General features: G+C 67.2%; 92 protein-coding genes and 1 tRNA gene (2 of these 93 only partly in view). 46 read left to right on the forward strand and 47 right to left on the reverse strand.

What is annotated here, in order from left to right:
- Positions 1 to 1,790, forward strand: the 3' portion of a protein-coding gene (locus tag OU996_RS13265) for an SH3 domain-containing protein (RefSeq protein ID WP_267582086.1). 787 nt of this gene lie to the left of the window's left edge; only the last 1,790 of its 2,577 coding nucleotides appear in the window; its start codon lies beyond the left edge, outside the window; its stop codon occupies positions 1,788 to 1,790.
- Between the two features lie 131 nt (positions 1,791 to 1,921).
- Positions 1,922 to 2,479 carry an SH3 domain-containing protein gene (locus OU996_RS13270; protein ID WP_267582087.1) on the forward strand — a complete coding sequence of 186 codons (558 nt, stop codon included), beginning with the start codon at positions 1,922 to 1,924 and terminating at the stop codon, positions 2,477 to 2,479.
- A gap of 69 nt (positions 2,480 to 2,548) precedes the next feature.
- Here OU996_RS13270 and purB read toward each other — a convergent pair whose 3' ends face one another.
- Both purB and rpe read right to left on the reverse strand, forming a co-directional pair.
- The gene (purB, locus tag OU996_RS13275) at positions 2,549 to 3,856 is read right to left on the reverse strand and encodes an adenylosuccinate lyase (RefSeq protein ID WP_267582088.1); all 1,308 of its coding nucleotides are present in this window, start codon (positions 3,854 to 3,856) and stop codon (positions 2,549 to 2,551) included.
- A gap of 96 nt (positions 3,857 to 3,952) precedes the next feature.
- Positions 3,953 to 4,639, reverse strand: a complete 687-nt coding sequence (rpe, locus tag OU996_RS13280) for a ribulose-phosphate 3-epimerase (protein ID WP_267582089.1) — start codon at positions 4,637 to 4,639, stop codon at positions 3,953 to 3,955.
- A gap of 172 nt (positions 4,640 to 4,811) precedes the next feature.
- On the opposite strand from rpe, the gene OU996_RS13285 reads away from it, so the two are divergent.
- Positions 4,812 to 5,180 carry a hypothetical protein gene (locus OU996_RS13285; protein ID WP_267582090.1) on the forward strand — a complete coding sequence of 123 codons (369 nt, stop codon included), beginning with the start codon at positions 4,812 to 4,814 and terminating at the stop codon, positions 5,178 to 5,180.
- Between the two features lie 106 nt (positions 5,181 to 5,286).
- Here OU996_RS13285 and OU996_RS13290 read toward each other — a convergent pair whose 3' ends face one another.
- Positions 5,287 to 6,291, reverse strand: coding sequence for a P1 family peptidase (locus OU996_RS13290; RefSeq protein WP_267582091.1), 1,005 nt, complete (start codon positions 6,289 to 6,291; stop codon positions 5,287 to 5,289).
- 113 nt (positions 6,292 to 6,404) lie between these two features.
- Between OU996_RS13290 and OU996_RS13295 the strand changes: the two genes are divergently transcribed.
- The gene (locus OU996_RS13295; RefSeq protein WP_267582092.1) at positions 6,405 to 7,136 is read left to right on the forward strand and encodes a cytochrome c biogenesis CcdA family protein; all 732 of its coding nucleotides are present in this window, start codon (positions 6,405 to 6,407) and stop codon (positions 7,134 to 7,136) included.
- Here OU996_RS13295 and OU996_RS13300 read toward each other — a convergent pair.
- From OU996_RS13300 to OU996_RS13330, 7 genes are all read right to left on the reverse strand, one after another.
- Positions 7,133 to 7,621 (reverse strand): GNAT family N-acetyltransferase, encoded by a 489-nt coding sequence (locus tag OU996_RS13300; protein ID WP_267582093.1) that lies wholly within the window; start codon positions 7,619 to 7,621, stop codon positions 7,133 to 7,135. The two genes, OU996_RS13295 and OU996_RS13300, sit on opposite strands and share 4 nt — an antisense overlap.
- 135 nt (positions 7,622 to 7,756) lie before the next feature.
- The gene (locus OU996_RS13305; RefSeq protein WP_267582094.1) at positions 7,757 to 8,857 is read right to left on the reverse strand and encodes a branched-chain amino acid ABC transporter substrate-binding protein; all 1,101 of its coding nucleotides are present in this window, start codon (positions 8,855 to 8,857) and stop codon (positions 7,757 to 7,759) included.
- 129 nt (positions 8,858 to 8,986) lie between these two features.
- On the reverse strand, positions 8,987 to 9,361 hold the full coding sequence (locus OU996_RS13310; RefSeq protein WP_267585711.1) for a DUF6867 family protein: 375 nt from the start codon (positions 9,359 to 9,361) through the stop codon (positions 8,987 to 8,989).
- A gap of 103 nt (positions 9,362 to 9,464) precedes the next feature.
- A complete protein-coding gene (locus OU996_RS13315) occupies positions 9,465 to 10,178 on the reverse strand; it encodes an ABC transporter ATP-binding protein (protein WP_267585712.1) in 714 nt (237 codons plus the stop codon).
- Positions 10,179 to 10,243: 65 nt separating this feature from the next.
- The gene (locus OU996_RS13320; RefSeq protein WP_267582095.1) at positions 10,244 to 11,209 is read right to left on the reverse strand and encodes an ABC transporter ATP-binding protein; all 966 of its coding nucleotides are present in this window, start codon (positions 11,207 to 11,209) and stop codon (positions 10,244 to 10,246) included.
- Positions 11,209 to 12,642 (reverse strand): high-affinity branched-chain amino acid ABC transporter permease LivM, encoded by a 1,434-nt coding sequence (livM, locus tag OU996_RS13325; protein WP_267582096.1) that lies wholly within the window; start codon positions 12,640 to 12,642, stop codon positions 11,209 to 11,211. Before livM ends, OU996_RS13320 begins: the two co-directional genes overlap by 1 nt.
- A gap of 11 nt (positions 12,643 to 12,653) precedes the next feature.
- Positions 12,654 to 13,571: a branched-chain amino acid ABC transporter permease gene (locus OU996_RS13330; protein WP_267582097.1), complete on the reverse strand. Its 918-nt coding sequence runs from the start codon at positions 13,569 to 13,571 to the stop codon at positions 12,654 to 12,656.
- A gap of 365 nt (positions 13,572 to 13,936) precedes the next feature.
- Between OU996_RS13330 and OU996_RS13335 the strand changes: the two genes are divergently transcribed.
- A complete protein-coding gene (locus OU996_RS13335; protein ID WP_420712632.1) occupies positions 13,937 to 14,455 on the forward strand; it encodes a flavin reductase in 519 nt (172 codons plus the stop codon).
- Between the two features lie 3 nt (positions 14,456 to 14,458).
- Here the strand turns inward: OU996_RS13335 and OU996_RS13340 are convergent, their stop codons facing one another.
- On the reverse strand, positions 14,459 to 15,646 hold the full coding sequence (locus OU996_RS13340) for an NAD(P)/FAD-dependent oxidoreductase (RefSeq protein ID WP_267582098.1): 1,188 nt from the start codon (positions 15,644 to 15,646) through the stop codon (positions 14,459 to 14,461).
- Positions 15,643 to 16,740 (reverse strand): lysine-2,3-aminomutase-like protein, encoded by a 1,098-nt coding sequence (locus tag OU996_RS13345; RefSeq protein ID WP_267582099.1) that lies wholly within the window; start codon positions 16,738 to 16,740, stop codon positions 15,643 to 15,645. The genes OU996_RS13340 and OU996_RS13345 overlap by 4 nt, the downstream gene beginning before the upstream one ends.
- Positions 16,741 to 16,826: 86 nt before the next feature.
- Here OU996_RS13345 and OU996_RS13350 point away from each other — a divergent pair, with 86 nt between their 5' ends.
- From OU996_RS13350 to OU996_RS13360, 3 genes are read left to right on the forward strand one after another with little or no spacing between them, the layout of a single operon-like run.
- Positions 16,827 to 17,150 carry an XdhC family protein gene (locus tag OU996_RS13350; RefSeq protein WP_267582100.1) on the forward strand — a complete coding sequence of 108 codons (324 nt, stop codon included), beginning with the start codon at positions 16,827 to 16,829 and terminating at the stop codon, positions 17,148 to 17,150.
- A complete protein-coding gene (locus OU996_RS13355) occupies positions 17,150 to 17,851 on the forward strand; it encodes an XdhC family protein (protein ID WP_267582101.1) in 702 nt (233 codons plus the stop codon). The genes OU996_RS13350 and OU996_RS13355 overlap by 1 nt, the downstream gene beginning before the upstream one ends.
- Complete coding sequence (locus OU996_RS13360; RefSeq protein ID WP_267582102.1) at positions 17,848 to 19,509, forward strand: molybdopterin-binding/glycosyltransferase family 2 protein; 1,662 nt, start codon at positions 17,848 to 17,850, stop codon at positions 19,507 to 19,509. Before OU996_RS13355 ends, OU996_RS13360 begins: the two co-directional genes overlap by 4 nt.
- A 3-nt stretch (positions 19,510 to 19,512) precedes the next feature.
- Here OU996_RS13360 and bcsS read toward each other — a convergent pair whose 3' ends face one another.
- Positions 19,513 to 20,307 (reverse strand): cellulose biosynthesis protein BcsS, encoded by a 795-nt coding sequence (bcsS, locus tag OU996_RS13365; RefSeq protein ID WP_267582103.1) that lies wholly within the window; start codon positions 20,305 to 20,307, stop codon positions 19,513 to 19,515.
- 156 nt (positions 20,308 to 20,463) lie between these two features.
- The gene (locus OU996_RS13370) at positions 20,464 to 20,922 is read right to left on the reverse strand and encodes a DUF488 family protein (RefSeq protein ID WP_267582104.1); all 459 of its coding nucleotides are present in this window, start codon (positions 20,920 to 20,922) and stop codon (positions 20,464 to 20,466) included.
- Positions 20,923 to 21,124: 202 nt separating this feature from the next.
- Here OU996_RS13370 and OU996_RS13375 point away from each other — a divergent pair, with 202 nt between their 5' ends.
- The gene (locus tag OU996_RS13375) at positions 21,125 to 22,600 is read left to right on the forward strand and encodes an ATP-binding protein (protein WP_267582105.1); all 1,476 of its coding nucleotides are present in this window, start codon (positions 21,125 to 21,127) and stop codon (positions 22,598 to 22,600) included.
- 61 nt (positions 22,601 to 22,661) lie between these two features.
- On the opposite strand, the gene OU996_RS13380 is transcribed toward OU996_RS13375, so the two are convergent.
- The 3 genes from OU996_RS13380 to OU996_RS13390 all read right to left on the reverse strand — a co-directional run bounded on the left by OU996_RS13380 (position 22,662) and on the right by OU996_RS13390 (position 25,902).
- Positions 22,662 to 23,990 carry a TRAP transporter large permease gene (locus tag OU996_RS13380; protein ID WP_267582106.1) on the reverse strand — a complete coding sequence of 443 codons (1,329 nt, stop codon included), beginning with the start codon at positions 23,988 to 23,990 and terminating at the stop codon, positions 22,662 to 22,664.
- Positions 23,990 to 24,616, reverse strand: a complete 627-nt coding sequence (locus OU996_RS13385; protein ID WP_267582107.1) for a TRAP transporter small permease subunit — start codon at positions 24,614 to 24,616, stop codon at positions 23,990 to 23,992. Before OU996_RS13385 ends, OU996_RS13380 begins: the two co-directional genes overlap by 1 nt.
- Positions 24,617 to 24,762: 146 nt before the next feature.
- Positions 24,763 to 25,902: a TRAP transporter substrate-binding protein gene (locus tag OU996_RS13390; protein WP_267582108.1), complete on the reverse strand. Its 1,140-nt coding sequence runs from the start codon at positions 25,900 to 25,902 to the stop codon at positions 24,763 to 24,765.
- A 268-nt stretch (positions 25,903 to 26,170) separates the two neighbouring features.
- Between OU996_RS13390 and OU996_RS13395 the strand changes: the two genes are divergently transcribed.
- The 5 genes from OU996_RS13395 (at position 26,171) to OU996_RS13415 (ending at position 35,091) form a co-directional block, all read left to right on the forward strand.
- Positions 26,171 to 28,387 (forward strand): esterase-like activity of phytase family protein, encoded by a 2,217-nt coding sequence (locus OU996_RS13395; RefSeq protein WP_267582109.1) that lies wholly within the window; start codon positions 26,171 to 26,173, stop codon positions 28,385 to 28,387.
- 170 nt (positions 28,388 to 28,557) lie between these two features.
- Positions 28,558 to 29,553 carry an HlyD family secretion protein gene (locus OU996_RS13400; protein ID WP_267582110.1) on the forward strand — a complete coding sequence of 332 codons (996 nt, stop codon included), beginning with the start codon at positions 28,558 to 28,560 and terminating at the stop codon, positions 29,551 to 29,553.
- The gene (locus OU996_RS13405) at positions 29,550 to 30,497 is read left to right on the forward strand and encodes an ABC transporter ATP-binding protein (protein ID WP_267582111.1); all 948 of its coding nucleotides are present in this window, start codon (positions 29,550 to 29,552) and stop codon (positions 30,495 to 30,497) included. The genes OU996_RS13400 and OU996_RS13405 overlap by 4 nt, the downstream gene beginning before the upstream one ends.
- The gene (locus tag OU996_RS13410; RefSeq protein ID WP_267582112.1) at positions 30,494 to 31,639 is read left to right on the forward strand and encodes an ABC transporter permease; all 1,146 of its coding nucleotides are present in this window, start codon (positions 30,494 to 30,496) and stop codon (positions 31,637 to 31,639) included. Before OU996_RS13405 ends, OU996_RS13410 begins: the two co-directional genes overlap by 4 nt.
- Positions 31,640 to 33,567: 1,928 nt before the next feature.
- Positions 33,568 to 35,091, forward strand: a complete 1,524-nt coding sequence (locus tag OU996_RS13415; protein ID WP_267582113.1) for an MFS transporter — start codon at positions 33,568 to 33,570, stop codon at positions 35,089 to 35,091.
- Positions 35,092 to 35,339: 248 nt separating this feature from the next.
- Here the strand turns inward: OU996_RS13415 and groL are convergent, their stop codons facing one another.
- Together groL and groES are read right to left on the reverse strand one after the other, a co-directional pair.
- Entirely contained in the window at positions 35,340 to 36,980 is a 1,641-nt protein-coding gene (gene groL / locus OU996_RS13420) for a chaperonin GroEL (protein ID WP_267582114.1), read from the reverse strand.
- A gap of 48 nt (positions 36,981 to 37,028) precedes the next feature.
- Positions 37,029 to 37,343, reverse strand: coding sequence for a co-chaperone GroES (groES, locus tag OU996_RS13425; protein ID WP_267582115.1), 315 nt, complete (start codon positions 37,341 to 37,343; stop codon positions 37,029 to 37,031).
- Between the two features lie 298 nt (positions 37,344 to 37,641).
- Between groES and OU996_RS13430 the strand changes: the two genes are divergently transcribed.
- Positions 37,642 to 37,947: an usg protein gene (locus tag OU996_RS13430; protein ID WP_267582116.1), complete on the forward strand. Its 306-nt coding sequence runs from the start codon at positions 37,642 to 37,644 to the stop codon at positions 37,945 to 37,947.
- 26 nt (positions 37,948 to 37,973) lie between these two features.
- On the opposite strand, the gene OU996_RS13435 is transcribed toward OU996_RS13430, so the two are convergent.
- Positions 37,974 to 39,017: a linear amide C-N hydrolase gene (locus OU996_RS13435; protein ID WP_267582117.1), complete on the reverse strand. Its 1,044-nt coding sequence runs from the start codon at positions 39,015 to 39,017 to the stop codon at positions 37,974 to 37,976.
- A gap of 202 nt (positions 39,018 to 39,219) precedes the next feature.
- Between OU996_RS13435 and OU996_RS13440 the strand changes: the two genes are divergently transcribed.
- Positions 39,220 to 39,849: an exopolysaccharide biosynthesis protein gene (locus OU996_RS13440; protein ID WP_267582118.1), complete on the forward strand. Its 630-nt coding sequence runs from the start codon at positions 39,220 to 39,222 to the stop codon at positions 39,847 to 39,849.
- A gap of 79 nt (positions 39,850 to 39,928) precedes the next feature.
- Positions 39,929 to 41,341: a DUF2235 domain-containing protein gene (locus OU996_RS13445; protein WP_267582119.1), complete on the forward strand. Its 1,413-nt coding sequence runs from the start codon at positions 39,929 to 39,931 to the stop codon at positions 41,339 to 41,341.
- Here OU996_RS13445 and OU996_RS13450 read toward each other — a convergent pair.
- The 6 genes from OU996_RS13450 to OU996_RS13475 all read right to left on the reverse strand — a co-directional run bounded on the left by OU996_RS13450 (position 41,338) and on the right by OU996_RS13475 (position 47,274).
- Positions 41,338 to 42,093 (reverse strand): SDR family oxidoreductase, encoded by a 756-nt coding sequence (locus OU996_RS13450; RefSeq protein ID WP_267582120.1) that lies wholly within the window; start codon positions 42,091 to 42,093, stop codon positions 41,338 to 41,340. The two genes, OU996_RS13445 and OU996_RS13450, sit on opposite strands and share 4 nt — an antisense overlap.
- Before the next feature lie 332 nt (positions 42,094 to 42,425).
- Positions 42,426 to 43,172, reverse strand: a complete 747-nt coding sequence (locus OU996_RS13455; protein ID WP_267582121.1) for a peptidase — start codon at positions 43,170 to 43,172, stop codon at positions 42,426 to 42,428.
- An 88-nt stretch (positions 43,173 to 43,260) separates the two neighbouring features.
- Positions 43,261 to 44,121 (reverse strand): transglutaminase family protein, encoded by an 861-nt coding sequence (locus OU996_RS13460; RefSeq protein WP_267582122.1) that lies wholly within the window; start codon positions 44,119 to 44,121, stop codon positions 43,261 to 43,263.
- A 21-nt stretch (positions 44,122 to 44,142) separates the two neighbouring features.
- Positions 44,143 to 45,087: an alpha-E domain-containing protein gene (locus tag OU996_RS13465; protein ID WP_267582123.1), complete on the reverse strand. Its 945-nt coding sequence runs from the start codon at positions 45,085 to 45,087 to the stop codon at positions 44,143 to 44,145.
- Positions 45,088 to 45,100: 13 nt separating this feature from the next.
- On the reverse strand, positions 45,101 to 45,724 hold the full coding sequence (locus tag OU996_RS13470; protein ID WP_267582124.1) for a LysE family translocator: 624 nt from the start codon (positions 45,722 to 45,724) through the stop codon (positions 45,101 to 45,103).
- 128 nt (positions 45,725 to 45,852) lie between these two features.
- Positions 45,853 to 47,274 carry a circularly permuted type 2 ATP-grasp protein gene (locus tag OU996_RS13475; RefSeq protein ID WP_267582125.1) on the reverse strand — a complete coding sequence of 474 codons (1,422 nt, stop codon included), beginning with the start codon at positions 47,272 to 47,274 and terminating at the stop codon, positions 45,853 to 45,855.
- A 202-nt stretch (positions 47,275 to 47,476) separates the two neighbouring features.
- Between OU996_RS13475 and OU996_RS13480 the strand changes: the two genes are divergently transcribed.
- The 8 genes from OU996_RS13480 to OU996_RS13515 all read left to right on the forward strand — a co-directional run bounded on the left by OU996_RS13480 (position 47,477) and on the right by OU996_RS13515 (position 56,893).
- The gene (locus OU996_RS13480; protein ID WP_267582126.1) at positions 47,477 to 48,235 is read left to right on the forward strand and encodes a competence/damage-inducible protein A; all 759 of its coding nucleotides are present in this window, start codon (positions 47,477 to 47,479) and stop codon (positions 48,233 to 48,235) included.
- 94 nt (positions 48,236 to 48,329) lie between these two features.
- Entirely contained in the window at positions 48,330 to 48,836 is a 507-nt protein-coding gene (gene gpt / locus OU996_RS13485; RefSeq protein ID WP_267582127.1) for a xanthine phosphoribosyltransferase, read from the forward strand.
- Between the two features lie 16 nt (positions 48,837 to 48,852).
- A complete protein-coding gene (locus OU996_RS13490) occupies positions 48,853 to 49,248 on the forward strand; it encodes a hypothetical protein (protein WP_267582128.1) in 396 nt (131 codons plus the stop codon).
- Positions 49,249 to 49,328: 80 nt separating this feature from the next.
- Positions 49,329 to 49,739 (forward strand): DoxX family protein, encoded by a 411-nt coding sequence (locus OU996_RS13495; protein WP_267582129.1) that lies wholly within the window; start codon positions 49,329 to 49,331, stop codon positions 49,737 to 49,739.
- Positions 49,740 to 49,764: 25 nt separating this feature from the next.
- Positions 49,765 to 51,459: a formate--tetrahydrofolate ligase gene (locus tag OU996_RS13500; protein ID WP_267582130.1), complete on the forward strand. Its 1,695-nt coding sequence runs from the start codon at positions 49,765 to 49,767 to the stop codon at positions 51,457 to 51,459.
- Between the two features lie 92 nt (positions 51,460 to 51,551).
- Positions 51,552 to 51,635 (forward strand) — tRNA-Leu (locus OU996_RS13505).
- Positions 51,636 to 51,947: 312 nt separating this feature from the next.
- Positions 51,948 to 55,784, forward strand: coding sequence for a trifunctional transcriptional regulator/proline dehydrogenase/L-glutamate gamma-semialdehyde dehydrogenase (gene putA / locus OU996_RS13510; protein WP_267582131.1), 3,837 nt, complete (start codon positions 51,948 to 51,950; stop codon positions 55,782 to 55,784).
- Between the two features lie 80 nt (positions 55,785 to 55,864).
- Positions 55,865 to 56,893: an LLM class flavin-dependent oxidoreductase gene (locus tag OU996_RS13515; protein ID WP_267582132.1), complete on the forward strand. Its 1,029-nt coding sequence runs from the start codon at positions 55,865 to 55,867 to the stop codon at positions 56,891 to 56,893.
- Here OU996_RS13515 and OU996_RS13520 read toward each other — a convergent pair.
- The 3 genes from OU996_RS13520 to OU996_RS13530 all read right to left on the reverse strand — a co-directional run bounded on the left by OU996_RS13520 (position 56,890) and on the right by OU996_RS13530 (position 59,376).
- Complete coding sequence (locus tag OU996_RS13520; RefSeq protein WP_267582133.1) at positions 56,890 to 57,816, reverse strand: DMT family transporter; 927 nt, start codon at positions 57,814 to 57,816, stop codon at positions 56,890 to 56,892. The two genes, OU996_RS13515 and OU996_RS13520, sit on opposite strands and share 4 nt — an antisense overlap.
- 102 nt (positions 57,817 to 57,918) lie before the next feature.
- Positions 57,919 to 59,109, reverse strand: a complete 1,191-nt coding sequence (locus tag OU996_RS13525) for an FAD-dependent monooxygenase (RefSeq protein WP_267582134.1) — start codon at positions 59,107 to 59,109, stop codon at positions 57,919 to 57,921.
- Positions 59,110 to 59,127: 18 nt separating this feature from the next.
- The gene (locus tag OU996_RS13530; RefSeq protein ID WP_267582135.1) at positions 59,128 to 59,376 is read right to left on the reverse strand and encodes a zinc-finger domain-containing protein; all 249 of its coding nucleotides are present in this window, start codon (positions 59,374 to 59,376) and stop codon (positions 59,128 to 59,130) included.
- 219 nt (positions 59,377 to 59,595) lie between these two features.
- On the opposite strand from OU996_RS13530, the gene OU996_RS13535 reads away from it, so the two are divergent.
- The 6 genes from OU996_RS13535 (at position 59,596) to OU996_RS13560 (ending at position 64,089) form a co-directional block, all read left to right on the forward strand.
- Positions 59,596 to 60,561, forward strand: a complete 966-nt coding sequence (locus tag OU996_RS13535; RefSeq protein WP_267582136.1) for a hypothetical protein — start codon at positions 59,596 to 59,598, stop codon at positions 60,559 to 60,561.
- A gap of 108 nt (positions 60,562 to 60,669) precedes the next feature.
- Positions 60,670 to 61,422, forward strand: coding sequence for an alpha/beta fold hydrolase (locus tag OU996_RS13540; RefSeq protein WP_267582137.1), 753 nt, complete (start codon positions 60,670 to 60,672; stop codon positions 61,420 to 61,422).
- A 289-nt stretch (positions 61,423 to 61,711) separates the two neighbouring features.
- Entirely contained in the window at positions 61,712 to 62,560 is an 849-nt protein-coding gene (gene cysE / locus OU996_RS13545; RefSeq protein WP_267582138.1) for a serine O-acetyltransferase, read from the forward strand.
- A 136-nt stretch (positions 62,561 to 62,696) separates the two neighbouring features.
- Positions 62,697 to 62,909: a DUF3126 family protein gene (locus OU996_RS13550; RefSeq protein ID WP_267582139.1), complete on the forward strand. Its 213-nt coding sequence runs from the start codon at positions 62,697 to 62,699 to the stop codon at positions 62,907 to 62,909.
- A 31-nt stretch (positions 62,910 to 62,940) separates the two neighbouring features.
- On the forward strand, positions 62,941 to 63,471 hold the full coding sequence (locus OU996_RS13555) for a gamma carbonic anhydrase family protein (RefSeq protein WP_267582140.1): 531 nt from the start codon (positions 62,941 to 62,943) through the stop codon (positions 63,469 to 63,471).
- A 78-nt stretch (positions 63,472 to 63,549) separates the two neighbouring features.
- Positions 63,550 to 64,089 carry a GNAT family N-acetyltransferase gene (locus OU996_RS13560; protein ID WP_267582141.1) on the forward strand — a complete coding sequence of 180 codons (540 nt, stop codon included), beginning with the start codon at positions 63,550 to 63,552 and terminating at the stop codon, positions 64,087 to 64,089.
- A gap of 18 nt (positions 64,090 to 64,107) precedes the next feature.
- Here the strand turns inward: OU996_RS13560 and OU996_RS13565 are convergent, their stop codons facing one another.
- The gene (locus OU996_RS13565) at positions 64,108 to 64,776 is read right to left on the reverse strand and encodes a transglutaminase-like cysteine peptidase (protein WP_267582142.1); all 669 of its coding nucleotides are present in this window, start codon (positions 64,774 to 64,776) and stop codon (positions 64,108 to 64,110) included.
- Between the two features lie 263 nt (positions 64,777 to 65,039).
- Here OU996_RS13565 and OU996_RS13570 point away from each other — a divergent pair, with 263 nt between their 5' ends.
- Together OU996_RS13570 and OU996_RS13575 are read left to right on the forward strand one after the other, a co-directional pair.
- Complete coding sequence (locus OU996_RS13570; protein ID WP_267582143.1) at positions 65,040 to 65,813, forward strand: rhomboid family intramembrane serine protease; 774 nt, start codon at positions 65,040 to 65,042, stop codon at positions 65,811 to 65,813.
- Between the two features lie 138 nt (positions 65,814 to 65,951).
- The gene (locus OU996_RS13575; protein ID WP_267582144.1) at positions 65,952 to 66,383 is read left to right on the forward strand and encodes a CBS domain-containing protein; all 432 of its coding nucleotides are present in this window, start codon (positions 65,952 to 65,954) and stop codon (positions 66,381 to 66,383) included.
- Between the two features lie 56 nt (positions 66,384 to 66,439).
- On the opposite strand, the gene hisI is transcribed toward OU996_RS13575, so the two are convergent.
- Positions 66,440 to 66,934 (reverse strand): phosphoribosyl-AMP cyclohydrolase, encoded by a 495-nt coding sequence (gene hisI / locus OU996_RS13580; protein WP_267582145.1) that lies wholly within the window; start codon positions 66,932 to 66,934, stop codon positions 66,440 to 66,442.
- Positions 66,927 to 67,571: a GTP cyclohydrolase I FolE gene (gene folE / locus OU996_RS13585; protein WP_267582146.1), complete on the reverse strand. Its 645-nt coding sequence runs from the start codon at positions 67,569 to 67,571 to the stop codon at positions 66,927 to 66,929. Before folE ends, hisI begins: the two co-directional genes overlap by 8 nt.
- A 233-nt stretch (positions 67,572 to 67,804) precedes the next feature.
- On the opposite strand from folE, the gene OU996_RS13590 reads away from it, so the two are divergent.
- A complete protein-coding gene (locus OU996_RS13590; RefSeq protein ID WP_267582147.1) occupies positions 67,805 to 68,248 on the forward strand; it encodes an iron-sulfur cluster assembly scaffold protein in 444 nt (147 codons plus the stop codon).
- 124 nt (positions 68,249 to 68,372) lie between these two features.
- Here OU996_RS13590 and OU996_RS13595 read toward each other — a convergent pair whose 3' ends face one another.
- Complete coding sequence (locus tag OU996_RS13595; RefSeq protein WP_267582148.1) at positions 68,373 to 68,816, reverse strand: hypothetical protein; 444 nt, start codon at positions 68,814 to 68,816, stop codon at positions 68,373 to 68,375.
- 83 nt (positions 68,817 to 68,899) lie between these two features.
- On the opposite strand from OU996_RS13595, the gene yidD reads away from it, so the two are divergent.
- Positions 68,900 to 69,235, forward strand: coding sequence for a membrane protein insertion efficiency factor YidD (gene yidD, locus OU996_RS13600; RefSeq protein ID WP_420712633.1), 336 nt, complete (start codon positions 68,900 to 68,902; stop codon positions 69,233 to 69,235).
- A 48-nt stretch (positions 69,236 to 69,283) separates the two neighbouring features.
- Positions 69,284 to 71,245, forward strand: coding sequence for a threonine--tRNA ligase (gene thrS / locus OU996_RS13605; protein WP_267582149.1), 1,962 nt, complete (start codon positions 69,284 to 69,286; stop codon positions 71,243 to 71,245).
- A gap of 174 nt (positions 71,246 to 71,419) precedes the next feature.
- Here thrS and OU996_RS13610 read toward each other — a convergent pair whose 3' ends face one another.
- Positions 71,420 to 71,719, reverse strand: coding sequence for a hypothetical protein (locus tag OU996_RS13610; RefSeq protein ID WP_267582150.1), 300 nt, complete (start codon positions 71,717 to 71,719; stop codon positions 71,420 to 71,422).
- A 188-nt stretch (positions 71,720 to 71,907) separates the two neighbouring features.
- On the opposite strand from OU996_RS13610, the gene OU996_RS13615 reads away from it, so the two are divergent.
- From OU996_RS13615 to OU996_RS13630, 4 genes are read left to right on the forward strand one after another with little or no spacing between them, the layout of a single operon-like run.
- Entirely contained in the window at positions 71,908 to 73,107 is a 1,200-nt protein-coding gene (locus OU996_RS13615) for a PP2C family protein-serine/threonine phosphatase (RefSeq protein WP_267582151.1), read from the forward strand.
- A gap of 24 nt (positions 73,108 to 73,131) precedes the next feature.
- The gene (locus OU996_RS13620; RefSeq protein WP_267582152.1) at positions 73,132 to 75,456 is read left to right on the forward strand and encodes a response regulator; all 2,325 of its coding nucleotides are present in this window, start codon (positions 73,132 to 73,134) and stop codon (positions 75,454 to 75,456) included.
- Positions 75,457 to 75,465: 9 nt separating this feature from the next.
- Positions 75,466 to 75,834 carry a response regulator gene (locus OU996_RS13625; RefSeq protein ID WP_267582153.1) on the forward strand — a complete coding sequence of 123 codons (369 nt, stop codon included), beginning with the start codon at positions 75,466 to 75,468 and terminating at the stop codon, positions 75,832 to 75,834.
- A 54-nt stretch (positions 75,835 to 75,888) separates the two neighbouring features.
- Complete coding sequence (locus OU996_RS13630; RefSeq protein ID WP_267582154.1) at positions 75,889 to 77,484, forward strand: Na+/Picotransporter; 1,596 nt, start codon at positions 75,889 to 75,891, stop codon at positions 77,482 to 77,484.
- Positions 77,485 to 77,502: 18 nt separating this feature from the next.
- On the opposite strand, the gene OU996_RS13635 is transcribed toward OU996_RS13630, so the two are convergent.
- The 3 genes from OU996_RS13635 to OU996_RS13645 form a co-directional block, all read right to left on the reverse strand.
- Positions 77,503 to 77,949, reverse strand: coding sequence for an ATP-binding protein (locus OU996_RS13635; RefSeq protein ID WP_267582155.1), 447 nt, complete (start codon positions 77,947 to 77,949; stop codon positions 77,503 to 77,505).
- Positions 77,950 to 77,987: 38 nt separating this feature from the next.
- Positions 77,988 to 78,320: an STAS domain-containing protein gene (locus OU996_RS13640; RefSeq protein ID WP_267582156.1), complete on the reverse strand. Its 333-nt coding sequence runs from the start codon at positions 78,318 to 78,320 to the stop codon at positions 77,988 to 77,990.
- Between the two features lie 117 nt (positions 78,321 to 78,437).
- Positions 78,438 to 80,144 (reverse strand): uracil-xanthine permease family protein, encoded by a 1,707-nt coding sequence (locus OU996_RS13645; RefSeq protein ID WP_267582157.1) that lies wholly within the window; start codon positions 80,142 to 80,144, stop codon positions 78,438 to 78,440.
- 264 nt (positions 80,145 to 80,408) lie between these two features.
- Here OU996_RS13645 and OU996_RS13650 point away from each other — a divergent pair, with 264 nt between their 5' ends.
- On the forward strand, positions 80,409 to 81,146 hold the full coding sequence (locus OU996_RS13650; RefSeq protein WP_267582158.1) for a SapC family protein: 738 nt from the start codon (positions 80,409 to 80,411) through the stop codon (positions 81,144 to 81,146).
- A gap of 54 nt (positions 81,147 to 81,200) precedes the next feature.
- On the opposite strand, the gene OU996_RS13655 is transcribed toward OU996_RS13650, so the two are convergent.
- Together OU996_RS13655 and OU996_RS13660 are read right to left on the reverse strand one after the other, a co-directional pair.
- A complete protein-coding gene (locus tag OU996_RS13655; RefSeq protein ID WP_267582159.1) occupies positions 81,201 to 81,578 on the reverse strand; it encodes a nuclear transport factor 2 family protein in 378 nt (125 codons plus the stop codon).
- Between the two features lie 104 nt (positions 81,579 to 81,682).
- Positions 81,683 to 82,585, reverse strand: a complete 903-nt coding sequence (locus OU996_RS13660; RefSeq protein ID WP_267582160.1) for a LysR family transcriptional regulator — start codon at positions 82,583 to 82,585, stop codon at positions 81,683 to 81,685.
- 142 nt (positions 82,586 to 82,727) lie between these two features.
- Between OU996_RS13660 and OU996_RS13665 the strand changes: the two genes are divergently transcribed.
- Positions 82,728 to 83,714: an MBL fold metallo-hydrolase gene (locus OU996_RS13665; protein ID WP_267582161.1), complete on the forward strand. Its 987-nt coding sequence runs from the start codon at positions 82,728 to 82,730 to the stop codon at positions 83,712 to 83,714.
- 53 nt (positions 83,715 to 83,767) lie between these two features.
- Complete coding sequence (locus OU996_RS13670; protein WP_267582162.1) at positions 83,768 to 84,433, forward strand: pyridoxamine 5'-phosphate oxidase family protein; 666 nt, start codon at positions 83,768 to 83,770, stop codon at positions 84,431 to 84,433.
- A 14-nt stretch (positions 84,434 to 84,447) separates the two neighbouring features.
- Here the strand turns inward: OU996_RS13670 and OU996_RS13675 are convergent, their stop codons facing one another.
- Positions 84,448 to 84,876, reverse strand: coding sequence for a helix-turn-helix domain-containing protein (locus tag OU996_RS13675; protein ID WP_267582163.1), 429 nt, complete (start codon positions 84,874 to 84,876; stop codon positions 84,448 to 84,450).
- Positions 84,877 to 85,329: 453 nt separating this feature from the next.
- A complete protein-coding gene (locus OU996_RS13680) occupies positions 85,330 to 85,536 on the reverse strand; it encodes a helix-turn-helix domain-containing protein (protein ID WP_267585716.1) in 207 nt (68 codons plus the stop codon).
- Between the two features lie 270 nt (positions 85,537 to 85,806).
- Here OU996_RS13680 and OU996_RS13685 point away from each other — a divergent pair, with 270 nt between their 5' ends.
- Entirely contained in the window at positions 85,807 to 86,364 is a 558-nt protein-coding gene (locus tag OU996_RS13685; RefSeq protein WP_267582164.1) for a hypothetical protein, read from the forward strand.
- Between the two features lie 232 nt (positions 86,365 to 86,596).
- Here OU996_RS13685 and OU996_RS13690 read toward each other — a convergent pair whose 3' ends face one another.
- The 5 genes from OU996_RS13690 to OU996_RS13710 form a co-directional block, all read right to left on the reverse strand.
- On the reverse strand, positions 86,597 to 88,339 hold the full coding sequence (locus OU996_RS13690) for a carbohydrate porin (RefSeq protein WP_267582165.1): 1,743 nt from the start codon (positions 88,337 to 88,339) through the stop codon (positions 86,597 to 86,599).
- Entirely contained in the window at positions 88,318 to 89,766 is a 1,449-nt protein-coding gene (locus OU996_RS13695; RefSeq protein WP_267582166.1) for a CoA transferase, read from the reverse strand. Before OU996_RS13695 ends, OU996_RS13690 begins: the two co-directional genes overlap by 22 nt.
- A gap of 52 nt (positions 89,767 to 89,818) precedes the next feature.
- On the reverse strand, positions 89,819 to 90,175 hold the full coding sequence (locus tag OU996_RS13700) for a hypothetical protein (protein ID WP_267582167.1): 357 nt from the start codon (positions 90,173 to 90,175) through the stop codon (positions 89,819 to 89,821).
- A 376-nt stretch (positions 90,176 to 90,551) separates the two neighbouring features.
- Positions 90,552 to 91,583 (reverse strand): AraC family transcriptional regulator, encoded by a 1,032-nt coding sequence (locus tag OU996_RS13705; protein ID WP_267582168.1) that lies wholly within the window; start codon positions 91,581 to 91,583, stop codon positions 90,552 to 90,554.
- 981 nt (positions 91,584 to 92,564) lie between these two features.
- Positions 92,565 to 93,329 (reverse strand): hypothetical protein, encoded by a 765-nt coding sequence (locus OU996_RS13710; RefSeq protein ID WP_267582169.1) that lies wholly within the window; start codon positions 93,327 to 93,329, stop codon positions 92,565 to 92,567.
- 371 nt (positions 93,330 to 93,700) lie between these two features.
- On the opposite strand from OU996_RS13710, the gene OU996_RS13715 reads away from it, so the two are divergent.
- A complete protein-coding gene (locus tag OU996_RS13715) occupies positions 93,701 to 94,174 on the forward strand; it encodes a hypothetical protein (protein WP_267582170.1) in 474 nt (157 codons plus the stop codon).
- A gap of 577 nt (positions 94,175 to 94,751) precedes the next feature.
- Here OU996_RS13715 and OU996_RS13725 read toward each other — a convergent pair.
- Entirely contained in the window at positions 94,752 to 95,663 is a 912-nt protein-coding gene (locus OU996_RS13725) for an efflux RND transporter periplasmic adaptor subunit (protein WP_267582171.1), read from the reverse strand.
- Positions 95,664 to 96,096: 433 nt separating this feature from the next.
- Between OU996_RS13725 and OU996_RS13730 the strand changes: the two genes are divergently transcribed.
- Positions 96,097 to 115,343: the 5' portion of a PKD domain-containing protein gene (locus OU996_RS13730; RefSeq protein WP_267582172.1), read on the forward strand. Its footprint extends 6,118 nt past the window's final position; only the first 19,247 of its 25,365 coding nucleotides appear in the window; its start codon is at positions 96,097 to 96,099; its stop codon lies beyond the right edge, outside the window.

Here is a 115,343-nt window from a genome sequence, read left to right on the forward strand (position 1 = left end):
CGAGCGCCAATGTGCGCTCCGGGCCGGGGACGCGCTACAACTCGCTCGGCACGCTGCCGGCGGGCGCGCCGGTGAATGTGGTGTCCTGCGCCGGGGCGTGGTGTCAGACGCAATATGGCTATGTCAGCGCCCGTCTCGTCCGTCAGGGCGCCACCGCACCGGCTGTCTATGGAGCGCCGGCCCTTGCGAGCGTCGCCTCGCCGACCTATCGCGCGCCGGCGGCGTTGCAGGGCGCCGCGGCGCTGGGCTATGCACCGGCGGGCGCGGCGGCGAGCTATCAGACCCCGGTCGCCGGCGGGACGGGCCTTGTCGCCGGCGTGGCGTCCGATCATCCGGGCGACGATCTCACCATGTCCGGCGTGCGCACCACCATGGGCACGACCAATGTGCGCTCGGGGCCCGGCACCGAGTATGAGGTGGTCAAGACGCTGCCGGATTCGACCAGCGTTCAGGTGATCCGCTGCGCCGATAGCTGGTGCCAGACCGATGAGGGCTACATCAGCATCTATCTGCTCTCGCGCGGGCCTGTGCAGCAGGTGCTGAACGCCGCGGCCCAGCCGCGCGTGCCGGGTTCGCAGACCCGCGACTCGCTGAGCTACGGTTCCACGGCCGTGTCGGCTGCCGGATCGCTTGCGGCCTATGGTGGCATCGGTGCGGCTGGAACTGCCTCGGGAGGCAATGCGGTGGTGACGGCGAGCGCCAATGTGCGCTCCGGGCCGGGGACGCGCTACAACTCGCTCGGCACGCTGCCGGCGGGCGCGCCGGTGAATGTGGTGTCCTGCGCCGGGGCGTGGTGCCAGACCCAGTATGGCTATGTCAGCGCCCGGCTGGTGGGTCAGGCCGCGCCGGCCGCGCTGCCGGTGCAGCCGATGAGCATGGCTCCGGTGCCGGCAACGCCGGGCCGGGCCTATGCGCCGAACGCACGTCCCGACCTGTCCGCGTCGCCGGCCGGGGCGACGGTGGCGACGGGCGGGGCGACCTCCACCGCCATCACCACGGCCAGCGTCAAGCTGCGCACCGGCCCCGGCACGACTTATGACAGCGTCGGTACCCTGCCGGCCGGAACGCAGGTCGAGCTGCGGGGCTGTTCGGGCAGCTGGTGCGAGACGGTGGACGGCTATGTGAGCGCGCGCCACCTCTCGACCGGTGCCACCGAGCCGGCCCGCGTCGTCGTGCGTCGGGCGCCAGCGCGGAGCTCCGCGACTCCGGTCGCTTCGTCCTATGCCGCTTATGCTGGCCCGGCCGTGCCCGCGGGCTATGAGGCGACGGCGCCCTATCCCGGGCCGGTCTATCCCGGCATTGCCGTGACCACGCCCTATGCGCCGGGTGCCGCGCTGCTGGCCGGCCTCGCGGCGCCTTTCGTCGGCCTCGCCGCTGCGGTCGACGCGGCGGATGGCGGCTATGGCTGGGGCGGTTATGGCACCGCGCCCTTCGGCTATGGCTGGGGCACGGTGTGGCGGGCGAGCTGGGGGCCGGGCTATTGGGGACCGGGCCTCTATGGCCGCAATGGCGCGAGCTACTGGGGCGCGCGCACCAGCTATTGGGGCGGGCGGACCAGCTATTGGGGCGGGCGGACCAGCTACGCCAATATGCATCCCGGCTACCCGAACATCGCCCGCTTCGGCGACCGCTATGGCGACACCTACTGGTCGCGGCGCGGGGAGGGACGGCTGCCGCAGCGCGCCAGTTTCTATGGCGGGATGGGGCCGTTCTGGCAGGGCCCCTATGTCGAGGGTCCATCCTATAATGGCCGGCCGGTGATGTGGCGCCCCGGCGCCGCGATCTGGTGACGTAACCGTGATCGGGCGGGTGCTTACGTAGAGTAACCAATTTCGCCCCATTCGATTGCTATCGCACAGTATTGCGGCCGCTGCGTCAGCGGGGAGGCGTCCAAGCGTCTGCCGCGGTGAGGAGAGCCCGGATGCGTTTCACGAAATCTCTGATGGTTGCCGCCGGCCTGTTGATGGCCGGCACGGTTGCCGCGTCGGCCCGCCCGGCCGTGGCGACGACCGATCTGAATATCCGCAGCGGCCCCGGCACGCGTTACGCGGTGATCGGCTCGCTGCCGGCGGGCACGCAGGTCAACACCGGCGGCTGCGCGGGGAGCTGGTGCCGCGTCGGCGGCGGCTTCGTCAGCGCGAGTTATCTCGCCTTTGGCGGCCGTGCGCCCGCCCGCGTGGTCGTGCAACCCAATTACTACGCCAATGACGTCGCCCTCGGTATCGGCGCCTTCGCGCTCGGCGCGGCGGTCGGCTCGGCCTGGGGTGGTCCCGGCTATGGTCCCTATTGGGGGCCGGGCCCCGGCTATTGGGGCGGGCCGCGTTATTATGGCTATGGCCCGCGCTATTACGGCCCGCGCCGCGGTTATTGGGGCGGTGGTCCGCGCTGGCGCGGCCGTCCGGCCTATTGGCGCGGTGGACCGGGGCCGGGCTGGCGTGGTGGTCCCGGCTGGCGCGGGCGCGGTCCGGTTTTCCGCTAGATCGAGCGAGGCTGAAACGACAAAGGCGCGCCTGGTGGCGCGCCTTTTTCATGATCCGCCATGGCGCGCTCAGGCGCGGCCGAACACCCGGCGGAAGATCGTGTCGACATGCTTGAGGTGATAGCCGAGGTCGAACTTCTCGGCGATCTCCTCCGGCGTCAGATATTGACGCACTTCCTCATCACTGGTGAGCAGCGTCTGGAAGTCGCCCTCGCCGCGCCAGACCGGCATGGCATTGCGCTGGACGAGGCGATAGGCGTCCTCGCGGCTCGCGCCCTTCTGGGTGAGCGCCAGCAGCACGCGCTGGGAGTGCACGAGGCCGCCGAGGCGGTCGAGATTGCGCTGCATGTTCTCCGGGTAGACCACGAGCTTCTCGATGACGCCGGCAAGGCGGTTCAGCGCGAAATCGAGCGTCACCGTCGCGTCCGGGCCGATGCCGCGCTCGACCGAGGAGTGCGAGATGTCGCGCTCATGCCAGAGGGCGACATTCTCCAGCGCCGGCGTGACCATACCGCGCACAAGGCGGGCGAGGCCGGTGACGTTCTCGGTGAGCACCGGGTTGCGCTTGTGCGGCATGGCCGAGGAGCCCTTCTGGCCGGCCGAGAAGAACTCCTCGGCCTCCAGCACCTCGGTGCGCTGCAGATGGCGGATTTCGATGGCGACGCGCTCCATCGAAGAGGCGACGACGCCAAGCGCCGCGAAATAGGCGGCATGACGATCGCGGGGAATGACCTGCGTCGACACCGGCTCGACCTTCAGGCCGAGCTTGGCGGCGACATAGTCTTCCACGCGCGGGTCGATCTGCGCGAAGGTGCCGACCGCGCCGGAAATGGCGCAGGTGGCGACTTCCTCGCGCGCTGCGACCAGGCGGGCGCGGTTGCGCTGGAATTCGGCATGGGCCTGGGCCAGCTTCAGCCCGAAGGTGGTGGGCTCGGCATGGATGCCGTGCGAGCGGCCGATGGTCGGGGTGAGCTTGTGCTCGAAGGCCCGCGCTTCCAACGCCGCGAGCAGCCGGTCGACATCCTTGATGAGAATGTCGGCGGCGCGGACCAGCTGCACCGACAGGCAGGTATCCAGCACGTCGGAAGACGTCATGCCCTGGTGGACGAAGCGCGCCTCCGGCCCGACGATCTCGGCGAGATGGGTGAGGAAGGCGATGACGTCATGCTTGGTGACCGCCTCGATCTCGTCGATGCGCTCGACATCGAAAGTGGCGTCCTTCGCCATCTCCCAGATCTTCGCCGCGGCTTCCTTCGGCACCACGCCGAGCTCGGCCAGCGCATCGGTCGCGTGCGCCTCGATCTCGAACCAGATGCGGAAGCGGGTCTGCGGCTCCCAGATGGCAGCCATTTCGGGGCGGGTATAGCGCGGGATCACGGGCGGGCTCTTTCGGCAAGCGGTGGATGCCCGCGCATTAGCAGATAGGCGGGGGCGCGACAAATCCCGCCGCCGGGATCCTGCCCTGCGGCCGCGTCAGACGAGCGTGCCGCGCGCCCGCTCCGCCGCGTTGCGGATCGAGGCGATGTTGCCGGCATAGGCGCTGGCGCCGCCTTTGAAGGTGGCGGAGCCTGCAACCAGCGCATTGGCGCCGGCGGCGATGCAGGCGCCGGCGGTCTCGGGCGTCACGCCGCCGTCGATCTCGATGTCGATCGGCCGGTCGCCGATCATCGCCTTAATCTGGCGCACCTTGTCCATCACCGGCGCGATGAAGGCCTGGCCACCGAAGCCGGGGTTCACGGTCATGACGATGACGAGGTCGATGATATCCAGCAAATGCTCGATGGCGCTGGCGGGGGTCGCCGGGTTGATGGCAACACCGGCCTTCTTGCCGAGATTGCGGATGGCCTGCAGCGAGCGGTGGAGGTGCGGGCCAGCTTCCGCATGGACCGAGATGTGATCCGCGCCCGCCTTGGCGAAGGCCTCCAGATAGGGATCGGCCGGGGCGATCATCAGATGGACGTCGAAGGGCTTGGCCGAGAGCGGGCGCAGCGCCTTCACCACGTCCGGCCCGAAGGAGATGTTGGGCACGAAATGCCCGTCCATGATGTCGATATGGATCCAGTCCGCGCCGGCGGCGTCCACCGCCTTCAACTCCTCGCCGAACCGCGCGAAGTCGCTGGCGAGAATGGACGGGGCGATGATGAGCGGGCGGTTTGTCATGGGCAGGGCTCTCCGTTGCGCGCCCGTACCATGGCTGGCCGGGGCACCGCAAGAAAGCGGCGGACGACCCAGCGTCAACACCGGATGCGCTTACCGTAGGAGAGCGGTAATCTGCGAATCGGGGCCGACGATTTCCGGGCGTTGCTGGCGACGTCCGCTGATGGAGATGTGCATGATGAAGATGGGGTATGTGGCGGCGGGAGCGGCGGCTGCCGTGATCGGGCTTCTGTCGGCCGTGCCGGAAGCGCAGGCCTGGCGCGCCGGGGCCTGCGGCGCGCGCGGCTGCGTGGGTGTGGCCAATCCCGGGCATTATTACGGGGCTGGCCGCTATTATGGCCCGGTGCCGCGCGGCGGTGGCGTGGTGGTGGTCAATCCGCGCCCCTATTGGCCGCCGGGCGGCGCCGTGGCGGCCGGTGCGGCGCTCGGCTTCCTCACCGGGGTGGCGGCGGCTAACCTCGCCGGCCCGCCGCCCCAGCCGAACTACTGCTGGTACTACACCAACCCTCAGCGCACGACCGGCTTCTGGGAGCCGTGCCCCTGAGGGGCATACGCTTAGCGGCAAAATCGATGGCCGGGGGACACGATCCCCGGCCGTTCTTTAGCGGGCTGCCGCGACACCCGACCCGGCTCGGAGGCGGCCAAACCGTCTATCCCCACCGGTTCCGCCATGTCGGCATCGTGCCGGCTTGCGGCAAAGCGGTGGCCTCATAGACGGCCCGGGCGCAGGCGCGGGCGAGCGTCTGGACCACCGCCGCGCCGATGAGCGCGAGATCAAACACCGGATCGGCCAGCGGCCTGCGGCCGGTGGCGGCGGCGAAGATGGTGTCGCCGTCGAGCGGGGTGTGCACGGGCCAGATGGCATGGGCGTAGCCATCATGCGCCATCACGGCGAGACGCTTGCACTGAGCCTTGGTGAGCACCGCATCCGTCGCCACCACGGCGATTGTCGTATTGGCAATGCCGGCCTCCGCGCCCTCCGGCAGCCCCTTGAGGCGCGGTCGCGCGGGGAGGGCCGGCAGGGGGCTGGGAAAGCCGCGGCCGCCGTACTCGCTCTCCCGCTCGAAGGGGGCGGCCCAGAAATGCGGCGCGTCCGGGAAATTGGTCGCGCCACAGGCATTGACCGCCACCAGCGCGCCCACCCTGTGGCCGCTCGCCGCGATCATCGATGCCGAGCCCAGCCCGCCCTTCAGATCGACCGTCGTGGCGCCGGTGCCCGCGCCGACCGTGCCGAGCGCGAAGTCCAGCCCGGCGGCATTGGCGGCGGCGTAGCCGAGATCGCGATAGGGCGGAAAGCGGCCCCAGTCCTTGTTCCCGCCATTCAGCAGATCGAACAGCACCGCGCCGGGCACGATGGGCACCAGGGCGCTGCCGACCTGAAAGCCGATGCCACGCTCGGCTAGTGCCGCCATCACCCCGGCGCCGGCATCCAGCCCGAAGGCGGAACCGCCCGACAAGGCGAGCGCGTGAATGGCGCCCACGGTCTCGTCCGGTGCCAGAAGATCGGTCTCGCGCGTGCCCGGCCCGCCACCGCGTACATCGACCGAGGTGACGGTCGGCGCGTCGAAGATGACGGCGGTGACGCCCGAGGCGAGGGCGAGGTCGGTGGCGTTGCCGACGCGCAGGCCGGGAACGTCGGTGATCAGGTTGCGCATAGGGTGGGCACCAGCAGCATCACATCACGGGGAGAGGCCAAGCAGCCACATTGCATAAGCTCAAGCGGGCGTGCATTGGAAGGTCCAACAGTCCGGTAAAGGTTGCGCAGTTCATGGCCGACGTCACCCTCCCGGCGGCCTTTGCCGCGGGCATTGCCAGCTTCGTGTCGCCCTGCGTGCTGCCTTTGGTGCCGCCCTATCTGTGCTACCTCGCCGGCACCAGTCTCGACCAGATCACCCACAAGGCGCCGACCGACGCGGCCGCGCGCCGCACGCTCGGTGCGGCGCTTTTGTTCGTGGCGGGCTTCTCCACCGTCTTCGTCGCATTGGGGGCCGGCGCCTCAGTGGCGGGCGGCTATCTGCGGATGTATTCGCAGGAGCTCAGCATTGTGGCGGGCGTTGCCATCCTGCTGATGGGGCTGCACTTCCTCGGCGTGCTGCGCTTCGGCTGGTTGACGCGCACGCGCCGCGTGCATGTCGATGCGCCTTCCACCCTCGCTGGCGCCTATGTGATGGGCCTCGCCTTCGCCTTTGGCTGGACGCCCTGCATCGGCCCGGTGCTGGCGGCGATTCTCGCCGTGGCGGCGAGCGAGCAGACGCTGACGCGCGGCGCGGGATTGCTGGCGGTCTATTCCGCCGGGCTCGGCGTGCCCTTCCTGCTGGTTGCCGCTATGGCGCGCCCGGCGCTCGGCATGCTCGTTCATGCCCGGCGCTATCTGCCCATGGTCGAGAAGGTGATGGGTGGCCTGCTGGTGCTCACCGGCATCGGCTTCCTCTCCGGCTGGATGGCGACGATGAGCTTCTGGCTGCTGGAGACTTTCCCGGCACTGTCGCGCTTCGGCTAAACGAGACGCTTACGCATATGGATGCAGGCCATCCCGCGTCCTCCCGGCAAGATATGCTCTCCATATCCTTCCCGCATGAAGCCGTGACGTAGATAGAACGCCTCGGCATTTATCGAGGCGTCCATGGTCAGTTCAGTAAGGCCGCACTTCAGCGCCCGCTTTTCCAACTCGCACAGGATGTCGCCGCCGATTCCGGCGCGGCCATGGTCGGGCGCGACATAGACGGCTCGCAGTTCGTGACTGCCGGGCACGATCGAGCCGAAGCCGATGATGCTGCCGCTTCGGTCCCGGGACACCACTGCCTCTTCGACGCGGCGCGCCAAGCGTAGGGCGAGAGCCTCTATGACCTCAGTCCGCAGCGGCAAGGGTGCCCAAGCCTCAATGACATCGGCATCATAGAAGGCAACTGCCGTTCCGCGCACGGCTGCCCGCTGCACCCTTAGCATCGCTTCCGCATCCATGGGGCGCGCTTCTTCGATATGCATGGCACTCCACCGGTGCGTTGACCTATCGGAGGGCGTCTATCTCAGTCGCAAAACAAAACCCGCCGGCGCGAACCGGCGGGTCATGCATCAGGCGTGAGCCGCGAGTGGGCGCCCGCTAGGGCGCCCGATGCGCGATCAGAGCTCGGTGTAGCCGCCGTCCTTCCAGACATAGACGACGTAGTCGAGGTTGGTGCGGTCACCCTTCTTGTCGAAGGTCAGCTTGCCGAGCACCGTGTTGAAAGCCGCGCCCGAGTGGATGTACTCGGCGACCTTCTTGGTATCGAGCGACTTGGTCGCCTCGACGGCCTGCTGGATCACCTGGCCGGCAGCGTAGGAGTAGAGAACATAACCCTCGGGGTCGATGTTCTTCTTCTTGAACTCCTCGACGACCTTGACGGCGGCCGGGCTCTTGCGCGGATCCGGGCCGAAGGTCATGAGGGTGCCAGCGGCGCCCGGACCGGCGATGGTCCAGAACTCCTTGTCGGTGATGCCGTCGCCCGAGAACAGGACGGTGTTCTGGCCCTGGTCGCGCAGCTGGCGAACCAGCAGGCCGGCTTCGGTGTGCAGACCGCCGTAATAGAGAATGTCGACGTTCGCGGCCTTCAGCTTGGAGACGAGAGCGGAATAGTCCTTCTCGCCCGGGTTGATGCCTTCATAGACCACTTCAGTCACGCCACCGGCGTTGAGCGCCTTCTTGGTCTCGTCGGCCAGACCCTTGCCGTAGGGGGTCTTGTCGTGGACGATGGCGATCTTCTTGCCCTTCAGGTTCTGAAGGATGTAGGCGGCGGCGACGGCGCCCTGCTGGTCGTCACGACCGCAGGTGCGGAACACGTTGGTGAGGCCGCGCTCGGTGAGCTTCGGGTTGGTCGAGGCCGGGGAGATGGCGATCACGCCGGCTTCGGCATACTGCTCGGAGGCCGGGATCGACACGCCCGAGTTGAAGTGGCCGATCACGAACTTCACGCCGTCGGCGATGAACTTGTTGGCCACCGAGACGCCCTGCTCGGGCTTGGAGGCGTCGTCGCCCACGATGATCTCGACCTTCTGGCCGAGGAGACCGCCGGCAGCGTTGACGTCCGTCGCCCACTGCTCGGCACCGTTCTTGAGCTGGGCGCCGAAGGTGGCGTTCGCGCCGGTGATCGGGCCACCGACGCCGACCTTGACCTGCGCCGAGGCCGGCACGGCCAGCGCCGCCATGGCGCCGAGCGCAATGCCCGCAAACAGAAGCTTCTTCATGAACTTCTCTCCTGATTCTGGAAGGGTAGTCTTCGCAGCCTGTGCGGCCAGGCGACTGTCACCCCTGGCCGCTATCATGCTCTTTTCCGCACCCCTGTCGATGAGGAAGCGAAACATGGTGAAGGGTGCTCAGGCCTGCTCGCCAGGGGCCTCACGGGAGGCGCCTTCGAGCCAGCCGAACGGCCCCGACTGACGGTAGATCCAGCCATAGCGCGTCGCCATCTGGCTCGCCCTTTCGGAGCGGAAGCCCAGGGTGGCGAGCGCCACGAGGAAGGCCGTATCCGTCAGGAAATAGTGCAGGGACAGCAGCGTCCCTTCGAACAACGCGAAGTGGAAGAAGCGCACCACGCAGCCGAGCAGCAGCGCATAGATCACCGCCTGCCGGTACACCCGCCAGGTGCGAGCGATGGAACGGCCGGTGAACCAGGCCGCGCCGCCGCCGAGGAACACGGTGACGAGCAGGAAGTCGCCGCGTGACACCTCGATGACCGAGGATGGCGTGATGACCGATGCCACCAGAATGGCGATGACGACGAGGGCGGGAACGACCACGGCGAGGCTGGTGGTCGGGCCCTGGGAGATGAGGGTGCCGCTGGTCCGGGCCATGTCAGTGCTTCCCGCCTTCGAGATAGGCCGCCCGCACTTCCGGGCGCTCCAGCAGTTCCCGGCCGGGGCCGGACATGGTGACGAGGCCGTTCACCAGCACATAGCCGCGATGGGCGAGCTTCAGCGCGTGGAAGGCGTTCTGCTCGACCAGGAACACGGTGAGTCCCTCGGTGCGGTTCAGTTCGCGGATCGCGTCGAAGATCTGCTTGACGATCAGCGGCGCGAGGCCGAGCGAGGGCTCGTCGAGCATCAACAGGCGCGGGCGGCTCATCAGGGCGCGGCCGATGGCAAGCATCTGCTGCTCGCCGCCCGACAGCGTGCCGCCGCGCTGGCTGATGCGCTCCTTGAGGCGCGGGAACAGCACGAAGACCTTCTCGAGATCCTGCTCGAAATGGGCGAAGCCGTCGACCGAAGCGCCCATCTGCAGGTTTTCAAACACGGTCATGCGCGGAAAGATACGCCGGCCTTCCGGCGACTGGGCGATCTTCAGCTGCGCGATCTCGTGGGTCGGCATCTTGGTGATGTCGCGACCCTCATAGACGATCTGGCCCTCACGGGCGCGCGGCTGGCCGAAGATGGTCATCATCAGCGTCGACTTGCCGGCGCCGTTGGAGCCGATAAGAGTGACGATCTCGCCCTTGTGGACGTCAACATCGACGCCTTTCAGCGCCATGATGTTCCCGTAGAAGGTCTTCACGCCGCGCACGGCCAGCATGGGTTCGGCGTCGCTCGGGGCGAGCGGCGCGCCGGCGCTGTGGGGCACGGTGGTCACTGTGTCGCTCACGAGTTGGCTCCCGTGGAATGGCCGCCGGCGTCGATGCCGATTTCGGCCTCGACCTCCTCCACCGCGTCCTCGTCGACGCCGAGATAGGCGGCGATGACACGCGGATCGTTCTTCACCGCGTCGGGCGTGCCGTCGGAGATCTTGGTCCCGTAGTCGAGCACGACCACGTGGTCGGAGATCTCCATGACGACGCTCATGTCATGCTCGATCAGCAGGATCGAGGTGCCATGTTCGGCGCGGATGGAGCGCAGCAGATTGTTGAGTTCAAGGCTCTCGCGCGGGTTGAGGCCCGCCGCCGGCTCGTCGAGGCACAGCAGGATCGGCTCCGAGCACATAGCACGGGCGATCTCCAGCCGGCGCTGGGCGCCATAGGGCAGGTCGCCCGCCGGGTCGTCCGCCCGCTCGGTGAGGCCGACCTTGTCGAGCCAGTACTTGGCCTTCTCGGTGGCGGCGCGCTGCGCGTTGTTCCAGCCAGGCAGGCCGAACAGCCCCTTCAGGGAATAGCCGGAAGCAACCATCAGCGCGTTGTGCTGGGCCACCATCAAGTTCTCCAGCACGGTCATGCCGGTGAACAGCCGGATGTTCTGGAAGGTGCGCGCCACCTTCGCCTCGCCGGAGACCCGGTAGTCGGGCATGCGCTCCAAGAGGAAGACGGCGGAATCGGCGCCGACCAGCGAGCGCTCGCCGATCAGCGTCACTTTGGCGACTTCCTCCGGCGTCGGCGTCCGGCGGTGGCCGAGCACGAGGCGGCCCTCGCTCGGCTTGTAGAAGCCGGTGATGCAGTTGAACACCGTGGTCTTGCCGGCGCCGTTGGGGCCGATCAGCGCGGTGATCTGGCCGCGGCCGACCTTGAAGCTGAGATCGTTGACGGCGACGAGGCCGCCGAAGCGCATGAACAAGTGTTCGACGGAGAGGATGGTATCGGCTTCCCAGACGGGAATGCCGCTGTCGAGGGGTGCCATCAGCCGTGCCCCTCCTTGACGAGATCGCCGGACACCGCCTTGCGCTCCTTCAGGAAGATGGTGGGATCGCGGGTGGAGACGAGACCGCGGGGCTTCCAGACCATGATCGCGACCATGGCGAAGCCGAACAGCAGCATGCGGTAGAGGCTCGGGTCGAACTCATTGCCGAAGATCTGGGTCAGGAAGCCGAGATTGCGCAGCATTTCCATGCCGCCCATCATCACCGCTGCCGCCACCGCGACGCCGATCTGCGAGCCCATGCCGCCGAGCACCACGATGGCGAGGATCATCGCCGAAATGTCGAAGGTGAAGCTTTCCGGGGAGACGAAGCCGGCACGCACCGCGAAGAAGCAGCCGGCAAAGCCGCCAAACATGGCGCCGGTGGCGAAGGCTGAGAGCTTCACATTGGTGGTGTTGATGCCGAGCGAGCGGCAGGCGATCTCATCCTCGCGCAGCGCTTCCCACGCCCGCCCGACCGGCAGCTTGCGCAGCCGCACCGTGACGAAGGCGGTGAGCAGAGCAAGCGCCAGAATGACGAAATAGAGGAAGATGATGCGGTGCATCGGGTCGAATGTGAGCCCGAAGCGCGCCGCAAAGCCCTCTTCGCTGGCATTGAACGGAATGCCGAAGAAGGTGGCGCGCGGGATCGAGGCGATACCCGCGCCGCCGCCGGTGAAGTCCACCCAGTTGATGAGCACGAGGCGGATGATCTCGCCGAAGGCCAGCGTCACGATGGCGAGGTAGTCGCCGCGCAGGCGCAGTACCGGAAAACCGAGGATCATGCCCCAGACGCCGGCGAAAATGCCGGCCATGGGCAGGCAGATCCAGAAGGCCCAGCTCGCCCAGAAGGTTTCGCCGAACAGGCCCGCGAAGAAGTCATTGATCGGCGCCGAGGTCGCCAGCAGCGCGTAGGTATAGGCACCCACCGCGTAAAAGGCGACGTAACCGAGATCGAGCAGGCCGGCGAGGCCGACGACGATATTCAGGCCCCAGCCCAGCATCACATAGGTGAGGATGAGGATGCCGAGGTCGATGAGGTAGCGGCTCTCGCTCAGGCCGCCCATTGAGGCGGCGGCGATGAACGGGAAGAAAATCGCCAGCCCGAGCAGCGCGGGCTTCACCGCCGGGCCGACGGTCGTGCCCATGCGGTCGAACACGGTCGGGCCGGTCTTGGTCCGGGGCGGGCGGTTGGGCGACCAGATCGTCAGGTTGAGGATCAGGCGGCCGACGAAGATGATGCCCACCATGACGGCCAGCGTCATCGGCCGGTAGGCGAGGCCGAGCGCCCCGTCGATGATGATCGTCTGGAAGCCGATCAGGGGACCGAAGAGGCCAGTGGCGATAAGGCCAGTGATGAAGGCATCCTTGAGGGCGTGAGCCATCACGGAGGTCTGCGCCGGGGCGGGCGCGGTGTCGGCAAGCTGGACTGCCATGGCGGCCTACCTCAGACCTTCTCGACTTCCGGACGGCCGAGCAGGCCCTGCGGCATGAAGATGAGGGTGATGGCAAGGATCGAGAAGGCGGCGACGTCCTTGTACTCGATGGAGAAATAGGCCGACCAGAACACCTCGATCAGGCCGATCAGCAGCCCGCCAAGGACGGCCCCCGGCAGCGAGCCGATGCCGCCCAGAACCGCGGCGGTGAACGCCTTGACGCCCGGCACGAAGCCGTCGGCGAAATGCGCGACGCCGTAATACATCATGTACATGACGCCCGCGACGGCGGCGAGCGCGGCGCCGATGACGAAGGTCAGCGAGATGGTGTGGTCGACATTGATGCCGAGCAGCGCCGCCATCTTGCGGTCCTGCTCCACGGCGCGCTGGGCGCGGCCGAGCGAGGTCTTCTGCACGAGATACCAGAAGCCCATCAGCAGCAGCGCAGTCACCGCCATGATGATGACCTGCTTCCACGCCAGCGTGACCTGGTAGTTGCCGGAGTCCATCAGCACGATCACGTCGGTCACCATCGGCGGCACCGGCTTGTTGCGCGGGCCCTGGGAGACCTGGACGAAATTGGCGAGGAAGATCGACATGCCGATGGCCGAGATCATCGGCGCGAGGCGGAACGAGCCGCGCAAGGGCCGGTAGGCCACGCGCTCGATCGCCCAGTTGGTCAGTGATGTGAAGAACATCGCCACCACCAGCACGATGGCCAGCGCCAGGAAGATCGAGGTGATGCCCAGCACCGTGGTGAGCAGCAGGAAGCAGACCAGGGCGATGAAGGTGGACACCATGAACACGTCGCCATGGGCGAAGTTCACCATGCCGATGATGCCAAAGACCATCGTGTAGCCAATGGCGATGAGCCCATAGATCGAGCCCAGCGTCAGCCCGTTGATGAGCTGCTGAATGAAGACTTCCATTTTGTTTTCCGGCTCCCCTCAGCCGATGGCGAAAGCCGCACGCATCCGGTGTGCATAATTTATAATCTTGCCCGCAACGTATGCGGGTCTTCACTCTTAGCGCGCGTCGCTCTCAGATACAATTCGATCGAAAGACGAAATGCAATCGATCGAAACGCGTGATGTAACGGTGCCTTGACACCATTTTTACCGATTTTCCTTGCGTTTCAAGGTTTTGTCGTAATTGCAACAAAGCCCCTCCTTTCGTCGGGGTCTTCATTTTTCGGTCATGTTTACGTCCCATCCGCGCCCTTGGACGTGGCTTCCGCCCGTAGCCATGGCGTCTTATGCACAACTTGGCGGCGATGGCCGCACTGGAGAGCCCTGTGGACGACACCAGCCGGTCTACGCCCACGGACGGTCACGCCGTCGATGCGGGCCTGTTTCGTGAGGCGATGAGCCGGCTGGCGGCGGCCGTCCATGTCGTCACCACGCGGGGGCCGGAGGGGCGGGCCGGCTTCACCGCCACGGCGGTCGCCTCTATCTCCGACACCCCGCCGACGCTGCTGGTCTGCCTCAACCGGCGTAGCCTGTCGGCCCCGGCCTTTCACCATGCCGGGCGTTTCGCGGTGAACATGCTGACCGGCGCGCAGGAGACGGTGGCGCAGAGTTTTGGCGGGCGGGGCGGGCTTTCGGGTGAGCAGCGCTTTGGCGTCGGGCACTGGCAGGAGGGCGCGCTCGGGCTTCCCTGCCTGGTCGGCGCGCTCGCCGTCTTCGAGTGTCGGCTGGTCGAGGCGCGCACCGTGGCGACGCATGACGTGCTTGTCGGCCGTGTCGAGCATGTCACGCTCGGCCCGGCGCGGGAGAGCCTCGTTTATCTCGGGCGCGAATTCCGCCGACTCTGAGGATCAGGCGGTCTGGCCGGCGACCCAGCCGGAGGCCCAGGCCCACTGGAAGTTGTAGCCGCCGAGCCAGCCGGTAACGTCCACCACCTCGCCGATGAAATAAAGGCCCGGCACGTTGCGCGCCTCGAGCGTGCGGGAATCGAGGTCGGCCGTGTCGACGCCGCCAAGCGTCACCTCGGCTGTGCGGTAGCCCTCCGATCCCGTCGGCTTGAAGCGCCAGCCATTCACGGCGGTGTCGATCCGGCGCAGCACCTTGTCGGAGAGGTCGGCGAGGTTGCCCGTGCCCGCCTCGCGCTCGGCAATGGTCTGAGCGAGCCGTTTCGGCAGGATCTCGGCGAGGGCTGTCGCGGGCGCCTGCCGACCGTTCACGCTCCGCGCTTGCCGCAGCCGGGCGAAGACATCGGTGCGGGGTGCGAGCGCCAGTTCGATCTCCTCGCTCTCGCGCCAATAGGACGAGATCTGCAGGATGGCTGGACCTGATAGCCCGCGATGGGTGAACAGCACGGCTTCGTCGAACGCCGTCTTGCCGTGCCGGGCGCGCCCCTCTACGGCCACGCCCGAGAGGGGGGCGATGGTTTCCAGCAGGCCCGGGTCGAGGGTGAGCGGCACCAACCCCGGCCGCGTCGGCACAAGGCGCAGGCCGAACTGCGTGGCGATCTCATAGCCGAAGCCGGTGGCACCCATCTTCGGGATCGACTTGCCGCCCGAGGCGATGACCAGCGAGCGGCAGGCGAGCGGCCCCTCGCTGGTCGCGAGGCTGTAGCCGTCGCCGTCGCGCGCCACCGCGCTGACCGTGGTCGAGAGCCGCAGCGCCGCCCCGGACTCGCGCAGCCCGTCGGTGAGCATGTCGACGATCTGCCGCGCCGAGCCGTCGCAGAACAATTGGCCGAGCGTCTTCTCGTGCCAGGCGATGCCGTGCCGGTCCACCAGCCGGATGAAGTCCTCCGGCGTGTAGCGTTTCAGCGCCGAAATGGCGAAGGAAGGGTTGGCCGAGAGGTAGTTCTTCGGCGTGGCGCCGCGATTGGTGAAGTTGCAGCGCCCGCCGCCGGAAATGCGGATCTTCTCGCCCGGCGCGCGGGCATGGTCGATCACCACGACGCGGCGCCCGCGCTTGGCCACCTCCCAGGCGCACATCATCCCCGCCGCGCCGGCGCCGATGACCGCGACATCCACGCGCTCCGGCCGGCTCATCGCGGGGCCTCCCCGTCCGCCGCCTCATAGGCATGGACGCCGCCGCAATAATCGGTGACGCGCCAGCCCTCCGGCGTCGGCTCGAGATAGTCCGGCCCAATCGGCACCTTGCCGTAGCCGCCGGGTATGTCGAGCACATAGGTGGGCAGGGCGAGACCGGAGAGCCGTCCGCGCAGGGCGCGCATCAGTTCCTGCCCGCGCGCGATCGGCAGGCGGAAATGCGCGGTGCCCGGCGCGAGATCGGGATGGTGCAGGTAATAGGGCTTCACCCGACATTCGACGAGGGCGCGAAACAGCGCGGCGAGCGTGTCCGCGTCGTCATTCACGTCCCGGAGCAGCACGGACTGGCTGACTAGCGCGATGCCGGCATCGGCGAGGCGGGCGATGGCAGCGCGGGCCGGGGCCCCGAGTTCGCGCGCATGGTTGGCGTGAACGGCGACATAGGTCGCGAGGCCGGGATGGCGCAGCGCCTCAACCAGCGTCCCCGTCACGCGCTCGGGTGCCGCGACCGGCACGCGGGTGTGGAAGCGCACGATCTTCACATGGTCGATTGCGGCGAGCCGCGCCATCAGATCAGCAAGGCGACGCGGCGCGGCGACCAGCGGGTCGCCACCGGTGAGCACGACCTCCCAGATATCCGGACGGCCGGCGATGTAGGTGAGGGCGGTCTCCAGTGCGTCTTCGGACAGGCTGGTTTCGGCGCCCGGTCCGACCATTTCTCGGCGGAAGCAGAAGCGGCAATAGACCGCGCAGACGCCGACAAGCTTCAGCAGCACACGGTCGGGATAGCGGTGGACGATACCCGGCACCGGGCTATGCGCCTCATCGCCGATCGGATCGGTCAGTTCCTCGGCCCTCGTGTCCAGTTCGCGTGCGTCGGGCACGAATTGGCGGGCAACAGGGTCCGCGGGGTCGTCGCGGTCGATCCGGGCGATCAAGGCCGGCGTCACTGCCACGGCATAGCGCGCGGCGAGGGCGTCGAGGCCGTGATCGGCCGGGAGCAGGCCCGCAGCGGCGAGGTCGGCCGGCCGGCGCAGCGTGCGCGGCATGGCGGCCACAGATGCCGTAGCGGCAGGAGGGGAGGAAGCGCTCATGCGCGGCTTTGTGATCGTTTCCAGCTTTATCGGCAAGCGCGCCCATGCTGCACTGCGTCCGCAATCGTCGCGAAAGGCGAGGGATCATGTTCGCGCGTGAGGAAGATGTTCTGGAGGCCGCCGCTCGCTGGCGCCGGGAAGGCCATGGCGTGGCACTCGCCACGGTTGTGCAGACCTGGGGCTCGGCGCCGCGCCCGGTCGGCAGCCATCTGGTGATCGATGAGGGCGGACGTTTTCTCGGCTCGGTCTCAGGCGGCTGTGTCGAGGGGGCGGTGGTCGCGGAAGCGGCCGAGGTGATCGAGGATGGCCGCCCGCGCCTGCTGGAGTTCGGCGTCGCCGACGAGACGGCCTGGCAGGTTGGGCTCTCCTGCGGCGGGCGGATCAGCGTCTATGTCGAGAAGGTCGCCTGATGGATCTCGCCCTTCTGGAAATGCTCAATGCCGAGCGCACAGCGCGCCGGGCGACGGTGCTCGTCACCGAACTCGGTTCCGGGCGCCAGCGTCTCGTTCGGCCGGCCGAGGTGGACGGGGATCCGCTGGCGGAGGCTCTCGGTGAGGCGTTTCGCACCGGCAAGAGCGCGCTGATAGAGTCCGGCAATGAGCGGGTGTTCCTCACCGCGCAGGTGCCCTCGCCGCGGCTTATTATCACCGGTGCGGTGCATATCTCGCAGGCCCTCGCCCCCATGGCGGCGATGGCGGACTTCAGCGTCACCATCATCGACCCGCGCACCGCCTTTGCGACGGAAGACCGCTTCCCCGGTGTCGACATCCGCGCCGAATGGCCGGATGTGGCGCTCCCCGAGCTGGGGCTCGACCCCTTCACCGCGCTGGTGGCGCTGACCCATGATCCGAAGATCGACGATCCGGCACTCGCGGCGGGGCTCAACGCGGGTTGCTTCTATGTTGGCGCGCTCGGCTCGCGGAAGACCCATGCGGCGCGGCTGGAACGGCTCGCCGAACGCGGCGTCGCGCGCGAGCAGCTTGCCCGCATCCATGCGCCCATCGGTCTCGATATCGGCTCGGTGAGCCCGGCGGAGATCGCGGTCTCCATTCTCGGTGAGATCATCGCCGATCTGCGTCGCAAGCCGCTGCGCCGGGAGAGGGCGGCGTGAGGTTCGCCCGCCTGCCGCTCGCCGAGGCGGAGGGCGCCATCAATGTCCACGCGCTGCGCGTACCCGGCGCGGAGTTGCGCAAGGGTGCGCGGATCGATGCGGCCGCGCTCGCCGCCCTGGCGCAGGCCGGCATTGCCGAGATCGTCGCGGTCCGGCTGGAGCCCGGCGATGTCAGCGAGGATGATGCCGCGGCTGAGATCGCCGCGGCGGTGAGCGGCGACTATGCCACTGTCGACGCCGCGTTCACCGGCCGCGCCAATATCCGTGCGGCGCAAGCGGGCGTTCTGGTTGTCGACCGTGCGGGGATCGACGCGCTCAACCGCATTGACGAGGCGGTGACGCTGGCGACGCTGCCGGCCTTCGCTGCTGTCGAGGCCGGGCAGATGATCGGCACGGTGAAGATCATCCCCTTCGCGGTGTCCGCTAACGCCATGGCGGCGGCGCGGGCGGTGTGCGGCCGGCTGATCGAGGTCGCGCCCCATCGGCTGCGGCGCGTTGCGGTGATTTCCACTGTGCTGCCGGGCCTGCCGGAGAAGGTGATCGCCAAGACGTTGCGCGTGACCGGCGCGCGGCTGGCGGCGATGGGGGCCGGTATCGCCTTTGAGCGCCGCGTGCCGCATGACGAGGCGGCGCTGGCAGCGGCCATCACCGAGGTGCGGCAGGCGGGTGCGGAGCTCATCATCGTGTTCGGCGCCTCGGCGATCGCCGATCGGCGCGACGCGATCCCGGCCGCCATCGAGGCGGCGGGCGGCCTGGTTGAGCATTTCGGCATGCCGGTGGATCCCGGCAATCTCCTGCTGGTCGCCCGGCTTGGCTCCGTGCCGGTGCTCGGCGCGCCCGGTTGCGCGCGGAGCCCGAAGGAGAACGGCTTCGACTGGGTGCTGCGGCGCCTGGTGGCGGGGCTGCCGGTCACGCGGGACGACATTACCGGCATGGGCGTGGGGGGCTTGCTGATGGAAATTCCCTCGCGGCCGCAGCCGCGCGAGAGCGTGGCGTCGACCGGCCTCGCCGGCGCAATCGTGTTGGCGGCAGGGCGCGGCACGCGGATGCCGCATGCCCACAAGCTCACCGCCGATCTCGGCGGTGCGCCTTTGCTGCGGCGTGCGGTGCAGGCGGCGCTTGCGTCGCGCGCCCGGCCGGTGATCGTCGTGACCGGCCATGAGGCTGAGAAAGTGCGCGCGGCGCTGGCGGGGCTCGATGTCTCCTTCGTTCATAACTTGGCCTATGCCGAGGGTCTATCTACCTCGCTGCGGGCCGGCATTGGCGCCCTGCCGCCGGAGGTGGATCGTGCCGTGGTGCTGCTCGGCGACATGCCGAAGGTCGAGGCCGGGCTGGTGGACCGGCTCGCGGGTGCGATCAATCTCGCCGAGGGGCGGCTGGTCGCCGTGCCGGTCAGCGAGGGTCGGCGCGGCAATCCCGTCGCCTGGTCGCGGGCGCTGTTCGCCGACCTCATGGCGCTAACGGGCGATGTCGGGGCGCGCCATCTCATCGCTGCCAATGCCGAGGCGGTGGTCGAGGTGACGGTGGAGGGCGAGGGCGCCTTTCTCGATATCGACACCCGCGAGGAACTGGAAGCACTGGCGATCCATGAGATCGCGACCAACGCCGATGTCGATGCCGCCGCGGCCCTTGAGGGCATGAAGGCGGAGGATGCCTGATCCTCAATAGGGCATGTAGACCGACAGGGTGAGATAGGCGCCATCCGTCTCGTCCGAGCTCCAGCGCCAACCGCCGGCGGCGCGCAGCTCCTGCCCCTTGACGGGCACGACGAGAAAGCCGCCCAGGCGGACGTCGCGGTCCGGCCAGTCCGAGGTGGCGGCGGTTTCGACACCGAGTTCCAGCCAGTCGAGCATCCGCCAGCCGGCGGCGAACCGCGCAGTGGCGGCGCTGTCGGCGGTGGTGGCGCTGATTGCGGCGGACAGCGTGCGGCGCTCATCCCAGCGATAGAACCACTCGGCAACCAGCTTGGCGCCATAGCGCGTGCCCTGGTCCTGATTGGCGGGATCGGGCATGTCGAGCTGGTTGTCGATCATGGCAACGCCCGCATAGAGCGCCAGAGCGTGCGGGCCGCGCAGCGTCTGCCAGCCGATAAGCCCCTCGGCCTCGGTCTTGCTCACGCCGTTCCAGCCGCCGGCGACGTCGGCGGTTTCATAGCGGTAGCGCCCGCCGCCGCCCTGAAAACGCAGGCGCAGGCCCTCCTCGTCCATGCGGGCGAAAGGTGCCCAGGCGACGCCCGCCCAGCCATAGGAGGTGTCGCGGGCCATGTCGCTGCCCGCATAGAAGTAGAGCCGTCGCTTGAAGCTGTCAGTGAGCGGCTCTGCCGCCGCCAGGGGCGCGAGACCGAGGGCGAGCGGCAGCGTCGCGGCCCATGCGGCGTGGCGCATGGCCGGGTGGCGCATAGCCGGGATCTGGCCCGCAGCCGCGCGGGTACGCGTCGGCGCAGGCGAACCGGTCATCGGCGCGCTCATCGGCTGAGGAATTGTGCGAAATGCAGCTCATCCGAGCATCTGCGGATGGTTGTATTCAATCAATCTTGAATTGAATCGCGTCCGCTGATTCGGTCCAAACCGCGCTTTTATAGGGGTTTGAGGAGGGGATGGCCGAGCGCGGGCTCACACCGGCGGGGCGAACAGATGTTCGATGGGCGCGCCGACGCGCTCGCACACAAGGTCCGCCACCATCTGGCGGTGGCAATGCTCGGGGTGCCGCTCGAAACAGAGGACGCAGACCCGGCGTCCGGCGCGCACCAGTTCGGTCAGCTCGTCGAGCTGCTCCTGCGCCGTCGGCGTGGCGAGGTGGGCGTCGTAGATGCGACGCAGCTCGCCATAATGGCCACTGCGCGCCGCCTGCCGGCCCTCGGCCGGGGTGCCGAGCCCGCGCAGGTGCAGATAGCCGATGCCGCGTTCGGAGACGCCGGCGGCGAGATGGCTTTTCGAGAAGCCGGCACGGCGCGAGGCGGCGACCGCTCGCACATCCACCAGAAGGTCGACCCCCGCGCCCGCCAGCGTGTCGAGCACGGCGGCGGAGGAGACCTGTTCGTAGCCGATGGTGAAGAGCGGAACCGATGCCATCGGGTGAGCATGAACGCCCCTTGCCGCGTTGTCGAGGCCGGCTGAGCCGAGCCCTGATCCAAGTCGGGGGTCTTGCCGGGGCGGGCCGAATCTGTGGACTTCTCCGGCGTCGGCGGGCGCCTTCCCGCGCGCGCGTGCTAAACCTCCGCAGGCTCAGCCGTGCAGCCCTCGGCGTGCCACTGACAGGATTCGACAGTCGCAGATGAAGATCGGTATCGAGCTCGGAAGCAGCACCGCCGGCCAGCCGGTACGGCTCGATCTGGAGGAGCTTCTGTCCACCCGCCTGCTGGTGCAGGGGAATTCGGGCTCGGGCAAGTCGCATTTGCTGCGTCGCCTGCTGGAACAGAGCGCCGGCCATGTGCAGCAGGCGATTATCGACCCGGAAGGCGATTTCGTCAGCCTCGCCGACCGCTTCGGCCATGTGGTCATCGATGCCGAGCGCACGCAGGGCGAGATTCAGCGCATCGCCGCCCGCATCCGCCGGCACAGGGCGTCCGTGGTGTTCAACCTCGAAGGGTTGGATGCTGACGCGCAGATGCGCTCGGCCGCCGCTTTCCTCAACGGGCTGTTCGAGGCCGAGCGGGAATATTGGTACCCGATGCTGGTGGTGGTGGACGAGGCGCAGCTTTTCGCCCCCTCAGGTGCCGGTGAGATTTCCGACGAGGCGCGGCGCGTTTCGCTGTCGGCCATGACCAATCTGATGTGCCGTGGCCGCAAGCGCGGTCTCGCCGGCGTCATCGCCACGCAGCGCCTCGCCAAGCTCGCGAAGAACGTGGCGGCGGAAGCTTCGAACTTCCTGATGGGCCGCACCTTCCTCGACATCGACATGGCCCGCGCGGCGGATCTGCTGGGCATGGAGAAGCGGCAGGCGGAGAGCTTCCGCGATCTCAATACCGGTTCCTTTGTGGCGCTCGGCCCGGCCCTGTCGCGCCGGCCGCTGGCGCTCAAGATCGGTTATGTCGAGACCGCGAGCCGTAACGGCCGTCCCGAACTGATGCCGCCGCCGGAGCTGGGCTCGGCGCAGATCCAGGATCTGATCTTCGACGATCTTGCCGCGGAGCCGATGCCCGCCCCGGTGCGGCGCGTCGAGGCGCGCCCCGTCGAGGACATCATCGAGACGTTGGAAGAGGCGCGGGCGCCTGAGCCGGTGCCGGTCGATCCGGAAGCCGCCGCTGCCTTCGAGGCCGAGCGCGAGGCGCTGGTCGCGGAGATCGTGCGCCAGTTCGTTGCCGATGGCGATGCGCCGTTCCGCTCGGCGGCCTCGCTCTACCCGGATTTCCTCGTTCATTGCCGGGTGCGGCGCGTGGGTTCCAAGGTGCCGGATCTCGCCGACTTCACCCGCCGCCTCGCCATCGCCCGCGCCGGGCTCGACGGGCGGGTCGACACTGAGGAATGGCGCCGGGCGGTGGAGCAGGCTTCCGGCCTGCCGGAGGAGATGCAGGGCGTGTTCCTGCTGCTCGCCCGCGCCGGGATGGAGGGCGCGCCCTCGCCAGCGGATGAGGTGCTGGCCAGGGCCTATGGCAGCCGCTCGCCCTCGCGCGGGCGCTGGCTGCTCACCTATATGGAAGAGCGTGGCCACCTCGTCTGCGAGGCGGATTTCCGGGGGCGGCGCGTGGTGCGCTTTCCCGCGCTCGGTTGGAAGACCGCGCCGGGCGACCCGAAGGCGCTGTCGGCCTGAGCCGTGCTCCAGACATGAAAACGGGCCCCGCGGGGCCCGTTTTGCGTGAGGCTGTGGGCTCTCAGCCGCCATACAGGTAGTTCGGCAGCCACAGGGCGAAGCCGGGGAACATGTAGAGCAGCACCATGGCGAAGACGACGATGTAGATGAAGGGCATGACGCCCGAGAAGATCTGCTCGATCGTCACTCCCTTCGGCGCCACGCCCTTCAGATAGAACGGCGCCATGGCGACGGGTGGCGACAGGAACGAGGTCTGCAGGTTCAGCGCCACCAGCACCCCGAAGAAGATCGGGTCGATGCCGAAATGGTCGAGCAGCGGCAGGAAGATCGGCAGGAAGATCACGATGATCTCCGTCCATTCCAGCGGCCAGCCCAGCACGAAGATGATCGCCTGGGTCAGCAGCAGGAAGCCAATCGGGCCGAGATCGAGGCTCATGATGAATTCCTCGACCAGCCTCTGGCCTCCCAGCAGCGCGAACACCGCCGAGAACACCGCCGAGCCGACGAACAGCCAGCACACCATGGCCGAGGCGCGGGCGGTGAGGAACACCGAATCCTTCAGCTTGGTGAAGCTGAAGGTGCGGTAGGCCAGCGCCAGCAGCACCGCGCCGAAGGCACCGATGGCGGCCGCTTCCGACGGCGTGGCGAGGCCGAGAATGATGCAGCCGAGCACCGTGACGATGAGGGCGACCAGCGGCACGAAGGAGGTGAGCAGCGCCCAGATGATGGTCAGGGCCGGAATGTTGCGTTCCTCCGCCGGCAGCTTCGGTGCCAGCGACGGGTTGATCATCGCGCGGATGATGACATAGGCGATGTACATGCCGGCGAGCGCGATGCCGGGGAAAAAGGCGGCGGCATAGAGCTTCACCACCGAGACGCCGGCGGTGGCGCCGTAGAGGATCAGCATGACGCTGGGCGGGATGAGGATGCCGAGGCAGCCACCGGCGCAGACGACTCCCGAGGCGAGTTTGGTGTCGTAGCCGGCGCGCAGCATGGCCGGGAAGGCGAGCAAGCCCATCAGCGTCACAACCGCACCGACGATGCCGGTGGCGGTGGCAAACAGCGCGCAGGTGATGAGCGTGGCCACCGCCAGCGAACCGGGGATCCAGCCGGCGGCGAGCTGGATGGAACGGAACAGCCGGTCGAGGATGTTCGCTCGCTCGATCACATAGCCCATGAACAGGAAGAGCGGGATGGAGATCAGGACGTCATTCGCCATCACCGAATAGGTGCGCTGGACGAACAGGTTGAAGATGCTGTCCCCTTGCGTGAAGTAGCCAAAGCCCACGCCCAGCGCCATCAGCGTGAAGGCGATGGGAAAGCCGAGCATCAGGAAGATCAGGAACAGCACCAGCATCAGGATGCCGAGGGCGGGGTCGGAAAGAAACATCACAGCGATCCCCGCGTGGTGGATTCACGTTCGATGGCGTTGAGGACGGCTTCGGGATCGTCCTTTGTGGCGGCTTCTTCGAGGATGATCTTCTCCATCTCCTCGACGTCGTGGAGGCGTTGGGGCCAGTCGCCCTCACGGATGCAGATGAGGCAGCGCACCACCTCGACGACGCCTTGCAGCAGGAGCAGCACGCCGGTGATGGGGATCAGCGCCTTGAACGGCCAGATCACCGGTCCGTCGGGGCTGAAGGAGGAGTGCTCATTGAGCATGTAGGAGAGCTGGAAGTAGTTCCAGCCGGCATAGATCAGCGCCAGAATGCCGGGGAAGTAGAACAGGAAGAACAGCACCAGGTCGCTCTTGGCCTGCGTCCGCGGCGACCATTTGCGGTACATGAAGTCGCCGCGCACATGGCCGTTGCGCGAGAGCGTGTAGGCGCCTGCCATCATGAACAGGGCGCCATAGAGCATCAGGCTGACATCATAGGCCCAGGTGGTCGGATCGCGCAGGACATAGCGGCAGAACACCTCATAGGTGATGGCCAGCATCAGGACGACGATGCACCAGGCGAAGGTCTTGCCGACAAAGGCGTTCAGCCGGTCAACGCCGAGCAGGAGAGATTGCATGGACGAGCCTCTTCGGGCGGGCACGCTTGAGGCATGAGCCGGCGTCAGGCCGCGCGGAAGCGGCCGGCGCGTCGTCATGCCGGGGAGAAGCAGCGGATGCGAAACGCCCCCCTCCGCGGCCGGAGAGGGGCGTCATCGGCGGTGGTTCAGGTCGTCTTGAAGAAGTGGTCGTAGGCGAACTTCGAGTCGGGCTCATATTCCAGCCGGAAGCCGACGATCCGCTTGGCCCATGCCTTCTGGCTGTCGACGACCTTCTTGAACACCGGGTCGGCGGAGAGGTTGGCGATGACCACGTCCCAGGCCTTGAGCTGGGCCTCGAGTACGGATTTGGGGGTCTGGAGAACCTTGACCCCGCGTGCCTTGATGGCCTCGAGATCCTTCGAGTAGCGGTCCTGCGCCTTCCACATCATGGTCGCGGAGGTGGCGTCGGACGCGCCCTTGAGGATTTCCTGCACGTCCTTGGGAAGCCCGTCGAACTTGGTCTTGTTGAACAAGATCTCGAAGCATTCGAGCGCTTGATGATAGCTGCCGAGCATGTAGACCTTGGCGACGTCCGGGAAGCCGAGGATGAGGTCGGAGGAGGGGTTGTTGAACTCGGCGCCGTCGAGCAGGCCACGGTCGATGGCCGGCACGATTTCGCCGCCCGGCACGATGGTGACCGCCGCGCCGAATTCCTTGAACAGATCGGCGCCGAGGCCGACCGTCCGATACTTCATGCCCTTCATGTCGGCGGGGCCGGTGATCTCCTTCTTGAACCAGCCGAGCGGCTGGCTCGGCATCGGCCCGGAGAGCATGCCGACCACGTTGAGCTTCAGGGTGTTCTGCACGAGGTCGTCATAGAGCTCCTGCCCGCCGCCATAGCGGACCCAGCCGAGCAGTTCATCGGCGTCCCAGCCGAAGGCCGGGGCGGTGCCGAACAGCGAGAAGGCCTTGCTCTTGCCGTACCAGTAGGCGGCGACGCCGTGACCGCCGTCGAGAATGCCGGACGACACCGCGTCGAGCATCTGGAAGGCGGGGACGACCGAACCGGCCGGCAGGATTTCCAGTTCCACGCGCCCGCCCGTCATCGCATTGACGCGCTTGACGTAGTCGCCGGCGAATTCGTGGAAGATGTCCTTGTTCGGCCAGGTGGACTGGAACTTCAGCTTGATGGGGGCCTGGGCATGCACCGCCGGGGCGGCGACCACGCTGGCGCCGGCCACTGCAGCCGCAGTGGTCATGAAACGGCGACGGCTCGTGCGGACGTCCTGACGCATGTCCGCGTTCTTCCCTGACGTGTCGGTCATGGGGATTCCTCCTATGGCGTTTCCTCGCGGGTCGAGCCCGCCGGGCGGCGCTTTTGCGCCTTGTCCCGATGCGCCAAGGAGACGATGACCCAAGGGTAAGTGCAAGCTCTAAATATCGGCATTTGCGGCGAAATGTTTCGACCAAAGTCGAATATTCGGATGCCTTCGCGTCCTGCGCCGGTTGTCGTCGTCATGCCTCTGTCACGCAACGCCTTTTGAAGTGCGCGCCAGAGCGGGGCCTGCCCCCGCGTCAGACGAGGATTCTCCCATGCGCTCGCTTCTTCTCGCCGGTGTGTCGGCCCTGGTGTTGGGCCTTGCCGTGCCTAGCGCGCAGGCCCAGTCGCCCGCGCCGGTGTTCAACCGCATCGCTACCTTCAATGTGATCGACAACCTGCCGGCTGGTGCGGATGCCGCGAAGCCGACCTCGGCGGAAATCATCACCTTCACTGAAGACGGCAATACGCTGATCTACAGCGACAGCCCCGGCCAGCGCATCGGCTTTGTCGACATCACCGACCCGGCGGCGCCGAAGCCGGCCGGCGTGGTGGCGCTCGAGGGCGAGCCGACCACCACGGTGGTGATCGGCGGCAAGGCCTATGTCGGGGTGAACACCTCGGAATCGAAGTCCAAGCCCTCCGGCCATCTCGCGGTGGTCGACATCGCCTCGCGCAAGGTCGAGGACAAGGTGGATCTCGGCGGCCAGCCGGACGCCGTCACCAAGAGCCCGGACGGGCGCTTCCTCGCCATCGCGATCGAGAATGAGCGCGACGAAGACATCAATGAGGGCGCCCTGCCGCAGCTGCCGGCTGGCAACCTGACCTATTTCGAGGTCAAGGACGGCCGTGTCGTCGACGCCTCGAAGAAGGTGGTCGAGCTCACCGGCCTCGCATCTGTCGCGCCGGAAGACCCGGAGCCGGAATATCTCGACATCAATTCCAAGAACGAAGTGGTCGTCACCCTGCAGGAGAACAACCACATCGTCGTGGTCGATCTCAACACCGGCAAGGTGACCAGCAGCTTCTCCGCCGGCACGGTCTCGCTCGACAAGATCGACACCAAGAAGGACGGCGTGATCGACCTCACCAGCGCGATGAAGGACACGCCGCGCGAGCCCGATACGGTGCAGTGGCTCGACGATGACCGCTTCGTCATCGCCAATGAAGGCGACTGGAAGGGCGGCACGCGCGGCTTCTCCATCTTCGACAAGACCGGCAAGCTGCTGTTCGACTCCGGCGTCGCGCCGGAACACATGGCCGTGCGCGTCGGGCACTATCCCGACAAGCGCAACAAGAAGGGCATCGAGATGGAGGGCGCGGAAGTCGCCACCTTCGATGGCCAGAAGCTGATCTTCGTCGCCTCCGAGCGCGGCTCGCTGGTCTATGTCTACCGCGACAAGGGCGGCACCGAAGCCCCCGAGTTCCTGCAGGTTCTGCCGGGCGGCGTCGGCCCGGAGGGGCTGATGGCGATCCCCAAGCGGGACCTGTTCGTGACCGCCGCTGAGACCGACCTGCGCGAGGATGGCGGCATCGGTTCCGTGGTCACCGTGTATCAGCGTCAGCCGGGCGCCAAGCCGGCCTATCCGACCATCCTCTCCGAGAATGGCCCGGACGGGCTGCCGATCTGGTGGTCGGCGCTTTCCGGCTTCGCGGCCGATCCGAAGGAGCCCGGCAAGCTCTACGCGGTGACCGACAGCGCCTATGCGCAGGCGCGCATCCTCACCGTCGACGCCACCAGCCTGCCGGCCAAGATCACCAAGGCGACCGTGCTGACCGTCGATGGCAAGCCGGCCAAGGGGCTCGACCTTGAGGGTATCGCGGTGCGCCCCGAGGGTGGCTTCTGGGTCGCCTCGGAAGGCAACCCGGAGAAGAAGGAGAACCCGACGCAGAACCTTCTGGTGCGGGTTGATGCCGATGGCACCGTCGCCGAGCAGATCGCGCTGCCCGAGGCGCTGGCCGCGCAGGCGACCCGCTTCGGCTTCGAGGGCGTCGCCGTCACCGGCTCGGGCGCCGACGAGACCGTGTGGCTCGCCGTGCAGCGCGAGTGGAAGGACGACCCGAAGGGCTTCGTGAAGATCCTCGCCTACAAGCCGGCCGACAAGAGCTGGACCTATGTGCGCTACCCGCTCGACAAGCCGGCCAAGGGCTGGATGGGCCTGTCCGAGCTGACGGCCTACAAGGACGGCTTCCTCGTCATCGAGCGCGACAACCAGGTCGGCCCGAACGCCAAGACCAAGAAGCTCACCTTCGTCTCGCTCAAGGGCGTGACCCCGGCCGCGCTTGGCAGTGAGGCTCAGCCGCCGGTCCTCACCAAGACCGAGGTGAAGGATCTGCTGCCGCTGCTCGCCGCCCCGCATGGCTATGTGCTCGACAAGGTCGAGAGCTTCGCCATCGACGCCGCCGGTAACGCCTTCATCGTCACCGACAATGACGGCGTCGACGGCTCGTCCGGCGAGACCGAGTTCTTCGCCATCGGCAAGCTCAACTGATCCGGCGGCCGATTTTCGGCTGACCCTTGCACGACCTGAGGCGGGCGCCGCGTGGCGCCCGCCTTTTTGCTGCGTGGCTGCTGGCTTTGTCCGATGGGGAATGACCACACTGGTCAGGCCTTCTTCCGTCTGGTTTCAATGGCGAACTATCCGTACGTCAGCGAGTGCCCATGCCCCAGCCCAACCACGCTTTCGCGTCACGCATCCCGGCCGGGCGCGGTCGGCTGTGCCTGACGGTCGGCCTGCTGGTGGCGACACTGGCGGGCTGCGCCGATGCGGGCCCGCCGCGCTATCAGGGCTATGCCGAGGGCGATCTGATCTTCGTCGGACCGGATGAGGCGGGCCGGTTGACCGGCCTCGCCGTGGAGGAGGGGAACCGCGTCACTCAAGGCGCGGCGCTGTTCACCATTGATGCCGCGCTCCAGCAGGCGGAGGTCGACGCGGCGCAGGCGAGCCTCGCCCAGGCGCAGGCGGAGCTGGAGAACCTGATCAGCGCCGCTCAGCGCCCGCAGGAGATCGCCGTGCTGGAGGCGACGCGGCGCCGGGCTGCGGCGACGCTCGACCTCTCGCGCATCGAGCTTGAGCGGCAAAAGGAGCTCTTTGCCAAGCAGGTCGGCTCAAAGGCGGCGCTCGATACCGCCCAGCACACCTATGACCAGAACCAGGCGGCGCTGGACGAGGTGGACACGCAGATCACCGTGGCCGGCCTCGGCTCGCGCGAGAAGCAGATCGCGGCGGCCCAGCGCGCCGTCGAGGCGGCCGAGGCCAATCTCAAGGCGGCGCGCACGCGGCTCACCCGGCGCAGCCTCGCCGCGCCCGTCGCGGGCTCGGTCGAGACGGTGTATTTCCGGCCGGGCGAGCTGGTGCCGGCGGGTCGGCCGGTGGTGTCGCTTCTGCCGCCCGAACTCATCAAGCTGCGCTTCTTCGTGCCCGAACCCGATCTGCCGCGCTTCACCCTCGGCGCGCCGGTGCGGGTGACCTGCGATGGCTGTGCGGCGCCGGTGGATGCCAAGGTGAGCTACATCGCCGCCAGCGCCGAATACACGCCGCCGGTCATCTACAGCCTCGATGAACGGGCCAAGCTTGTCTTCCTCCTGGAAGCACGCGCCGACAGGCCGGGGGCGCTGCGGCCGGGGCAGCCGATCACCGTGCAGCTCCTGCCATGAGCGGCGAGGGGGAACCATCGCCGCCGGGCTACGCCATCGAGGTGGAAGGCCTCTCCAAGGGGTTTGGCGATCGTGTGGTGGTGCGCGATCTCTCGATGCGGGTGCGGCGCGGCCAGATCTACGGCTTTCTGGGGCCGAATGGTTCGGGAAAGACGACCACGATCCGCATGCTCTGCGGGCTGCTGACGCCGGATGCCGGGCGGGGGACGTGCCTGGGCTACGACATTCTGCGCGAGGCGCGCACCATCCGCCGCCATGTCGGCTATATGACGCAGAAATTCAGTCTCTATGCCGATCTGTCGGTGCGCGAGAATCTTGAATTCGTCGCCCGCATCTATGGCGTGCCGGACCCGGTGGGGGCCGCGCGGGCCGCCGTCGAGCGGCTGGGCCTTGCCGGACGCGACCGGCAGCTTGCCGGGTCGCTTTCCGGCGGCTGGAAGCAGCGCCTGGCGCTCGGCGCCTGCATCCTGCCCGCGCCGCAACTCCTTCTGCTCGACGAGCCGACCGCCGGTGTCGATCCCAAGGCGCGGCGCGAGTTCTGGGCGCAAATCCATGAGCTGGCGGCGGAAGGGCTGACCGTGCTGGTCTCGACCCATTACATGGACGAGGCCGAACGCTGCCATGAGATCGCGTATATCGCCTATGGCGAATTGCTGGCGCAGGGGCCGGTAGCCGAGGTGGTCGCCCGCTCGGGCCTTTCCACCTGGACCGTGACGGGCGGCGACCCGGCGGCGCTGGCGCGGGAGCTTTCCGGCTTGCCGGGCATCGAGATGGTCGCGCCTTTCGGGGCCAGCGTGCATGTCGGCGGGCATGACGCGGCGGCGCTGGAGGCGGCCATCGCGCCCTATCGCGACCGGCCGGGGCTCGACTGGCGGCAGGACGCCCCGACCCTGGAGGACGTCTTCATCGACCTGATGAACCGCTCGCGGGATAATTTCCGATGAGCGGCTCGCTGCGCCGGATCGGCGCCATGATGCGCAAGGAGTTCCTGCAATTGCTGCGGGACCGGGTGTCCTTCGCCAGCATGATCATGATCCCGCTGCTGCAGCTCGTGCTGTTCGGCTACGCCATCAACACCACGCCGCGGCATCTGCCGACTGCCGTGCTGGCGCATGAGAACACCTCGCTCACCCGCGCTTTGCTTGCCGCGCTGGAGAACACCAAATACTTCGCCGTCACCCATCATCCGCGCACCGAGGCCGAAGCCGAGCGGTTGATGCGCTCGGGCGACGTGCTGTTCGTGGTGGAGATCCCCGCCGGCTTTGAGAGGGCGGTGCGGCGGGGGGAAAGCCCGGCGCTTCTGGTGGCGGCGGACGCTACTGACCCCGTGGCCTCGGGCAGCGCGCTCGCGGCGCTGAGCCGGCTGGTCGATGCGGCGGTGACGCGGGAGCGTTTCGCGGTCGATGGCGGGCCGCGCGGCAGCGGGCTGGAGGACCAGCCTCCCCCCTTCGAGATCATCACCCATGCCCGTTACAACCCGGCGGCGGTGACGCAGCTCAACATCGTGCCCGGCCTGCTCGGCACCATCCTCACGATGACCATGCTGATCTTCACCGCGCTCTCGGTGACGCGGGAGATCGAGCGCGGGACGATGGAAACGCTGCTCGCCATGCCAATCCGCCCGGTCGAGGTGATGCTCGGCAAGATCGCGCCCTATGTGCTGGTCGGCGCCGGGCAGGCGGCGCTGATCGTATTGGCGGGAATCGGGCTGTTCGCCGTGCCGGTGGTGGGCTCGCTCGGGCTGCTCACCGCGCTCACCGCGCTGTTCATCGTGGCGAACCTCTCCATCGGCTACACCTTCTCGACGCTGGCGCAGAACCAGCTTCAGGCGGTGCAGATGACCTTCATGTACTTCCTGCCCAATATCCTGCTGTCCGGCTTCATGTTCCCCTTCGCCGGCATGCCGCGCTGGGCGCAATGGATTTCCGAGACCCTGCCACTCACCCATTATCTGCGCATGGTGCGCGGCATCCTGCTCAAGGGCGCGACGGCTAGCGACCTCGCCACGGACATTGCCGGGCTGACCGCGATCATGCTGGTCGCCATGCTGATCGCCGTCAGCCGCTTCCGGCAGACACTCGATTGACGGGGCGGCGCGCCGCGCATCCCCGTCATCGCCGCCCTTCCTTCCCGCGCGTCCCGCCTTCACACCGTCATTCCCGCCGTCATCCCGGCCCTCCCGCCGTCATCCCCACCTTCCGGCCGTCATCCCCGGGCTTGACCCGGGGATCCACGTCTTGGTCCGGGCGCGCGGGAGAAGACGTGGATGGCCGGGCCAAGCCCGGTCCTGACGTCGTAAGGGTGGTGATGAGCGCGTCATGCGATCCCGGCTCTCCGGCTTCGCGGAGCCTGCCCTTGGGCTTGCCAAAGGCAAGACCCGAGGGGCCGGGATGACGAATGGACGCCCCCCGCACCAAAACCCCCGCGCCGCTGTCGCGGCCGGGGTTCTGCACCGTTCCCATCCGCCCTTGAGGGGCGCGCGGGGCACCGGGGCGGACGCCAACGGCGGCCGCCTGCACCTTTGTTTTAAAAGGTGGTGCAAGCCTTCACTCAGCCAACCGACGCGCCGCTCCCGGCGCCCCGCACGCGGTGTTTTTTGGCTTGCTCCGAATGGCCCCTGGAGGAGTCAGACTTGCTATCCTCCACTGAAGGCGGCGCCCACGCGCTTGAAGGCGCGTAGCATCCCGCCCGTGAACGGCGCTACGCCGCACGGGAACACCCGACTTGGGCCGCGACGCCTCCGGGTGCGTTACTCCCGCCGACGCCGCCACCGCCCCCATCCCCCACGCCGGCCGCTCCGGACGCACCCCTCGGTGAGGACAGGTGCGGGCAGGATGACGGAGATTGGGGTGAATGTCTAGGTTTATTTTCCTAGGCAGATCTCTCGCCACGCCGGTGCGTCGGCGCCTCTGCCCATCGCCGCGCCTGTAACCGTCATCCCGGACGGCCGCAGGCCGATCCGGGATCGCGCTCCGGTTTGCCCGATGCACGCGCCGCAGGCTCTCCAACGGATGACGATCCCGGCTCTCCGGCTACGCCTCCGGCCGGGATGACGACGGACGGGAAGGCGTTACGACGGCCTATTATTCAGCGTCATCCCGGACGGCCAAAGGCCGATCCGGGATCGCGTGCCGCCCTGGTCACGCGGTCGCCCTCCCAGAACCTCGTCATCCCCGGACTTGATCCGGGGATCCACGACTTGGGGCCGTGCGCGGCGAGCCAAGTCGTGGATGGCCGGGCCAAGCCCGGCCATGACGTCGTTAAGGGTGGCGGCGTCGCCCCCGAGGTTGGGCACCCGTTCCGTCCCCGCGCGTCCCACCTTCCCGCCGTCATCCCCGGGCTTGACCCGGGGATCCACGACTTGATCCGAGCGCGGCGCAGGCAAGACGTGGATGGCCGGGCCAAGCCCGGCCATGACGTCGTTAAGGGTGGCGGCGTCGCCCCCGAGGTTGGGCACCCGTTCCGTCCCCGCGCGTCCCGCACTCACCCCGTCATCCCCGGGCTTGACCCGGGGATCCATGACTTCAGCCGTGCGCGGCGAGCCAAGTCGTGGATGGCCGGGCCAAGCCCGGCCATGACGGCGTTAAGGGTGGCGGCGTCGCCCCCGAGGTTGGGTACCCGTTCCGTCCCCGCGCGTCCCGCCCTCACGCCGTCATCCCCGGGCTTGACCCGGGGATCCACGACTTGGGGCCGTGCGCAACGAGGAAGTCGTGGATGGCCGGGCCAAGCCCGGCCATGACGGTGTGCGGGGGGATGAGCGCGTCGGATGACGATCCCGGCTCTCCGGCTTCGCCGAGCCTGCCCTTGGGCTTGCCAAAGGCAAGACCCGAGGGGCCGGGATGACGGCATCTTTGTGAAGCGTCATCCCGGACGGCCGACAGGCCGATCCGGGATCGCGGGCCGCCTCACCCCGACATGACAATCACGCCATCCCGCCCCTAGGCGCGGGCGGGTCATCGTGGCTTCATATCGCGGGCCCAAGGGGAAACGGATTGGGTGGCCAAGGGGATGGGGATGTTCGGCGCGGATAAGGGACGGTCGGTCCAGGACTATATTGACGAGATGCCGGTGTGGGCCGATGGCACGCCGGTCGGCTCTACACCGATGACCGGCATGCAATGGCGGATCTGGTGGCTCGCCGCCTTCGGCAAATTCTTCGAGGGCATGGTGGTGTTCACCACCGCCGTCGCCCTGCCGCTGATTTCCGCCGAATTCGGTCTCGGCGCCACCGAGCACGGCGTCATCGGCGCGGCGAGCCTCGCCGGTATTCTGGTCGGCGCGCTGCTGCTGGGCGGGCTGTCCGACACGTTCGGGCGCAAGTTCATGTTCGTGGTCGAGATGATCCTGTTCATGATCTTTCTCGTCCTGCTGTCGGTGAGCCCGACCTATTTCTGGCTGGCAGTCTTCCTGTTCGGCGTCGGCGTGGCGCTGGGCTGCGACTATCCGACGGCGCATCTCATCATTTCGGAGAGCATTCCGAGCGCCAATCGCGGCCGGCTGGTGCTGGCGGCCTTCGGTTTCCAGGCGCTGGGGGCGCTGGCCGGTACGGCAGTCGGCTATGCGGTGCTGGTGAACGATCCGACCGTCTCCGCCTGGCGGCTGATGTATGCGGCGGTGATCCTGCCCGCCGCCATCGTCACCGTCGGGCGTTTCTTCATCACTGAATCCGCGCCCTGGCTGTTCGCGCAGGGGCGGACGATGGAGGCGGCGCACGAGACCGCCCGGCTGCTCTCTCGCGAGCCCGCCTATCCGCACCAGGTCGAGCTGGCGACGCCCGCCGCCGGGGCAGGGGCGTCAGGACACGGAGCCGGGGCCTCCGGCTGGCGCGAGCTGTTCACCCGCCGCAACCGGCGGGCGACGATCCTCGCTTCCGTGCCGTGGTTCATGCAGGATCTCAGCACCTATGGCATCGGGCTGTTCACCCCCACCATCCTCGCCGCCGCCTTCGGCCATGGCGGGCCGGTCACTCATGACGTGACCGACATCGTCGCCAGCCAGGTGCTGGCGGCCGAGGGCGCGGCGCTGATCGACACGCTGCTGATCGCCGGTATCTTCGCGGCGGTGCTGCTGGCCGACCGGGTGGGGCGCATTCCCTTGCAGATCATCGGCTTCATCGGCTGCGCCGCCGGCCTGCTGCTGGCCGCCATGTCGCATTACTATCCCGATCCCGGCCGCACCCTGCTGATCTTTGCCGGCTTCATGCTGTTCAACTTCATGACCAATGTCGGCCCGAACGCGCAGACCTATCTGATCGCCGGCGAGGTGTTTCCGACCCGCGTGCGCGGCAAGGGCGCGGGGCTGGCCGCCGCCACCGGCAAGATCGGCGCGGTGCTGACCGCGTTCCTGTTTCCCATCCTGCTGGCCGATATCGGCACCACCGCGCTGCTGATCGGCCTCGCCCTGACCTCCTTTGCCGGCGCGGCGATCACCTGGGCGTTCCGGGTGGAGACCATGGGCGCGGATCTCGAACGCCTGCACCAGCGCGCGGCGGACGATAGCCTCGACACGATCGCCGGTGCGGCGCGCGAGCCCGCCTGATCGCGCGCGCTGCAAACGAAAAGGGCGCAGCTTGCGCCGCGCCCTTTGTAATCGTCAGCCTTGCGGCGAACGAGTGTCGATCAGAAGTCCATGCCGCCACCAAAGCCGGGCTTGCCCGGCTTTGGTCTCAAGAAGTCAGCGTGGGCGAATGGGCTTCCTCAGAAGTCCATGCCGCCCATGCCGCCGCCCGAGACGTCGGCCTTGGCCGACGTCGGTTCTTGCGGGTGCCGGGCGGCTTCGGAGCTTCCTCAGAAGTCCATGCCGCCCATGCCGCCGCCCGGCATGGCCGGGGCCGCGGCGCCGGCCTTCTTGGGCAGCTCGGCGATCATCGCCTCGGTGGTGATGAGCAGCGAGGCGACCGAGGCGGCGTTCTGGATCGAGGAACGCAGAACCTTGGCCGGGTCGATGACGCCCGCCTTGAACATGTCGACATACTCGCCGGTCTGGGCGTTGAAGCCGTAGGCGTAGCTGTCCTTCTCGAGGATGCGGCCGACGATCAGCGAACCGTCCTCGCCGGCATTGCTGGCGATCTGACGGGCCGGGGCCTGAATGGCCTTGCGGACGATCTCGACGCCGGTCTTCTGGTCCGGGTTGGCGGTCACGACGCCCTCGAGCGCCTTGATCGCGCGCAGCAGGGCCACGCCGCCGCCCGGCAGGATGCCTTCCTCGACGGCCGCGCGGGTCGCGTGCAGCGCGTCGTCAACGCGGTCCTTCTTCTCCTTCACCTCGACCTCGGTCGCGCCGCCGACGCGGATCACCGCGACGCCGCCGGCGAGCTTGGCCAGACGCTCCTGCAGCTTCTCGCGGTCGTAGTCCGAGGTGGTCTCCTCGATCTGCGCCTTGATCTGCGCGACGCGGGCCTCGATGTCGGCCTTGGCGCCGGTGCCGTCGACGATCGTGGTGTTCTCCTTCTCGATCACCACCTTCTTGGCGCGGCCGAGCATGGCGAGGGTCACGCTGTCGAGCTTGATGCCGAGATCGTCGGAGATGGCGGTGCCGCCGGTGAGGACGGCGATGTCCTGCAGCATGGCCTTGCGGCGATCACCGAAGCCGGGAGCCTTGACGGCCGCGACCTTGAGGCCGCCGCGCAGCTTGTTGACGACGAGGGTGGCGAGCGCCTCGCCCTCGATGTCCTCGGCGATGATCAGCAGGGGCTTGGAGGTCTGCACCACGGCCTCGAGGACCGGGAGGAGCTCCTGCAGGCCCGAGAGCTTCTTCTCATGGATGAGGATGTAGGGATCCTCGAACTCCACGCGCATCTTCTCGGCGTTGGTGATGAAGTAGGGGGAGAGGTAGCCGCGGTCAAACTGCATGCCCTCGACGACGTCGAGCTCGGTCTCGGCGGTCTTGGCTTCCTCGACGGTGATGACACCCTCGTTGCCGACCTTCTGCATGGCCTCGGCGAGGTACTTGCCGATCTCGGAATCGCCATTGGCGGAGATGGTGCCGACCTGGGCGATCTCCTCGTTCGAGGTGACCTTCTTGGCGTTCTTCTTGAGATCGGCGACGATCGCCTCGACCGCGAGGTCGATGCCGCGCTTCAGATCCATCGGGTTCATGCCGGCGGCGACGGACTTGGCGCCTTCCTTCACGATGGCCTGGGCGAGCACGGTGGCGGTGGTGGTGCCGTCACCGGCGAGGTCGTTGGACTTCGAGGCCACTTCGCGCACCATCTGGGCGCCCATGTTCTCGAACTTGTCCTCGAGCTCGATCTCCTTGGCGACGGTGACGCCGTCCTTGGTGATGCGCGGGGCGCCGAAGGACTTCTCGATCACGACGTTACGGCCCTTGGGGCCGAGGGTCACCTTCACCGCATTGGCGAGGATGTCGACGCCGCGCAGCATCTTCTCGCGCGCGTCGCCCGCAAATTTCACTTCTTTGGCAGACATGTCTTTAACTCCGGTGATGCGTTACGACTTGCGTCGGGCGTTCGGGCGTCACGCCGCCTTCTTGGCGGAGGCGCTGTCGTCGATCACGCCGAGGATGTCGGACTCCTTCATGATCAGGTAGTCGACGCCGTCGATCTTGACCTCGGTGCCGGACCACTTGCCGAACAGCACGCGGTCGCCGGCCTTCACATCGAGCGCAACGAGCTTGCCGGCCTCGTCGCGGGCACCCGGGCCCACCGCAACCACCTCGCCCTGCGAGGGCTTTTCCTTGGCGGTGTCGGGGATGATGATGCCGCCCGCGGTCTTGGTTTCCGCATCGACGCGCTTGACCACCACACGGTCATGCAGGGGACGGAACTTCATCGGTTCTCTCCAGAAAAGCTTGAACGATCATCTGGTTTCATGGCGGCGGATCGGCCGGAACGGTGCCGATCACGCTACCGCGAGGACATCTAGGCGGGGGGCGGAGGGGGCGCAAGGGTATGGCACGAAAAATTTAGCAGTCCGATGAAGTGAGTGCCAAGTCGTCAGCGGCGTCGCTGTCAGCACTCTGTCATTCATGCTGCTAGTGCCCTGATATTAAACGTGAAACTCGATCTTTGGACTTGTTCGCGCAAGCCTCGTGCGCTCAACTCGGGACGTCAGCGAAAGGAGGTTCCGCATGGCATCTCGTGAAGCAGCCGCACCTGGCGTGCGTCCCGCATCGGCCGATTTCGTCCGGCAGCTCGCCGGTTATGGCCTAACCACCGCCCAGATCCTCTACCGCATGCCGGACCACCCGGCGCTGCTGCAGACCTATCTCTGGCAGCACTACGACCTTTATCCCCATTTCCCGGAGCTGAACCGCTTTCTCGACTTCTGGAAGCGCGAGCTGGAAGGGCCGCTGCACTCGGTCACCATTGCGCATTCAAGGCTGATCAAGCCGGCGGAACTGCGCACGGTCGACGGGGTGTTCCAGATGCACTGAGACACCCCGCCGGCCTGTGGCGCGCCTTACTGGGCGAGGAAGGGGAACGGCTCGCTGGGTGCGAAGCGGGCCGACGCCTCGCCGGAGAGGACCGGATGGGTCGAGAGGTCAAGGCGGGCCGGCTTGGCCCCAGCCGCGAGGTTCAGCTTGTCCAGGTCCACCCAGAAGATCGAGGGGCTGTAGGCCGACTCGAAATAATAGCGCTTCGCGCCAAGATCCCCGATCGAGCGCCAGATGGTGGCGGCGATGTTCGGCTTGCCGGGCGAGGCGAGGCCGAGCGGCACGGAGATGGAGCGGATCAGCGAGAAGGCGGAAGCCACGGCCAGGGGCTCCTCCTTCTGCTTCGGCGTGGCGTTGAGTGCCCAGCTCATGCGCACGAAGCGGTCGGCGGAGTTGATGGTGCCCGGCAGGAAGTCCAGCCCGTCAATGTTCTTCCAGTAGGTGCTGATGGCCAGTTGCTGGTCGAAGGGCGGCGAGTTGGTCATCACCGTGTATTTGGGGCTGTGATGGATCACGAGCTTGCCATCGACATATTCGAAGATGGCGCTGTCGCCGGTCTTGTCGGCCAGCGAGAGGTGGCCGGTCGCTTTGTTGCCGTCGGGCAGCACGGGCGCGACGATGGCGAAGGGCTCCTTCGAAAGGGCCTCGACCGCTTCGGCGACGGTGGCGAAATTGTCGAGCGCATATTGCGTCCAGGCGCCGACCGAGATCAGCTTCTTGCCCGACGCCTTCGCGTCGCCATAGTCGCTCTCCGCCAGATAGAGCGTATTGGCCATCAGGCCCGCCTCGTTCATGCCGTCGACGGTCGCCACATTGTAGAAGGAGGCGATCACCGAGCCGTATTTGGACGTCCAGGTGATCGACCCATCGCCCGCGCCGCCATTGCGCGCCATGCCGCGCGGGAAGGACCAAAGATCGGTTTCGGGATCCGCCATCCAGTCCATTGATCGACCGACGATGTAGCCGCCCGTTCCCGTCTCATAGACGAAGCGGGTGCAGGCCTCGGCCTGAAGATTGCTGAGCGCGAGCGCCGCACAGGCGGCGAGACCAAGACGATGAAAGCGTTTCACGAGACCTCTCCTCAAGGCTGCTTCGCGCCGACAGAACCCCGGCGACGGTAACACCGGTAGGGGTGAGGCGTTGCCTTTCCATGAAGAACGGCGTTTCACGTGGGGTGTGTGGCAGATGGATTTGGCGCATGTGCCCTCTCCTTGCCGCTTTCGCCGTGCTATGAGGGCGGCGGAACTGGGTGCCGTGGTGGTGTCCCAAGGCATGACTGAAGGCACCGGGCCGCCCATCGTGGATCATCGCTCGCCCCGCACCTCGGAGCTGCTCTCGGCGATCGTGACCGCCCATTCGGCGGAACGCATCGGCGTGGGCGAGATCGTGCATGCCCTGCGCAACCGCGCCTTCGGCCTGTCCATCCTGCTGCTCGGCCTGCCGAACTGCCTGCCCATGCCGCCGGGCATTCCGGTGATCTGCGGCGTGCTGTTGTGCCTCGTCGGCGTGCAGATGCTGCTGGGGCGTGACGAATTGTGGCTGCCGCGCTGGCTGGCGGCCCGCACCATTTCCCGCACGCTGCTGGAGAAGATCGTCCATGGCGCGCTGAAATGGATCCGCCGCTTCGAGGCCTATTCGCGCCCGCGGCTGGCCTATTTCTCCAGCGCCGCCGCGCGTCTCGTGCTGGGCGGCGTGGTGGTCGTGCTGGGCCTCCTGCTGATGCTGCCGATCCCGATCTTCGGCAATTTGCCGCCGGGTATCGCGGTGTGCATCCTCGGACTCGGCCTCGTCGAGCGCGACGGCGCCTTCATCGCCGCCGGCCTGGTCGCCAGCCTTGTCAGCCTCGGCGTGATGGGTCTTCTGAGCTGGCTGATCTTCCAGGGCGCGCTCGCCGTCATCTGAGAGTGTGTGAATAAACTCAGAGTTGCGTTTGGTAAAATGCAACCCTTATGATGATGCTTCCGCAATGACGGGGGGCGTCATGAGTGCGAAATCAACCGAGCCGTCGGCCGATCGAACAGCCATTAAGCGCCTGCCGCGCCGGCTCATCCTCTGCCTTGACGGCACCTGGAACGATCCCAACAGCGAGGACATCACCAACATCGTGCGGCTGCGCGACATGCTGCAGCCGGGCGTTACCGATGGCGTCGAGCAGCGCATCTATTATGACGAGGGCGTGGGCACCGGCGGAAGCAAGCTGAAGAGAAGCTTCGACGGCGCGACCGGCTCGGGCCTCGACGTCAATGTCCGCCAAGCCTACCGCTTCCTCAGCCAGTTCTACGCCCCCGGCGATGACATCTTCATTTTCGGCTTCTCGCGCGGTGCCTTCACCGCGCGCAGCCTTGCCGGCTATATCGGCGCGAGCGGGCTGCTCAAGGCCGAGAATTGCACGACGCAGAATGAACAGACGGTGTGGGAGCTCTACCGGACGCCGCCCAAGGACCGCTACCCGGCGGACACGGTATGGTTGCGCACGCTCACCCATGACGGCGTACGTATTCGCGGTCTCGGCGTTTTCGACACCGTGGGCTCGCTAGGTATCCCCGGAAGTGTCTTTCGGAGAAATCGCGAGCGCTACGAGTTTCACGACACGGCTCTATCCTCGATTATCGACGTGTCGCTGCATGCTGTGGCGATTGACGAGAAGCGGCGGTGGTACCCTCCCGCACTCTGGCAGGTGCCGCAGCATGCGGGATTCACGGCGGTCGAGCAGGTGTGGTTTCCGGGCGTGCATTCCGACATTGGCGGTGGCTATCAGGCCGGGGGTATCGGCGCTCTGACGTTGGCGTGGATGCTGAAACGGCTCGACGCGTTGACACCCGCGGGACATGGCCCCGTTTTTCGGCCGGGTGAGCTTGAGGCGTTGCAAGGCGAAGACAGCCCTGACATTCATGAGTCACGCAAGTCGCCATTATTTTTCATGGACCGCGACGATCCGACGTATCGCGTGATCGCCCAGCAACGCCCGCGTGGAGCCGGGGTGCGTGTCGCTGGCTTGCCGCCCCAGGCCCGCTCCATCGGTGAGCACATCCATCTCAGTGCGCTCGCCCGGCTGACCGACGGGAAAAACGAAGCGGGTGGCGCTTATGATCCGCCGAACCTGCGCGCCGCGCTGGAGGCGTTCTTCGCGCCGACCCACACGGTTCTGCCACGGCCAAAGATCGCGCTCGGCTTCGTCGGCAAGCAGAACCGCCCGCTCGACTGGATCGGCAATGCGGCCGATTTCGACGAATTGCGGGCGGCGCTGCCCCAGACGTATCGGGCGGAACTGGACAAGGCGCGCAACGTTTGGGCCGCGGCGGTGAAGACCGACAAGTCGTCCCGCACGGCAGCCGCAACGCCGGAGGCTGCGGCTGCCAAGGTGCAGAGCGCCACGGCGGAGACCGTTCGCTAGCCCCGCCCGACGAACGGCGCGTTGGTGGCCATGATGGTCATGGTCAGCACATTCGCGTCGAGCGGCAGGCTGGCCATATAGGCAACGGCGCGGCCGGCATGGACCGGGTCGAAGGTCGGCTCGACCATGATCTGGCCGTTGGGCTGAAGAATGCCGGTCTTCATCTTCACCGCCATGTCGGTGTCGGCATTGCCGATGTCGATCTGTCCGCAGGCGATGTTGTGCGCCCGGCCTTCCAGCGCGACCTGCTTGGTGAGGCCCGTGACCGCGTGCTTGGTGGCGGTATAGGGCGCGGTGAGCGGGCGCGGGGCGTGCGCCGAGATCGAGCCATTGTTGATGATGCGCCCGCCCTTGGGAGTCTGCGTCTTCATGAGGCGGATGGCGGCCTGGGTGCAGAGAAACACGCCGGTGAGGTTGACCGTCACCACGCGCTGCCAGTCCTCCAGCGGGATGTCCTCGATCGGCATGCCCGGCGACCAGCCGCCGGCATTGTTGAACAGCACGTCGAGGCGCTTGAAACGGCGGGCAATCTCGTCGAACAGCGCGCGCACCGAGGCCGCGTCCGCCACATCCGCGGCGATGGGGTGAGCCTTCCCGGAGGTGGCGGCAATGGTCGCCGCAACCGCCTCCAGCGGTTCCGTGCGGCGACCGGTCAGAACAACCTCAAAGCCGGATTCGGCGAGCGCGAGCGCGGCGGCCTTGCCGATGCCGGTGCCGGCGCCGGTGACGAGGGCGATACGGGGCGTGGTCATGTTTTTCCTCCCGAGGCGTCGAAATGTTCCCGGCATGGCGTCGCCGGCAAGGCCAGCAGCGGCTGGCGGGATGCGTCACGCCAGGGAACCCGCAAGAGCCCATGGCGTTATCAGCGCAGAAGATAAGTCGAATGCGGTGAAACGAGACAGCACCGCCGGTGAATTACTCAGTCGAGGAGAGCAATCATGCCCGGTATTCTTATGTGGCTCATCGGTATCCCGATTCCGATCATCATCCTGCTGTATCTGCTCACCTGACGGGTGCAGGACGATCATCAGCCGAAGGCCGCCGCTGCAACCCGCATCGGCGGCCTTTGCGCGTTGATGTCGGTCTAGCGATTGCGCCCATAGGGCGGGCGAGGGATCGAGGTGTGCGCGGCGCGCAGCGCGGCCGACCAGCGCTCGCGCAGATCGTGGAAATAGGGTTCGCCCGGTTCGATCCGGTAATTGAGTTCCGACTGCCCCCCATCGCGGCGCGCGACGAGGATGTCGATGGGCATGCCGACCCCGAGATTGGAGCGCATGGTCGAATCCATCGAGATGAGGCCCGACTTCAGCGCGTCATATAGGTCGGTCTCGAAGGTGATGGAGCGGTCCAGCACCGGCTTGCCATATTTATGCTCGCCGATTTGCAGGAACGGCGTGTCGGCGGTGCATTCAATGAAATTGCCGGCCGCGTAGATCATGAACAGCCGCAGCCGCCCGCCATTCACCTGCCCGCCGAACAGGAAGGAGACATCGAAGCGGATGTCGGATTCCTTGAGGCCCTCGCCATAGAGCCGGTGGACGTGCCGGATGGCTGCGCCGACGAGCTGCGTCGCGCGGAACATGCTGCTGACGCTGGTCAGCGTGTCCTTCTTGCCGGTCTCCGGGTTTTCCAGCCCCTCCTGCAGGGTGCTGATGACGGCCTGCGAGATCGACAGGTTTCCCGCCGTCGCCAGTGCCATGATGTGGCGGCCCGGTTCCTCGAAGACGTGCAGCTTGCGGAAGGTCGAGATGTTGTCGAGCCCGGCATTGGTCCGGGTGTCGGCAATCATGACGAGGCCGTCACGCACCAGAAGACCACAGCAATAGGTCATCGCAGGCACTTCCCCCTGGCCACGGCCTGTGGCGCGCGGCATTCCATTACGCGCCCTTATAGCGGGGCGCTTTTGTGGCCGGCAACCGTCAGCCCTGAATCTGCCGGCTCGACTGGTCGACGGTGAGGGCGACGGAGAGATTTTCCTCGCCGCCACCATAGCGGTTGCCGCGCACCGGAGCGGCGCCGAGATAGTCGAGACCCACGGCGAGGCGGACATAGGCCTCGGTCGGGCACTGGAGATTGGTCGGATCGAACCCGACCCAGCCCAGACCATCCACATAGGCTTCGGCCCAGCCATGGCCGGCCTGCGCGGCGGCGCCCTGGAGCTGGGCGAGGCCCTGCGTCTGCGACTGCGCGGCCCCGTCGGTGACGATGTAGCCGCTGGCATAGCGGGCGGGGATGCCGATATGGCGCGCCCCGGCAATGAAGATATGCGCGTAATCCTGGCACACGCCGCGCTTCAGCGCGAAGGCTTCCTTGGCGGTGGTCGTCGCCTGCGTCGGCTCGGGATCAAAGGCCATGTGAGCGCCGATCGCTTCCATCAGCGCGTGCAGCCGGGCGATGCGGTCCTCGATGCCGGCGGCGGCCTGTTCGGCGAAGGCGCGCAGGGCCGGATCGGCGACGGTGAGGTCGGTCTCGCGCATATAGAGCGAAGCCGGGAAGCGCTCCTTCACGCCGCGCACGACGCCGGCGGTGTCCTGCGTCTCGACCTCGCCCTCGACGATCACGCGCAGCTCGGAGATAGGCCCCTCCACCGCGAAAGTGTGGGTGAGGTTGCCGAACGCGTCCTCATGCGCCCGCAGCCGGCAGCTCTCCGACACGTCGATGCGCCAGGAGACGACATATTGCCCGTCATGGTTGCGCGGCGTGAGGCGCAGCGTCTGGATCGCGCCATTGGCCGGCGGATCGTAGGTGTAGATGGTGGCGTGCTTCACATGGATACGCATGACGCGGCGGTCGATCCGGGATTACAGGAGATATTGTTCGGCAACGCTCGAACCGAGACGGTTGTTCTCGACGACGAAGCCGTCGATGTATTCGTGCAGCCCGGTCTGGAAAACGTCCTCCATCCGGCTGTTGCCCAGCCGGGTGAGGGTGGAGCGGGCGATCCGCTGCGCCGTGCCCTGCCGGCCGTAATAGGCGGCGATGTCGTCGAGATAGCGCGTGATGTTCTGGTAGCAGCTCGTCAGCGAGCGCGGCATTTGCGCGTTGAGGATCAACAGATCCGCCACCAGCCAGGGCTTCACGCTCTCGCGGTACACCCAGTGGAAGGACGTCAGCGCCGAGACCGAGCGCAGGATCGAGGTCCACTGGAAATAGTCGAGCGGCCCGCCGACATGCTCGGAGTCCGGCAGCAGCACATGATATTTCACGTCGAGGATGCGCGCGGTGTTGTCCGCGCGCTCGACATACATGCCCACGCGCGAGAACCAGAACGCGTCGTTGCGCAGCATGGTGCGGTAGGCGGCACCGTCGAAGCGCAGCGAGGTCTCCTTCACGAAGGAGAGGAAGCGGGCCAGCTCCTCGCGCGTCATGCTCTTGGTGGAATAGCGCTTCAGCTCCAGCCAGGCGGAGTTGATGGTCTCCCACATCTCGATGGTCAGCGCCGTGCGCACCGAGCGGGCATTGGTGCGGGCGATCTCGAAGCAGTTGCGGATGGAGGAGGGGTTCTCCGGCGCGAAAGCGAGGAAGGAGATGACGTTCTGCTCCGTCGCCTCGTCGCCATGCACCTGCTTGAACAGGTCGGCGCAGCCGGCGGTGAGCAGCGCCGAGCGCCACTCATTGGTCGAGCCGCCATAGGCCGCGGGAAGCTGCGCCAGACGCTGCGTCACATCGAGGATGCGGGCAAGGCAGTCGGCGCGCTCCATGTAGCGGGCGAGCCAGTAGAGATTGTCGGCTGTGCGAGAAAGCATGGGAACCCGCGTTCTATTTCGCGTTACGCCAGGCGAGCGTCGCAACGCCCGCCCCGATCAGAAGAGTGCCACCGATCCGATTGATGGCGGCGACGATGCGCGGCGTGCCGATGGCGCCGCGCAACCGGCCCGCAACAAGCGCGTAGCCGAAGGCATTGGTGGCGGCGAGCACGAGGAAAGTGGTCTCGAAGATCGCCATCTGGGTGAGGAAGTCGCGGGCGGGATCGAGGAACTGCGGCAGGAAGGCCACGAAGAAGGTGATGCTCTTCGGGTTCAGCGCGGTGACGATCCAGGCGTGCAGCAACATGCCGAGCGGCCGGTCGGTGCTGCGCGCTTCGCCGATGAGCGGCGTGCCGCCCGCCCGCCAGAGCTTGATGCCGAGCCAGATGAGATAGAGCGCGCCGATCCATTTGAGCACGGTGAACAGCGTCGCCGAGGTGGCGAGCAGCGCGCCAAGACCAAGCATGGAAAGCGTCATGGCAGTGAAGTCGCCGAGCGCGACGCCGGTCGCCACCGGCAGCGCCACCTTGCGGCCCTGGCCGAGCGCATAGGAGACGACAAGCAGGATCGTCGGTCCGGGAATGACCAGAAGGACCGCCGAGGCGGCGACGAAGGCCAGCCATGTTTCAATCGGCATCTGTCTATGCGCTCCCACCCTGCGTCATCCCGGCCACCGCGACGCGGAGACCGGGAACACTCACCAATTCCGCAGACAATCCCGGATCGGCCTTCGGCCGGCCGGGATGACGATCCGACCCCAGTCCCTCAGCTTTCCTCCAGCACCCAGGTGTCCTTGGTCCCGCCGCCCTGGCTCGAATTCACCACCAGCGAACCTTCCTCGAGCGCGACGCGGGTGAGGCCGCCCGGCACGATGCGGGTGCGGTCGGAGCCCGTGAGCACGAAGGGGCGCAGATCGACATGGCGCGGCGCGATGCCTTCCTCGACAAAGGTCGGGCAGGTGGACAACGCCAGCGTCGGCTGGGCGATGAAGTTGGTGGGATCCTGCTTCAGCTTGGCACGGAACAGCTCGATCTGCGCCTTGTCGGCGCGCGGGCCGATCAGCATGCCGTAGCCGCCGGAGCCATGGACTTCCTTCACCACCAGCTCGTTCAGGTGATCGAGCACATAATTCAGGTGATCCGCCTCGCGGCAGCGCCAGGTCGGCACGTTCTTCAGCAGCGGCTCCTCGCCGAGATAGAAGCGGATGATCTCGGGCATGTAGCTGTAGACCGCCTTGTCGTCGGCCACGCCCGTGCCGACCGCATTGGTCAGCGTGACATTGCCGGCATTATAGGCGCTCATCAATCCGGGCACGCCGAGCGCGCTGTCCGGCCGGAAGGCGAGGGGATCGAGGAAATCGTCGTCGAGGCGGCGATAGATCACATCCACCCGGCGCGGGCCCTCGGTGGTGCGCATATAGACCACATCGTTGCGCACGAAGAGGTCGCGGCCCTCCACCAGTTCGACGCCCAGCTTGTCGGCGAGGAAGGAGTGCTCGTAATAGGCGGAATTGTAGATGCCGGGCGTCAGCACCACCACCACCGGATCGCTGGTCGCTGTGGTCGGGGCGAGCGATTTGAGCGTGGCGAGCAGTTCGTCCGTGTAGTTCTCCACCGGCGCGACGCGGTTCTCCGCGAACAGCTCCGGGAAGAGCCGCATCATGATCTCGCGGTTCTCCAGCATGTAGGAGACGCCGGAGGGGGTGCGGGCATTGTCTTCCAGCACGTAGAAGGTGTCGGCGTCCACGCGCACCACGTCGATGCCGGCGATGTGGACATAAAGGTCGTGCGGCACCTTCTGGCCGTTCATCTCCGGGCGGAACACCGGGTTCTGGTAGACCAGATCCTCCGGCACCACGCCGGCCCGCAGGATGTCGCGCTTGGAGTAGACATCCTTGATGTAGAGGTTGAGCGCCTTGGTGCGCTGCTCCAACCCTTTGGAAAGCCGGCCCCATTCCCCATTGGTGAGGATGCGCGGGATGATGTCGAAGGGGATCAGCCGCTCCTGCGCGTCGCTGTCGCCATACACCGCGAAGGTGATGCCGATGCGTCGGAAGATGAACTCGGCCTCCTTGCGTCGGTAGTCGAGCACGTCTGGCGGCACATCCTTCAGCCAGCGTGCGAGGGTGGTGTAGGCGGCGCGGATCGAGCCGTCCGCATTGGTCATCTCGTCGAATGCGACGCTCATAGGTGCAAATTCACTCCCCAACTCGTGGAAGTTAGCTACAAACGTCGTGCCAGCGGAAGAGGCGGAACAACCCGGACGGCGAATATCGCCATGGGGCGCGTCAAATGCCTATTTTGCGGGCGTCGTGCCGCTCTATATGGCGGGCGCTGCGATCATTTGCGGCGTTTCTAGGCGCCTTTACGGAAAGCAGGAGTAGAATCGGATGGTCGGGCAGGCAGAGGCGGTGACGGCGGGGCTCCTGGTCATCGGCGACGAGATCCTCTCGGGGCGGACCAAGGACCGCAACATCGGCTATATCGCCGAGTACCTCACCGCTCTCGGCATCGACCTTTCCGAGGTCCGCGTCGTTCCCGACATCGAGGACGAGATCGTCGCCGCGCTCAACGCCCTGCGCTCCCGCTACACCTATGTGTTCACCACCGGCGGCATCGGGCCGACGCATGACGACATCACCGCCGACGCGGTGGCGAAGGCGTTTGGCGTCACCATCGACGTCGATCCGCGCGCCCGAGCCATGCTGCTGGAGCGCATTCCCGAGGCCGATCTCAACGAGGCGCGGCTGCGCATGGCGCGCATCCCGGCCGGCGCCGCGCTGGTGCCCAACCCGGTCTCCAAGGCGCCGGGCTTCTGGATCGGCAATGTCATCGTCATGGCCGGCGTGCCGACCATCATGCAGGCGATGCTCGACGAGGTGGCGCCGAAGCTCACCACCGGCGTGCGCATGCTCTCCCAGACCGTGCCGGCCCATGCCAAGGAAGGCGATATTGGCGGGCCGCTGAAGGAGGTGGCGCTGGCCCATCCGGGCGTCACCATTGGCAGTTACCCGTTCATGGCGGAGGACGGCCGGCCCAACACCAATCTGGTCGTGCGCTCGCGCGATCCCGACCAGCTCGCCGCCGCGGTGGCGGCGGTAGAGGCGATGGTGGCACAGGTGCGGGCGCAGCTCGCCGCTAGCCGCTAAGGCGGGGAATTCTGCCCGACGCCACTGGAGAAGCCGGCGCGCTCAAGCTAATGCTCTCGGTAATGTCGCCTTTGCCGCCGGGATGCACGCCGAGATGTCCGACGACCGCCAGAACAAGGCCTTCCCCGTTTCCTGGGACCAGTTCCACCGCGACGCCCGCGCGCTTGCCTGGCGGCTCGCCGCGGCCGGCCCCTTCGTCGGCATTGTCTGCATCACCCGCGGCGGCCTCGTGCCCGCCGCCATCGTGGCGCGCGAGCTGGGCATAAGGCTTATCGAGAGCGTCTGCATTGCGAGCTATCACGACTATAAGAGCCAGGGCGAGACCGAGGTCATCAAGCCCATCGCGCAGGTCGTGCTGGACGCGGCCGGGCCGGGCGGGCAGGGGCTGCTGGTGATCGACGATCTCGTCGATACAGGCTCCACCGCCAAGGTGGTGCGCGCCATGCTGCCCAACGCGCATTTCGCCACCGTCTATGCAAAGCCGGCAGGACGGCCGATCATCGACACCTTCATCACGGAAGTGAGCCAGGATACCTGGATCTATTTCCCGTGGGACATGGGGCTCAGCTTCCAGCCGCCGATCCGCGACGGCGTCGCCTGAGCACAAGGAGAACATCATGGCCGGCCCGGACGACATCATCGAGGACGACGAGAGCGACGCGGCCTATGACGAGGCCTTCGATGCCCACCGCACGGCGCTCTATGAGCAACTGCTCGCCTATGCCGACGAGCACGATCTGAGCGACGGCTTCATCGCCGATCTGGTCGCCGATCTCAGCCTCTCCCTGCGCATGGTCGCCTATGCCTCGGAGACCGAGAAGCCGTCCGTCGGCGGTTTGCGGCTCGACCTCGACCGCTACGCCCGCGAACTCGGCGAAGCGGTGCGCGAGGCCAAGAAGCACGGCGCTGATTTCATTGCCGAAGCCAAGGCCGCGCGCGAGCGCGAGGAGGCGGAAGGCGAGGAGCAGGACGGCGAGGATCAGGAAGGCGAGGGTGGCGGGCGTCCGCAGTAGTGGTGTCAGGGTGTGGATCGTCACGCGGGCGTGATTGAGCTATCCCAGGGGTGCGGCACTCACCTTAAGGAAAGCTACCGATGACGCCGGCGATCATCTCCACCATCCTGCGTGCTTCCGCTACCGCATTCGTCGCTCGCTTCCTGCTGGTCTTCATGTTTCTCGGCAGTGGCATCAACAAGCTGACCGATTTCGCCGGCGCCCAGGCGGAGATGGCCCATTTCGGCCTGAATCCGCCTTGGCTGTTTGCGGTGCTGACCATCCTCACCCAGCTCGGCGGCGGGCTTCTCATCCTCCTCAACCGCGCCACCTGGCTCGGTGCGGGTGCGCTCGCCGTCTTCACCGCCCTCACCATTCCGATCGCGCATCATTTCTGGTCCATGGAAGGGCCGATGGCGCAGGTCGAGTTCTATTTCGTCATGGAGCATCTGTCGGTTCTCGGCGGCATGCTGCTCGTTGCTATCCTTGCCGAGCGGATGCGAGCCGCCTGACCGGCTTTTCTCAACGGGAGCCCCGATGAACACCGCCGTGCGCACGATCGACCCCAACAGCGATGCCGCCATCGCCGCCGGCGTCGAGCCGCGTCCGATCGAGGAGATCGGCGCCCGGCTCGGCGTGCCGGACGCGGCGCTCTACCGCTATGGCCCGCACAAGGCCAAGATCGCCCTTGGCTTCGCCCGCGAGGCGGCGGCCAAGGCGGATGGACGGCTGATCCTGGTGACGGCGATCAACCCGACGCCGGCGGGCGAGGGCAAGACCACCACGACGATCGGCCTTGGCGACGCGCTGGCGCGTGCCGGCAAGAGCGTCGCCATCGCGCTGCGCGAGCCAAGCCTCGGCCCGGTCTTCGGCTCGAAGGGGGGCGCGACGGGTGGCGGCCATGCGCAGATCGTGCCGATGCAGGACATCAACCTGCATTTCACCGGTGACTTCCACGCCATCACCGCCGCGCATAACCTGCTCGCGGCGGCCATCGACAACCACATCTACTGGGGCAATGAGCTCGACATCGACCAGCGCCGCATCAGCTGGCGCCGCGTGGTCGATCTCAACGACCGGGCGCTGCGCAGCGTCATCGTCGGCCTTGGCGGGCCGGGCAACGGCTTCCCGCGCGAGGATGGCTTCGACATCACCGTCGCCTCCGAAGTGATGGCCATCTTCTGCCTTGCCCGCTCGCTGGAAGACCTTGAGGAGCGGCTCGGCCGCATGGTGGTGGCGCAGACCCGCACCCGCCAGCCGGTCACCGCCGGTCAGCTGAAGATCACCGGCGCCATGACCGCGCTGCTGCGTGATGCCTTCCAGCCCAATCTCGTGCAGACGCTGGAGGCGACGCCCGCTCTCGTCCATGGCGGCCCCTTCGCCAATATTGCCCATGGCTGCAATTCGGTGATCGCGACCCGTGCCGCGCTGGGTCTGGCCGATTACGTGGTGACGGAAGCCGGCTTCGGCGCGGATCTCGGGGCGGAAAAATTCCTCGACATCAAGTGCCGCCAGGCCGGGCTCACGCCCCGCGCGGTGGTGATCGTGGCGACCGTGCGCGCGCTGAAGATGCATGGCGGCGTTGCCCAGAAGGATCTCGGGCCGGAGAATGTTGAGGCCGTCAGCCGCGGCACCGGCAATCTCGTGCGCCATATCGAGAACATGAAGGCCTTCGGCCTGCCGGCGGTGGTGGCCATCAACCGCTTCACCAGCGACACGCCGGCCGAGATCGCCGCCATTGAAGCGGCGTGCAACGCGGTTGGTGCGAGCGTGCATCTGTGCGCGCACTGGGCCGAGGGCTCGGCCGGCGCGCTGGCGCTGGCGGAGGAGGTGGTGCGCCTCGCCGAAGGGCCGTCCGCCTTCCGCCCGCTCTATGAGAGCAGCGTGCCGCTCACCGAGAAGATCGACACCATCGCCCGGCGCATCTACCGCGCCGGCTCGGTCGCCATCGAGCCCGGCGCGCTGAAGAAGCTCGCCGAGTTCGAGGCCATGGGCTATGGCGACCTGCCGATCTGCATGGCCAAGACGCCGTACAGCTTCTCGGCCGATCCCACGCGGCGCGGTACGCCGGAAGGCTTCGTGCTGCCGATCCGCGAGGTGCGCCTTTCTGCCGGCGCCGGCTTCGTCGTCGCCCTCGCCGGCGAGGTGATGACCATGCCGGGCCTGCCCTCGCGCCCGGCGGCGGAGAACATCTTCGTCGACGAGACCGGCTTCATCGGCGGGGTGTTCTGAGGCGACCGCCCCGGCTCTGCCTGTGGGCGGTGCGATGCCGGCGTGGCGCCCGTCTCGCCTCATCCGCCAGCTTGGGCTAAGACGAAGACGGCGGCCGCCTGCTGAAACTGGTAGACAGACCCGACTTAAAATCGGGAGCCTCTGGCGTGCGGGTTCGAGTCCCGCGGCGGCCACCACATCCCATCGGGACTAATATCGACCCGCGTCGCGCTTCGCGTGGTTCTGACGGCGCTTTCTCGCGACCCTGTCCTTTCTCCTGTTCCATCCCATCCCGTATCGCCGGATACTCGCTGCATCGCCGGGGTGCTCGGCGGCGTGAGGCCTTGTTAGCCGCAAGCGCGCAGCAACCGGGCGCCGCAGCTTCAGTCGCCCTTCTGGACGGGTTGCCTTGAAAGGTGCAACCCATATTGATGCAAGTTGCACCTCTATGGTATTCAGTAACGGAGACATTTTTCCAAGTCGCTGTAGACCCATCGAAGGACCGAGCCATGTCCGCCACCACCATGGGCGTAAAGATCGACGACGACCTCCGCGCACGGCTGAAGGCGGCGGCGGAGCAGCAGGGTTGCACCCCGCACGCGCTGGTCAAGCAGGCGATCATCCACGCGGTCGGGCGGGTGCAACTCGGTTTGAGTCCTCAGGCTGACGAGAGTGAAGGGGGAGGGGAGGCTCGGCTGGCGGCTCTTGAGGGTGTCGAAAGTCCGTTTCTGCCCTTCGCCCGCGCCGTGCAACCGCAGGGCGTGCTGCGGGCGCGGGTTACCGGCGCCTATCGGATGCCGGAGACCGAGGCGGTGTCGCTGCTGATCGGGGCGGCGGAGCTTGCGGCGCCGCGCGCCGAGGCGGCGCGGGCGCGGGCGCGTGGGCTGGTCGAGGCGCTCCGGGCGAAGGGCCAGAAGGGGCCCGTGGAAGGGCTCATCCACGAATATTCGCTGTCGAGCCAGGAAGGCGTCGCGCTGATGTGCCTCGCCGAGGCGCTGCTGCGCATCCCCGACCGGGCGACACGCGACGCGCTGATCCGCGACAAGATTGGCAAGGGCGACTGGCAGTCCCATCTTGGCCACAGCCCCTCGCTCTTCGTGAATGCCGCGACCTGGGGCCTTGTCCTCACCGGCAAGCTGACGACCACCTCGAGCGAGGTCGGTCTCACCGGCGCGCTGACCAAGCTCATCGGTCGGGGCGGCGAACCGGTCATCCGCAAGGGCGTCGATGTCGCCATGCGCATGATGGGCGAGCAGTTCGTCACCGGCCAGACCATCTCCGAGGCGCTGGCCAATTCCCGCCGCATGGAGGCGAAGGGGTTCCGCTATTCCTTCGACATGCTCGGCGAGGCGGCCACCACCGAGGCCGATGCGCGGCGCTATTACGCCGATTACGAGCAGGCGATCCACGCCATCGGCAAGGCGTCGGCCGGGCGCGGCATCTATGAAGGGCCGGGCATCTCGATCAAGCTCTCGGCGCTGCACCCGCGCTACGGCCGCGCGCAATATGACCGCGTTATCAAGGAGTTGCTGCCGCGTGTTGCGGCGCTGGCGAAACTCGCGCGCCAGTACGACATCGGTCTCAACATCGACGCCGAGGAAGCGGACCGGCTTGAGATCTCGCTCGACCTGCTCGAAGCGCTGTGTTTCGACGAGGGGCTAAGTGGCTGGAATGGCATTGGTTTCGTGATCCAGGCCTACCAGAAGCGCTGCCCTTATGTGATTGATTACCTCATCGACCTCGCGCGCCGCTCGAACCACCGGCTGATGATCCGGCTGGTGAAGGGGGCCTATTGGGACAGCGAGATCAAGCGGGCGCAGGTGGACGGGCTGGAGGGCTTTCCGGTCTATACCCGCAAGGTCCACACCGACATTTCCTACCTCGCCTGCGCCCGCAAGCTGCTCGCGGCGCCCGACGCGGTGTTCCCGCAATTTGCCACCCATAACGCCCAGACGCTCGCCACCGTCATGGAAATGGCGGGCGCCAACTATTATGCCGGGCAATATGAATTCCAGTGCCTGCACGGCATGGGCGAGCCGCTCTATGAGGAGGTGGTCGGCCGCGAGAAGCTGGGGCGGCCCTGCCGCGTCTATGCCCCCGTGGGGACGCATGAGACGCTGCTGGCCTATCTCGTGCGCCGCCTGCTGGAGAACGGCGCCAACTCCTCCTTCGTCAACCGGATCGCCGATGAGAGCGTGCCGGTCGAGGAGCTGATCGAGAGCCCGGTCGAGGTCGCCCGCCGCACCGAGCCGCTTGGCGCGCCGCACCCGCGCATTGCCGCCCCCGCCGATCTGTTCGGCGAGGCGCGCCGCAACTCGGCGGGGCTCGACCTGTCCAATGAGCAGCGTCTGGCGTCCCTCGCCGCCGCCTTGCTGGCCGGAAGCGCCGCCCCGGCGCGGGCCGTGCCGCTGCTTGGCGATGGTCCGGCGGAAGGTCTCGCGCGCCCTGTCACCAATCCCGCCGACCGGCGCGATACGGTCGGCACGGTGGAAGAGGCGACGCCCGCCGTGGTCGCCCGCGCCATGGAATTCGCCCACGCCCATGCGCCGATCTGGCAGTCGACCCCGCCGGCCGAGCGTGCGGCGTGCCTGATGCGCGCGGCCGAGATCATGGAGGCGCGGCTGCCCGCGCTTCTGGGCCTCATCGTGCGCGAGGCCGGGAAATCCTTCCCCAACGCCATTGGCGAAGTGCGCGAAGCTGTTGATTTCCTGCGCTATTACGCGGCCGAGGTGCGGGCGCATTTCGCCGCCGAGACCCACCGTCCGCTCGGGCCCGTGGTCTGCATCAGCCCGTGGAACTTCCCGCTCGCCATCTTCACCGGGCAGGTCGCCGCCGCGCTTGCCGCCGGCAATGCGGTGGTGGCGAAACCCGCCGAAGAAACGCCGCTGATCGCCGCGGCGGCGGTCGAGATCCTGCGCGAGGCCGGCGTGCCGGCCGGCGCGGTGCAGCTTGTGCCGGGCGCTGGCGATGTCGGCGCGGCGCTGGTGGGCGATGCCCGCACGCGCGGCGTCATGTTCACCGGATCGACGGAGGTGGCGCGGCTGATCCAGCGCCAGCTCGCCGGCCGGCTGAGCCCGGAGGGGCGCACCATCCCGCTGATCGCCGAAACCGGCGGGCAGAACGCGATGATCGTCGATTCCTCGGCGCTGGCCGAGCAGGTGGTGGCGGATGTGATCGCCTCGGCCTTCGATTCCGCTGGCCAGCGCTGCTCGGCGCTGCGCATTCTGTGCCTGCAGGAGGACGTGGCCGAGCGCATTCTGGAGATGCTGCGCGGCGCGCTGAAGGAGCTGGTGGTGGGCAATCCCGTGCATCTGGCCACCGATATCGGGCCGGTCATCAGCAATGAGGCGCGCGCGACCATCGAGGCGCATGTCCAGCGCATGCGCAAGGCCGGCCATCGCGTGGAGCAGGTCGAGCTGGCGGAAGCCACGCGCCATGGCAGCTTCGTGCCGCCGACCTTGATCGAGATTGACGACATCGCCGCGCTCACCCGTGAGGTGTTCGGCCCGGTGCTGCATGTGGTGCGCTACCGGCGGGAGGATCTCAACGCGCTGATCGCCGCCATCAACGCCACCGGCTATGGCCTCACCTTCGGCCTGCACACCCGCATCGACGAGACCATCGCCCATGTCACCCGGCGGATCGAGGCCGGCAATCTCTATGTGAACCGCAATGTCATTGGCGCCGTCGTCGGCGTGCAGCCCTTTGGCGGCCATGGACTTTCCGGCACGGGGCCGAAGGCGGGCGGGCCGCTCTATCTTGGCCGCTTGCTGGCCATGCGGCCAGAGGGCTCGCCGATCACCGGCATTGCGCCGGAGCCGGCGCGGCTATGGACGGATTTCGTCAGCCGCCCGGAGACGCGCGAGGCCTGTGGCCGGGTGCTGGCCGCCACGCCCTTCGGCGTCACGCGTGAGCTGGCGGGGCCGGTGGGCGAGCGCAACCTCTATGAGCTGAGCCCGCGCGGCACGGCTCTGTGCCTTGCCGCGACCGAGCATGGGCTCGCCGTGCAGATCGCCAGCGCCCTCGCCACCGGCAACAAGGTGCTGCTGCAGGGGACAGGCATGCCGGCGCTGCCGGCCGGTCTCGAGGAGTGCGTCGCGCTCACCGAGACGCTGGAGGACGCCGCTTTCGACGCGGTGCTGTTCGAGGGCGACAGCGACGCGCTGATCCGCCTCAACCAGCAGCTCGCCGAACGCGAGGGGCCCCTCGTCATGGTGCATGGCACGACGACGGAGGCGCTGGAGCGCGGCGAGTTCTACCCGCTGGAGCTTCTGATGCTGGAACGCTCGATCAGCACCAACACGGCGGCCGCCGGCGGCAATGCCAGCCTGATGAGCATTGGCTGAGGCAAGGGCGGCGCTTCTTCACCGCCGGTCACTCAACGGAAACGCCTTGCGCGGGGGCGGGCGGCACCTAAGTGAGAGGGATGTCCCAGCTTCACGATATCCCTCTCTCCGTGCTCGACCTGTCCTTTGTCGCCGAGGGCGGCACGGGGCCGGAGGCGCTGCGCGGCACGCTCGATCTCGCCCGCCATGTCGATGCGCTCGGCTATGAGCGTTTCTGGGTGGCGGAACACCACAATCTACCCTCCGTCGCCTCCGGCGCGCCGGATGTCATGGCCGGGCAGATCCTCGCCGCGACCACACGCATCCGCGTCGGCTCCGGCGGTGTCATGCTGCCGAACCACGCCCCGCTCATGGTCGCCGAGCGATTCAAGGTGCTGGAGGCGCTGTACCCCGACCGGGTGGATCTCGGCCTTGGCCGCGCGCCGGGCACCGACCAGCTCACCTCCCACGCCCTGCGCCGGCGGCAGGATGTCGATCCCGGGGACGATTTCCTCGACCGGCTGAAGGAGTTGATGCTGTGGGATACCGGCCGCTGGCCGGCCGATCACCCCTACCGCAACATCCAGGTCATGCCGGTGGATCTGCGTCTGCCGCCGATCTGGCTGCTCGGCTCCTCCGGCTACAGCGCGCGCCTTGCCGCGCAGATCGGCGTCGGCTTCGCCTTCGCCCATCATTTCGCCCAGCATGATGTGCTGGACGCCATGCTGAGCTACCGCGCCGGCTTCCAGCCGTCCGAGCGGCTGGAGGCGCCGCACGCCATTCTGGCGCTTTCCGTCGTCTGCGCGCCGACCGATGAGGAAGCCGAATGGCTGGCGGGGAGCGTCGATCTCGCCCATCTGCGGCGGGCACGGGGCGATTACCGGCCCATTCCGAGTGCGGAGGACGCGGCGGCGTTCCCCTATAGCGAACAGGACCGCGCCTTCATCCGCCGCAACCGCGAGAAGGTGCTGGTGGGCGGACCGGACCGGGTGGCGGAGGGCTTGCAGCGCTACCTTGATACCACCAAGGCGGATGAGCTGATGATCACCACACCGATTCCCGACCTTGCTGCCCGCAAGCGCTCCTACACGCTGGTGAAGGCGCTGCAGGCGGTGGCGGTCGCGGCCTAGATAGGTCGTGCAGCGGGTGCGCGCGTTGGGCGCGTCACCAGCCAGATGCCGAGCGCAATGGGGGCGATGCCGAGGAAATCCAGCGGCGGCACGACTTCCCCGAGCAGCAGCCAGCCGAAGAACAGGCCGAGCGGCGGCATCAGGAAGTGCAGGCTGGAGGCCGCCGTCGCGCTGGAGCGGGTGAGCAGATAAAACCACAGGCCGTAGCCGCCGATGGAGACGGCGACGACCAGAAAGGCGAGGCCGCCGAAGAGGTTGGCGGTGAAGTGGATATCACCGAGGCTCTCGGTCGCCAGCGCCACGGGAACCAGCGCCAGCCCGCCCGCGAGGCATTGCACGGCGTTCCCCGTCCACACCCCGCCGCGCGGCGCGAAATATTTGAAGGCGAGCGTGCCGGCCGAGAGCGCCGTGACGCCGCCGGCGATGAGCAGCGTGCCCGCCAGCGTCTCATGCGCGTCAGCAAGGCGCGAGCGCAGGACTATGACGACGCCGATCAGGCCGAGCGCGATGCCCGCCCATTTGGTCAGGTTCATCCGCTCGCCCAGGACCGGCCCGGCGAACAGCGCCACCACCAGCGGCAGGCAGCTGGTGAGCACGGCGGTGTAGGCCGAGGAGGTGAAGGTCAGCGCGGTCCAGTTCAGCCCGAGATAGACCGCGTTGTTGAGCACACCGATGCCGATCAGCGCGATCACATCGCGCCGGCGCATGGCCGGTCGGCCATCCATGAGGAACGCAAGCGCCAGCATGAGGCTACCGGCGATGAGCAGGCGCGTCGCCAGCAGGATCAGCGGCGGGCAATCGGCCAGCGCCAGCTTCGCCCCGGCGAAGGCCGAGGACCACAGCACGCAGAACACCGCGACCAGCAGCGGCAGCGGCAGGAAGCTGCGCGCGGGGGCGGCAAGGGAGGGCGTGGCGGCTTGCATGGTCGGTCTCCGGCAGGCGTGAGAAGACCCTAGCCACGTGCTGCCGGATCGAAAAACGAGATGTTTTCATGGGGGGCATGAGCAAAGCCGATCTTTGCTCGCTTAGCCCGCCAGCGTCGGCTCCCAGCCATAGATCCAGCGGTAGCGCTCCAGCACCGCTTCGCCGGCGCGGGCGCGCATGACGAGATCGCGGGCGATCCGCGCCGGGCCTTTGAGGTGATAGATGCGGTCCATGCCGCGCGCGGCGGTCTGGATGCGCGCGGTGCGTGGCCGGCGCAGCGCCTCATAGCGGCGCAGGCTCGCGGGAATGTCGGTTCCCGCCTTCAGGCAGGCGGCGAGAATCACCGCGTCCTCGATCGCCTGCGCCGCGCCCTGCGCGAGGAACGGGCACATGGCGTGGGCGGCATCGCCCAGCAGCGTCACCGGCCCGGCCCCCCAGGCGGCGAGCGGGTCGAGATCGAACAGCGCCCAGCGCAGCCAGCTCTTCGGGGCGCCGAGCAGCGCCTGCGCGTCGTCGCCCCATTCGCTGTAATGACTGAGCAATTCCTGCGGCGCGGCGGGAAGTCCCCAGCCATGGGTCTTGCGGGTATCCGGCGTGATGGCGACGAGGTTGACCGCCGCGCCCGCCTTGACCGGGTAGGAGACGAGATGCGCGCCCGGCCCGAGCCAGAGCCGGGTCACCGGGTCGGTGAGGCGGGCCGGCAGCGCGCTCACGGGAATCGTCGCCCGCCAGGCAGCGCGGCCGCGAAAGGACGGGGCGACGCCGGGATGCAGCAGGCCACGCACGGCTGAGCGCAGCCCGTCGGCGCCGATCAGCGCGCGGGCATGGACGGATTCGCTGGTCTCGCCCTGCTCGGCCTGCACGGCGATGCCGTCGGAAAGCGCCGTGAATCCGTCGATCTTGCGCCCGAGCCTGATCTCGATAGCCGGATGCGCCCGCGCCGCGTCCGCGAGGGCCGCTTGCAGGTCCGCGCGGTGGATGACGAGGAAGGGGCCGCCGAAACGGGCCTCGGCGCTCGCGCCCATCGGGGCACTGGTCAGCGTGCGCCCGCTGCGCCCGTCAATCACCGCGAAACCCGTGGGCGCCACGGCGACGGCGCGCACGCGCTCATAGACGCCGAGCGCCTTGAGGCAACGCGTGGCGTTGGCGGCAAGCTGCACACCCGCGCCGACCTCCTCAATGGCGGCGGCGCGTTCCAGAATGGTAACTTTATACCCGGCTTGCGCCAGGGCGAGCGCCGCCGTGAGCCCGCCAATGCCGGCCCCGGCGACGACAAGATGTTCCGCAGCCATGATGGCGTCCGCGGCCGCTCAGGCGGCGGCCGGTGCCTCGTAGAGCGCGCCCGGCGGGTTCGATTCGGTGCCGTGCAGATGGTGGTCGTACGCGTAGAGGGTCGAGCAATAGGGGCAGATGATCTCGTCATCCGAGCCCATGTCGAGGAAGACATGCGGATGATCGAAGGGCGGCCGCGCCCCGACACACATGAACTCCTTGGCGCCGATGGAGATTTTCGGCACGCCGGCCGAATTGTGGAAGTGGGGAACGACGTGGCCCGCCATGATTTTCCGTCCGCGCTCGTGATGCAGTCGCGCGGAACATAGCCGCTGGCGGCGCCGGGTCCAAGAGGCAACGATGTGGCAACGACGTGGCAAGCCACATGGCGAGGCGTGCGAGCGGTAAAGCCTTGTGGATCAACGGCTAAGGGAGCGCTCCTTGGCCGCGCCACAATGATGGTGCATCACCTTGGGGCACGTTGCGTGCCCCACCCCTCGAGTGCCATGCGCCGACTTTTCGCCGCCGCCGCCTTTCTTCTCGCCTTTGCCGGCGCCGCGCACTGGGTGCTGCCGGCGGGGAAGTATTATTATACCCTGATCCTGGCGCAGGACGACGCCGCGCGCCTTGCCGATCTTCAGCTCGCCGGCGTCCTCGATGCCGGGCGGGTCGAGGCGGAAATCGCCACCGCGCTGGACCGGGACGACACGGAACTGGCGACGAGTTTTCTCGAGCTGGCCGATTCCCGCCACCTCCCGGTGAGCGAGGAATTGCGCGCGAGGGTTGCAGCGTCGGGCGGTGCGGTGCCCCGCGCGGCGCGCGATTTCGGGCTCGGTCTGGTGACCGGTGAGGTGGACAGTCAGGCCAGTCTGGCCGGATCCATCGCGGGCGATCTAACCGTTTGGGGCGATGTGCGCGACCTCGGCCGGCAGGCGATTCACTGGGCGCGCGGTGAGCCCGTGGACGAATTCATGGTGGCACTCGCCGGTGCCGGCATCGTCGCGACAGGTGCAACCTATGTCGCCTTCGGGGCGCCACTCACGCTGCGCGCCGGCCTCAGCGTGGTGAAGGGAGCCCGCCGCGCCGGAGCGCTTGGCGGGCGCTTCGCCGCCCATCTGATCGACGCCGCCCGCAGCGGGCGCAAGGTGCAGGCGGCCGGCGCGCTGGTCGATGTCGGCCGCGCCTCGACCAAGGCCGGCACGCGGGCGACGCTGGCCGGCCTCACCCATGTGGACGACGCGGCAGGCGCCGCGCGGCTGGCCCGGCTTGCCGAGGTGAAGGGCGGCAAGACACTGGCCATCGTCAAAGTGCTCGGCCGTGGCGCGCTGTTCCTAACCGAGGCGGTCGCCACGCTCGCCTTCTGGGTCATCGCGGCGCTCGTCAACCTGATCGGCCTCATCTCGTCCTTCAACGCCTTCGTGGTCGCGCTGCTGCGCCCGCTGTGGAAGCGGCCGCGCGGGGCTCTCGCCTGAGCGGGCAGACCTGCCCTGCCGCGGCGATGCTTGGCGGTAGACGACTTGGCATAGGCAGGGCGGCTGATTAGCGTGCGCGCCTTGCTTGTCGCCGGAGCCGCTTCGCCCATGCCGACCTTCCATCACGACGGAATCGACTTCGCCTATCTCTATGAGGGGCAGGGCGAGCCGGTCCTGCTCATTCATGGCTTTGCCTCGACCAAGGAGATCAACTGGGTCGGGCCGGGCTGGGTGACGGCGCTGATTGGGGCCGAGCGGCGGGTGATCGCGCTGGATAATCGCGGCCATGGCGCCTCCGGCAAGGTCTATGAGCGCGACGCCTATGATCCCGGTGTGATGGCGCGCGATGCGCTGGCATTGCTCGACCATCTCGCCATCCCCCGTGCCGATGTGATGGGCTATTCCATGGGCGGGCGCATCGGCGCCTGCCTCGCGCTGATGGCGCCGGAGCGGGTGCGCACGCTGATCCTCGGCGGCATCGGCATCCATCTGGTGGAAGGCGCGGGCCTCCCGGTGACGGTCGCCGAGGCGCTGCTGGCGCCGAGCCTTGACGATGTGACCGATCCGGTCGGCCGCACCTTCCGCGCCTTTGCCGAGCAGACCGGTAGCGACCGGCAGGCGCTTGCCGCCTGCATCTATGGCTCGCGCCGCACGCTGACGCGCGAGGAGGTCGGCCGCATCACGATCCCCACGCTGATCGCGGTCGGCACGCGGGACGAGGTGTCCGGCGCCGCCGCCCCGCTCGCCGCGCTCATTCCCGGCGCGCGGGTCGCGGACATTCCCGGCCGTGACCATATGCGGGCCGTCGGCGACCGCGTTTACAAGGAAGCGGCGCTCGCTTTCCTTGCCGAGGCGCATTGATCGGGCGGGCGATAAGGCGGCCCGGCGGCGCGATTGGCGGCGCCGGTGACCGGCATGAAAACGACGTCGGACCAAGGACTTGGTGAGGCCCTCGCGACCCTCCGTTTCGGTGTAGCGGGAGGGCCGGCCGCGGCCGGTTCGCCCTCCGGTGGCGACTCGCGTTTCTTGCAGAATCGCAACGAGCCCCCGCATGGGATCACCCCTCCCGCTGTGCTAGGCTGCGCCCAACTCGGGTAAAACGCTGGCAGAGGGTCCACCCGATGGATCCGTGACCGGTGAGGGAAAATTTATGGCGCAGAACACCCTTCAGCGTGTCGCGGCGGCGCGCCCGCTCGACAAGCTCGACCCCGTCTGGTCCCGCATCCGCGACGAGGCCGAGGCCATTGTCGAGCGCGAGCCGGCGCTCGCCAGCTTCGTCCATTCCAGCGTGCTCTATCATCCCTCGCTGGAGGAGGCGGTCGGCCACCGCATCGCCCAGCGGCTCGACCATGACGACATGCCGAGCCACCTCATCCGCCAGGCGTTTCGCGAGGCGGTGACGGATGACCCGGAGATCGGCCTCGCCATCCGCGCCGACATCATGGCGGTGTGCGACCGCGACCCCGCGACCGAGCGGGCGGTCGATCCGCTGCTCTATTACAAGGGCTTCCACGCCATCCAGACCCACCGTCTGGCGCATTGGCTGCTGAAGAGCGGGCGCAAGGATTTCGCGCTGTACCTCCAGAGCCGGGCCTCGGTGGTGTTCCAGGTCGACATCAACCCGGCGGCGCCCTTCGGGCGCGGCATCTTCTTCGACCATGCGACCGGCATCGTCGTCGGCGAGACGGCGGTGATCGAGGATAATGTGTCGATCCTGCAGGGCGTCACGCTTGGCGGCACCGGCAAGGAGCATGGCGACCGCCACCCGAAGATCCGCCGCGGCGTGCTGATCGGCGCCGGGGCCAAGGTGCTCGGCAATATCGAGGTGGGCAACTGCGCGCGCGTGGCCGCCGGCTCCGTCGTGCTCAAGCCCGTGCCGGCGGCGACGACGGTGGCGGGCGTGCCGGCCAAGGTGGTCGGGCAGGCGGGCTGCGCCGAGCCCTCGCGCAGCATGGACCAGATGTTCGAGGATCTGCCCTTCCTCGGCGAGGCGATCTGAGGCCGGCGATCTGACGCCCTATCCCGGCAGGCATCGCGATCCGGGATAGGCCGCGCATCGCCCGCGCGGCGGGTTGCACAGCGGCGCCCGGCATGGCAAGCCTGCCGCCCAACCCACCCTTTGCGGAGCACGGATTTTGGAAAAGAAGGATTTCGAGCGCGTCCAGACCTATATGCGGCGCCTCTTCAGCAACACGCAGATCCGCGTCGTCGGCCGTCCGAAGAAGAAGGACTCGGCCGAGGTGTATCTCGGCGACGAGTTCATCGGCGTCCTGTTCGAGGACAAGGAAGACGGCGACCTCTCCTATAACTTCCAGATGGCCATCCTCGACACCGATCTGGAAGACTGAACCTCGGACCGAGAGCCAGGGATTCCCACCGATGCCGGTCTATGCGCTGGACGGGGTGGCGCCGGAACTGCCGGCGCCCGGCCGCTTCTGGATCGCCCCCACCGCCGAGGTGATCGGCCATGTGGCTTTGGGCGACGAGGCCAGCGTGTGGTTCGGCACGGTGATCCGCGGCGACAATGAGCGGATCAGCATCGGGGAGCGGGTGAACATCCAGGAGCTCTGCGTGCTCCACACCGATCCCGGCTTCCCGATGACCATCGGCGCGGACTGCACCATCGGCCACAAGGCGATGCTGCATGGCTGCACGATCGGGGAGAACAGCCTGATCGGCATGGGCGCCACGCTGCTGAACGGCGCCCGCATCGGGCGCAACTGCCTGGTCGGCGCCGGCGCGCTGGTGACCGAGGGCAAGGAATTTCCCGACAATTCCCTCATCGTCGGCGCCCCCGCCAAGGTCATCCGCACGCTGGATGAGAGCGTGACCGCGCGCATCCACGGCACGGCGGCGCATTATGTGCGCAACTGGCGGCGCTTTGCCGAAGGTCTCGCGCGGGTCGACTGAGCGGGCCCCATTTCGCCCATCTTCTCCTGTTCAGCCGGACAGGCGGGCGCGCCGGCCCGTCGCCACAGGAGATCTCCCATGGACAGCATCCGAACCGAACGGCTGGTGCTGCGGAACTTCCGCCGCGAGGATGGCCCGGACCTGCTGGCCTATCTGCGGGAGCCGAGGGTCAGCTGTTTTCTCTCGCTCAGGACGGAAGATCTGGCGGCCGCTGAGGCCGAGGCGGCAAGGCGCGCCGGCAGTGACGAGTACCTTGCCGTCTGCCTCGCCGCCACCGGCCGGGTGATCGGCGATGTGTTCGCCATGCCGGAGCCGCCCGACACCTATTCGGTCGGCTGGAACTTCCACGCGAATGCCGGCGGGACCGGCTTCGCCACCGAGGCCGCGCGGGCGCTGTTCGAGCATCTGTTCACGGCCGGGCAGGCGCGGCGTCTCTATGCCTATGTCGAGGAGGACAACACCCCTTCGCAGCGGCTCTGCGAAAGGCTCGGCATGCGCGCCGAGGGGCTGTTCAAGGAGTTCATCTCCTTCCGCGCCGATGAACATGGCGAGCCCGTCTTCGAGAACACACTGCAATACGCGCTGCTGCGCACGGAGTGGCTGGCGCGGGTCGGTTGATCCCCCGCGCGCCTCGCCTCAGTTCTGGCCGACCGTGGCCGGGGCCAGCACATCGCCCAGCGACACCCAGCGATCCGGGAAACCCTGCGCCTGCCGCTTGACGAAGCGGTAGCCGGTCTCGTGCCAGAGCAGGATGGCGGCTTCCTGATTGTCCAGCACCAGATCGCCGCGATCGGTGACGACGGTGAGCACCGAATGGCCGTCGCCCTGCTTGTCGCGCACCACGGTGATGAGCAGCGTTTCCGCCGGCCAGCCGGCCTCGATCAGCATGCGGCGCTTCAGGAGGACATAGTCCTCGCAATCGCCATAGCCGTCATCCGGGTAGGTCCAGCGCTCGATCTCGCCATAATGCTCGATGTCGGTCAGCGGCTGGATGGTGCCGTTCACCGTGTCGTTGATGTGGCGGAGCTGGGCGTAATTGGCGTCGGTCAGAGCGACCTTGCCGCCGCGGCCATTGCCGTTGCCGCAATCGCCCGGCCGCTCGGCGCAGAAGCGCGCATAGCCGATCGGGGTGGCGGTGTTGCTTCCCGCGATCATGTTCGAGCCGGGGGCGCTGCGCATCGCCAGATGCACCTCGCCGACCCGCTCGCTCGCTTGCGCCGGGGACGCACCCCAGACACCCGCTATCGCCGCTATCACGACCGCTGCCGCCGCCGCGAGACGGGCTCGTTCGAGCCTCTTGTTCATCGCGTACCTCATTCCTGTCTATGGAAGACATCATGACAGCGATGTTTTTATTCTGGTCTAAGCGACGGCGTAGATTCACGAGTACCTTGGATAGAGGTCGTTAACACCTGTTTCTCTTGGCATTAACCATTGATATTGGCAGGCTGTTCATCACGCGAATTAAGCCGGTCGCAACCCGGCGCGGCTAGAGCACGCTCGATTCTTTGATCAGGCCCGCGCTCGGGGTGCTTGCCCGCGCGCACTGCGCCGCCTATGTCATCGTTGTGCTTGACCCATCCCAGATTGCCGCCCAGCGCCGCCAGCCCATCCTCAACGTGCCGACGGTGATCACCGTCCTGGCGGCGGTGATGCTGGCCATTCAGGGGCTGCGCGACATGGTCGATCCCGATACGGGCATCGAGATCCTCGCGCTCTTCGCCTTCATTCCCGCCCGCTTCGACCCCTCCGTGCTCGCCGAAGGGATTCTGCCGGGCGGGGCCGGGGCGGATGTGTGGACCTTCGTCACCTATGCCTTCCTGCATGGCGGCTGGACCCATGTGGGGCTGAACCTCCTGTGGATGCTGGCCTTTGGCAGCCCGGTGGCGCGCCGCTTCGGCACGCTGCGCTTCCTCTTGTTCTTCGTCGTCACGGCGGCGGCGGGGGCGGGGCTGCATCTCGTCACCCATGAGGGCGAGCTGGTGCCGATGATCGGCGCCTCGGCGGCGGTGTCGGGCTGCATGGCGGCGGCGATCCGCTTCATGTTCGCCTCGGAAGGGCATGTGGTGTGGCAGCCGGACGCCATGAGCGCCTCGGTGCGCTATCCCGCCCCGCCGCTGTCCATCGTCATGCGCGACCGGCGGGTGATCGGCTTTGTCGGCGTGTGGTTCCTCATCAATATCGGTTTCGGCCTGCTGACGCCGGCCGGCGTCACCGATGGCAGCATCGCCTGGGAAGCCCATATTGGCGGCTTCGTCGTCGGGCTGCTGCTGTTCCCGCTGTTCGATCCGGTGCGTTCCGGCCCGGACGGCGCGCCCTATTCCCGGCACCCTCAGGGCTGATCCGGCCCGTTCTCGCAACAGACTTGCCTCCCGCTGCGTTAAGGCGGATCATTTCCGGCTCAGGCCACGCACAAGCGCGGCCGTAACGAGCAGCCGGCGGGAGAGCCGACCGGCTGCCGAATGGGAAGGAGGCATGCCATGACGGTTCGTTCGATTCTGGACGAGAAGGGGTACGACGTGCAGACCATCCGCCCGGACGCGACCTTGCGCGAGGCGGTGGAAGTGCTGGCCGAAAAGCGCATCGGTGCGATCGTGGTGACCGATGCCGAGCGGCGCGTGGTCGGCATTCTCTCCGAGCGCGATTGCGTGCGGGTGATCGGCAATGACGGGCCGGGACGGCTCGACGACACCGTCGCCACCGTCATGACCGCCAAGGTGGTGACCGCCGACGGCAACGAGACCGTGCATCAGGTCATGGAGCACATGACCGCCGGCCGCTTCCGCCATTTGCCGGTGGTGCAGGGCGGCAAGCTTCTCGGCATCATCTCCATTGGCGACGTGGTCAAGCATCGCCTCGCGGAGATGGAGCGCGAGAGCCACGCCATGCGCGAATACATCATGTCCACCTGACACACGCGCTCCCGGCCGGAGGGTCGGGAGCGTCGCCGGCCGGCGCAGATGCTCACTCAGAAGCGGGGCGTGTCGGTCTTCTTCGGGGTGGCGTAGACCTCGGCCGGGTCGAACAGCTTGCCAGCGTCATTGACCGCGAGCGTGAGCTCGGGCGTCGGCGCGGCGCCGAGCGGCACGGAGCGGAAGAAGCAGGAGCGGTGCCCGGTGTGGCAGGCCGCCCCCGTGCCGCCCATGCGCACGCGCATCACCACCGCGTCCTGGTCGCAATCGACCTGAAGCTCGACCAGCTTCTGCACGTGGCCGCTTTCCTCGCCCTTCTTCCACAGCCGCCCGCGCGAGCGGCTGTAATAATGCGCCTCGCCGGTCTCGATGGTGAGGGCAAGGGCCTGCGCGTTCATATGCGCGACCATCAGGACGGTGCCGTCCTCGGCATCGACAGCGACGGCGGTGATCAGCCCGTCCGCGTCGAATTTCGGGGCGAGGCGTTCGCCTTCCTCGATCTCGGCCTTGCTGCCGCGCGCGGCGAAGGCCGGCTCACGCGTCTCAGCCACGCCTGCCCCGCAACAGGCTCATGAAGCGCACCTGCTCCTGCGGGTCGTCGCGGAACACGCCGGTAAACTGCATGGTGACCGTGGAGGCGCCCTGCTTGCGCACGCCGCGCATGGCCATGCACATGTGCTCGGCCTCGATCAGCACGGCGACGCCGCGCGGCTTCAGCGCCTCGTCCATGGCGGTGATGATCTGCGAGGTCAGGTGTTCCTGCGTCTGCAGCCGGTGGGCGAACAGATCGACGATGCGGGCGATCTTCGACAGGCCGACCACGCGCTCCACCGGGAAATAGGCGACATGCGCCTTGCCGACGAAAGGCACCATGTGGTGTTCGCAATGCGAGTGGAACTCGATGTCGCGCACCAGCACCATGTCGTCGAAATTGCCGATCTCGCCAAAGGTGCGGTCGAGCACGGCCTCGGCGTCGGCATTATAGCCATCATAGAATTCCTGATACGCCTTCACCACACGCTTGGGGGTATCCAGCAGCCCCTCGCGGGTCGGATCATCGCCCGCCCAGGCGATCAGCGTGCGCACGGCCGCTTCCGCTTCCTCGCGGCTGGGGCGGCGCTGTTCGGTGGCAGCGGCGGCAACTTCGTTCTTCGCGCTGCGCATCAGCGACTCAAGCACGGCATCCATGACGAACTCCGTTCGACGGCGCATTTCAGACCGGGCGCCGGGGTGTCACCGGTATTACTCGACATACGTGCCATGACTTGTCACGGATCAGCGCATTACCATCATCATAACGCCCGTCCGAACGCCCCGGAAGTGACATCCGGTTGCTTTCGCAGGCGGGCACCCGCTCCTATATAGGTGAGCAAGGGTGGCCTGCAACGCAGCCGCATGGCACGGCGCGACGGACGGACAAGATGCTGAACGAGGTCTATAATCGCCGCATCCTCGAGCTGGCAGCCGATATACCACGCCTCGGCCGGCTCGCCGCGCCCGATGCTACGGCAACGGCGCATTCCAAGCTTTGCGGTTCCACCGTCACCGTGGATGTGGCGGTGAAGGATGGCGTGATCACCGATTTCGCCCATGAAGTGCGCGCCTGCGCGCTCGGACAGGCGTCGTCCTCGGTGATGGGCGCGCTGGTCGTCGGCGCGACGCCCGAGGAAGTGCGGGCTGTGCGCGTGGCGATGCGGCGCATGCTGAAGGAAAACGGCGCGCCGCCGGACGGCCGCTGGGCCGAGCTCGCGGTGCTGGAGCCGGTGCGCGACTACAAGGCGCGCCATGCCTCGACGCTTTTGACCTTCGACGCCGTGGTCGACGCGCTCGATCAGATCGAGGCGAAGGCGACGGCGGCGGAGTAGGCGCGACAGCGGGGACTAGACGTCGTCATCCCGGACGGCCGCAGGCCGATCCGGGATCGTGGGCAGAATGGCGAGCGATCCCGGCTCTGCGGCTACGCCTCCGGCCGGGATGACGATGCGACGGTCAGCGTTCGGTGAAGAAGGTAAACAACACCTCGTCCTTCTCGCCGGTGAGGCAGAGGAAGCGGTTGGCGGTGTCGGAGCGATCGCGTTGGATATAGGCCTCGCCCATGATGACGCCCTTCACCGCCGTGTCGCCGAGCTTGGACTCGGCCTGCGCGATGGTGAGGCCGTCGATCTCGATATAGATGTCCTCGATCGAGGGGGAGCGCTGCTTCAGCTTGGCCAGCGCATCCGCCTTGCAGGCGGCGACGCGCTGCATGTCGGGATCGACATCGGGCTGGTTCGCGGCGGCGGGGTCGGGCTGCGTGCCGCTGGCGGGGCCGGGCGGGTTCGCCGGTGCCGGAGCGGGCGAGGGCGCCACATCGGGCATCGTCTGCGGCGCGGGCTGCTGCGCCAGCGCCGGCCCGGCGAGCAGCAGGATCAGAAGGGTGAGAGGCGCTGTCATCCGCATGTGCTGAACCTTTTCGCCGCGTGTGTGCCACCCAACGCGCGGGAGTCCCGGCGGTTCCCCGCTACGGGGTCATGCCGGTGACGACGCGCGCTTCCGCCGCAGCGCTGCTGGCCCGCCTGCCGCGGCTGATGCTGCGCGTGCCCATCCTCATCTACCGCTACAGCTTCTCCGCCTTCATGGGCCGGCAGTGCCGCTATCTGCCGACCTGCTCGGAATTCGCCGAGGAGGCGATCGACCGGCACGGCGCCTGGGTGGGGGGCTGGATGGCGGCGGGGCGCATCTGCCGCTGCCACCCCTGGGGCGGGTCGGGCTTCGAGTGCGTGCCGGCCGAATTGCCCGCGAATGGCGCGTGGTATATGCCGTGGCGCTATGCGCGCACGCCCGAAAAGCAAGAGGGCCCGCGCGGCACCTGACCAACAAGCCTACCTGCGTGGTTCGCAGGAGTGGGCGGGAGAAAATAGATGTCCGAGATCCACCTCACCTTCCCCGATGGCGCCGTTCGAGCCTATGCCTCCGGCACCACCGGCGCGGAAGTCGCCGCTTCCATCGCCAAGTCGCTGGCCAAGAAGTCGCTGGCCATCAAGCTCGACGGCGTGCTGAGCGACCTGTCCGATCCGATTCAGGCGGACGCGAAGTTCGAGATCGTCACCCGCGAGAGCCCCGAGGCGCTCGAACTCATCCGCCACGACGCCGCCCATGTACTGGCGGAAGCGGTGCAGGAGCTGTGGCCGGGCACGCAGGTGACGATCGGCCCGGTGATCGAGAACGGCTTCTATTACGACTTCTTCCGCAACGAACCGTTCACGCCGGAGGATTTCCCCGCCATCGAGAAGAAGATGCGCGAGATCATCGCCCGCGACGCCGCCTTCACCAAGGAGGTGTGGGACCGCGAGACGACGAAGGCCGTCTTCAAGGAGAAGGGCGAGGCGTTCAAGGTCGAGCTGGTGGACGCGATTCCGGCGGACCAGTCGATCAAGATCTACAAGCAGGGCGCCTGGTTCGACCTGTGCCGCGGGCCGCATATGCCGAGCACCGGCAAGATCGGTGACGCCTTCAAGCTGATGAAGGTGGCCGGCGCCTATTGGCGCGGCGACAGCAACAACCCGATGCTGACGCGCATCTACGCCACCGCCTGGCGTACCCGCGAGGAACTCGACGCCTATATCGTCCAGCTCGAGGAAGCCGAGAAGCGCGACCATCGCCGGCTCGGCCGCGAGATGGACCTGTTCCACTTCCAGGAGGAGGGGCCGGGCGTCGTGTTCTGGCACCCCAAGGGCTGGAACCTGTTCCAGAACCTCGTCGCCTATATGCGCCGCCGCCTCGCCGCCGATTACAGCGAGGTTAACGCCCCGCAGGTGCTCGACAAGTCGCTGTGGGAGACCTCCGGTCACTGGGGCTGGTACAAGGACAACATGTTCAAGGTGCAGCCCGCCGGCGACACCGAGGACAATGACCGCGTCTATGCGCTCAAACCCATGAACTGCCCCGGCCATGTGCAGATCTTCAAGCACGGGCTGAAGTCCTACCGCGACCTGCCCATGCGCCTCGCCGAGTTCGGCGCGGTGCATCGCTACGAGCCCTCGGGCGCGCTGCACGGTCTGATGCGCGTGCGCGGCTTCACCCAGGACGACGCGCACATCTTCTGCACCGAGGAGCAGATGGCGGCGGAGTGCCTGAAGATCAACGATCTCATCCTCTCCACCTATGCCGATTTCGGCTTCGAGGAGATCGTGGTGAAGCTCTCCACGCGCCCCGAGAAGCGCGTGGGCTCGGACGCGGTGTGGGATCACGCCGAAGACGTGATGGGCCGGGTGCTCACCCAGATCGAGGCGGAGTCCGGCGGCAAGATCAAGACCGGCATCCTGCCGGGCGAGGGCGCCTTCTACGGCCCGAAATTCGAGTACACGCTGCGCGACGCGATCGGGCGCGAATGGCAGTGCGGCACGACGCAGGTCGACTTCAACCTGCCGGAACGCTTCGGCGCCTTCTATGTCGATGCGGACGGCACCAAGAAGACGCCGGTCATGATCCATCGCGCCATTTGCGGGTCGATGGAGCGTTTCACCGGCATTCTGATCGAGCACCATGCCGGGCATTTCCCGCTCTGGCTGGCGCCGGTGCAGGCGGTGGTGGCGACCATCACCTCCGAGGGCGACGACTATGCCCGCGAGATCGTCGCGCTGGCGAAGAAGCGCGGCCTGCGCGTCGAGCTCGACCTGCGCAACGAGAAGATCAACTACAAGGTCCGCGAGCACTCACTGGCCAAGGTGCCGGCGCTGGTTGTGGTCGGGCGCAAGGAGGCGACGGAGCGCACCGTCTCCATCCGCCGCCTCGGCTCGCCCAACCAGACCAGCTTCACGCTGGACGAGGCGCTGGCGTCGCTGGTGGCCGAAGCCAGCCCGCCGGACACGCTGCGCGACTGAGCGGTCGGCCCTCTCTCCTCGGGCTGTCCGAACAGGCTGGCCAGTGCCGTCCACACACCGTCATGGCCGGGCTTGACCCGGCCATCCACGTCTTTCCTCGGAAAGTCATGGATCCCCGGGTCGAGCCCGGGGATGACGGCTGCTTAGGTGGCGCGCCGCCGCCAATCCTCGTCGTTACTTCGGCGGCGTCTCGGCCGGGCGCACGGGCGTCGGCAAAGGCTGGGGCGGGTAGCTGCCGGTGTCGCGGCGCAGGCTCGGATTGCTGGTGGCGCCGGGCACGTTGAGCCGGCGCTGCTGCGGCGTCCAGTAGGACGGGCCCTGCATCAGGTTCTGGCTGTTCGGGCGCACCGAATCCGGGCGTTGCGGCACGTAGCGATTCCCTGGACTGGTCGATGTCTGGGCCAGCGCCGACAGGCCCGGCGCGAGCAGCGCGACGAGGATGATCGCCGCGCGGGCGCCCAACAATCTTTGCATCTTGTCTCCCTCGTCTCCTCCCTATCTAGGGTCCGGCGCCCTGCTTTGCCATGCCGCTGCGTCGCCGCCCGGTACGCGACGGAAAATCCTGCCGGACTGCCGCTGCGTCAGATGGCTTCCGCCGTTGCTAAGGCCGGGCTTTGCGTGGATATTCCGCGCGACTTCATGGAGCGGGGGCAGGCGCGCCGATGGCAGACCCGAACGCGGCGATTCTGGTGGTGGATGACGTCGCCGAGAATCGCGATCTGCTCATGCGTCGCCTGAAACGGCTCGGCTTCAGCCGCCTCGACGAGGCCGCCAACGGCCACGAGGCGCTCGCCGCTATCGGCAAGACCGCCTATGACCTCGTGCTGCTCGACATCATGATGCCGGAGCTCGACGGCTTCGGCGTGCTGGACGCGCTGAAGGCGAGCGGGGCGATTCACGACCTGCCGGTGATCGTGGTTTCCGCGCTGAACGAGATCGACCCGGTGGTGCGCTGCATCGAGCTGGGCGCCGACGATTTCATCTTCAAGCCGTTCAACCCGACGCTGCTGCGCGCCCGCGTCATGGCGACGCTGGAGAAGAAGGCGCTGCGCGACCGCACGCGCGACGAGCTGCGCCGCAAGCAGGTGGAACTGAACGAGGCGCGCACGCTCCAGCTCGCGCTGGTGCCACCGGCCTTTGCCGGCACGGTGGACGGGCGCGTGCTCACCATCGACACGCTGCTGGAGCCGGCCAAGGAGGTCGGCGGCGATCTCGTGGATTATTTTCCGGTGGGCGACGACCGCATGGCGCTCATTGTCGGTGACGTCTCCGACAAGGGCGCCGCCGCCGCGCTGATGATGGCGCGCACCCATGCCATGTTCCGCGCGCTGGCGGCGCGGCCGGATGCGCCGGCGCTGTTCGGCGATCCGGCGCGGGCGGTGGGCATGGTCAATGACGCGCTCTCACGCGGCAATGCCGGCTGCATGTTCGTGACGCTGACGCTGGCCGTGCTGGAGGCCGAGAGCGGTGAGCTCGCCTATGTGCGCGCCGGCCATGTGCCGCCGTTCCTGCGCCGGGCCGATGGCGGCCTGTCCCGGCTTCAGGGCTTTGGCGGGCCGGCGCTGGGCGTGATGGAAGAGTTTCCGTACCGGAGCGCGCAGGCCGTGCTGGCTGAGGGCGACCGCCTGCTCATCGTCACCGATGGGTTCACCGAGGCGCAGAATGCGGGGGAGGCACTCTATGGCGAGGAGCGGCTTTCCGCCCTCTTCGCCGAATTGGGCGACGCCGAGGAACCGGGCGAGGCGCGGGTGCTCGCCCGCCTCGTCAGCGACGTGCGCGGCTTCGAGGCCGGTTTGCCGGCCTTTGACGACATGGCGGCGATCCTGCTGGCGCTCGGGCCGGACGGCGTTCCGGCGGGCTGAGAAGAAAAGCGGCAAGGGGGAGAGATGACCAAGGACACGAAGGCCGCGACCCTTCCCGAGGAGGGGCTGGACGGGCGCGAGGCCACGCTGCTGCGGGCGACGCTGGAGAACATGTCGCAGGGCGTCGCCATGTACGATGCGGAGCACCGTCTGGTGACGTGGAACAAGCTGTTCCGCGAATATCTCGACATGCCCGACGAGTTCCTCACCAGCGAGCACACCTTCGCCGACTACATCCGCTATCTCGGCGCGCGCGGCGAGTTCGGCGAGGTGGATATCGAGGTGGCGCTGGCCCAGCGCATCAAGCAGCTCGACCATCCCCATTCCTTCGAGCGCGTGCGGCCGGACGGCACTTATCTGGAGGTGCGGCGTGACCCGGTGCCCGGCGGCGGCTTCATCGCCATCTACACCGACATCACCGAGCGCAAGATCGCCGAGATGAAGCTGCGCGAGGACGAGGAGCAGCTGCGCGCGATCGACGCCGCCGCGCCGGTCGGCCTCGTCATCATGGACATCAAGACCCATGCGGTGCGCCATTCCAATGGCTGCTTCGGCCGGCTGATCGGCAAGGATGCGGCCACGCTCATCGACCGGCACATCGCCGAGCTGGTCGGCGACACCGAGAAGACCGCCCGGCTGATCGATATCCTCATGAGCCCGTCGACCGAGCGGCAGGAATTCTACCTGCCGCGTTCGGACGGCACGAGCATCTGCACGATGGTCTCGCATGAGCATCTCGATTTCCGCGGCCAGCCGGCGATCATCGGCACCTTCGTCGACATCAGCGACCGGGTGCGCATGGAGCAGCAGCTGCGCGAGGCCAAGGAAGCGGCGGAATCGGCGAGCCGGGTGAAGTCCGCCTTCCTCGCCAATATGAGCCATGAGCTGCGCACGCCGCTCAACGCCATCATCGGCTACAGCGAGATCCTCTCCGAGGACGCAGCCGACGAGGGCAACACGGCGATGGTCGCCGACCTCGACAAGATCCAGGCCGCCGGCAAGCACCTCTTGGGCCTCATCAACGACATCCTTGACCTCTCCAAGATCGAGGCCGGGCGGATGGATGTCTATCTCGAGCAGGTCTTCCTCACCCGCATGGTGGAGGAGGTGAAGACCATCGTCAGCCCGATGATGGCGAAGAACGAGAACCGCTTCGTCATCGACTGCCCGCTGGATATCGGCTCGCTGCGCACCGATGTGACCAAGCTCAAGCAGAGCCTCATCAACCTGCTCAGCAACGCCGCCAAGTTCACCAAGAAGGGCGAGGTCGTGCTGCGCCTCCTGCGCATCGAGGGCGAGGGCGGCGAGGTGGTGCGCTTCGAGGTCGCCGACAGCGGCATCGGCATGAGTGAGGAGCAGATGGGCCGTCTGTTCCAGGCCTTCACCCAGGCGGACAGCTCCACCACCCGCAATTTTGGCGGCACGGGCCTCGGCCTCACCATCACCAAGCACTTCGCCGCCATGCTCGGCGGCACGATCAACGTCGCCAGCCAGGCCGGCGCGGGTTCGACCTTCACCATCGAGCTGCCGGTCGAGACCAAGGCGGCCGCTGTGGAGAGCGGAGCGGCGCCCGACCTTTCCGATCCCGGCGCGCCGGCGGAGCCCGGCGCCATCACCGTGCTGGTGGTCGATGACGACCCGGCGGTGCATGAGGTGCTGGCGGCGACGCTCGGCAAGGAAGGCTATGTGCTGCGCCACGCCCGCGACGGCATCGAGGCGCTCAACATCATGCGCCGCGAGCCGCCGGACATCGTCACGCTCGACGTGATGATGCCGAAGATCGACGGCTGGTCGGTGCTCGGCATCATGAAGTCCGAGCCGGCGCTCGAGCACATCCCGGTCATCATGCTGACCATCGTCGACGACCGGAATCTCGGCTATTCGCTCGGTGCCTCCGAGTACATGACCAAGCCGATCGACCGGCAGCGGCTGATTGCCCTCATCCATAAATTCGCGCCAGGCGAAGAGGAGGGGCTGGTGCTGGTCGTCGATGACGATCCGCAGGTTCGCGCCATGATCCGCAAGACCATCGAGGATGTCGGGCTGCACGCCGCCGAGGCGGGCAACGGCCAGGCGGCGCTCGACTGGCTGGAGGCCCACCATCTGCCGGCGCTGGTGCTGCTCGATCTGATGATGCCGGAGATGGACGGCTTCGAGTTTCTCTCGCGTGTGCGCGCGGACGAGCGTTTCGGCGACCTGCCCATCGTGGTGCTGACGGCCAAGGAACTCACGGCCGAGGAGCGCGAGTTTCTCGCCCGCAACACGCTGCTGATCCTCAACAAGAGCGCGCAGCCTATCGGCTCGCTCGGTTCGGCGCTGGCCACCATCGCCAGCCACAAGCCGGGGTGAGGAGGGAACATGCCGAAAATTCTGCTGGTCGAAGACAATGAGATGAACCGCGACATGCTGAGCCGGCGCCTGACGCGCAACGGCTTCGAGGTGGTGATCGCGGTCAATGGTCAGGAAGGGGTGGATCTCGCCGGCTCCGAGACGCCGGACCTGATCCTGATGGATATGAGCCTGCCGGTGCTCGATGGCTGGGAGGCGACGCGGCGTGTGAAGGCCGATCCCGCCACCCGCGCCATCCCCGTCATCGCGCTCACCGCCCATGCCATGGCGCAGGACCGCGAGCAGGCGCTGGCGGCCGGCTGCGACGACTTCGACACCAAGCCGGTGGAGCTGCCCCGGCTGATGGGCAAGATCAACGCGCTGCTCGGCCTGTCATGAGAACCGTGCCTTTGCTGCCGCGCCGCGGCCTTCCTGCGTCCGGGGCGTGATCCGATGGGACCGGTTGGATTTCTGCTGAGCGGGCTCGGCCTGTTCTTCATCGGCGTGCGCGGCCTCTCGGCCAATCTCGTGCCGCTGGTCGGTCGGCGGGCCCGTGCGGCCTTCGCCGGGGCGCTGCGGGCGCCGTTGAGCACGGCGGTCAGTGGCGTCGTGGCCGGCATGGTCACGCAGAGCTCCACGGCCGTGTCGTGGATCATCGTCTCCTTCGTGCGCGGCGGCGTGCTGCCGGACGGGCCGGCGTTGCTGGCGCCGACCTGGGCCAATGTCGGCACCGCGCTGCTGCCGCTGATCGTCGCTATCGACACCGCGACGCCGGCCGCCATCGTCATCGGCCTTGTCGGCTTCGCCACCTATTTCAAGCTGGCGCGCGGCGACCGGATGCGCAACGTGATGGAAGCCGCGCTCGGGGCCGCGCTGCTGCTGTTCGGCATGCACCTCGTCTCCGTCGCGGTGGGGCCCATGCGCGCGAGCCTGATGGGCAATCCCCTGTGGGAGATCGCCGTGGGCAACCCCTGGCTGCTGGCGGGGATCGGCGCCGCCTTCGCGCTCGCCGCGCAGTCCTCCTCCGTCGCAGCGGCGATCGCGGTGACGGCGGTGGGCAGCGATCTGCTCGATCTCGGCGCCGCCCTGCCTCTGGTGGCCGGGGCCAACCTCGCAGGGTCGGTCAACAACATCATCCTCATTCCCGGCGAGGCGATGTCTGGGCGCATCGTCTTCGCGCTGCAGGTGCTGCAGAAGGTTGCCGGCTCGGCGCTCTTGGCGCTGGTCTGCGTGGTCGCGGCGCTGTTTCCCGCCCATCTTGATGGCGCGCTTGGCCTCGTGGGCGAGGAAGCCGGCGCGCAGATCGCCATCCTGTTCCTGCTGGCGCAGATCGGCGGCGCCTTCATCACCAACCTGCTGGAAACGCCGACGCGGCATCTCCTGCTGCGGGTGACGCGCGAAAGCCCGGCGGAGACGCTGGCCCAGCCCGCCTTCCTGCTGCGCGAGGCGGCGGCCGATCCGTCAACCGCGCTCGATCTCGCCTTGCGCGAACTGGCGCGGCTCAGCGCCCGCCTGCCGCTGCTGCTCGACCATGTGCGCGACGAGGGCGAGCCCAGCACTCCGCCGGCGGCGACGCTCAAGACCGCCGGCCAGTCGCTCGCCGGCACCATCCGCGCCTATCTCGCCACGCTGCTCGATGGCGTGCTGACCCGTGAGCAGGTGGCGACCGCGCTGCTGGTGGATGAGGGCGCCACCAATGCCGGGGCGCTGCATGAGGCGCTGGCGGAATTCGTCGAGGCGGCCCGCGAGGCGCAGGCGGTCGACACCGCCCAGCGGCTGATCGAGGCGCTGCACGCGCTGCTGAGCGCCGTCGCCGAGCATGGCGAGAGCCTGGGGGCTGAGGATGATGCGCTGGTGCTCGGCCTGCTCGGCCATCGCGACAAGCTGATGGAAGATCTGCGGCTGCGCCTCTCCGCCCAGCAGGACATCACGCCCGGCGCGCAGAACGCGCTGTTCCGCATGACCATGCTGTTCGAGCGGATCGTCTGGATGGCGCGACGGCTGGTGAACGACTTCACCCAGGCGCACCGGGCGCTGGAATCGAGCTGACCCTCCGAGAGGGCTCGCTCAGGCTTCCCGCGCCTGCGCGGCCTCACCGGCGAGGGAGAGGCGGAGCGTCACGACGTTGCGGCCGTTCTCGCGCTTATAGGCGAAGCTGTCGGCCAGCGTGCGCACGAGATGGACACCCAGCCCGCCGATCCTGCGCTCGTCCAGTGTACCGGTCAGGTCCGGCGGGGGGGCGTTGAACGGGTCGAACGCATCGCCATCGTCGGACAGGGTGAGTTCGAGCGCCCCGCCCAGATGGCGCAGATGCACGCCGATCTCGCCGGCGCGCCCGTCCTTGTAGCCATAGTCCACGGCGTTGTTGACGAACTCGTCCACCGCGAGGTGCAGCCGATAGGCGGGCTTGGCCGGAACGGCGCAGGTCTCGATGAAGAAATCGAGCGCGGCGACCAGACCCTCCATCTGCGAGAGCTGGTTCGGCAGGCTGAGGTCGATCTCCCGGATGATCATGGCCTGTCCCGCCGACGTATGCCGCTGGGGAAGTTGACTTAGGCGAGGGCGGCGAGGGCCGCGTCGCGGCTGGGGTGGATCGGGATCAGCGTGGTGAAGCCGCTGACATCGAACACTTCATGCACCTGCGGCACCAGGCTGCAGATGGCGAGCGCCACGCCCTGGCTGCGGGCGAGCTTGGTCGCCTTCAGCACCACGCGCAGGCCTGCCGAGCTGATATAGGTGAGCTCGGCGAAATCGAGCAGGATCGGGTTGTTGCCCTGCGGGATCTCCGCCAGGAAGTCGTCCAGCTTGTGCGAGGAACTGCTGTCGAGCCGCCCCTTCACGGTGGTGATGACGACGTCCTTTTCGATGAAGCGGTCGATCTGCATAGGCGTGAAATCCCGTCGGGTCAGGCTGGCTCACGCGCGAGAGCGGCGGCCAAGCGGAATCGAGCTAGCCATAAAGCTCTGGGGCGCGCAAGCGCAGGTGGTGGGGCGGAACGCTCGTCAGTGCTCGAAGCGCAGCGTCAGGGCCTGGCGCTCGCCGCGCTTGCCGAGCACCAGCTTGTCGGCCCGCTTGCTCAGCATGTAGCCGACGAAACGTGCCACCGCCTGCGCATCGCCCAGCAGGTCTTCGGGCGAGGGCCGCAGCGTCGGAATCTCGATGGCTTCGCCCTTGTAGAGCAGCACGACATCGAAATTGGTCTCGTCGAAACGCGCTTCCATCTCCAGCCCGTCTGCGGCGACGCCGGTGTCGATCAGTGTCTCGACCGCCTCGGCCACCACGGGGATCGCGGCGGAGATGACGTCGCGCCGCGCGCCCCAGATGTCGCCCTGCCGCTCCAGGAAATCCATGGTGGCGGTGAAGGGGTTGTCATCGGCCGTCACCGGCACCGACGCCGTCTGGCGGATGCCGATCTGGAAGACGAGGTTGAGGATGACGGCGACCGCCGTGGACACCGAGAGCGGCGATTCGAGGATCGGCTGTGCCCAGGCGGGCGCCTGATGCACCAGCTGCGGCAGCACCGCGACGGCAAGGCCGGCGAGCACGGCGAGACCCACCGTGAAGATGCGCCGGTCCGACAGGCGGCGGGAGAGGATCAGCTCCATGCCGGCGACGATCAGGAAGGCGGCGCTGTAGAGCAGGATGGCGCCGATCACCGGCGCGGGAATGACGGTCAGCGAGGCGATGAGCTTCGGCGAGAAGGCCGCGAGCAGCATCACCACGCCCGAGACGATGCCGATGCGCCAGGCGGTGTTGCCGGTGGCGAAGGCCACGCCGATGGCCGCCGAAGAAGAGGCGCTGGCGAACCCTCCGGTCACCGCCGCGCTCATGTCGCTATAGGTGTTGGCGCGGATCGCACGTGCCGCCTGGTTCATATCCGCCCGGCGCCAATCGGCATCGTCCATGCGCTGCATGGAGACGACCGTGCCGAGCATGTCCACTGCGGAAATGATGCCGGTGAGCACCGCTGCGGGCACGATGGCCCAGGAGAAGCCGAGGCCCGGCCAGCCAAGGCTGGGCAGATCGACATAGGGCAGGGAGGAAAAGGTCGGCTCGGCCGGGGCAACGGCGACACCGGTATAGACGGCGAGAATCCAGCCGATCGCCGCGCCGATGGCGACCGCGAACAGCCGCAGCAGGCCGCGCGAGAAGATAGCCAGCACCACGATAATCGCCAGCGCGGTGAAGCTCACCAGCACATAGCGCCCATCGGCCAGCGAATCCGGGCCCTCGCCCAGCCCGAACATGCGCCGCAGCGACGGCTCGGCCAGGGCCACGCCGAGCATGGTGACGGCGACGCCGCAGATTTCCGGGGGGAACAGCGTGCGCATCGCGTTCATGAAGCGGGTCAGCGAGAGCTGGGAGACCGCCGCGATCAGGCTCATCGTGACATAGACCGCCGGGCCACCCGCCGCATAGGACTGCATCGCCAGCGGCAGATGCGCCATGTTGGGAATCTGCACGAGAAGCAGGCCCGAGCCTGTGCGTGGCCAGCATTCCAGCAGCGTCGCCACGCCCATGAAGATGATGCAGCTGGTGATGAGGATCTGGGTGCTCTCGAAGGAGAGCCCCGCCTCGGTCGCCGCCACCAGCGGGTAGACGATGAACAGCAGCGACAGGGTCGCGTGCTGCACCCCTAGAATGAGCAGCGTGGTCAGCGGCGGCTTCTCGTTGGCGGCGTAGAGGATGTTCTGTGGCTTGCGGGGCATGCTGGGCCTCGGGCGGGAGGGCGCGTCCCGCACGCAGCAGCCCCAGCCGGGCGCCGCGAACGGTGCCGGATGGGGCGTAACGAGGCCGGGAATCCGTGGCGCGACTATGGCGACAAGCGCCGGTACCCGCAAGCAGGCGGCGGCCGCCCGCGGGGGGCCTCGTCGCGGTTTGGTGGGACAAGGCGGGCGGAGCTACGCTAAAACCGGAGGCGCTACGGAACTACCGCTGGCACTCGCTTCCCCGTCCCCAGACCCGAGACCCCCATGTCCGACCTGCCGCTCTTCTACTCCTCGGTCGTTCCGCTCGACAGCCAGGCGCATCGGGCGCATGGCGTCTCGACCGCCGCGGACCGCTTCGGCTTCGCGGCCCGCGCGCACATCATCCCGGCGGTGGCCGAGGAGTTTGCCGCGGCGGCGCGCGAGATTCCCATCGTCTTCGCCCCCGCCGGCACCGGCCATTCGGCCGTGTTCCTGTGCGGGCTGAAGGCGCAGACCAACCTGTTCATCACCGAGGGACGCTGGAACGGGGCCTATCTGCCGGCCTATCTGCGGCGTTTCCCGTTCATCCTCGGCGAGCGGCCGGCGGGCGACCCGCTCATCTGCGTCGACACCGCCCATGCCGGGTTCGGCGTAGGGGAGGGCGTCGAGCGCCTGTTCGACGACGAGGGCAAGGCGACGCCGGTTCTCAACGCGACCGTGAAGCTGGTGACGGATTATGCCGGGGCCGCCAAGCGCACCGAGCTGCTCTGCACCAAGCTTCAGGAATTCGGCCTGCTGCGCAGCGTCACCCTCGATGTGAAGGCCCCCGACGGCCCGAGCGCCAGCATCCATGGCCTGTTCATCGTCGATGAGGCCAAGCTCGCGGCGATCTCCGAGGCGGCGTTGCTGGAGCTGCGTCGGCTGAATCTCATCGGAGCGGTCTACGCGCATCTGTTCAGCCTCGGCGCGACGCAGGCGCTCGCCGCCCGGCTGAAGGATCACGCGGTCCAGACCGCCGCCTGACGTCCGCCGACGGACCCGCCGTTTCGCCCACCGAGGCGGCGGGAGCCCCGGCCCTCAGGCTTCGGGCGCGTTCAACAGAACCCATAGCTCCGCTATGCGCCCGTCGACGATCCGTGCGGCATCCGCGCCGGTGACGGCGACCGGGCCGCCCGCAGGGCCGGCTTCCCAGCGCAGCACCGCGAGGCCGTGATGGCCGACGGCGCGGCCGATGGCGGTGAAACGGAAGGTGGGGCCGAACTGTGCCAGAAGCTTGCCGGCAACGGCGGAGATCGCGGCGCGGCCTTCCACGATATTGTCCGGTTCGTACATCACGGGATCGGCCGCAAAGAGCGCGTCGATGGCCCGTGCCCGCGCCTCATCATCGCGCTCGTTGAAGACGCGTTCGAGATTGGCACGCAGAAGCTGATCGTAGTCCGGCTCGCCGGTGGCCATGAGTGTTCCTTTCGCGCCGGGCGCGCGGGCTTTGGGAGCGACCAGAACAGCATCCCGCCGATGCCCTGCCTTGCGAGATCGCCCGTCCGGTCCCCTCGCGGGCACTAGCCAAGACCGGCGAGGCGCGCGCGCAGGCGGGGTACGGTCCAGTCCATGAAGCAGCGCACCTTCAGCGGCATCAGGCCGGTTTCAGGGTAGATGAGGTTGACGGGCAGCGGCTCCGGCGCGAAGGCGGTCAGCAATTCCTGCAAGCGGCCCGCGCGCAGCTCGTCCGCCACCTGATAGGACAGCACGCGGATGATCCCCAGTCCCGCCAGCGCTGCCTGGATGGCGGCCTCCGTCGTGTTCACCGCCAGCCGGGGGCGCGGCTCGACGGCGAAGGCCGCGCTGTCCTGCCGGTAGCGCCATTCCGGCGCGATGGCGAAGCCCTGGAAGCTGATGCCGTCATGCCCGGCGAGATCTTCCGGCTGATGCGGCACGCCGCGCCGCGCGAGATAGGCAGGACTGGCGCAGATGACCCGGCGTACCGTTCCCACGCGCGTCGCGATCAGCGAACTGTCCTCCAGATGGCCGATGCGCAGCGCGACATCCACATGCTCGTCCGCCAGATTGATCTGCCGGTCGGCCAGCATGAGCCGCAGGTCGATCTCCGGCTGCTCGGCGAGGAACTCCAGCGCGACCGGCAGCAGATGGCGCTCGCCGAAGGAGATGGGGGCGGTGACCTGCAGCCAGCCGCGTGGCGCGCTGTATTCGCCCGCCGCCTGCCGCTCGGCGGATTCCAGATCCTCGAGAATCCGGCGGGAGGCGGCGACGAAGGCGCGGCCGGCATCGGTGAGCGTCAACCCTCGGCTGCTGCGCACGAGCAGCCGCGTGCCGAGATGCTGCTCGAGTTCGGTGACCTTGCGGCTGATTGTGGCGAGCGAGGCGTTGAGGCGCCGCGCGCCGGCCGACAGGCTGCCCGCCTCCACCACGGCCATGAGGACGGACATTGCCTCGAATCGGTCCATGGGCCTTCCGAATTGTGAGAGGACAGCTTCCAGAATTACAGGATACTGTGCGTGTTCTGGATGTCCTAGCGTCAGAGCCAGCCGGGTGGGGCCGCGTCTGGGATCGCGCTCTCGCCGTGTCGTGGATCAGACGGAGGGCGCCATGCCTCACCTTTCCCGCCGTGCCTTTGCGACCGGCCTTCCGCTCGGCATCGTCGGCGGCGGCCTGCTGCCGCTGCTCACGCCGGCGGCCAGCGTGGCGGCGACGCCGGCGACGGCCGCGAGCGCCGGGATGGCCACCGTGACGCCGCTCGCGCAGATCACCATCGGCCGTTTCACCGTGACCGCGCTCACCGACGGCTATGCCGACATGCCCTACACCTACTTTCCCGGCCAGACCGCCGCGCAGGTGGAGCAGGAGGCAGTGGCGCAGTTCGTGGCGCGGCCAAGCGGCGTGCGCTTCCTGTTCAACCAGTATCTGATCGAGGATGGCACGCGCCGCATCCTCATCGACACCGGCGCGGCCGGCTCCATCGGTAAGACCGGTGCGCTGCCGCAGGCGCTTGCCGCCATCGGCCTTCGCCCCGACCAGATCGACGCGGTGATCGTCACCCACCTGCACCAGGACCATATGGGCGGGCTGGTGCTGGGCGGGAAGAACAACTACCCCAATGCGGACCTGTTCATCGACCGGCGCGACGTGAAGCACTGGACCGATCCGGCCAAGCGCGCGGGGGCGCCGGATTATCTGCAGACCAGCTTCCGCATGGCGGAGGAGGTGGTGCGCCTCTATTCCAAGCTGCAGGCCATCGACGGCGAGCGCGAGATCGCGCCCGGCATCTCCATTGTCGACCTGACCGGCCATACGCCCGGCCATATCGGCGTGCGGGTGGCCGATGGCGGCAAGAGCCTCATCATGGTGTCCGACATGGTGTTTCCCGTGGTCCATCCCGGGGCGACCGATGTCTTCTTCCTGTTCGAGCAGGACCGGCCGGCGGCGCAGGCGATGCGCGAGCGCTTCTTTTCGCGCGCGGCCTCGGAAAACACGCTGATCGCCGCCACCCACATGCCGTTCCCCGGTCTCGGGCGGATCGTCAATGACCGCGGACAGACGCGCTGGCAGGTGGCCGACTGGGCGCTGCAGGGCTGAGCGGTTCGGGCACGACAGCCGCCGGTGACGCCGGCGGCAAGGATGGAAGGCATATGGGCAGCAGATATCTCGACATCGCCGCCACGCCCTCAGTCAGGGCCGCGCAGGCGCATTATGGCAGCGCGGCCCAGTGGGCGCGGTTCGGTGAGCGCGGGGCCTCGGAGGAGGGGATGCCGAGCCAGCGCCTCGGTCCGCCGGAGCTGGCCTATATCGCCGGGCGCGACGGCTTCTACCTCGCCAGTGTTTCCGAGACCGGCTGGCCCTATGTCCAGTACCGCGGCGGGCCGGCGGGCTTCCTGAAGCCGGTGGACGAGGCGACGCTGGGCTTCGCCGATTTCCGTGGCAATCGTCAGTACATCACCACCGGCAATGTGCGGGCGAATGACCGTGTGTCGCTGTTCCTGATGGATTATGCCCATCGTCAGCGGCTGAAGATCTTCGGCCATATGCGCCTCGTCGATGCGACGGACGAACCGGCTCTGGCCGCGCGGCTGGCGATGCCGGATTATAGCGGCCGCATCGAGCGCCTCGCCCTCATCACGGTGGAGGCCTTCGACTGGAACTGCCCGCAGCACATCACGCCCCGCTTCACCCAGGCGGAGCTGGAGGTCGTGCTGGAGCCGGTGCGTGACGAGATCGCCAAGCTGCGCCAGGAGAACGAACGCCTGCGCCGTGCACTTGCCGCGCGCGAGGCCGGGCCGACGGACGGGACGGGCTGAGGGGAGCGGGCTGGTTACGCGGCCGGCGGGGTGATCACTGCGCCCAGCACCAGTTCGTCGGCCGTGAACCGCTCCAGCCGGCCGGGCAAATAGAAGACATCCGCGATCAGGTCGTGCTCGGCGATCGTCCAGTACGGATCCTCATCCTTGCGCTGGACCCAGATAAAGCGCGCGATCTGCGGTTCCGCGCTGGTGTCGTTCCGGGTTGCCTCGATTTCCGCGACCAGCTCCGGCGTCACGACGCCCGCCTCGACAAGCGCGGCGATCTGGGCCGCGACACTGTCCGGGATGGGCTTCGCCCCCGTGCTCCAGCGGCGCGCCGTCCGCACGTCCACGCCGATGAGTTTGGCAAGGCTGGCGGGCGTCTGCCCGAGCCGCTCGAGCGCGTCGCGGAAGTCCTCGGGAGTCATGGGTGCCGGCCGCCGATTCTTCTGGAGCGTCACGACGCTCCTCCTGCTGAAGTCTGCGCAATAGCAGGAGGGCACGTCAGTGGCTATGGCGCGACGACGGCGCCGGGGGCGGTGCAGGAGCTGACGGCTGGCACGAGCGGGCCGGCGGCGTGTCGACACGTTCGGACGCCGCCGCGACAACAGTCCGTCGCGCTGACGCGTCGATTGCCGCTGAGCTTCAAAAATGTTGATGGAAGAGAGTGGTTGTGAGCCGACCCGGAAACGGAGGAGTGGCTCCCTGAGCAAGCAAAAATACCTTCAGCAGAGCATTCAAATGTATGTGATAAGTATTATTTCAGAGTAGGTGGAGCCAACAAATAGGCCAACAATCTCAAAGTGCTATATGAGTTGGGTTGTGCATCAGTGATGACGCTATGCGGTCTTGGTCGGAAGGCAAGGATTAATTCGGGCTGTCTGCTGGTTGCTCGACTTAGGTCACAGGCGCCGTTATCTCGACCCGGACGGGTTACGGAAGCGCACCCCGGCGCCGCCGCCGTTCTCGGGAATGAACCCAATGCCTGCCCCTTCGAGGGCCGTAACAATGGCAGCCAAATTATTCGCGATTGGGACCCGCAAAGAGCGCTCGAAATCCACGATTGTCTGGCGAGAGACGCCTGCATTTCGAGAGAGCAGTTCTTGACTCCAACCCAGCATGGCTCTTGCGCCGCGGCATTGCTCAGGAGAAAGAACTGCCTTCAAGATCGTACGTTCTGATTGATATTTATCATTTTGAGCATGAGCGTACTTAAGCGGCTGAGCTACATGCTACGAACATGACGCCCAGCCTAACCACAACCCAAGCTGTGTGGAGCTCGGATCATGGCTGATTCTGAGATTAGCACGAGTCTGTCCCGGCCATCCCGGAGGGACGTTCTCTCGGCCGCCCTGCGGACTGTCGGTGGGACCTCTTTCAACAGCTCACCTGTGGCTCCGCCCGACGACGACGCTACGGATGCGGCTGTCCTTGCATGGAAGGCGTGGCGCGCAGCGCATCGGCGCACACTCGCGCTGTGTCGGAAACAGCAAGCTCTGGAGTCCGAACTCGCGCGGACGATCGGCTTTCCGCAGGCGGTTCTGGCTACAGCCGAACTGCCGTCACCGATGCGCATCAGCTCCTTACGGCAGTTCGATGAGCTTGCGGCCGATCTGCCGTCGCTTTGCACGCGGCGCGCCGAAGTCGCTGCAGTGCTGCGCGCGCACCAGCAGCGTTGGGACGACGCGGATCGCGCCATCGGGTACTCCGTCGCTCGGCAGCAAGAGGAGGTGGCTTCCGACGAAGAAGAGCGCCTGATGACGGGGCTTCTTGCAGCGGAGGCCGTGTCACTGCGCGGCCTCTCCACGAAGCTCGACGTGCTGATTGCCGTCGGCGCTGATGGCGCAGAGGGGCGGCATTTCCCGTGGCCGGAGCTGCGGCGCATTCGCAGGGATCTCGCGCGCTTGATGCAACTGCATCGTCACCATACTGTCAGCATCAATACTTGACACGTTGCTCGTAAGGAGCCGGATAGCGCACAGAAGCAGAAGTTCGCTGCGGCGAGAACGAATGGCCGGCTTGGGGCCGGGAGCGGACTGTCCGCTATTGCGGACTTCGAACGAAGAGCGGACAGGTCGCCGATGAAAGTCGAGGCGGAAGGCCCGAACTGCGCCCCCAGCATTGCGAGGACCGGGCAGAGAGCAGCGCTGGACCCATGCTCGCTCGTAACGGCTCTAAAGATCACCATGCGGTCGTGAGGCGGAGCTGAAAGATGTCAGCACTGTCCTGTCGATCGGCGACTTCGGCCGCAAGCGGATGCCAGATATGCTGGTAGCTCGGGATCAAACGCACGGCAGGTGTGATGGCAAAATTGTAGAACACCTCCATCCCGCTCTCATCGTGGGCGGCGGCTTGCCCCTGTGAGATCGTCGCGATGCTGCTTTTCAGGTTGTCACTGATCTTATTGTAGTAAAGGCCGATTCCGAAGCTGTCATATTCGCGCTGATCGAGCAGGCCATACGCGAACAGCGCCAGGCTGAAATCCTGGGTGATCGGGTTCGTTTCTTCGGGTGCATAGCCGACGCGCGCAAACGCCCCGATCCCGCGGATCGGTTCTCCAGTCTTCAATTTGCGGGCGACCGTTTCGGCATCGTCCTTCACAAACATATATTGCGAGACATTGGCGAGCACGAACCAGCTGTCGTCCTTGAAATTGGCTGGCAGTCCCTCGCTGGAGGCAAGGCCGAGCAGGCTGCCGATCGCCTGCGTCGCCGCGGCTGGCGAACTCAGTCGGCCGAACGGGTCCTCCAGGTCGATCTTCGGCTTGTTGGACCAGTTGTAGGCGGGAGAGAACTGGCCGGGCAGACCGCCAATGTCATAGGATATGATCGCGGTCAGATAGATGTTGACCTTATCGAAGGAGTTGGGCTCGGCGATACTTGTCGCTTGCGTATAGGGATCGAGCACGCCGCCGGCGATCACGAATTTCGGGCTGAACGCCCAGACTCCCAGCGCGCCGAGCGCGGTCGGGTTGTAGAAATTCGTGGTGATGGGGTTCTTGTTGAAATTGAAATTGGCGAAATAATATTTGAAGGCGTCGCCGAACGCGGTCTGGTCCGGGATGAACACGTCGCTGATCTTTCCGACCACGACGCTGGCCTGCTTGCTGAGCGCCTGCACCAGGAAGTACTCGGAGAGCAGGAAGCTGTTGGACTCCATCGGACCCGGCAGCACGAGGCCGGTATATTGCGGAACGACCGTGCCGGCGGTGAATGTCGATGCCGCTGTGTCGCCGAGGCGCGACTGCGCCGTGACATGAATCAAGCCACCGGACCACCAGCCGGCGCGGCCGGTGTCGATGTTGACTGAGACCTGGGTGTTCTGCACGAAGGCCTCACCGGTCTTGAGGCCGCCCGAAGTGACATTCTGATAGTAGCTGGTCGAATAGAGGTCGAAGAAAAAGCCGTGTCGGGCGAGTTCCGTGCGGGTTCCGCCCCAATCCCCGAGGAGCTGGGTGCGCTGCGCGATGTCGCCGGTCACCGTGCCCGGCAGGCCGAACACCGGCCCATTATTGAAATAGACGAGCAGCCCCGGCGCCAGATTGGCCAGCGAGATATTGTCGGTCAGCACCGGCCCCCATGGCGCGGCAGGCGCAGCCTTGTTCGCAGTTGGGGCGGCTTCGGTCTTGCCTTTGGTCTTGTCGCCGGCTGTGCGCTTTACCACCGGCGGGGCATCGCGCGTCGTTGCGGGCTCGGCGCCGACATTGCCGAGCTGAACGAGACCTTCATTGGCGCACGCCGCATCGGCGGCCACAAGGGCGGCCGCCACGTAGGCAGAGCGAAGCAGTTTGCAGGCCATGATCCGCTTTTCTCGCGTGTTCGAAAGGGGATGCGCTGCGCCAGGCGACATGCCCGACCGGTGGAAGTGCGGGTCACGGGTCACGCGGCGCCGGGATTGCCGCATCACGCCGCCTCCGAGCGCCATTCCGGCTTGCTCGAGCCGCGCACCACGACGATCGGATCGGGCCAATAGCCGGGCGTTTCGGAGAACGTCACCGCCGGCGCCAAGCGATGCAGTTCGCCATAGGGCGTCGGGGCCGTCACCGTGTCGGGCGGCAGCAGCTGGTTCTGCTCGCCGGTCGCCGCGCGCGCGTCGCGGCTGAGCAGACCGAGGGTCGGATACCACATGGCGTTGCGGGTGAGGCAGATCTTGACGTGATAGGAGCCGCCCTCGCGGGCGCGCCGGATCAGCGCCGCAGTGACACCCGCAGCGCCCATGTAGCCTGCGATGTAATCATTCATCACGATGGTCGGCGGGAGCCGGGGGCGGTCCGGCGTTCCCTCTCGGAAAGTGAAGCCGCTGACGCACAGCGCCTCCATGTCGAAGCCGCCGCGATTGGCCCACGGCCCGTCATAGCCGTAGCAGCGGACCGAGCAGTAGATGATGCCGGGACGGCGCGAGGCCAGTTCCTGCGGAGAGAAGCCCAGATTGCTCAGGCAGCGACCGCGATAGCTGTCGACGAACACGTCGGCTCCGGCCGCGAGCGCATGGCCGCGCCGATTGCCGTCGGGCGATTTGAGATCGAGCCAGGCAGAGCGATGGCCGGCGACGGGATCGATGGCCAGCAGCTCATGCTCGAATTCCTGCGGATGCGCGATCTGCAAGACATCGGCGCCCTGTTCTGCCAGGGTCCGCGACACCACATTGCCGGCGATCACATGCGTGGCCGACAACACCCGCAGCCCGGACAGCGGGCGGGCGGCCGGCGCGAACGGCTCGGGCGCGCTGTCGGCGATCTTCTCGATCTCGATCAGCGGCTTCGAGGCCAGCAGCTCGCCTTGCGGATGCCGCCGCCACTCCTCTTCGGACCGGCACATGGCGAAGATCATGTTGCGTTCGGCCGCGGCGTCGTCGAGGTCCTGGGCGTCCCATTTGAGGATCGCATTGGCGACGCTGGCACGCTCGTGTGAGCAGCGCAGCAGCGACAGCCACTCATTGGTCATGTGCGGATAGGCGCCCGTGGGCAGCACCCAGCGACCGTCCTTGGTGAGATACAAATCAAAGGCCAGCGGATTGCCGGCCGCGTAGGGCACTTGATAGGAATAGCCGTTCACTGTCGGCTTGAACCGGTACATCGGGTTGACGCCGTGGATCGCCTTGCGCAGGTCGATGGACAGGTCCTGCCCGCGTCCGGTCCGCATCGCCCAGACCGCGGCGGCACCGGCGGCCGCGCCCATCATGGGGATCGCCATGCAGGCTCCGATGCGATGCGGACTGTCGAAGATGGGATCGGCGCCCGCGAAACTGATCGTGCCGCCCGTCTGGTCGGGGGTTAGCCCGATGCCGGCAAGGAATTCGCCAAAGGCCGCGCCAATATCAAAAGCCTTGGTGGGCGCCGTCGCGGGATTCACGAATGTGTCCACGGTGGTGTCCTGTCTAAGATAAGAGGGCAGAGGAAGAGGCTCAGGTCGTCGGCAACCGCAGCTGCACCTGCAGGATTCGGCTCGCTGCACCGGCATGCCTCACCACGTTGTTGAAGAGCTGGCCGCGGGGGGTGATCGGTTGGTCGCCGTCTTTGAAGACACGGCCGATGCCGCCGCCGACCGGAGCCATCCAGCGGTCGCTGCCGTGGAACGACCCGTCCGCGGTCATCACCGGGCGCCACGAGAAGAGCGGGCCGCCTGCCGTGTTGTCTTTGACGAGAGGATGGAGGGCCTGCGGGTTCACGCGTGGCTCCTCACTGCCGGCCCACATGGCGTTGGCGAGAACGCCCGCCACCCAGGGCCCCGCACTCGTCACCGCTGCGAGCATCCCCAGCATGGCCAATGCGGATCCGCCCATATGACGAACATTCCCCCACCACATGGCGACTGTTACCCCCTCGGCGCAGCCGGAAGTGGACACGGCGGCACAGCCACAGGCATCCGCTTGCCGCAAGGTCGGCCAAATGGCGTAAACGGATAAGGCGAGCGTCGGCCAAACAGGGGTGACAAGCGGCCAAATGACTGTCGCGTGGCATCGCCTCCGCGATGGCCACGCTCACCGGAAGCCTCTCCATCGCCCGACGGCGCCCACGCATAGATCGCCAGCGTAAGACCCTAAAGGCTCAAACCTCGGGCAGGAACTCGGGAAGGAACCTCGGGCAGGAGCCTCGGGCAGGTGTCTGGATGGAAAACGCTTCGGTGACGCCGCAGAATTAAGCCCGGACTGCGCCTCTGAACTCGTTGGGTGTTGTCTTCGTCCAACGCTTGAACGCATAGCGGAATGCAGCGGGGTCACTGAAGCCCAGCAGAAACGCGATATTTTCGACGGTCAGTTGGGTGTCGCGCAGATATCTGACAGCGATCTGCGCGCGCAGATCGTCCAAAAGCTCGCGATACGAGGTGTTTTCCTGCTGCAGCCGTCGGCGCAGCGTCCGCGTGCTGAGGCCGAGCTGGCCGGCCAGGGCATCGAAGGCAGGAGGGGATTCGAGGGTCGCGAGCAGGGCTTGCCGCACCCTGCCGGCGATGCCGGTATTCTGCTTCAACTCCGTCAGCAATTGATCGCAGATTTCGGTGACCTGCGCATAGGTGACCGAATTGCCGAGCGACGGCTTCTTGTCGAGCCAGTCGGCCGGGAACACCAGCTTGTTCTGCGGCTGCTCGTACAGCACCTCGCACCCGAATTTTTCGGCGTGTCGTGCGGCCCCTGGTGGCCTTGGGGACGCAAGCTGGACCTGCGTCGGATGAAAGTCCGCGCCCATCAGGTCGCGGTGCAGGCACAGATGAGCGCCGATCTGCAGGTCGATGATGAATCCATTCAAATCAGCGTCGATCTGCTTGAACGGAAGCACCGTCATGAGCCAGGCGGCCGCTGGCGGCTGCTCCTCGAACGCCACCGCCACCAAAGGCGCGGTCAACTGATGATACTGGACAGCGAAGCCGACGGTCTGTCGAAAGCAGATGCCGCTGAGCAACGCGAGGCCATAGATCCCGAAGGTCGAAACGTGAAACTTCGAGCCCACATCGAAGGCAAAGTTTGGGTTTTGGCTGCACTTCAGCGCATTTCTGTATGACTGGAGGATCTGGTTGACCGATATCTTAGTCAGAGGAGAAACCAGCTCTTCCTCGCTGATGCTGATTCCCGCCAGCGCCGCCTGCAGCGAAACGCCTTCGTCCTTCAGGGCATCGACAATCTTGCTGATCTTGACGACAGGAAACACCTTCTCGTTTGGGCCAATGTCAAACATCCCTGCTCCATCGAGAAAAGGTGCGACTTCAAGATGTTATTGCCGGAAACACGCCGGATATCGGCCACCGTGCGGCTGTGCTCATATACCGCGGCTGACCGCGTTTTGCCACCGGCCTCGATCGCTATCGGTAGCTGTCGCACGCGGCTCACGGCCGAGGCTTCACCATTCGCTACAATCAGGGATGATGCATTGATGAAGCTGAATGCTTGTCCAGAAGATGATGTAAGAGGGAGAGGCGTGCGGGGCGTCGTTAGGCAAGCGCTCGGAAGTCGTTGGCGAAAGCTGTGGCTTGAGGGGCATGGCTATGCTGATCCGCAGCGGGCTGGCACTTGCCGCGCCGATAGCCACCAATATAACTAACCAGTTCTTCAGCAGCTGGCTGTTCCTGAGTGGCGATGTCACCGGATCAATCGCAATCTTGTCGACCTCCGAGGTGCCTGCGTTTCAATAAAATGTGGGCAAAGTGGAACTGCCCTTTCCTAGGGCGTATGATTAAGCCCTAGGGCGCAACCCAAATCACCAAAGATGGGCTCGAATGTCCGGTTTCGGTAGCGGAACCGTTGTCAGCTTCGGGGGCGCTTTGCTGACAGACCGATCCGGGGCCGGAAGCGGAAAGTCCGGTTTTGGCTGCCGCCGTCCCGATAGCCGCCGTCTTGGAACCTCCCCTTAGCAACTTATGAAGCCGCCGCGAGCGCCTTCGAAAACACCATTAGATTCATCTCTCACACTGCAAAGCAGGTTGAGCGCGAAAGCGCTTCCTATGAACTCATGTCGTCACGCACGCGGTTGCATCTCTGTTCAGCCGGCCCAGGACGTCTCGCTCAGGGCCGGCCTGCCTGGCTTCTGTTCGTCCGCCCACTGGGCTGCGGTCACGCCGCGAGGCGCCCAACGCAGCGGGCCACCACCCGGCGCAACCGTGGGCGGCTCGCCGGGTAGTCGTCTTTCCGGGCGGTCATCTGCCGACCGGGCCGATGGCGATCAGGGAAGCAGGCCCCGGCGGCTGAAGCATTCTTCGATCTTGGTCACAACGGCCGCCGAACCTGTGAGCGGCCACTTGACCGGTTGCGTGCCCTTAATCTGGGTGGTCAGCAGTTTGCCGTTCCTGAGGGCGGCGACAAAGCGATCGTCGAGCCCCGCCTCGCCCGCGCCTTCAGCGGTAAAGCCGAACTGGGCATCCACGCGGCGTCCGTCGAGCGTGATAATGCCCCCCTCAAACCCTTCCGTCTGTTCAGCAGGGACTCGCAGTTCCCAGCCATACGTCTTCTTCTGAAGGATGAGGAAGCCGGCCGGAAGGCTGATCGACCCGGCACAGCCGACAAACTCCGACCCCGCATGCAGCGAGACGACCTCCCAGCCGCGAGTGGAGCCATAGGGCACCATTTCAAGATCGGCTGTCGGCTGTAAGCTCGGGTCGGCCGGCTCAGCGCCTGCCTTCATGCCGGGCTCGTCGGCGACAGGCTCGCAGGAGAACTCCTCGACGCCAACGAAAAGCTTCGGCCCGTCGCCTTCCGGCCAGAACTGCAATTCACGGCCGGGATTCACCCAGGCGCCCTTGCCATCGGGCACGAGCGGCGCGCTGAAGGTGCCATGAAAGTTGCCACTGCTGTTCTCTGGATGGGTCTCGACAACAAGGCCGAGATCGCCGCCGCATTTGTAGAGAAGCTCGCCTTCCGCCCGCGCTGATCCAGCAGCGGCCACAAGTGCAACCATAACAAGAAGGAGTTTGATCAGGCGGGTGTCCATGGATTGTCCGGCCAAAGGGGAGGGAAGGAGGGAGCAGGCGTGGGCACGCATTCTGACGTTGCCTGGGCATAGACAGACCTTGCCGATCCACAGGCTCGGATCTGCCGATAGCTTTAGCTGCGAGACACTAGGCGCCGATTTTGCATGTCCCCTGATACCGTTCAAGGCTCGTTAGGCCGGGAATCCGTGGCAGACGTCGACCGGGGAGGCCGCGTCCCGCATTGCGGTAATACTTCGCTGTTTCGGTAGCCCCGGACGTCTGAAAGCCGCTTGACCGGGTTTTACGCAAAGGTATCGTGATGGCTGTAAGTCTATGAAGCTCCTTGAGCGGCCAGCCTTCGCGCGCGCCCTCCATCGCTGCGAAAGACATCATGAACAAACCTGCACTTTTGGCGCTGGCCCTTGCCGCGTTCAGTCTTCACGGGGCTCCCGCACTCGCGGACGAGCGCGTCCTAGCCACTATCGGCGGATGGCGCGTCATTCTGAACCGTAACAATGACAACAGTTTCAACCGCTGCATCATTGAGACCAACCAGAATGGTCAGGTGCTGCGCGTAGCCCATAACGGCAAGGGCTCGGATTACAGCCTCTCGGTCCCGGCGCTGGGGCACAGGAACGGCGACGACGCGACCATCGGCTTCAACGACGAACAGCCGGAATATTTCCGCTTCGCGTCCGACCGGCAGCGCGCCTGGACATCGATGAGCTGGGACATGTCGCAGCTTTTCGAAACGGCCCGCACAATCGAAGTCTGGATCGGCAACCGTGAGCTCAAGTGGAATCTCCGCGACGCGCAGAAGGCGATAATTCGCCTGACCGATTGCGTTAACGAGAATGCACAGTGAAGCTTAGAACGGCTTGCAGCGTACGTTCGTCATCGGCGATTGGGTTCGACGCAAGGGTAGCGAACCCACTCCAGTCCAGTCTGGCGTAGTGAAAATGGACCTCCCCGGATTGACCCGGGGGGGCCATTTGATTTGAGCCATGCCGGCATTTGCCGATCACCGAGCATGGCGTAATCGCGTTGGCCGGCTTCGGCCGGTGGAGTGTTGCCGACACGCTGCAGCAGTCGGCGAGGGTTGAGTCTGTCGACTGGAGCGAGCGTCGCGAACTCTGCTGCTTCGAAGGATCACCAATACGCGCAGCACTCGCCACCCTCGGTTTGCCACTGAACAGCATCGTGACCGTGTCATCCGCCATTCGTGAGCGATATTCGCACCACCCTAGAGTGCCGCAGCGAAGACGTACTTCTCATTTTTATCCACGTCTGCGCGCCGACCAGATCGAAACTGCGAACACCTATGTTGTTGAAATTGCAATGGGTTAGCAGGTGCCGCCGCCACCTTTGCGGCTGCAACGGTCTTTGCGCGGTGATCCGAAGCAACGCCTGCGCTGCGCCAGGGCGAGGCGGTTACGCCTGGTTCAGTCCTTCTGGAAACGCAGGCGGCAGCGCAGGCCGGCGGGGATGGCGAGGTCGGGATTGGGCAGCGTCAGGCGCACCGCAAAGGTGCCGCTGCCGGTGTCGAGGATCTGGTCGGCCACAGTGACCGTCGCCTGATGGCGCGAGGCGAGAGGAGCGTCGAAGGTGACTTCGGCGTGACGACCGGGAGGGGTCGCGCCGTAATAGGCGACGGGAATGAAGACCTCCACCTGCAGCGGATCGATCTGGGCGAGGGTGAGGATGCTGGACTGCTCATTGCGGTACTCGCCCGCCTCCATGGTCCGCTCGACGACGATACCGTCGATCGGGCTGACCACCCGCTTCTGGTCGAGAACCGCCAGCGCCCGCTCGACATCGAGCGCGGCGGCCTCAAGGTTCAGCTCGGCCTCGCGCAGGTTGAAGGCCGCGATATCGGCCTGCGACGTTACCTCATCGAACTGAAGCGCGGTGACGGCGCCGGGATTGGTCTGTTTCAGGCGAATGATGCGGTCGGCCGCTTGCGCGGTGAACTTCACCCGCGCCTGCGCCGCTTTCACCGGCTGGTCGTTGCGCGCCCTCGACCGCGCGATGGCGAGCTGCGCGCGCTCGACATTGGATTCCAGCTCGACCAACAACTGGCCCTTTTTCACCCGGTCGCCCCGCTCGACATGGATCGCCTCGATCAGACCGGGCACGGCGGCGCTGAGCTTCACCCGTGCCGGGGCGTCGACGAGGCAATCGAAGCTGCTGTCCTCCAGCGCGCGCCCCTGCGCAAAGGCCGGGGCCACGGCCAGTAACTGGGCCAGCGCAAGCGCCGCCGCGGCGAGGGGAGCAAGACTGCCACAGGGCCAATCAAGCCGCAGACCCGGGACGCCGAGCGGGTTGCGTGTAAGCGCGGCGGTGCTGCGTGACATTGTTCCGTCTCCTCGCTCATCGGTGCCTGCCGGCTCCGTCCGCGACCTATCCGCCTCCTCCCGACGATTCGCGGGAGGCATTCATATCGGGGCCCGGCACACCGGCACGCAACAGCGCCCCGCCGCAGCCATCGCCCGCCCCGCGCTACCTTGCAGCGGTAACGCGGCCGGGCAGATGGCAAGTGAGCCACAGTGCCCAGAAATATACGGAAATTCATATTAATGAGATTGACGGTACTTTGGTGTAGCTTAGCATTTCTGCGCCATCTGGATTGCCGGTCGGCATGGGGCGGTACGCTGTGGGGGCTGCCGTCCTGCGGGTTTGACCCGGGCGTTGGGGGACGTGTTGGCGGGTGCAGATCGGAAGGCGCGTTCGCAGGAGCGCGCGCGGGAGCTTTATCGCTGGTTGCGTTCCACCGCGTCGCGCGCTGTCATGGCGCCGCGCGAACGTCGTTCCGCCCTGCGTCTCGAGGCACTGGAACCCCGCCTTCTGCTGAGCGCCTCGCCGCTGACCATTGATCTCGCGACCATTGGCGTCGACGCCGAACCGCGTTCGGTCCTGCTGCGTGTGGTGGAGGTGGCCGATCTCCAGCGCACGCATAAATTGCAGGTCGTCAATACCCGCACCGACCAGACCGTTTCCGAATATGACCTGTCTTCGGTGCTGAGCGTGAAGTTGGTCGGCACGGCCGGCAATGACACGGTGACCCTTGGCGCCGGCTTCCCGACCACGACCCAGGTGCTGTTCTCCGGCACGGCGGGCGACGACAAGCTGATTTTTGCGGCGGGCAACAACGAGGTCATCGACGAGCTGACCGTGCGGCGCGTTGCCGTGAGTTCCGGCATCATTGCGGCGGACGGCTTCAACTCGGTGCTGTTCGACAAGGTCGGCACCGTCGAGATCACCTCCGAAGTCAATCACCTGACGCTGTGGGATGATCGTGCCGCGGCGAATGATCTGGTGCTTGGCGATGCCGATGTCGCCGCTGAAGATGGTCGCCTCGTTTTCGCCGACGCTGGCGCCGTCGCCGGGCAGGGAATCGTCTTCCAGTCGCCGCGCCAGTCGCTCTCCGTGTCGGGCTCGCGCACGCTCTTCGCGGGCGACGACGTCACCATCCGTACGCTCGATCCGGACTTCGCCGCCGATCTCGATGTAACGACCTCGCGCGGCTATGCCCCTTTCGCCGATGAGCCGGAAGAGGACGCGGGGCTGAACGGCGCGGAGAGCGCCTTCTTTGGCGACCTGTTCGGAACGGCGGCGGCGAGCGTGGCGGAGGAGCAGCTCTTCGCCTATCTCACCAATACCGGGTCGATCACGTTGGAGGGGCGGATCGCCACCAGCGGCGGGGCTGTAACCCTCGTTTCGGATACACTGACAGTCACTGGCAGCGGGCGTATCGACACCTCCGCGTCGGGCGAGGGATCCGGCGCCATCGAGTTGGGTGCGCGCAGCCTCTCCATTAGATCGGGCGCCGAGCTTCTGGCCGGAGCGGCCGGGGCCGGGGGCGAGGCCGGCGACATCACCATCAAGGTCGAAGCGCGGGAATCCCTTGCAAAGGCGCTGCTAGGTTCGCTTGTTCCTTTCAGCTTCGACCGGCAGGCGGGAGCCATCACCATTGGCAAGGCGACGCTGACCGGCTCCAACATCGAGATTTCAGCGACCTCTATTTCCGGCACGCTTGACGATGTCGATCTGGGCGTTGCCCTGCCGGAGCTACCGACATTCCTCACGGATGCGCTGGCGGAAAAGCTCGCCAGCATTCCTGGCCGGGCGGTTGAGGGTTCCGCGCTGTCCAATCTCGGCGCGGCGGTGTTCTTCAAAGGTGCCGACGCCACGATCACGCTCACCGACGCGTCGATCCATGCCGCGGGCAGTGTCGCCATCGAGTCCGCCACAAATGTCTCGCTGCGGCCGGATGTGGTGGTGGAGCCGGGCGAGGACGCCACCTCCATCGGCGCGCAGATCGCCGTGGGAATCGGCAGTGCCGCGAGCAAGGTGGGCGTGGAACTGCTCGGCACGACCACCATTGAGGCTGGCGACGACGTGCTGATCAAGGCCGGCGCGGCGCTGGAGATCGAGGGCAAGGTCGAGATTGCCGCCAAGAGCACGGAAAACGCCGGAGGCGCCAGCGCCGGCGACGCAAAGTCGCTGGCCGTCATCATCGGAATGCTCGATCTCGACGCCCATGTGACGATGGCGTCGGGTGCCTCCATCTCCAGCCTCGGCGATGTCAATTTTGTCGCCGAGGGCAACCTCACGATGAAGGCCGAGTCGGCCAGCAAGACGGTTGGCGATGCCAAGGGGGCCGTGGCGCTCTCGCTCGCTTTCTCCAGCGCCGATGTCGAGACGCGGATCGACGGCCGGGTCACGGCCCGCGGGAGCGTTCAGGAAGGCTCGCCCGACGATGAGGCGGAAAGCCCGGAGGCGTTCGACGGCGATGACACCGAGGTCGTGGACCTCGATGAGGACAGCTTCAGCATTGCCGAGCACGGCTTCGTGCAGGGGCAGAAGGTCTATTACAAGGCTGAGGCTTCCCCGGTGCTGGGCACGCCCGTCGCGGGCAGCGCCATTGGCGGGCTGGAGGATGGCGGCGTCTATTACGTCATCAAGACCGACGACGACACGTTCCAGCTCGCCGAGAAGCCGTCCATCGATCTGGGGACGGACGGGCTCGATCCGGAATCCACCCACAGCTTTCAGATTCCACAGGCGGCCAGCGGCAGCCTGAACGCTCTATCCGGCGCGACGATCCGCATCGATGGGCATGGCTTCGAGACGGGAGACCGCATCACCTATCAGGCCCCAGCCGGCGAAACGGCGATCGGTGGGCTGACGGACGGGGCGAGCTACATCGTCGAGGTTCTCGACGCGTCGACCTTCCAGCTCAAGGCGACATCCGGGGGCCCGGCCATCGCGGTGGCGCAGGAGGGAGCGCTTGGGCGGCACCTGTTCCAGCGCGCGGCGGAAGGCGCGCGCGCGGCGCATGAGGCCGGGTTGACGCTGATGCGGCTCAACGACGTCGCCAACACCATCACGCTGCGCAATCACGGTTTTTCGACAGATCCGGCGGCGCCGACCTTCGTTCATTACGCGCTGGACGGGGCGGACGACAGCGAGGCCCTGGCCGGGCTCAGCACCAGCGCCACCTATGCGGTGCGCGTCATCGACGCCGACACGTTCCAGCTTCTCGACGCCAGCACCGGCGCGGTGATCGACCTTGGCGCCGCGCCGTCCGGTGGCACGCATATGTTCGCCTTCCTCGGCGGCGGTGTCGCGATCAACGCGGCCAGTGCGGTGGACGATGATACCGATCTCGTCACCGCCACCGCGCACGGCTTCGTGGATGGACAGCAGGTCGTCTACCGCGTCGACCCGACCCGCACCCGCAGCGTCGAGCAGACCGTGCAGGATGGGAAGGGTACGCTTGCGACCGAGACGGTGACGCTGGCGGATCGCGCGATCTCGGGCCTGCGTGACAACGCCACCTATTATGTCGTCGTCATCGATGCCGATCATTTCCGCCTGGTGGAGGAGGCAAGCGACGTCGAGGGCGCGCACGCCATCGACCTCACCAGCCTGGGCTCGGGCGACAAGCACAGCCTGTCCGCCAACGACCTCACCACCGGCATCGGCGTCCATGCGGTGTTGAATGGCGAGCTGGAGAACGCGGCCGAGACCGAGACTGGCGCCGAGGAAGAAGACGAGGACGACGGTGAGGAGCGCGGTGATGTTGCGGGCTCCCGTGGTAACGCGCAGGATTACATCGACGCGCTGCTCGGTGATGCTACGGCCGATGACGCGCTCCCCGAGGCCGAGACCTCCGGCGAGGATGGCGACCCCGCCAAGGCCGGCGGCAAGGCCGAGGTCAAGGACGGCACGGAAGACGAGAATGCGGCCACCAAGGAGGCGCCAAAGGCCGGCGCCAATGGCGGGCTCAGCATCGGCGGCACGGTCGCCTTCTCCTTCACCAACCACAAGGTGTCGGCGCTGGTCGGCACCGACCCGCTGGTGCGGACCGTCATCACCTCGGGCGCCGATGTCGATGTGAAGGCGGCGATCGAGCAGAAGTCGATCCTGGCCGCAAAAAGCCTCACGGTGAAGCCGGAGGATGGCGGTTCGGCCTCCGACAAGGCGGTGGCGCTGGCAGTGACGGTCGGCGTCTATGGCAATGACACCAAGGCGGTAATCGGCGGTAGCGCCGATGTCGACGCGGTCGACACGGTGACGGTCGAGGCGACCACGCAATACCCGTTCCTTGCCGGCCTTGAGGATGTGATCGGCGAGAGCCCGTCCGATTTCTTCGACAAGCAGCTCGAGGCGTTCAACGAAGACCCGGAAGACGCGCGCGAGACGCTGATGGACGGCACGCTGGGCTTCTCCCAGCTGGTCAACAACTGGTCCGTCGCCCTCGCCAATACGGGCGCGGCCGGCTCCATCGGTGTGTCGGGGTCGATTACCACGCTGGTCTATGACGACAGCGCCAAGGCGCAGATCCTCAGCGGCGCGCGCATCAACCAGCGTTCCGACGACCTGTTTGGTCAGCCCTGGAGCCCCTCCGACGAGCAGAGCGTCGCGGTTAATGCGCTGGTGCTGCACGAGACGGTGGACATTGCCGGCTTCGGCAATTGGTCGCTGGGCGAGGGGCTCTCCGACACCATCCGCAAGGAAGGTCTGGCGGAAGCGGCAAAGGGCGGCAGCCTGGTCGATTTCTTCAACCGTTCCGGCGGCTCGGGTGCCGGCGGCTCGCTCGGGGTGGCGGTCTATCTGTCTGACAGCGTCGCCCGTATCGAGGGCGATGTGCTCGTCGCCATCGGCGAGGAAGGCGCGCTGGACGTTACCGCGAAGGAGACGCTGACGCGCGTCGCGCTCTCGCAGGCGGGGGCGCTGACGGGCGACGATGCCAGCTATGCCATCGCCGGATCGGGCCTCGTCACCGTGGTGCGCTCGCGTGTCGATGCCGGCATCGTCGCGACCGCGACCGCGGCGCCGACCATCACCGGCGGCGGGGCGGTCACCGTCGAGGCCGTGAATGACGGCTATATGTTCAACCTCGCCGGCGCCTTTGTCTGGGGCGGGGCGAGCACGACCAGCGTCGGCGTCGCCTTCGGTGTGTTCAATGTCGACCGCGACGTCACGGCCTTCATCGGGGCCGATTCCCGCGGCGACATCCGGTCGACGCCGGCGGCCGCAATCCGGATCGAGGCGTCGGAGGTGACCGTTTCCGCCAAGGCGACGGGAACGATGGTGAACATCATCGCGGCCGGCACACTCAGCGGTCCGGGCAGCTCCTCGGAGTCGGACTCCGAACTGGAAGACGACGCCACCCATGAATCCGACCTCACCGGGGGGCTGAACCCGTCCTCGTCCATGTCCGGCGGCGGTGGCAAGAGCAGCGGCACCTCGCAGGTGGCCTCGCTCGATGCCTCGAAGTCAGCGCCTTCCTCGCGCAGCGGCATTGGCCTCGCCGGCGCGGCGGTGGTGACGGTCGGCAACGATACGGTGCGCTCCTATGTGAACGCGGCGGGCACGATCAGCACCTCCGACATGACGGTCGAGGCGCTGAACGAGGCGGATCTGTTCAACCTCGTTGGCGGCGTCACCGTCGCCTATGGGGGGCAGAGCGGTAACGCCATTGGCGGGGCCTTCGCTGTCACGGTGAATTCCTCGGTCACCGAATCCTTCGTCGCCAACCGCCTGAGCGGCCCGACGCCGAGCAACGCGCTGCTGATCACGCTCGCCGGCGCGGCGACCGCGGGCGCGGTGGCAGGCACGCGGCCGGGCAAGCTCTCGGTGAAGGCCACGCAGGCGGGTGAGATCGACACCTTCACCGTCGGCATCGGCGTTACCACCTCGTCCAAGCGCGGCTTTGGCGGCTCGGTCGCGGCCACCCACATCACCAACAAGACGACGGCGACGCTGGACGGCGTGCACGTCGAGCGCGGCGAGGACGGGGCGGCGACCCCCGCCACCATGAGCGCGGCCAATGTCGCGGTGGAGGCCCGCAACGCGCTGGACATCTTCTCCATTGGCGGCGGCGTTGGGATCGGCTTGTCCGGAGCCGGCGTGGGCGGTTCGGTCGCCCTCAACATGCTGGTGTCCAGCACCAAGGCGGAAGCTCTCGGCACGACGCGCCGGGCCGATCTCGATCTCGGCACGGGCAACCTGGCCGTGAACGCTGCCAATGAGCAGGAGATCGAGGCCTATGCCATCGGCGCGGGCGGCGGCGGCGGCGGCGGCTCCGGTGCATCGGTCGGCTTCACGCTGGCGGCGAACCTCATCACCACCGATGGCGATGTGTTCGAGCGCGACAAGGGGGGGCAGACCGCCGCGACGCTGAAGAACGCCACGGTGACGGCCGGGTCTGTCGCCGTCGAGGCTACAGACAATGCCGAGATCACCGCGGTGGCGGGCGCACTCGGCCTCAGCGGCAACGGCAGCGGCATTGGCGCTGCGCTCGGCTGGAATCAGATTTCCACGCGGACCACCGCGACCATCGACAGTGCGACGCTGACCACCTCGCGCGCCGGCGTCACCGTCAGCGCGCAGTCGAACGCGAAGATCGCCTCGCTCGCGGTCGGGGCGGCCCTCAGCGGGAAAACGGCGGTCGGTGCCTCACTCTCGGTGAACGGTATCCTCAACTCGGTTTCCGCCGAGATCATCGGGCTTACCTTCATCGAGGCATTGGGCTCGGGCTCCACTGGCGGCGATGTCGAGGTGAGCGCGCAGGACGATTCCTCTATCCGCTCGCTCACCGGCTCGCTGGCGCTATCCGGCGGGACGGCGGTCGGTGCCGGCATCGGCGTCAACTACATCGTCAACGACGTCACCAGCCGTATCGCCGTCGCCGGGACCAGCAGCTATGACGGGCAGAGCGAAAAGGCGTTCGTCCGTACCGATGGCGATATCCGCGTCACGGCGCGGGAAGCGGCGACCGTCAAGACCCTGACGGCGGGTGCCGCCGGCGGGGCGCAGACCGCGCTCGGTGGCTCGGTTTCGGTCAATGTCGTCGACAATGATGTGCTAGCCGCCATTGACGGCGCCTCGCAGGTCGATGCTGGCAATAATGTGCAGGTACTGGCCGAGAACGAGGCGACCATCATCGCCGGCGCAGGCCAGATCGCGCTGGCCGGTACGACCGCGCTGGGTCTGTCCGCCACCGTTCTCGTCGCGAGCACGACGACCACGGCGCGGATTTCCTCTGGCGCCACGGTCAATGCCAGCGCGCGCCGGTCCAAGACCTTCACCGATCTCGAGGGCGCCGCGCGGCAGGGTGTGGGGGTGGAAGCCCGCTCGAACCTGCCACTGCTCATCATCGCTGCGGCCGGTTCCGGCGGTGGCAGCACGGCTCTCGCGGGCGCGGCGAGCGTCACCACGGTCGACGACACGGTCACGGCGACCATTGGTGCGGCCGATGGCACGGGTGGCCAGGTCACCTCCGCGCGCGATGTGGTGGTCAAGGCGCGGGGTGACCTTGAGCTGACCGGTGTCGCCGGCTCGCTCACCCTCGGCGGCTCGGCGGCGATCGGCGCGGGCGTCGATGTCGGCGTCCTCTCCCGCACGGTGGAAGCCTCCATCGCCGCGAAGGCGAATGTCGAGGCGCAGCGCGATGTCGTCGTCACCGCCGACAGCAGCGCGTCCAATCTCGGCGTCTCCGCGGCAGGCAGCCTCGGCGGGTCGGCCGCCGGGGCTCTCACGGCGGGCGTCTCGGTGGCGGATTTCACCACGCGCGCCTTTATCGGCGACGATGCCACGGTCCATGCCCGCGGCAATGTGGTGGTCGAGGCCGATTCCGACGTCGTCCTTACCGCCATCTCGGCCAATCTAACGGTCGGCGGGTCGGCGGCGGCAGGTATTCCGCTCGCCATCGGTGTGCTGGACGTCACCACGCAAGCCTATGTCGGCGCCCGCGCCAAGGTTAGCGCGCTGGGCGAAGGAATGGCCGCTTCTGTGAAGGATGGCACCTTCGGGCAGGTGAGCGACACGAGTCCCGAGGACTCCGACCAGTCCGACCTGCCGCTGATCGTCAATTTCGACGACGCGGACGTGATCGGCTCGGCCATCACGGTCGCCGGCCATGGCTATAAGACCGGGCAGGAGGTCACCTATCTCGCCAATGGCGTCGCGCTGGGCGGGCTGACGGATGGCGCGCGCTATTATGTTGGGCGCATCGACGACGACAGCTTCGCGCTCTACCGCTCGGCAGCGGCCGCGGCGAGCGGCCAGGCCGCGGACCGCGTGTCGGTGACCGATGTCGATAGCAGCACTCTGGGACGCCACAGCCTGGTCCCGACGCTCAGCCTGCGCGCGCCGGAGATCGACAATGATTCCTTCGATGAGGATCTCGACGACAGCAGTCATACCGGGGCGCTGACCTCGACGCGCAAGGGTCTCTCGGTCACGGCGGTCAGCACCAACCGCTTCCTCGGCATCGGCGCGGGCGCGGCACTTGCCGGGTCGGCCGCGGGGACGATCGCTGGCAGCGTGGCGGTGCACGACATCGCCACGACGGCCGAAATCCGCGAGGGCGCCCGCATCAATGAGGGTGCGACGCCCTTTAGCGATGCGGGCGTTTTCGTCGCGGCCGGGCGCAGCTATGAAGCGTTGAGCATCGGCGGCGGCCTTGCCGGCTCCGGTACGGTCGCGGGCGCGCTGGCCGCGAGCGGCATCATTCTCTCCGGCGATACCATCGCCCAGATCAAAGGCACGCAGGCCGCGACGACGTTGGTGAATGCCGGTGGCGACGTCACCGTGCGGGCGCAGGCCGAGGCCGATCTCATTCTTGTCGGTGCGGGTGTGGGCGTGGCCGGCAAGGTCGCGCTGGCTGGCAGCTTCACTATCACCGACATTCACACGAACACGAAGGCGCTCATCGATGGCGGCGTGACCGTCACAGCCGGCGCCGATGTCGATGTCACAGCGGCGGATACGACCGACATCATCCAGGTGGCGGGGTCGGTTGGCGTTGCCGGTTTGGGCGGCGGTGCCGGCGCGGTGGACTACATCTCGGTCGAGAAGACCACGAAGGCGCTGATCGGCGACGGGGCCACCGTCACGGCGACGAACGGCAGGGTCACGGTCGGTGCCGGCTCGGCCGAGAATGTGACGACGGTCGCGGCCAGCCTCGGTGGCGGCCTCATCGCCGGTATCGGTGGCGCGGTCATCTATATCGCCCTCGACTCCGACACCACGGCCGCCATCGGCGAGAATGCCAGCCGCGCACCGGTGGTCGACGCACGCGACGTGTCGGTCGCGGCCGACAACAAAGCCGATGTCACGCTCATCGCCGGCGCCGGCGGTGTTGGTATGGTCGGGGCCGGCGGATCGGTCGCCGTGGGTACGCTGCGCAACGACACCAAAGCCTCGATCGGTCCGTCGGCCCAGGTGACCGCCAGCGCGTCGGTCGCGGTGACGGCGGCGTCCGACTGGACGGTGGACACGACGGCCATGGCCGGCGGCGCCGGCCTTGGCGCCGCAGCGGGCGGCGTTGTCGTCTTCTCCATCGGCGGCAATCTCGACGACAGCTACGAAACGGACGGCAAGACCGGCAATGCACTGACGGGCGATAGCGGCAGTGTCAGCGACTCGACCAGCGGCATGCTCTCCTCGCTCCACGGCAAGCTGGGAACCGACGTCAGCGGCGGCCCGACGGAGGGCGCGACGGCGGCCGACAGGCAGGCCCGTCAGCGGCTAAGGGCCTGGGCAGCGCCGGAGGTGGAAGCCGTGGGCACGGCGGTCGATCCGGCCGGCACCAGTGCCTCGGTGCGTGATGGCGCGCTCGTCACCGTTGGCGCGAACGGCGGGACGGGCTCGCTGACGGTGCAGGCGACACAGGACGTAGATGTCACGGTGCGTGCGGGCGGCGCGGCGCTGGGTCTTGCTGGCGTGGGTGTGGGCGTCGCTGTCATCTCGCTTGACGCCGATCTCGCGGCCTATGTCGGCGCGGGCGTCTCGGTCACCTCTGCCACCTCTGCCGCCGCTTCCAAGGTGAATGTGGCCGTTGCGGCCAGGCGCACGACGGAGCTCGATGTTCTTGGTTTCGCTGGCGCCGGCGGTGGTTTCGCGCTGGGTGGCGCTGTGGCGCTGATCCGCGATACCAGTTCCGTCTCCGCCTATATCGGCGTCCGGCCGGGCGACACCGGCACAGGCGCAAGCCTGACCCGCGTCGGCTCTGTGAGCGTCCGGGCGGAGAGCACGGATGTCATCGCCCAGACCGTCGCGGCTGCCACGGTGGGTGGTGTGGCGGTGGGCGTGGCGCTGCTGTCGGCCACGCAAAATGTCGACGTGGTCGCCGCCATCGGCGACGGCACGCAGATCGGCGAGAACACGGACGGGGCGCGGGCGTCCTCGGTCACCGTGGATGCCGTTCGCCATACCACCCTCAAGCCGCGCGACGCGAAGGTTCTCGGCCGTGATGTGCCGATGGGCCTTGCCCTTTCGGCCGGCGGTATCAGCGCCCAGGCCGGCGCTATCCTCATCGATGTCGGCGGGTCCACGAGCGCGAGCGTCGGCGAATACGCGGAGATTTATGCCGACGGTGCGCTGCGGGTGAAGGCGGATTCCGTCGTCACCGTGCAGGAGGCAAAGCTACTCGGGGGCCAGATCGGCGCGTTGGCGGCGGGTCTGGTGCTGGTCAGTGTGTCGGCCAATCCGCGCACCGCGGTGACGGTCGGCAAGGGGGCCGCGCTGCGCGGCGGCGACGTCGCCCTACGCGCGGAAGGCCGCGCGACCGTTTCCGCCGAGGGCCAGTCTGCCTCTTTTGCACTCGATTCCGGTTCGGGTCTCAGCGTCACGGTGACGGCGACGCCCGAAACCACTGTGACCGTCGAGGACGATGCCTCCATCGCCGGCACCAATATCGCCATCGGCACGGACGCCGATGTGACGCTCAATGTCACGGCGGACGGACGCAGTCTCGCCCTGCGCTCCGCTATTCTCGCCAAAGCCGTCGCGGAGAACGCACAAGTTAGTCAAACGCGGATCGGCAGCGCGACGATCACGGCGGGCACCAATCTCGATATCGTCAGTGAAGCCAGCCAGACGCTCGACGTGACGGCCTATGGCGGCAGCGGCGGCATCATCGCCGGGTCGCTGGCGAGAGCCTCGGTCAAGAATGCGAGCACGACCACGACGTCGATCGACTCCGACGCCGAGCTGAGCGCCGGAAGAAACCTGACGCTCGATTCGCGCACCGCGACCGAGATGGCGGTGGATGCCAGTACCAATTCGCTGGGTGGTGTCTCCGGTTCGTCCGCGACCGCCACCGCCGACAACAGTTCAACGACTCTCACCAGCGTCTCCGCGAAGACGCTCACGGCGGGCGAGGCCCTGAACGTCCTCGCCAGCGTCACCAAGCTGCGCGTGACTTCCGATGCCGAGTCGAAGACCAGCGCCGGTGTGAGTGACACCAATGCGACGTCGACGATCGGCGGCACAGGCTCGTCCGTTGACGTGACGATTGAAGGCGCCGCCATACTCTCGGGTCGCGCGGTGACGCTCAAGGCGGCCCAGGCCGGGATCTACGAGCGGGCGAGGGCCAATGCCGACATGTTCGGCCTTGGCGGCGACACGGACAGCAGGGCTGATCTTCTGGCCAAGATCGGCACGAATGCTACGGTCGGGCGCAATGTGGAGATCAACGCGGTGACGCTTGATGTTCTCGTCGATGCGCAGGCCGACGCGCAATTCTGGAGCAATGCCTATCGCAGTTCCGCGCTCGTTGATTTCGGCGATGCGACATGGAACCGCCAGGTCGAGTACACCCGCGCGATCGACTTCAATGGCACCGTCAAGCTCGCCGGTACCGACGCGCCAAGCATCATCATCGATGAGAGCGGCCGGGTCGCCAAATCGGGTATCACGGCGGATGTGACGGTGACGGACGATACCGTGACCGTCGGGGACATCAGTGCGGGGCAGGGTGGCGCGTCGCGTGCCCTGTTCCGCATCACGCCCTCCGATTGGGATGGGGGGGCCTCGAGGGCGACCATCGGCGGTGGCGACGCAAAGTTCTTCGCCGTCACCGGCTTCGAGACGCTGGGTATCACCAACAATTCGAACAAGACGCTCCGGCTCGGCGCCATCAACGCGACCAGCATTAGCGCGGCGACAGCGAGTATCGTCGTCGAGGGTGGCACGGCGGAGGGCGCCTTCGTGACCCCCACGGTGAAGCAACCCGATACGACACCGGCCGGCAATGTGGCGATTGCCTCAAATGGCAGCGTCCAGCTGACGGGGGCGATTTCGACCACCGGCACCGTCGGGATCACCAGCTGGTCCTTCAGCGGCGGCATCTATGGAGCGGGTGCCGCATCGGCCATTGATGCCGCCAGTATCTCGCTGGCCGCGCAGTACGGCGCGGTGGGCAATGCGGAGGCTGCGGTCGTCATCAAGAACGGCACGGTCACCGCGAATGCCTATAAGAGCGTGCGCATCGACGCGCTGGACGACCTTAAGGTCGTCAGCATCTCCAAGAGTTTCGGAGAGGGTATTGTAACGCTGAGCGCCGGCGGCGGCATCTATGCCGCGGACGCCGGAGCCGGGACAACCGCGGCCATCAGTTCCGTCAACACGCTCGAACTCAACGCGGGAACGCTCATCGGCAGCACCGATGCCGCGCTGATCGTGACAACCCACACGCTCTCGGCCGTCGCGGGCGGCCTCATCAATGTGGTGGGGACCGGCAGTCTGACCATCGGCACGGTCATCGCCCGGACCGGCGACATCACCCTCGCCACGCTGGAGCGGAGCTCGAACGGGGAGAACATCAGCCTGACCCGCACCACGCTGGTGCAGGCAAAGGAGGGGGCGGTCACGCTGAAGGCCGCCGACAATATCACTATGGACCAGACCGCGCAGATCGAGGCCGGTGGCGCCGCCGGCATCACGCTGCGGGGCGATGTGCCCAGCCTGAACGGCGAGAAGCAGCTTCAGACCGACGCCAACGGCACGATCCTCACCCTCGATGGCCAGCTCAAGGCGGCCAAGGTGACGATCGAGGGCGGCGCGGATGGCGACAAGATTTCCATCAGCCGCATCGAGAGCGACACGAGCCTCGCCGTGAACGGGCTCGGCGGGGCCGACACGATCACGTTCAGCGCCGCTAATCCATTCCTGCTGGCCGGCAAAATCACGGTGACGGGCGGCGACGGCAGTGACAGCGTGCTGCTCGACCTGTCATCCGCCAGCACCTCGCTCGCGCTCGGGCTCACCACCGCCGGCAGCGCGACCCGCGTCACCGGCCTTGGCACCTCCGGGTGGCTCGATCTCGCGGGTGCAGCCGCAGGTGACGAGTTTGAGATCAGGACCGGCACGGGCGAGGACCGCCTGACGGTCAGCGGGGTCGCGAGCGAGGCGCTGCTCAACCTCGGTGATGGCGACGATGCCGTTTCGGTCGACCCGACCGGCGTCTCCGGCCTGCTGCGCGTGCGCGGCGGCGCGGGAACGGATTCGCTGTTCATCGATGCATCCAACGCGACCTCCGCGCTGGTCGGCGTGCTGGAGAATGACGGGCTGCGGGTCACCGGGCTCGGCGTAGCGGCCATTGACCTTGGCACCTATAAAAATGTGGCCGGCAGCGTCGAGACGCTCGGCATCACCTTGGGGAAGGGGGCTGATCGCTTCACGGTCGAGGCCGCCTCGGCGTCGGTGACGACGACGATCACGTCCGGCACCGCCACCGCCGATGATGGTGCGGATACGATCCTCGTCGGCGATAGGAAGGCCAGCGGTGATTTCGCGGCTATTGCCTCGATGCTGACCCTCCTCGGCGGTGCCGACGACGCGGTGTCGTTCTCCCTGAAGGCCGACGCCATCGCCAATATCGCCTTTACCCTTGGCACCGATATGTCGGGCCGGGCCAGCGCGACCTACAAGGCCGATGGCAAGACCGCGACGTTAGCAAGCTTCGCCGGCTTCGGCGGCACGACCAGCGTGGAGCTTGGCGCCGGCGACGACACGGTGATGCTCACCGGCGCATCGGGAGCCGTCAGTATCGACACCGGCGGCGGCAACGACACGGTGACGGTCAGCCAGACCCGTCAGGCCGTTACCGCCAAGCTCGGCGCCGGCAAGGACGTGCTGGTGATCGGCGAGGCCGTTGCCAGCATTGTGGTCGATGGTGGCGAGGGCCATGAGGACGCGGTGCGGCTCGACCGTTCCGCTGCGACCGATGCGCTGTCGGTCGACATTCACGACGAAGCCGGCGGTGTCGCCTTTGACGGTCTGCTGACCGGCGCGTTCACCTCGTCCGGCATCGAGGGCATCGATGTCGCGCTCGGCTCGGGCAATGACCGCGTCATCGTCAACACGACAGCGGTGGCGCAGGGCGCGCTCAAGATCACGGTGAGCGCCGGCGGCGGCAATGATGAGGTGCGGGCCATCAGCGTCGGCGGCGACGTGTTCATCGATGGCGAGGAAGGCACCGATACACTCGCCGTCGTCATCCCGCCCACGATCGATACGAGCATCACCAATCGCTTCGCCAAGCTCTCCAAGGTGGTTGAGCGCTTCGTCGCCGACGACAGCACGAGCGGCGCGGCGCGCGACTGGGCCTATAATGGCGGTATTCTCAAGCAGGACGGCATTGTCGTGCTCGATGCCGACGGTGCCGACGAATTCGTGCTCAAGGCGGGAACTTCGAGCAGCGACCGGCTGACCGTCACCTCCGGCAGCGGTGGCGACGTCACCGGTGTGATCAATGGCGACCTTGTGCTGATGTCGGCCGATCCCAGCATTGTCAGCCAGACCGATCCGCGGGCGGATTTCGACCGCCTATCGGCCATTCTCGGCGTCATCTCCTTCGACGGGACGATGGGTACCCGCTTCTACAGCGAGGATGGGTTCAACTTTACCATTGCCGACGCCAATCCTGCCGGCAATCTCGCCCTGCAGGACCATGGCGGGCGCGTGCTGACCTCGACAGCCGGCACGACGGTGACGATGAAGACTTCGGCCACCGGCGGCGTGTTCAGCCTGCAGGGGCTGACACTGCGTCTTGCTGAGGGCGCGAGCGGAACGGTGACCGTCACCGGTACGACGCTCTCCGGCCAGACCGTGGCGAAGAGCTACACTGTCGACATAGCGGGCACGCCCCTGGTGTTCGCGGATGATTTCGCCGCGCTGACGCAGGTGAGCTGGAAGCTTGACGGGACGGGCAGCCTTTATGTCGACGACGTCAAGGCGCTCAGCCTGTTCGAGCGCGACAGTGTCGTCAAGTCGCTCAGCAATACGGTGTCGGCCACGGTGGTCCAGTTCGGCACGAGCGATGCCTCGACCCTGACCATCGACACGAGTGGCGCCACGCCGTCCATCAGCGGATCCTGGTCGCGCCCGCACAGCTCTCTCGCGATCTGGGCCGTCGATGACGTCACCGGTGTCGCCACGCTCACGATTCACGGCAATCTCAAGATTACCGACAATACCACAGTGAAGGTGATCGGCACGCGGGCGCTGGCGCTGAACGTTCTCGGCGATGTCGAGATCGGCGCCAGTGTCGTCTTCGAGGCCAATGGCGGCAATGCCGCCGAAGGCACCAATGGGGCGCTCGATAGGGCGGGCACCGCCGGGGCGGGTGGTGGCGTCGGTGGCGCGACGAGCGCGGCCGGCACCGGCGGCACGGCGGGCACGGCCGGTGAGGGGGGCGATGGCGGCCTGGGCGGCGCCGGCTCCCGGGCCGAGCGGCGCACCGCGGGTGTCGATCCTCAATACCACCCTTGGGGTCATTATCACGGCGAGTGGGGCTTCGCGGGTGAGGATGGCACAGCGGCCGGGGCGAGCACCTCCGGTACAGCCGGCGGTGCCGGCGGGTCGGGCGGTCATGCGATGGCGGGCGGTTCGGCGGGCGGCAGCGCCTCGACGGTGGCCCAGGGCGGCGCGGCGGGTGCGGCGGGCGCGGGTGGCGATGGCGGCGGGGTCCTTGTCGACGGCGCGCTGACCGGGGGCCGGGGCGGCGGCTACTCCGATTCAGACGACCGGAAACCTGAAATCATTGCCAGCAAGGAAGCCTACAAGGGCCAGACCTCGGATGCGCTAACCGGCGCCAGCATTGATGGCCTTGCCGGCGCGGCGGGCGCCGATGGCGCGGCTGGCAAGGGCGGCAGCAATAGCGGCACGGGTCTCGCCCTCTCGGCCGGCGGCGGTGGCGCGGCCGGCGGCTCGGGCGCGGGTGGCGGCGCCGGCGGCTCGGGGGGGGGCGGTGGCGGTGGTGCCGGCGGCGGCGGCGGCGGTTCGGAGCGTGGACCCTCCGGGCTGGGTGGCGAGGGCGGCGACGGCGGCTCGGGCGGCGATGGCGTCGCGGGCGGCGCGGGTGGCGCCGGCGGCGCCGGTGGTGCGGGCGGCGGCGGTGGCGGTGCCTTTGCCATTATTGCCGCCGGCAAGATCGTCGCGCTGGGCGGTGGCACGCTCGCGGCGACCGGTGGCCAGGGCTCGAGCGGCAGTGCCGGCAGCGCCGGCGGGACATCCAGCTTTGGCACCAACGGGAGCGATGGCACGGCCGGCGGTTCCGGTGTGAATGTGGATTCCACGGGGGCGACCGGCGCGGCGGGCGCGGCGGGTGGCAATGGCGCGGCAGGTGGTGCGGGCGGCGACGGCGCGGGTGGTTCCGGCGGCGCGGGCGGCACGGTGCAGCTCATCGCCTCCGATATTCGCATCAACGGCATCGACGTGAAGGTGTCCGGTGGCGCGGGCGGCCTGGGTGGCGGAGACGCAGCGGCGGGCGCCAGCGGCAGCAATGGCCGCGCCATCGTGCTCGACAACACCGCCTATGCGGGCGGGCCTGATGACATCATCGGCAGCGCCAGCGTCGCCACGGGCCATGCCACGGGAAGCGGCGGTGTCAATGCCATGTTCAATGGCACCGTCGAGACTGCCAACATTGTCGGCCTGCAGCACGGTGCGGGCACCGCGGGCATTCTGCTGAACGCCAGCGGCAACCTGCTGGACGGGCGCGGACTCGATTTCGATGCCGGCACAATCGGTATTCAGGCAGCCGATCCCGAGGCGCTGGTCGCGGTCATGCGCTTCGACACCATGGCACAGCTTTCCGCCCTGTCCGGCGGCGCCATCACGCTCGACCAGGATTATGCCGGCTTCGACGTGATCGTGGTGGTGAACCTCACGGGCACCGGCACGACATCCGGCATCACCTTCAACGCCCCGAAGCTCGGCATTAATGACGAGGCGGACAAGGCGCTGACGCTTGATGGCTACCTGACCCAGACTTGGGATTCGGCCAAGCAGCAATGGGTTACCGGCCTGACGCAGGTCGACAAGCTGCTGCCGGGCCAGGTGTGGATCACGCTGGTGCGCGAGACCGATACCGGTGTCACCGCGAGCGTGGTCGCGGGTGGCACGACATTGTCGCTCGCTCCGCAGGACAGCATCATCGAAGATGGCGGGATCGCCTACATCACCATCGCGCAGGAGAAGTCGGCCGGCAGCAGCGACCTGCAAGGGCTTGACGAGGCGGTGCGCGCCACCACCACGACTGGCGCGGTGTTCTACGGCATCGACAAGTCCACCAATACGCTCGTGGTCATCGCCACGGACGGCACGGTGAAGCAGGCCTTCCGGCAGGGCGTGGAGGGACGCACCGAACTCGGCGCGCTCGGCACCATCACGGTGTCCGCCACCGAGCTGCACGTGAATGCCACCAACGCGGCTAACGAAACCGGCGTTGCGATGTTTACCCGCGCGGCCGACGGCACACTGACCTTCAATAAATTCGAGAAGGGTGCCCGCAACGCGGAGTCCCAGACGGCCACGACCAGCAGCGGGCTCTTTACCTTCACGATCACGGCCTGGATTCAATCCCCCGGGTCGTCCGGGGCGACGACGACGCTGACGGTTGACAGCGCCTCGGCCTCGCTGTGGTCGGCGACGGCTTCGGGGACCGTCACGACGGTGGTCCGCGACGGCGTGATCGACACGGCGATTCCCACCCACAACGGCGGTTCCTCGACGCGCCCGACCTTCGCCAGCCTGACGGACATGCGAATCACCGGCGCCTTCGTCTACATCAACGCGGTGACCAGCGAGGGCGTGGGCGGCCAGCTGCGATTCTTCCGCGACCTCTCGACCGGCGCCCTGTCCTTCGATGCGTTCATCACGTCCCGCCTGATTTCCGCCACCTCAAACGGCAGTTCAGACGGCAGCATCAAGAGCGAGATCCGCTATGTGGCGCGACCGTCCCTGAACGGCTTCGACGTCTATCGTGGCGGCGTACTGATCCAGGAAGTGCGGCAGGGCGTGGACAATGCCCGCGGTGCGACCGACATTACCGATTTCGCGGTTGTGCCGGGCGGCAAATATGTGGTGGCTCTCAATGCCACCGGCGCGATTTCGATATTCGAGCGTGACGACACGACCGGAAAAGTCAATCCGCGGGCGATCCAGATCTTCCGCCAGGGCTCGGGCGGGGCAACGGGCCTGGTCGGCGCCAGCTCGATCATTCTGGGTGACCAGGTCGGCAATCGGCTCACGGTCTATGTGACGAGCATCGGCAATGCCCTGCAGCGTGGCGGCCTAGCGACCTTCCAGATCGACCTGTCGGAGGTGGTGACGCCGAAGGATTCGGTGGTTCGCCATCAGGGCGTGGACGACCTCATCGTCGCGACGGGAGGCGGCGCGGACCGCATTTCCTATATCGGCGCGGCGACCGGCGTGACGTACGTCACGATCAACACGGGCTCCGGCGCGGACCGGGTGGTGCTCTCCGATGTCGGCGCCACGACCGTCGTCAATCTCGGCAGTGGCGACGACACCATCTCCCTGCGCGCCGCGAATGCCGCGTCGAACATCACGGTCAAGGGCGAGGACGGCGACGACAGTTTCGACATCGTCACGACCGGCGCTGGCGCGCTGGCGCGAGTCAATCTGGACGGTGGTGAAGGAGCCGACAGCTTCGTCATTGGCGCAGTCGGAGCCTCCGCGTCGTTCATTGTGTACGGCGGCGGCGGCAATGACCGTTTCACCGTCTACGCGACTGGCCTCGGCGCCATCGTCACGCTGTATGGCGATAGCGGCGCCGATCGCTTCGATCTGGTGCGCGTCGACGCTTCGCAGATCTCTGTCTACGGTGACAGCGGCTCGCAGAATGTCGGCAGCGACGGCATCGACACAGTAAACGTCACTGGTCAGGGGATGTCGAACGGCGCGACGGTTAATCTGTACGGCGATGGCGGCGCGGATGTGCTGTCCTTCGATCCCGGAAGCAGCACCCTGCTTGCCTATAACTCTGCGGGCACGCAGGTTGGATCGCTGGTGTTCGAAGACGGTCAGGTCGCGGCCACCGGCTCCGGACGAGTGATCTATTCCAGCTTCGGCACCTCGGCCCCGCCGCCGGGCGGGACGACTGGCCGGACACTCCTGCCGCCGACCATCGCCTTCGGGCCGGTGGCGGCGACGCAGGAAGGTTCCGGCATCGTGCTGAAGGTCGCGGTGAGCGACATTGGCAGCGCGGCGCTGGTCAATGGCCTCATCTCCTTCGACCTTGATGGCGACGGGCAGTATGGCGACAAATTCGCCCCGGTGGTGAACGGGCAGGCCATGCTGACGCTCAGCTGGCTCGATCTGCTCGCCATCGGCATCCTCGGCGATGGCAGCTTCACCTTCGCCGCGTTGGCGACGAATGAGGACGGACTTTCCGCCTATGCCAGCGTGCGCGTCACGGTGAACGACACCAA

The organism is Ancylobacter sp. SL191 (assembly GCF_026625645.1).
GTDB lineage: Bacteria > Pseudomonadota > Alphaproteobacteria > Rhizobiales > Xanthobacteraceae > Ancylobacter.

Coding starts and splice junctions, on each gene's coding strand:
- OU996_RS13670 (WP_267582162.1), top strand. CDS start 83,768: ATGGGCAGCAGATATCTCGACATCGCCGCCACGCCCTCAGTCAGGGCC.
- OU996_RS13530 (WP_267582135.1), bottom strand. CDS start 59,376: ATGGCGGGCCACGTCGTTCCCCACTTCCACAATTCGGCCGGCGTGCCG.
- OU996_RS13450 (WP_267582120.1), bottom strand. CDS start 42,093: ATGACCACGCCCCGTATCGCCCTCGTCACCGGCGCCGGCACCGGCATC.
- OU996_RS13700 (WP_267582167.1), bottom strand. CDS start 90,175: ATGCTGGGGATGCTCGCAGCGGTGACGAGTGCGGGGCCCTGGGTGGCG.
- OU996_RS13300 (WP_267582093.1), bottom strand. CDS start 7,621: ATGCATATCGAAGAAGCGCGCCCCATGGATGCGGAAGCGATGCTAAGG.
- OU996_RS13395 (WP_267582109.1), top strand. CDS start 26,171: ATGCGCTCGCTTCTTCTCGCCGGTGTGTCGGCCCTGGTGTTGGGCCTT.
- OU996_RS13320 (WP_267582095.1), bottom strand. CDS start 11,209: ATGGCACCCCTCGACAGCGGCATTCCCGTCTGGGAAGCCGATACCATC.
- OU996_RS13375 (WP_267582105.1), top strand. CDS start 21,125: ATGAAGATCGGTATCGAGCTCGGAAGCAGCACCGCCGGCCAGCCGGTA.
- groL (WP_267582114.1), bottom strand. CDS start 36,980: ATGTCTGCCAAAGAAGTGAAATTTGCGGGCGACGCGCGCGAGAAGATG.
- livM (WP_267582096.1), bottom strand. CDS start 12,642: ATGGCAGTCCAGCTTGCCGACACCGCGCCCGCCCCGGCGCAGACCTCC.
- OU996_RS13590 (WP_267582147.1), top strand. CDS start 67,805: ATGCTGAACGAGGTCTATAATCGCCGCATCCTCGAGCTGGCAGCCGAT.
- OU996_RS13565 (WP_267582142.1), bottom strand. CDS start 64,776: ATGAACAAGAGGCTCGAACGAGCCCGTCTCGCGGCGGCGGCAGCGGTC.
- OU996_RS13710 (WP_267582169.1), bottom strand. CDS start 93,329: ATGGACACCCGCCTGATCAAACTCCTTCTTGTTATGGTTGCACTTGTG.
- OU996_RS13660 (WP_267582160.1), bottom strand. CDS start 82,585: ATGGACCGATTCGAGGCAATGTCCGTCCTCATGGCCGTGGTGGAGGCG.
- OU996_RS13470 (WP_267582124.1), bottom strand. CDS start 45,724: ATGCCGATTGAAACATGGCTGGCCTTCGTCGCCGCCTCGGCGGTCCTT.
- OU996_RS13640 (WP_267582156.1), bottom strand. CDS start 78,320: ATGCAGATCGACCGCTTCATCGAAAAGGACGTCGTCATCACCACCGTG.
- OU996_RS13705 (WP_267582168.1), bottom strand. CDS start 91,583: ATGTTTGACATTGGCCCAAACGAGAAGGTGTTTCCTGTCGTCAAGATC.
- OU996_RS13690 (WP_267582165.1), bottom strand. CDS start 88,339: ATGGCGCTCGGAGGCGGCGTGATGCGGCAATCCCGGCGCCGCGTGACC.
- OU996_RS13635 (WP_267582155.1), bottom strand. CDS start 77,949: ATGATCATCCGGGAGATCGACCTCAGCCTGCCGAACCAGCTCTCGCAG.
- OU996_RS13445 (WP_267582119.1), top strand. CDS start 39,929: ATGAGTGCGAAATCAACCGAGCCGTCGGCCGATCGAACAGCCATTAAG.
- OU996_RS13480 (WP_267582126.1), top strand. CDS start 47,477: ATGGTCGGGCAGGCAGAGGCGGTGACGGCGGGGCTCCTGGTCATCGGC.
- OU996_RS13405 (WP_267582111.1), top strand. CDS start 29,550: ATGAGCGGCGAGGGGGAACCATCGCCGCCGGGCTACGCCATCGAGGTG.
- OU996_RS13290 (WP_267582091.1), bottom strand. CDS start 6,291: ATGCGCAACCTGATCACCGACGTTCCCGGCCTGCGCGTCGGCAACGCC.
- folE (WP_267582146.1), bottom strand. CDS start 67,571: ATGGATGCCGTGCTTGAGTCGCTGATGCGCAGCGCGAAGAACGAAGTT.
- OU996_RS13345 (WP_267582099.1), bottom strand. CDS start 16,740: ATGAGCGCTTCCTCCCCTCCTGCCGCTACGGCATCTGTGGCCGCCATG.
- OU996_RS13330 (WP_267582097.1), bottom strand. CDS start 13,571: ATGGAAGTCTTCATTCAGCAGCTCATCAACGGGCTGACGCTGGGCTCG.
- OU996_RS13370 (WP_267582104.1), bottom strand. CDS start 20,922: ATGGCATCGGTTCCGCTCTTCACCATCGGCTACGAACAGGTCTCCTCC.
- OU996_RS13595 (WP_267582148.1), bottom strand. CDS start 68,816: ATGACAGCGCCTCTCACCCTTCTGATCCTGCTGCTCGCCGGGCCGGCG.
- OU996_RS13495 (WP_267582129.1), top strand. CDS start 49,329: ATGACGCCGGCGATCATCTCCACCATCCTGCGTGCTTCCGCTACCGCA.
- bcsS (WP_267582103.1), bottom strand. CDS start 20,307: ATGACCGGTTCGCCTGCGCCGACGCGTACCCGCGCGGCTGCGGGCCAG.
- OU996_RS13340 (WP_267582098.1), bottom strand. CDS start 15,646: ATGAGCCGGCCGGAGCGCGTGGATGTCGCGGTCATCGGCGCCGGCGCG.
- groES (WP_267582115.1), bottom strand. CDS start 37,343: ATGAAGTTCCGTCCCCTGCATGACCGTGTGGTGGTCAAGCGCGTCGAT.
- OU996_RS13515 (WP_267582132.1), top strand. CDS start 55,865: ATGTCCCAGCTTCACGATATCCCTCTCTCCGTGCTCGACCTGTCCTTT.
- putA (WP_267582131.1), top strand. CDS start 51,948: ATGTCCGCCACCACCATGGGCGTAAAGATCGACGACGACCTCCGCGCA.
- OU996_RS13410 (WP_267582112.1), top strand. CDS start 30,494: ATGAGCGGCTCGCTGCGCCGGATCGGCGCCATGATGCGCAAGGAGTTC.
- OU996_RS13285 (WP_267582090.1), top strand. CDS start 4,812: ATGATGAAGATGGGGTATGTGGCGGCGGGAGCGGCGGCTGCCGTGATC.
- OU996_RS13630 (WP_267582154.1), top strand. CDS start 75,889: ATGGGACCGGTTGGATTTCTGCTGAGCGGGCTCGGCCTGTTCTTCATC.
- OU996_RS13625 (WP_267582153.1), top strand. CDS start 75,466: ATGCCGAAAATTCTGCTGGTCGAAGACAATGAGATGAACCGCGACATG.
- OU996_RS13350 (WP_267582100.1), top strand. CDS start 16,827: ATGTTCGCGCGTGAGGAAGATGTTCTGGAGGCCGCCGCTCGCTGGCGC.
- OU996_RS13645 (WP_267582157.1), bottom strand. CDS start 80,144: ATGCCCCGCAAGCCACAGAACATCCTCTACGCCGCCAACGAGAAGCCG.
- OU996_RS13560 (WP_267582141.1), top strand. CDS start 63,550: ATGGACAGCATCCGAACCGAACGGCTGGTGCTGCGGAACTTCCGCCGC.
- OU996_RS13440 (WP_267582118.1), top strand. CDS start 39,220: ATGACTGAAGGCACCGGGCCGCCCATCGTGGATCATCGCTCGCCCCGC.
- OU996_RS13295 (WP_267582092.1), top strand. CDS start 6,405: ATGGCCGACGTCACCCTCCCGGCGGCCTTTGCCGCGGGCATTGCCAGC.
- OU996_RS13415 (WP_267582113.1), top strand. CDS start 33,568: ATGTTCGGCGCGGATAAGGGACGGTCGGTCCAGGACTATATTGACGAG.
- OU996_RS13655 (WP_267582159.1), bottom strand. CDS start 81,578: ATGGCCACCGGCGAGCCGGACTACGATCAGCTTCTGCGTGCCAATCTC.
- OU996_RS13475 (WP_267582125.1), bottom strand. CDS start 47,274: ATGAGCGTCGCATTCGACGAGATGACCAATGCGGACGGCTCGATCCGC.
- rpe (WP_267582089.1), bottom strand. CDS start 4,639: ATGACAAACCGCCCGCTCATCATCGCCCCGTCCATTCTCGCCAGCGAC.
- OU996_RS13665 (WP_267582161.1), top strand. CDS start 82,728: ATGCCTCACCTTTCCCGCCGTGCCTTTGCGACCGGCCTTCCGCTCGGC.
- OU996_RS13305 (WP_267582094.1), bottom strand. CDS start 8,857: ATGAAGAAGCTTCTGTTTGCGGGCATTGCGCTCGGCGCCATGGCGGCG.
- cysE (WP_267582138.1), top strand. CDS start 61,712: ATGGCGCAGAACACCCTTCAGCGTGTCGCGGCGGCGCGCCCGCTCGAC.
- OU996_RS13610 (WP_267582150.1), bottom strand. CDS start 71,719: ATGCAAAGATTGTTGGGCGCCCGCGCGGCGATCATCCTCGTCGCGCTG.
- OU996_RS13725 (WP_267582171.1), bottom strand. CDS start 95,663: ATGTCACGCAGCACCGCCGCGCTTACACGCAACCCGCTCGGCGTCCCG.
- OU996_RS13615 (WP_267582151.1), top strand. CDS start 71,908: ATGGCAGACCCGAACGCGGCGATTCTGGTGGTGGATGACGTCGCCGAG.
- OU996_RS13715 (WP_267582170.1), top strand. CDS start 93,701: ATGAACAAACCTGCACTTTTGGCGCTGGCCCTTGCCGCGTTCAGTCTT.
- OU996_RS13460 (WP_267582122.1), bottom strand. CDS start 44,121: ATGCGTATCCATGTGAAGCACGCCACCATCTACACCTACGATCCGCCG.
- OU996_RS13430 (WP_267582116.1), top strand. CDS start 37,642: ATGGCATCTCGTGAAGCAGCCGCACCTGGCGTGCGTCCCGCATCGGCC.
- thrS (WP_267582149.1), top strand. CDS start 69,284: ATGTCCGAGATCCACCTCACCTTCCCCGATGGCGCCGTTCGAGCCTAT.
- OU996_RS13620 (WP_267582152.1), top strand. CDS start 73,132: ATGACCAAGGACACGAAGGCCGCGACCCTTCCCGAGGAGGGGCTGGAC.
- OU996_RS13680 (WP_267585716.1), bottom strand. CDS start 85,536: ATGCTGGGTTGGAGTCAAGAACTGCTCTCTCGAAATGCAGGCGTCTCT.
- OU996_RS13400 (WP_267582110.1), top strand. CDS start 28,558: ATGCCCCAGCCCAACCACGCTTTCGCGTCACGCATCCCGGCCGGGCGC.
- OU996_RS13385 (WP_267582107.1), bottom strand. CDS start 24,616: ATGCAATCTCTCCTGCTCGGCGTTGACCGGCTGAACGCCTTTGTCGGC.
- gpt (WP_267582127.1), top strand. CDS start 48,330: ATGTCCGACGACCGCCAGAACAAGGCCTTCCCCGTTTCCTGGGACCAG.
- OU996_RS13315 (WP_267585712.1), bottom strand. CDS start 10,178: ATGCTGGCCGTGCGCGGCGTGAAGACCTTCTACGGGAACATCATGGCG.
- OU996_RS13500 (WP_267582130.1), top strand. CDS start 49,765: ATGAACACCGCCGTGCGCACGATCGACCCCAACAGCGATGCCGCCATC.
- OU996_RS13540 (WP_267582137.1), top strand. CDS start 60,670: ATGCCGACCTTCCATCACGACGGAATCGACTTCGCCTATCTCTATGAG.
- OU996_RS13650 (WP_267582158.1), top strand. CDS start 80,409: ATGTCCGACCTGCCGCTCTTCTACTCCTCGGTCGTTCCGCTCGACAGC.
- OU996_RS13355 (WP_267582101.1), top strand. CDS start 17,150: ATGGATCTCGCCCTTCTGGAAATGCTCAATGCCGAGCGCACAGCGCGC.
- OU996_RS13535 (WP_267582136.1), top strand. CDS start 59,596: ATGCGCCGACTTTTCGCCGCCGCCGCCTTTCTTCTCGCCTTTGCCGGC.
- OU996_RS13380 (WP_267582106.1), bottom strand. CDS start 23,990: ATGTTTCTTTCCGACCCCGCCCTCGGCATCCTGATGCTGGTGCTGTTC.
- OU996_RS13465 (WP_267582123.1), bottom strand. CDS start 45,087: ATGCTTTCTCGCACAGCCGACAATCTCTACTGGCTCGCCCGCTACATG.
- OU996_RS13520 (WP_267582133.1), bottom strand. CDS start 57,816: ATGCAAGCCGCCACGCCCTCCCTTGCCGCCCCCGCGCGCAGCTTCCTG.
- OU996_RS13270 (WP_267582087.1), top strand. CDS start 1,922: ATGCGTTTCACGAAATCTCTGATGGTTGCCGCCGGCCTGTTGATGGCC.
- OU996_RS13390 (WP_267582108.1), bottom strand. CDS start 25,902: ATGACCGACACGTCAGGGAAGAACGCGGACATGCGTCAGGACGTCCGC.
- OU996_RS13555 (WP_267582140.1), top strand. CDS start 62,941: ATGCCGGTCTATGCGCTGGACGGGGTGGCGCCGGAACTGCCGGCGCCC.
- OU996_RS13455 (WP_267582121.1), bottom strand. CDS start 43,172: ATGACCTATTGCTGTGGTCTTCTGGTGCGTGACGGCCTCGTCATGATT.
- OU996_RS13525 (WP_267582134.1), bottom strand. CDS start 59,109: ATGGCTGCGGAACATCTTGTCGTCGCCGGGGCCGGCATTGGCGGGCTC.
- OU996_RS13490 (WP_267582128.1), top strand. CDS start 48,853: ATGGCCGGCCCGGACGACATCATCGAGGACGACGAGAGCGACGCGGCC.
- OU996_RS13575 (WP_267582144.1), top strand. CDS start 65,952: ATGACGGTTCGTTCGATTCTGGACGAGAAGGGGTACGACGTGCAGACC.